Source organism: Hymenobacter jeongseonensis (assembly GCF_015694725.1).
Taxonomy (GTDB): domain Bacteria; phylum Bacteroidota; class Bacteroidia; order Cytophagales; family Hymenobacteraceae; genus Hymenobacter; species Hymenobacter jeongseonensis.
This window is the reverse complement of record NZ_JADQDQ010000004.1, coordinates 403103-516964: the sequence shown is the minus strand read 5'-3', so window position 1 is coordinate 516964 and position 113862 is coordinate 403103. Positions and strand designations below refer to the sequence as shown.

Annotated in this window: 102 protein-coding genes and 1 pseudogene (2 of these 103 only partly in view); 58 read left to right on the top strand and 45 right to left on the bottom strand. The window is 59.5% G+C overall.

Features of this window, described 5'->3' with window-relative positions; translation table 11 throughout:
* The 6 genes from I2I05_RS11770 to I2I05_RS11745 all read left to right on the top strand — a co-directional run.
* On the top strand, positions 1-124 hold the 3' portion of the coding sequence (locus I2I05_RS11770; RefSeq protein ID WP_196282437.1) for a DUF3606 domain-containing protein. Its footprint begins 41 nt before the window's first position; the window shows 124 of its 165 coding nt (coding positions 42-165); its start codon lies beyond the left edge, outside the window; it ends in the stop codon at positions 122-124.
* 358 nt (positions 125-482) lie between these two features.
* A complete protein-coding gene (locus I2I05_RS11765) occupies positions 483-776 on the top strand; it encodes an energy transducer TonB (protein ID WP_196282436.1) in 294 nt (97 codons plus the stop codon).
* A gap of 157 nt (positions 777-933) precedes the next feature.
* On the top strand, positions 934-1470 hold the full coding sequence (locus I2I05_RS11760) for a hypothetical protein (protein WP_196282435.1): 537 nt from the start codon (positions 934-936) through the stop codon (positions 1468-1470).
* An 86-nt stretch (positions 1471-1556) separates the two neighbouring features.
* Positions 1557-1907 (top strand): hypothetical protein, encoded by a 351-nt coding sequence (locus I2I05_RS11755; RefSeq protein ID WP_196282434.1) that lies wholly within the window; start codon positions 1557-1559, stop codon positions 1905-1907.
* Between the two features lie 102 nt (positions 1908-2009).
* On the top strand, positions 2010-2474 hold the full coding sequence (locus tag I2I05_RS11750; RefSeq protein WP_196282433.1) for a hypothetical protein: 465 nt from the start codon (positions 2010-2012) through the stop codon (positions 2472-2474).
* A 327-nt stretch (positions 2475-2801) separates the two neighbouring features.
* Positions 2802-3029, top strand: a complete 228-nt coding sequence (locus tag I2I05_RS11745) for a hypothetical protein (protein WP_196282432.1) — start codon at positions 2802-2804, stop codon at positions 3027-3029.
* On the opposite strand, the gene I2I05_RS11740 is transcribed toward I2I05_RS11745, so the two are convergent.
* Positions 3026-3208, bottom strand: coding sequence for a hypothetical protein (locus tag I2I05_RS11740; protein WP_196282431.1), 183 nt, complete (start codon positions 3206-3208; stop codon positions 3026-3028). The genes I2I05_RS11745 and I2I05_RS11740 overlap by 4 nt on opposite strands.
* A 291-nt stretch (positions 3209-3499) precedes the next feature.
* Between I2I05_RS11740 and I2I05_RS11735 the strand changes: the two genes are divergently transcribed.
* A complete protein-coding gene (locus I2I05_RS11735; RefSeq protein ID WP_196282430.1) occupies positions 3500-3832 on the top strand; it encodes a hypothetical protein in 333 nt (110 codons plus the stop codon).
* 152 nt (positions 3833-3984) lie between these two features.
* On the top strand, positions 3985-4410 hold the full coding sequence (locus tag I2I05_RS11730; RefSeq protein WP_196282429.1) for a hypothetical protein: 426 nt from the start codon (positions 3985-3987) through the stop codon (positions 4408-4410).
* Between the two features lie 474 nt (positions 4411-4884).
* Here I2I05_RS11730 and I2I05_RS11725 read toward each other — a convergent pair whose 3' ends face one another.
* A complete protein-coding gene (locus I2I05_RS11725; protein WP_196282428.1) occupies positions 4885-5370 on the bottom strand; it encodes a hypothetical protein in 486 nt (161 codons plus the stop codon).
* An 85-nt stretch (positions 5371-5455) separates the two neighbouring features.
* Here I2I05_RS11725 and I2I05_RS11720 point away from each other — a divergent pair, with 85 nt between their 5' ends.
* Positions 5456-5725 (top strand): DUF1294 domain-containing protein, encoded by a 270-nt coding sequence (locus I2I05_RS11720; RefSeq protein ID WP_196282427.1) that lies wholly within the window; start codon positions 5456-5458, stop codon positions 5723-5725.
* Positions 5726-5788: 63 nt separating this feature from the next.
* Here the strand turns inward: I2I05_RS11720 and I2I05_RS11715 are convergent, their stop codons facing one another.
* The 6 genes from I2I05_RS11715 to I2I05_RS11690 all read right to left on the bottom strand — a co-directional run bounded on the left by I2I05_RS11715 (position 5789) and on the right by I2I05_RS11690 (position 13295).
* The gene (locus I2I05_RS11715; RefSeq protein ID WP_196282426.1) at positions 5789-6355 is read right to left on the bottom strand and encodes a hypothetical protein; all 567 of its coding nucleotides are present in this window, start codon (positions 6353-6355) and stop codon (positions 5789-5791) included.
* Between the two features lie 193 nt (positions 6356-6548).
* Positions 6549-7721: an NAD(P)/FAD-dependent oxidoreductase gene (locus I2I05_RS11710; protein ID WP_196282425.1), complete on the bottom strand. Its 1173-nt coding sequence runs from the start codon at positions 7719-7721 to the stop codon at positions 6549-6551.
* 90 nt (positions 7722-7811) lie between these two features.
* Complete coding sequence (locus I2I05_RS11705; RefSeq protein WP_196282424.1) at positions 7812-9575, bottom strand: TauD/TfdA family dioxygenase; 1764 nt, start codon at positions 9573-9575, stop codon at positions 7812-7814.
* 95 nt (positions 9576-9670) lie between these two features.
* Positions 9671-11266: an L-tyrosine/L-tryptophan isonitrile synthase family protein gene (locus I2I05_RS11700; RefSeq protein WP_196282423.1), complete on the bottom strand. Its 1596-nt coding sequence runs from the start codon at positions 11264-11266 to the stop codon at positions 9671-9673.
* Positions 11267-11595: 329 nt separating this feature from the next.
* Positions 11596-12327 (bottom strand): dolichyl-phosphate beta-glucosyltransferase, encoded by a 732-nt coding sequence (locus I2I05_RS11695; RefSeq protein ID WP_196282422.1) that lies wholly within the window; start codon positions 12325-12327, stop codon positions 11596-11598.
* Entirely contained in the window at positions 12327-13295 is a 969-nt protein-coding gene (locus I2I05_RS11690; protein WP_196282421.1) for a radical SAM protein, read from the bottom strand. Before I2I05_RS11690 ends, I2I05_RS11695 begins: the two co-directional genes overlap by 1 nt.
* Before the next feature lie 310 nt (positions 13296-13605).
* On the opposite strand from I2I05_RS11690, the gene I2I05_RS11685 reads away from it, so the two are divergent.
* The 4 genes from I2I05_RS11685 to I2I05_RS11670 all read left to right on the top strand — a co-directional run bounded on the left by I2I05_RS11685 (position 13606) and on the right by I2I05_RS11670 (position 16945).
* On the top strand, positions 13606-14625 hold the full coding sequence (locus I2I05_RS11685; RefSeq protein WP_196282420.1) for a sensor histidine kinase: 1020 nt from the start codon (positions 13606-13608) through the stop codon (positions 14623-14625).
* Entirely contained in the window at positions 14622-15371 is a 750-nt protein-coding gene (locus I2I05_RS11680) for a LytR/AlgR family response regulator transcription factor (RefSeq protein ID WP_196282419.1), read from the top strand. Before I2I05_RS11685 ends, I2I05_RS11680 begins: the two co-directional genes overlap by 4 nt.
* Before the next feature lie 54 nt (positions 15372-15425).
* Positions 15426-15860: a hypothetical protein gene (locus I2I05_RS11675; RefSeq protein ID WP_196282418.1), complete on the top strand. Its 435-nt coding sequence runs from the start codon at positions 15426-15428 to the stop codon at positions 15858-15860.
* A 242-nt stretch (positions 15861-16102) separates the two neighbouring features.
* Positions 16103-16945 (top strand): hypothetical protein, encoded by an 843-nt coding sequence (locus I2I05_RS11670; RefSeq protein ID WP_196282417.1) that lies wholly within the window; start codon positions 16103-16105, stop codon positions 16943-16945.
* Between the two features lie 228 nt (positions 16946-17173).
* Here the strand turns inward: I2I05_RS11670 and I2I05_RS11665 are convergent, their stop codons facing one another.
* From I2I05_RS11665 to I2I05_RS11655, 3 genes are all read right to left on the bottom strand, one after another.
* Positions 17174-17578 carry a hypothetical protein gene (locus I2I05_RS11665; RefSeq protein WP_196282416.1) on the bottom strand — a complete coding sequence of 135 codons (405 nt, stop codon included), beginning with the start codon at positions 17576-17578 and terminating at the stop codon, positions 17174-17176.
* A 176-nt stretch (positions 17579-17754) separates the two neighbouring features.
* Positions 17755-18279 (bottom strand): hypothetical protein, encoded by a 525-nt coding sequence (locus tag I2I05_RS11660; protein ID WP_196282415.1) that lies wholly within the window; start codon positions 18277-18279, stop codon positions 17755-17757.
* 538 nt (positions 18280-18817) lie between these two features.
* The gene (locus tag I2I05_RS11655; protein WP_196282414.1) at positions 18818-19063 is read right to left on the bottom strand and encodes a hypothetical protein; all 246 of its coding nucleotides are present in this window, start codon (positions 19061-19063) and stop codon (positions 18818-18820) included.
* A gap of 1062 nt (positions 19064-20125) precedes the next feature.
* Here I2I05_RS11655 and I2I05_RS11650 point away from each other — a divergent pair.
* The 3 genes and pseudogenes from I2I05_RS11650 to I2I05_RS22450 form a co-directional block, all read left to right on the top strand.
* Positions 20126-21106, top strand: coding sequence for an aspartate carbamoyltransferase catalytic subunit (locus I2I05_RS11650; RefSeq protein ID WP_196282413.1), 981 nt, complete (start codon positions 20126-20128; stop codon positions 21104-21106).
* 96 nt (positions 21107-21202) lie between these two features.
* Positions 21203-22480: a dihydroorotase gene (locus I2I05_RS11645; RefSeq protein ID WP_196282412.1), complete on the top strand. Its 1278-nt coding sequence runs from the start codon at positions 21203-21205 to the stop codon at positions 22478-22480.
* Between the two features lie 85 nt (positions 22481-22565).
* Positions 22566-22640, top strand: a pseudogene (locus I2I05_RS22450) (IS3 family transposase); the annotation flags it as partial.
* 77 nt (positions 22641-22717) lie between these two features.
* Here I2I05_RS22450 and I2I05_RS11640 read toward each other — a convergent pair.
* The 4 genes from I2I05_RS11640 to I2I05_RS11625 form a co-directional block, all read right to left on the bottom strand.
* Entirely contained in the window at positions 22718-23053 is a 336-nt protein-coding gene (locus tag I2I05_RS11640; RefSeq protein ID WP_196282411.1) for a hypothetical protein, read from the bottom strand.
* 133 nt (positions 23054-23186) lie between these two features.
* Entirely contained in the window at positions 23187-23501 is a 315-nt protein-coding gene (locus I2I05_RS11635) for a hypothetical protein (protein ID WP_196282410.1), read from the bottom strand.
* A 329-nt stretch (positions 23502-23830) separates the two neighbouring features.
* Entirely contained in the window at positions 23831-24559 is a 729-nt protein-coding gene (locus I2I05_RS11630; protein WP_196282409.1) for a LytR/AlgR family response regulator transcription factor, read from the bottom strand.
* Entirely contained in the window at positions 24528-25553 is a 1026-nt protein-coding gene (locus I2I05_RS11625; protein WP_196282408.1) for a sensor histidine kinase, read from the bottom strand. Before I2I05_RS11625 ends, I2I05_RS11630 begins: the two co-directional genes overlap by 32 nt.
* 239 nt (positions 25554-25792) lie before the next feature.
* On the opposite strand from I2I05_RS11625, the gene I2I05_RS11620 reads away from it, so the two are divergent.
* From I2I05_RS11620 to I2I05_RS11610, 3 genes are all read left to right on the top strand, one after another.
* Complete coding sequence (locus tag I2I05_RS11620; protein WP_196282407.1) at positions 25793-26722, top strand: ABC transporter ATP-binding protein; 930 nt, start codon at positions 25793-25795, stop codon at positions 26720-26722.
* Positions 26719-30336, top strand: coding sequence for an ABC transporter permease/M1 family aminopeptidase (locus I2I05_RS11615; RefSeq protein WP_196282406.1), 3618 nt, complete (start codon positions 26719-26721; stop codon positions 30334-30336). The genes I2I05_RS11620 and I2I05_RS11615 overlap by 4 nt, the downstream gene beginning before the upstream one ends.
* A 363-nt stretch (positions 30337-30699) precedes the next feature.
* Positions 30700-31398 (top strand): hypothetical protein, encoded by a 699-nt coding sequence (locus tag I2I05_RS11610; protein WP_196282405.1) that lies wholly within the window; start codon positions 30700-30702, stop codon positions 31396-31398.
* Positions 31399-31498: 100 nt separating this feature from the next.
* Here the strand turns inward: I2I05_RS11610 and I2I05_RS11605 are convergent, their stop codons facing one another.
* From I2I05_RS11605 to I2I05_RS11595, 3 genes are read right to left on the bottom strand one after another with little or no spacing between them, the layout of a single operon-like run.
* The gene (locus I2I05_RS11605) at positions 31499-32194 is read right to left on the bottom strand and encodes an ABC transporter ATP-binding protein (protein ID WP_196282404.1); all 696 of its coding nucleotides are present in this window, start codon (positions 32192-32194) and stop codon (positions 31499-31501) included.
* Position 32195: 1 nt separating this feature from the next.
* The gene (locus I2I05_RS11600) at positions 32196-33452 is read right to left on the bottom strand and encodes an FtsX-like permease family protein (protein WP_196282403.1); all 1257 of its coding nucleotides are present in this window, start codon (positions 33450-33452) and stop codon (positions 32196-32198) included.
* Positions 33449-34570 carry an efflux RND transporter periplasmic adaptor subunit gene (locus tag I2I05_RS11595; RefSeq protein ID WP_196282402.1) on the bottom strand — a complete coding sequence of 374 codons (1122 nt, stop codon included), beginning with the start codon at positions 34568-34570 and terminating at the stop codon, positions 33449-33451. The genes I2I05_RS11600 and I2I05_RS11595 overlap by 4 nt, the downstream gene beginning before the upstream one ends.
* Before the next feature lie 296 nt (positions 34571-34866).
* Between I2I05_RS11595 and I2I05_RS11590 the strand changes: the two genes are divergently transcribed.
* Both I2I05_RS11590 and I2I05_RS11585 read left to right on the top strand, forming a co-directional pair.
* Positions 34867-35838 carry a sulfatase-like hydrolase/transferase gene (locus I2I05_RS11590; protein ID WP_196282401.1) on the top strand — a complete coding sequence of 324 codons (972 nt, stop codon included), beginning with the start codon at positions 34867-34869 and terminating at the stop codon, positions 35836-35838.
* 105 nt (positions 35839-35943) lie between these two features.
* The gene (locus I2I05_RS11585; protein ID WP_196282400.1) at positions 35944-37029 is read left to right on the top strand and encodes a hypothetical protein; all 1086 of its coding nucleotides are present in this window, start codon (positions 35944-35946) and stop codon (positions 37027-37029) included.
* A gap of 143 nt (positions 37030-37172) precedes the next feature.
* Here I2I05_RS11585 and I2I05_RS11580 read toward each other — a convergent pair whose 3' ends face one another.
* Positions 37173-38495, bottom strand: a complete 1323-nt coding sequence (locus I2I05_RS11580; protein ID WP_196282399.1) for an erythromycin esterase family protein — start codon at positions 38493-38495, stop codon at positions 37173-37175.
* A gap of 231 nt (positions 38496-38726) precedes the next feature.
* Here I2I05_RS11580 and I2I05_RS11575 point away from each other — a divergent pair, with 231 nt between their 5' ends.
* The 3 genes from I2I05_RS11575 to I2I05_RS11565 are packed head-to-tail and all read left to right on the top strand — an operon-like array spanning position 38727 to position 41997.
* Entirely contained in the window at positions 38727-39836 is a 1110-nt protein-coding gene (locus I2I05_RS11575; protein ID WP_196282398.1) for a sensor histidine kinase, read from the top strand.
* 52 nt (positions 39837-39888) lie between these two features.
* On the top strand, positions 39889-40593 hold the full coding sequence (locus I2I05_RS11570) for a LytR/AlgR family response regulator transcription factor (RefSeq protein ID WP_196282397.1): 705 nt from the start codon (positions 39889-39891) through the stop codon (positions 40591-40593).
* 48 nt (positions 40594-40641) lie between these two features.
* Positions 40642-41997: a serine hydrolase domain-containing protein gene (locus I2I05_RS11565; protein ID WP_196282396.1), complete on the top strand. Its 1356-nt coding sequence runs from the start codon at positions 40642-40644 to the stop codon at positions 41995-41997.
* An 81-nt stretch (positions 41998-42078) separates the two neighbouring features.
* On the opposite strand, the gene I2I05_RS11560 is transcribed toward I2I05_RS11565, so the two are convergent.
* The 4 genes from I2I05_RS11560 to I2I05_RS11545 all read right to left on the bottom strand — a co-directional run bounded on the left by I2I05_RS11560 (position 42079) and on the right by I2I05_RS11545 (position 49382).
* Positions 42079-45282: a cyclic nucleotide-binding domain-containing protein gene (locus I2I05_RS11560; protein ID WP_196282395.1), complete on the bottom strand. Its 3204-nt coding sequence runs from the start codon at positions 45280-45282 to the stop codon at positions 42079-42081.
* 78 nt (positions 45283-45360) lie between these two features.
* Entirely contained in the window at positions 45361-46284 is a 924-nt protein-coding gene (locus tag I2I05_RS11555) for a YitT family protein (RefSeq protein WP_196282394.1), read from the bottom strand.
* Between the two features lie 350 nt (positions 46285-46634).
* Positions 46635-48797: a tetratricopeptide repeat protein gene (locus I2I05_RS11550; RefSeq protein ID WP_196282393.1), complete on the bottom strand. Its 2163-nt coding sequence runs from the start codon at positions 48795-48797 to the stop codon at positions 46635-46637.
* Positions 48798-48923: 126 nt separating this feature from the next.
* Entirely contained in the window at positions 48924-49382 is a 459-nt protein-coding gene (locus tag I2I05_RS11545; RefSeq protein ID WP_196282392.1) for a hypothetical protein, read from the bottom strand.
* A gap of 395 nt (positions 49383-49777) precedes the next feature.
* On the opposite strand from I2I05_RS11545, the gene I2I05_RS11540 reads away from it, so the two are divergent.
* Positions 49778-50242: a hypothetical protein gene (locus I2I05_RS11540; protein ID WP_196282391.1), complete on the top strand. Its 465-nt coding sequence runs from the start codon at positions 49778-49780 to the stop codon at positions 50240-50242.
* Positions 50243-50543: 301 nt separating this feature from the next.
* Positions 50544-51182 (top strand): hypothetical protein, encoded by a 639-nt coding sequence (locus I2I05_RS11535; protein ID WP_196282390.1) that lies wholly within the window; start codon positions 50544-50546, stop codon positions 51180-51182.
* A gap of 4 nt (positions 51183-51186) precedes the next feature.
* On the opposite strand, the gene I2I05_RS11530 is transcribed toward I2I05_RS11535, so the two are convergent.
* The 4 genes from I2I05_RS11530 to I2I05_RS11515 all read right to left on the bottom strand — a co-directional run bounded on the left by I2I05_RS11530 (position 51187) and on the right by I2I05_RS11515 (position 55112).
* A complete protein-coding gene (locus I2I05_RS11530) occupies positions 51187-52584 on the bottom strand; it encodes a GH1 family beta-glucosidase (RefSeq protein WP_196282389.1) in 1398 nt (465 codons plus the stop codon).
* 300 nt (positions 52585-52884) lie between these two features.
* A complete protein-coding gene (locus I2I05_RS11525; protein ID WP_196282388.1) occupies positions 52885-53910 on the bottom strand; it encodes a glycosyltransferase family protein in 1026 nt (341 codons plus the stop codon).
* Positions 53911-53958: 48 nt separating this feature from the next.
* Positions 53959-54879: a UDP-2,3-diacylglucosamine diphosphatase gene (locus I2I05_RS11520; protein ID WP_196282387.1), complete on the bottom strand. Its 921-nt coding sequence runs from the start codon at positions 54877-54879 to the stop codon at positions 53959-53961.
* Positions 54876-55112 carry a hypothetical protein gene (locus tag I2I05_RS11515; RefSeq protein ID WP_196282386.1) on the bottom strand — a complete coding sequence of 79 codons (237 nt, stop codon included), beginning with the start codon at positions 55110-55112 and terminating at the stop codon, positions 54876-54878. Before I2I05_RS11515 ends, I2I05_RS11520 begins: the two co-directional genes overlap by 4 nt.
* Before the next feature lie 233 nt (positions 55113-55345).
* On the opposite strand from I2I05_RS11515, the gene I2I05_RS11510 reads away from it, so the two are divergent.
* Both I2I05_RS11510 and I2I05_RS11505 read left to right on the top strand, forming a co-directional pair.
* Positions 55346-55936, top strand: coding sequence for a hypothetical protein (locus tag I2I05_RS11510; RefSeq protein WP_196282385.1), 591 nt, complete (start codon positions 55346-55348; stop codon positions 55934-55936).
* 28 nt (positions 55937-55964) lie between these two features.
* Positions 55965-57083, top strand: coding sequence for a hypothetical protein (locus I2I05_RS11505; RefSeq protein WP_196282384.1), 1119 nt, complete (start codon positions 55965-55967; stop codon positions 57081-57083).
* Positions 57084-57088: 5 nt separating this feature from the next.
* Here I2I05_RS11505 and I2I05_RS11500 read toward each other — a convergent pair whose 3' ends face one another.
* Positions 57089-57601 carry an NUDIX domain-containing protein gene (locus tag I2I05_RS11500; protein WP_196282383.1) on the bottom strand — a complete coding sequence of 171 codons (513 nt, stop codon included), beginning with the start codon at positions 57599-57601 and terminating at the stop codon, positions 57089-57091.
* A gap of 319 nt (positions 57602-57920) precedes the next feature.
* Here I2I05_RS11500 and I2I05_RS11495 point away from each other — a divergent pair, with 319 nt between their 5' ends.
* A complete protein-coding gene (locus I2I05_RS11495) occupies positions 57921-59411 on the top strand; it encodes a DEAD/DEAH box helicase (protein ID WP_196282382.1) in 1491 nt (496 codons plus the stop codon).
* Positions 59412-59650: 239 nt separating this feature from the next.
* Complete coding sequence (locus tag I2I05_RS11490; RefSeq protein WP_196282381.1) at positions 59651-60142, top strand: hypothetical protein; 492 nt, start codon at positions 59651-59653, stop codon at positions 60140-60142.
* Between the two features lie 1349 nt (positions 60143-61491).
* On the opposite strand, the gene I2I05_RS22445 is transcribed toward I2I05_RS11490, so the two are convergent.
* Positions 61492-62196 (bottom strand): helix-turn-helix domain-containing protein, encoded by a 705-nt coding sequence (locus tag I2I05_RS22445; RefSeq protein ID WP_196282380.1) that lies wholly within the window; start codon positions 62194-62196, stop codon positions 61492-61494.
* 327 nt (positions 62197-62523) lie between these two features.
* Positions 62524-64302, bottom strand: a complete 1779-nt coding sequence (locus tag I2I05_RS11480; RefSeq protein ID WP_196282379.1) for a L,D-transpeptidase family protein — start codon at positions 64300-64302, stop codon at positions 62524-62526.
* Positions 64303-64697: 395 nt separating this feature from the next.
* Between I2I05_RS11480 and I2I05_RS11475 the strand changes: the two genes are divergently transcribed.
* The 3 genes from I2I05_RS11475 to I2I05_RS11465 all read left to right on the top strand — a co-directional run bounded on the left by I2I05_RS11475 (position 64698) and on the right by I2I05_RS11465 (position 68697).
* The gene (locus I2I05_RS11475; protein WP_196282378.1) at positions 64698-66512 is read left to right on the top strand and encodes a M1 family metallopeptidase; all 1815 of its coding nucleotides are present in this window, start codon (positions 64698-64700) and stop codon (positions 66510-66512) included.
* Positions 66513-66614: 102 nt separating this feature from the next.
* Positions 66615-67535 (top strand): cyanophycinase, encoded by a 921-nt coding sequence (locus tag I2I05_RS11470; RefSeq protein ID WP_196282377.1) that lies wholly within the window; start codon positions 66615-66617, stop codon positions 67533-67535.
* A 175-nt stretch (positions 67536-67710) separates the two neighbouring features.
* Positions 67711-68697 (top strand): aldo/keto reductase, encoded by a 987-nt coding sequence (locus tag I2I05_RS11465; protein ID WP_196282376.1) that lies wholly within the window; start codon positions 67711-67713, stop codon positions 68695-68697.
* Between the two features lie 82 nt (positions 68698-68779).
* Here I2I05_RS11465 and I2I05_RS11460 read toward each other — a convergent pair whose 3' ends face one another.
* The gene (locus I2I05_RS11460) at positions 68780-69775 is read right to left on the bottom strand and encodes an isoaspartyl peptidase/L-asparaginase family protein (RefSeq protein ID WP_196282375.1); all 996 of its coding nucleotides are present in this window, start codon (positions 69773-69775) and stop codon (positions 68780-68782) included.
* Positions 69776-69900: 125 nt separating this feature from the next.
* Here I2I05_RS11460 and I2I05_RS11455 point away from each other — a divergent pair, with 125 nt between their 5' ends.
* Together I2I05_RS11455 and I2I05_RS11450 are read left to right on the top strand one after the other, a co-directional pair.
* Positions 69901-70323, top strand: a complete 423-nt coding sequence (locus I2I05_RS11455; RefSeq protein ID WP_196282374.1) for a DUF3127 domain-containing protein — start codon at positions 69901-69903, stop codon at positions 70321-70323.
* Positions 70324-70432: 109 nt separating this feature from the next.
* Positions 70433-71059, top strand: a complete 627-nt coding sequence (locus tag I2I05_RS11450) for an AlbA family DNA-binding domain-containing protein (RefSeq protein ID WP_196282373.1) — start codon at positions 70433-70435, stop codon at positions 71057-71059.
* 381 nt (positions 71060-71440) lie between these two features.
* Here I2I05_RS11450 and I2I05_RS21905 read toward each other — a convergent pair whose 3' ends face one another.
* Positions 71441-73003: an alpha/beta hydrolase-fold protein gene (locus I2I05_RS21905; protein WP_230688282.1), complete on the bottom strand. Its 1563-nt coding sequence runs from the start codon at positions 73001-73003 to the stop codon at positions 71441-71443.
* 136 nt (positions 73004-73139) lie between these two features.
* Here I2I05_RS21905 and I2I05_RS11435 point away from each other — a divergent pair, with 136 nt between their 5' ends.
* The 8 genes from I2I05_RS11435 (at position 73140) to I2I05_RS11400 (ending at position 80530) form a co-directional block, all read left to right on the top strand.
* On the top strand, positions 73140-73844 hold the full coding sequence (locus I2I05_RS11435; protein ID WP_196282372.1) for an alpha/beta fold hydrolase: 705 nt from the start codon (positions 73140-73142) through the stop codon (positions 73842-73844).
* A gap of 78 nt (positions 73845-73922) precedes the next feature.
* A complete protein-coding gene (locus I2I05_RS11430) occupies positions 73923-75044 on the top strand; it encodes an ATP-grasp domain-containing protein (RefSeq protein WP_196282371.1) in 1122 nt (373 codons plus the stop codon).
* 97 nt (positions 75045-75141) lie between these two features.
* Positions 75142-76239, top strand: a complete 1098-nt coding sequence (locus tag I2I05_RS11425; RefSeq protein WP_196282370.1) for a carboxylate-amine ligase — start codon at positions 75142-75144, stop codon at positions 76237-76239.
* A 121-nt stretch (positions 76240-76360) separates the two neighbouring features.
* A complete protein-coding gene (locus tag I2I05_RS11420; RefSeq protein ID WP_196282369.1) occupies positions 76361-77185 on the top strand; it encodes a type 1 glutamine amidotransferase in 825 nt (274 codons plus the stop codon).
* A 36-nt stretch (positions 77186-77221) separates the two neighbouring features.
* Positions 77222-78412: an ATP-grasp domain-containing protein gene (locus I2I05_RS11415; RefSeq protein WP_196282368.1), complete on the top strand. Its 1191-nt coding sequence runs from the start codon at positions 77222-77224 to the stop codon at positions 78410-78412.
* 77 nt (positions 78413-78489) lie between these two features.
* Complete coding sequence (locus I2I05_RS11410; protein WP_196282367.1) at positions 78490-79017, top strand: YkvA family protein; 528 nt, start codon at positions 78490-78492, stop codon at positions 79015-79017.
* A gap of 287 nt (positions 79018-79304) precedes the next feature.
* A complete protein-coding gene (locus I2I05_RS11405) occupies positions 79305-79604 on the top strand; it encodes a hypothetical protein (RefSeq protein ID WP_196282366.1) in 300 nt (99 codons plus the stop codon).
* A 56-nt stretch (positions 79605-79660) separates the two neighbouring features.
* Positions 79661-80530, top strand: coding sequence for a DUF1571 domain-containing protein (locus I2I05_RS11400; RefSeq protein ID WP_196282365.1), 870 nt, complete (start codon positions 79661-79663; stop codon positions 80528-80530).
* A 140-nt stretch (positions 80531-80670) separates the two neighbouring features.
* Here the strand turns inward: I2I05_RS11400 and I2I05_RS11395 are convergent, their stop codons facing one another.
* Positions 80671-81543: an SDR family oxidoreductase gene (locus I2I05_RS11395; protein ID WP_196282364.1), complete on the bottom strand. Its 873-nt coding sequence runs from the start codon at positions 81541-81543 to the stop codon at positions 80671-80673.
* A gap of 182 nt (positions 81544-81725) precedes the next feature.
* Between I2I05_RS11395 and I2I05_RS11390 the strand changes: the two genes are divergently transcribed.
* From I2I05_RS11390 to I2I05_RS11380, 3 genes are all read left to right on the top strand, one after another.
* Positions 81726-82604, top strand: a complete 879-nt coding sequence (locus tag I2I05_RS11390; RefSeq protein WP_196282363.1) for an NAD-dependent epimerase/dehydratase family protein — start codon at positions 81726-81728, stop codon at positions 82602-82604.
* A gap of 79 nt (positions 82605-82683) precedes the next feature.
* A complete protein-coding gene (locus I2I05_RS11385; RefSeq protein WP_317192344.1) occupies positions 82684-83958 on the top strand; it encodes a BaiN/RdsA family NAD(P)/FAD-dependent oxidoreductase in 1275 nt (424 codons plus the stop codon).
* 64 nt (positions 83959-84022) lie between these two features.
* Positions 84023-84469, top strand: a complete 447-nt coding sequence (locus tag I2I05_RS11380; RefSeq protein ID WP_196282362.1) for a PA2169 family four-helix-bundle protein — start codon at positions 84023-84025, stop codon at positions 84467-84469.
* A 123-nt stretch (positions 84470-84592) separates the two neighbouring features.
* Here I2I05_RS11380 and I2I05_RS11375 read toward each other — a convergent pair whose 3' ends face one another.
* On the bottom strand, positions 84593-86623 hold the full coding sequence (locus I2I05_RS11375; protein WP_196282361.1) for a DEAD/DEAH box helicase: 2031 nt from the start codon (positions 86621-86623) through the stop codon (positions 84593-84595).
* A 432-nt stretch (positions 86624-87055) separates the two neighbouring features.
* Positions 87056-87250 (bottom strand): cold-shock protein, encoded by a 195-nt coding sequence (locus I2I05_RS11370; RefSeq protein WP_035564390.1) that lies wholly within the window; start codon positions 87248-87250, stop codon positions 87056-87058.
* Positions 87251-87406: 156 nt separating this feature from the next.
* Here I2I05_RS11370 and I2I05_RS11365 point away from each other — a divergent pair, with 156 nt between their 5' ends.
* The gene (locus tag I2I05_RS11365) at positions 87407-87841 is read left to right on the top strand and encodes an acyl-CoA thioesterase (RefSeq protein ID WP_196282360.1); all 435 of its coding nucleotides are present in this window, start codon (positions 87407-87409) and stop codon (positions 87839-87841) included.
* On the opposite strand, the gene I2I05_RS11360 is transcribed toward I2I05_RS11365, so the two are convergent.
* Positions 87821-88249, bottom strand: a complete 429-nt coding sequence (locus I2I05_RS11360) for a hypothetical protein (RefSeq protein WP_196282359.1) — start codon at positions 88247-88249, stop codon at positions 87821-87823. The two genes, I2I05_RS11365 and I2I05_RS11360, sit on opposite strands and share 21 nt — an antisense overlap.
* A 44-nt stretch (positions 88250-88293) precedes the next feature.
* Between I2I05_RS11360 and I2I05_RS11355 the strand changes: the two genes are divergently transcribed.
* The 3 genes from I2I05_RS11355 (at position 88294) to I2I05_RS11345 (ending at position 93848) form a co-directional block, all read left to right on the top strand.
* Complete coding sequence (locus I2I05_RS11355; RefSeq protein ID WP_196282358.1) at positions 88294-91680, top strand: UvrD-helicase domain-containing protein; 3387 nt, start codon at positions 88294-88296, stop codon at positions 91678-91680.
* Between the two features lie 21 nt (positions 91681-91701).
* Positions 91702-92262, top strand: a complete 561-nt coding sequence (locus I2I05_RS11350; RefSeq protein WP_196282357.1) for a hypothetical protein — start codon at positions 91702-91704, stop codon at positions 92260-92262.
* 236 nt (positions 92263-92498) lie between these two features.
* Positions 92499-93848 (top strand): leucine-rich repeat-containing protein kinase family protein, encoded by a 1350-nt coding sequence (locus tag I2I05_RS11345; protein ID WP_196282356.1) that lies wholly within the window; start codon positions 92499-92501, stop codon positions 93846-93848.
* 3 nt (positions 93849-93851) lie between these two features.
* Here I2I05_RS11345 and I2I05_RS11340 read toward each other — a convergent pair whose 3' ends face one another.
* Both I2I05_RS11340 and I2I05_RS11335 read right to left on the bottom strand, forming a co-directional pair.
* A complete protein-coding gene (locus I2I05_RS11340; protein WP_196282355.1) occupies positions 93852-95216 on the bottom strand; it encodes a M20/M25/M40 family metallo-hydrolase in 1365 nt (454 codons plus the stop codon).
* A 182-nt stretch (positions 95217-95398) separates the two neighbouring features.
* Positions 95399-96325, bottom strand: coding sequence for an alpha/beta hydrolase (locus I2I05_RS11335; RefSeq protein WP_196282354.1), 927 nt, complete (start codon positions 96323-96325; stop codon positions 95399-95401).
* Positions 96326-96465: 140 nt separating this feature from the next.
* On the opposite strand from I2I05_RS11335, the gene I2I05_RS11330 reads away from it, so the two are divergent.
* Positions 96466-97290: a transporter family protein gene (locus I2I05_RS11330; RefSeq protein WP_196282353.1), complete on the top strand. Its 825-nt coding sequence runs from the start codon at positions 96466-96468 to the stop codon at positions 97288-97290.
* 91 nt (positions 97291-97381) lie between these two features.
* Here I2I05_RS11330 and I2I05_RS11325 read toward each other — a convergent pair whose 3' ends face one another.
* Positions 97382-100822, bottom strand: a complete 3441-nt coding sequence (locus tag I2I05_RS11325; protein WP_196282352.1) for a pyruvate carboxylase — start codon at positions 100820-100822, stop codon at positions 97382-97384.
* A gap of 163 nt (positions 100823-100985) precedes the next feature.
* Here I2I05_RS11325 and I2I05_RS11320 point away from each other — a divergent pair, with 163 nt between their 5' ends.
* The 7 genes from I2I05_RS11320 (at position 100986) to I2I05_RS11290 (ending at position 107103) form a co-directional block, all read left to right on the top strand.
* Positions 100986-101591 carry a hypothetical protein gene (locus I2I05_RS11320; RefSeq protein ID WP_196282351.1) on the top strand — a complete coding sequence of 202 codons (606 nt, stop codon included), beginning with the start codon at positions 100986-100988 and terminating at the stop codon, positions 101589-101591.
* Positions 101592-101631: 40 nt separating this feature from the next.
* Entirely contained in the window at positions 101632-102231 is a 600-nt protein-coding gene (locus tag I2I05_RS11315; protein WP_196282350.1) for a hypothetical protein, read from the top strand.
* 94 nt (positions 102232-102325) lie between these two features.
* Positions 102326-103042, top strand: a complete 717-nt coding sequence (locus tag I2I05_RS11310; protein WP_196282349.1) for an SDR family NAD(P)-dependent oxidoreductase — start codon at positions 102326-102328, stop codon at positions 103040-103042.
* Positions 103043-103050: 8 nt separating this feature from the next.
* Positions 103051-104376 carry a cryptochrome/photolyase family protein gene (locus I2I05_RS11305; protein ID WP_230688281.1) on the top strand — a complete coding sequence of 442 codons (1326 nt, stop codon included), beginning with the start codon at positions 103051-103053 and terminating at the stop codon, positions 104374-104376.
* Positions 104377-104472: 96 nt separating this feature from the next.
* Positions 104473-105102 carry a TetR family transcriptional regulator C-terminal domain-containing protein gene (locus I2I05_RS11300; protein WP_196282348.1) on the top strand — a complete coding sequence of 210 codons (630 nt, stop codon included), beginning with the start codon at positions 104473-104475 and terminating at the stop codon, positions 105100-105102.
* A gap of 15 nt (positions 105103-105117) precedes the next feature.
* The gene (locus I2I05_RS11295; RefSeq protein WP_196282347.1) at positions 105118-106446 is read left to right on the top strand and encodes an ABC1 kinase family protein; all 1329 of its coding nucleotides are present in this window, start codon (positions 105118-105120) and stop codon (positions 106444-106446) included.
* Between the two features lie 186 nt (positions 106447-106632).
* Entirely contained in the window at positions 106633-107103 is a 471-nt protein-coding gene (locus tag I2I05_RS11290) for an Mpo1 family 2-hydroxy fatty acid dioxygenase (RefSeq protein ID WP_196282346.1), read from the top strand.
* A 19-nt stretch (positions 107104-107122) separates the two neighbouring features.
* Here the strand turns inward: I2I05_RS11290 and I2I05_RS11285 are convergent, their stop codons facing one another.
* The 6 genes from I2I05_RS11285 to trpB all read right to left on the bottom strand — a co-directional run.
* Positions 107123-108427 (bottom strand): DoxX family protein, encoded by a 1305-nt coding sequence (locus I2I05_RS11285; RefSeq protein ID WP_196282345.1) that lies wholly within the window; start codon positions 108425-108427, stop codon positions 107123-107125.
* Between the two features lie 96 nt (positions 108428-108523).
* Positions 108524-109870, bottom strand: a complete 1347-nt coding sequence (locus I2I05_RS11280) for a helix-turn-helix domain-containing protein (RefSeq protein ID WP_196282344.1) — start codon at positions 109868-109870, stop codon at positions 108524-108526.
* 53 nt (positions 109871-109923) lie between these two features.
* Positions 109924-110640 carry a phenylalanine-4-hydroxylase gene (locus I2I05_RS11275; RefSeq protein ID WP_196282343.1) on the bottom strand — a complete coding sequence of 239 codons (717 nt, stop codon included), beginning with the start codon at positions 110638-110640 and terminating at the stop codon, positions 109924-109926.
* Positions 110641-110896: 256 nt separating this feature from the next.
* On the bottom strand, positions 110897-111901 hold the full coding sequence (gene aroF, locus I2I05_RS11270) for a 3-deoxy-7-phosphoheptulonate synthase (RefSeq protein ID WP_196282342.1): 1005 nt from the start codon (positions 111899-111901) through the stop codon (positions 110897-110899).
* Between the two features lie 48 nt (positions 111902-111949).
* Positions 111950-112732, bottom strand: coding sequence for a tryptophan synthase subunit alpha (gene trpA, locus I2I05_RS11265; protein ID WP_196282341.1), 783 nt, complete (start codon positions 112730-112732; stop codon positions 111950-111952).
* 48 nt (positions 112733-112780) lie between these two features.
* Positions 112781-113862 carry the 3' portion of a tryptophan synthase subunit beta gene (gene trpB / locus I2I05_RS11260; RefSeq protein WP_196282340.1) on the bottom strand. 115 nt of this gene lie beyond the right edge of the window, so the window shows 1082 of its 1197 coding nt (coding positions 116-1197); the start codon falls outside the window, past its right edge; the stop codon is at positions 112781-112783.

Below are 113862 nucleotides of genomic sequence, written 5' to 3'. Positions count from 1 at the left end.
CGCTTCCACGGTGGAAGTCAACTACTGGTGCCAAACCCTGAACTGCACCGAAACCCGCCTGCGCAACGCCGTGCTGGCCGTCGGCCCCTTGGCCGCCGACGTGCGGGCGTACTTGGAGCGCTGAAGGGGAGCAGACAGAACACCTGCGCCTTTTGCGGTTCGGACCGTTTGGCTGAACTTTTGCGTTGTGTAGTTCATCCTCGCCAGCGGTTAACCCGTCCCTCCCTATGAACCGGAAGTATGCTTACTGCGCTTCGCTGTTGGTTGCCCTAGTGGGTAGCACCGCCATGGCCCAGACGCCGCCCAAAAAACGCGCGAGCAAGCCGGTCGTGGTGCGGCCTCCGGTAACAAAAAAGCTTACTTCTGGTGAACAAGGGCCTGACTACGGAACCCAAATAGAGTGTCCCGGACCCGGGCCGCTTCGTAATGAGTTCCCTGCTCAGCCGGTCGACCCCAATCAGGTTTACGTCCATGTGGAACACATGCCAACCCTAAACGGTCAGGAAGGAGCGCGCGCTAGTGTTGCCGCCATCCACCGGCGTTTGGTCGTGCCACCGGCTGCCCCCGTCGGCCGCGTGTATGTGTCGTTCGAGGTCGATAAAGAAGGCCGGGTCCGCCATCCGCAGATTCTGAAGGGGCTACGGGCCGACGTGGATTCCGCCGTCCTGGCGACGATGCGGCAGCTTCCGCGTTTTGTCCCCGGTCGGAGAGGGGGGCAGCCGGTGGCCGTGAGCTTTACGGTACCCGTGACCATTCCGGTAAAGAAGCAGCCCTAAGCCGTTGAGCGCCTCCTTGGGCCCAGTATGCGAGACTTTATCGAAAGCCTCGTTTCACTTTTCGGACCGTTTTGCTGAACAGATTTCAGCTGACCTTACCCCTACCTTACATCCCATTGGCCCTCTTTGATCGGGTGCCTTTTCCTGCTGTGACGCGATGCTGCGAATCAAAGAGTTTTTTGCGCTCGACGACCTCATAACCGCTCGATGGGGGCGCCAAGCGTTCCGCCACGTGGACTATTGCGGCCTGCTACCCGTCCGGCCCGTAGAACACGGGGGCTACGAGTGCACGCCGACCAACACGCTCAGCTTCGCGCGCACGGGCGGCGACGGCGTCCACTTCAGTGTGCTGAACGCCCGCGACGAGACGGCCGACGGCCCCGTGGTCATGACCGTGCCCCTGGCAGAGGCGAACCTGGTCGTGGCCGAAACGGTGGCCGAGTTCTTGAGCATTGGGTGCCAGACGGGCTGGTTTGAACTCGAACAACTGGCCTACGATGCCCCCGCAACCCTGGCGTACTATGCCGCAGCACCCGCGCCGGCATCGGCCCAGGAGCAGGCCTTTCTCGACCTGGTCCGCACCGAACTGCACGTAGCCCCCGTTGCCCTGACAGCCGAGCGATTAACGGACTTGGAACAACGCTTCGGGCCGCAGTTGCAAGTCCCGCCCTTTGAGGGTGCTGAGGGCATTTAATTACCCTCGTTTTGCTATTCCGACCCTTTTCCTGAACAACTTGCTGCCTGCTTACGACTTCACCAGTGGCGGTTTTATTAGTGTCAATGAGTCGAATCCTTGCCGCGGTGCTTCCCTTTTTCTGTGCTGTCCTGCTGTTGGGTAGTGGCCTGCTGACCTTGTTCGGGAGCGTCTTTACGCTCGGCTCCCAGGAAGACCTGGTGCGTCAGCACCAAGTAGCCGGGTTCTTTCCCTCCCTTGCCCTGCGTTTGCTCGTGGTGGGCCTCTTCGGACTGGTGCTGGCCCTGGCCACCGCCGCCATCAGCTTGCTCTTTCGTCGGTGGCACCGTCCCGGCAGTTGGGCCGGGCCGAAGCCGTTGTTGTGGCGCGCCGTGGCAGTAAACCTCCTATGTGCCCTCGTGGGCTGCGCATGGTTTACATGGTCAAATATGCCGTAACCCTCGTTTCGCGATTCCGACCGTTTGGCTGAACATTAGGAAGAGCGTTTGACGGCTCTACCCTTACGCTCCCTACCTTGCGCTTCCCCTTGCCCCCGGCCCATGCGCGTGCTCTTGCTGCTGCCCTTCTGCTTCCTCACTTTCGGTGCCCGCCGCCCGCCGCGCCTCGTGCTGCCGGGGTATTTCGCTTGCCGTTCCGCGCTGCTGGAGGACAGCGGCAACGCCCTCGCCTGCTACGCCCAGACGCAGCAGCAGTGCCGCAACGGCCAGCTGGTGCTGGCCTTCGAACAGCGCCTCACCGCCCGCACGGAGCGGGCCCGCTTTGCGATCGTCGACACGGTGCGCGTGACCACCGCCGCGCCGCGGCGCGAAGTCGACATCACCTATTGCGCGGCCGCCACCGGCAAGCCCCAGCTGTATTTCGTCTTGTATCAGGGGGCGCCGGCCGCTCCGAAACGCTATCTGCCCTTTCCGCTGCGGGCGTGGGGGGTGAATGCGCAGGGCCACCTGGTCGAGGTGCCGGTGAAAAGCCTGCGCTGCCTCAACAACGATTACGGAGCCGAGTAAACCATCTCTTGCTCATACTACCGTTTTTGTAAACGGAATAAGGCCTAAAGTAAAGGGAAAGGCAGTTTTCCTGGTTTCGGCCAGTCCTCCTCCCCGGTGGAACGGGCTTGAGTCACCAGTTGCCAGCTGGCCGTCAGGCGCAGAGAGGCATAGCCTTTGGCCTCTGCGCCTGTTCCTCGGGCCCGTCGCCTGCGGGTGCCCCAGTCCGTTGCCGGGCGATGGCCAAGGGCCTACCGACTCGGATTAAACCAGGCGCCCAACCGAACCGGATGGAGAACCGGGCCGGTCCGTTGCGCCGGGCTTTGGCGAAGATTTTGCCTGCGCCAGGTGCACGACGTAAAAACCCGAACGGTCGCGGAGGCGGCCGGCTTGTACGAGCAAGTGGGCCGCCTGACGGCGGCGTTGGACGCCTTGGACGCCGAGCAGCACCCGGGCCTGCCGCTGGTGCGGGAACGGCTGCGGGCCTGGGCCCACGAACGGGCGCCGGGGTCCGATGCCGACCGGCACGCCCGTTTGGTGAACGTGCTGCAAACGACCCTGCGCCAGTTCCGCTAGCGGCGCCGGCCCCGCCGTGCGACGGGGCCGTTGTCACGCGCCAAGCCGCCGGATTGCAAGGCCCGGCGGAATGCGCCCAGCGGGTGCAGGTTGTGGGGCGCGGGCAGGGCCTGTTGAAGGGCGTCCCGTTCCCGGGGACTCAGCGCAATGGCGGCCACGCACCGGCCGTTGCGGAACACGGCCAGTTCCCCTGCGGGCCCGCACCGGACCACCGTCGCCAGGCACGCGTCGCTTCGGAAACCGGCCAGGCGCTGCAAGGCGTTGCTCATCGCACGTTCAGGGGTAAATGCGTTGTCAGGATCTCCTTCTTGGACCAAACCAGCGGCGCCCGGCCCGGGGCCTCGCCGGCGGAGAATCGCCACGCGCAGGCATGCAACCGATTCGGGAAAGGACGCGTAAGCTACACATTATATAACTTTTTTACGAATGAATGTGATATTGTTTTAATTAATTGTTCATCCCTTTGCCCCATGTTGGCCGTGTACCCCGTCCCGTTGCCCGGGCGCTATGTGCTCATCGTGGCCAGCGCGCGGCAGGTGGCCGACCCGCACGCCCTGGCCCGGGCCTTGCACCGGGCGTGGCGCCGCGGCCCGCCCCGCGTGTGGCTCGACTGCAGCTTGGTGGCGGCAGCCGATGCCGGCGCCACCGCCCGGGTGCTGCGTGCCTGCCACGGGGCCTTCGCCAAGCGGGGCATGGCCCTGCTCGTGGCCCACGCCGGGGCGGACTTGCGGCGCGCCCTGGTCCTGGGCGGGGCTTCGCCCGGTCCGGTCCTGGTCGAGTCCTTGGTGGCCCCCCTGCCCTAACCGGGCCGCAGGAGCAGGCCCACGCGGGGCCGTCGCGCGGGCACGCCGGGTGCTTTGCGCCCCGTTTCAGGGAACCCACCCGAAGCCCCCCTCCCCCCGGCGGCGCCCGTCCAGTCCCCGGGCGCGGGGGCGCCGCCCCTGCTTGACTTCCCATGAGCCCACGCAACGCCGGCGCCTGGATTCGATTCGTGCTGCTGCTGCGGGCCAGCGCCTGGCTGACCGACCGCACCTGGCCCGCGTACGCGCTGCATCTGTGGTACCAAGAGGCCGACGCCGCGGTGCGTCTCTTGCCCAATGGAACGCTGCACATTCGGTTTTTCAACGCGTTCGAGCACCGCGGGGTCTGCGTGACCCGTCCGTTATGGACGGGTGAGAAATTCCAATTCGTCGGGCCGGTGCTCCGGGTACGCTACGCCTGGTCCGTTCCGGACGCCGTCGTCGTGTACGGCCTCGACCACGTCCCCGCTTTGTGGCGGCCCGTGCTGCTCCACCTGGCGCTGCTCTTCTCCCTGTTCGCCAACGGGAAACAAGCCGTAAAAGCCTTGGCCAGGCCCGCGAAGCAGGGGGAGGGCAACTAGTCGCTCCTTACTTTGAACCGAGCTGTTTACGGCGCCACCGTTTGAATGAAGGTCAATAACAGCTCATGGTCAGTATCTTCACTCATTCACCTTTTCCCTGGTTATGAAACCCACCCCCCTTTTCCTACTGGGCATGACGCTATTCGGCCTATGCGGTCCTGCTTCCGCCCAAACAACGCCAACTCCTGCACCTAAACGCCCCCCGGGGCAAGGAGTCCCTCACCCCAAAAGGGCCGCCGCTTCCCCGCGCATGGCGTCGAGGTCGGCCGTGAAAATGGACACCGCTGCCTTTCGTCGCTCCGGACGCCCCGTTGACGGCCTCCGAATCAGCGTCCGGGATCTCCCATCGAAAAAGAAGAACTAAAGGAGGAGCTCGTTCGAGCATCCGCTCCTTACTTTGAACAGCGTATGTTTACCGCAGTACCGTTAAAGTGAACGCAGCGAAGTGGGTACGAACAGCGTTGGAATGAATACCTAAGGCTGCTTGCGATAGTGTACCCGGAAGCTGCCGACCTTGCCCGGTGCCCGGCCGTCCGGCTGGACGTACACCACGCGACATTCGCGTTCCAAGGCAATGAGCGTGGCATAGGACGAGTCGGTGAAATCGTAGGCGTCGAGTACCTCCCGCCCCTTCGCCAACAGGACGGGATAGCGGCTCGCGTGCTGCGGGATGGTGAGGGGCCGGCAATCGCGGCTTGCGGCGTGCAGCCGCAATTTCCCGTTGGGGTGTTCGACCACCAGCGGATAAGGACGCGCCGCACAGTCCGTGCTCCCGCCAAACACCAGTGGGGCGTTGGTGAGGTTCGTCATTTTCAGCCGCACGCCCAGGCCCGGGCCCTCCAAGTAGTCGTCGGTGTTCGCACGGGGCAGCCCGACCTGCACCTCGACGGCCACGGAGGGGGGCGGGGTGCCGGGGGAACACGCGGGGGCGAGGACGAGCAGTAACCAGAAACCCTTCATGGAGCTGACCTAGGCAAGGCCGAAAGTAACCCTCCTTTTACTGTTCGGACCCTTTTGCTGAACGCCTCTCTATCTTGCGGTCACCATGAAAATAGTCCTAACTGGCCTGTTGTTGTTCAACCTGCTGTGTTTCCTGCTCTTCGCCTGGGATAAACGCAACGCCCAACGGGGCCAGCGGCGCCTGGCCGAAACCACGCTGCACCTGGCCACGTTGCCCGGCACCGCGCCCGGCGCGTGGGCGGCCATTTGGCTGCTGCACCACAAAAACCGCAAAGCCGCTTTTTGGGGCGTGACCCTGGGGCTGACGCTGCTGCAAGGAGCGGTGCTCTATTTCGCCTGGCCGTCCTTCCGCTGAACGAAGCGCGTGCACGGCACGACCGTTAAAGTGAACCGGACAAACGGTTCCCCCAACGGTAAGCTACGTCATCCAAACGTTGACTGTGCGTTCCACGGCGCCATTACGCACCACGTACACATCCCCGCGCGAATACCGGAGGCGCGCCACGTTGGTCTCGACATAGTAATAGTTTCGGCCATCGCCGGGGGTACAGGACGCGGAGAACGTTAGCCGAACGGGCGCGCCTTGCTCATTCGGGGGACGCAGGTCCGTTTGGTGTCGGAGCACCGCTACTTGCTGGCGTAAGACGGCGAGTTCGTTGGACCCATTGGGCGTGGCCAGGCAGTCCGCGCGCAAGGCGTGCCGGACCCCCGAGTCTGCCTCCAGGGCGACAAACCGCAGCAGGCGTTCGTGTCGAAACCGAAAGTTGTTGGCCGCGGTTTCGGTGGGAAATCGACGAAACCGCGGGGCTATTTCAACCGGTATGGTTGCTGGTTTCGCGAGCTGCAGGGTGGTCTGGAGATGGAACCGGTACACGACTTCCACCTCGGAATCCTGGTGCACCTGCTTCTCCTGCTGGCAGGCGGCGGCCAGCAACACCACCACGGACCAACGAATCATCCGCCGCGAAGCAAGGAAAGGGTTCATGTAGGAGCAAATTAACGGCTTTCTTTACGCATGTTGCATGCAGGGGCACGCAGCGGGAACGAGCCCCGAAAGTAGTGGCACAGCAGCCACTACGGGACCACTACGATACGTGAACCCTTCTTTTACTTTTCGGACCCTTATGATGAACGGAAGGCGCAGCATTATTGCCGCTGTTTACTTCGAGACCACGGCCTTAGTAGCTTCTGCCGTGCGTTAGTTTAAGCACCTGATTCGTTAGCCCAGGCACTCGTTTCAGAACTTGGATAGCAAGGGTCGTGAGCGAAGGACGACCAAAAAACTGGTGGATGAAGCGGCCCGCCGTGATGCGCAGCAGCAGCAAGCGCCGCCAGGCGCGGGTGTACTGCTGTTCCAGTTCGGCACGGGAAATGCGGCCCTCCAGGAACTCCAGCAGCAGGCCGTGGAGCAGGAAGCTTGCGTTCATGCCCATGCTCATGCCGTTGCCGGCCAGCGGGGCAATGGTACCGGCCGCGTCGCCCAGCATCAGCACGTGGGCGTCCACGGTGGAGCGCTCGCGGAAGGTAATTTGGGAAATGACAATCGGTGGGTTGCCTTCGCGCTGGGCTTCCTGCAAGTAGGGGCGAAGCAGTGGATTTTGCATGAGCACCTGGCGTTCCATCTCGGCCACGCTGTTACCGTGAGCGCGCAAGTTGCGCACGTCGCTGATATAGCTGCAGTTGGTTAGGCCGCCGGGCACCGGCGAGAGGCCGCAGTAGCCGTCCCGGAAGTTGTGCATTTCCACCAAATCCTGCGGAAAATGATCTATTTGCAAGTGGTACTTGACGGCCACAAACTGGCGGCCCTGGCGGCTGGGCTCCAGAAAGGAGCGCTGCAACTTGCTGTCGAGGTTGGCGTGCTTGCCCCAGGCCCCGCAGGCGGTGCGCGCCTGGTACGTGGCGCCGCCTGCCACCGAGATGGTGAACTGCTCGTCGGCGAAACCCACGTCCGTCACCTTGGTGCCCTCCCAAATGGTGGCGCCGTACTCGGTGGCCAACCGGGCCAGCAATTGGTCCAGCACGTAGCGGGTGATGCCCAGGCCGCCAATATCGAGTGGGTGATGCAGCGCCTCACCCGTGGGCGACGACACGGTAAAGCGCGTCATCTTTGGCAGGTCCATCTCGGCCAGCGGCACGCCCAGGCGGCACAGAAAATCGTAGTTTTCCATGGAGATGTACTCGCCGCACACGCGGTGAAACGGATACGTCTCCTTCTCAAACAGCACCACCTTTCGCCCCGCCTGCGCCAGTTGCAGGGCCAGCGTCAGCCCCGCCACGCCCCCGCCAATGATGGCGCAGTCGTAAAGCTCGGCGGGCATTTTCTGGGGTGCGCTGGTTGCGGGGGATGGCATGGATATGATGTAGTCAGCTAGGCAAAATCAGAGAAGCAGAGAAAGCACGTTCCTGCGGAGCGCAGTCGCGGCATGGCCGCATCCTTTCGTTCAAGCCAGTTTCGGCTGGCGCAGTACGCGGGCCGCGAACAGCACGCTGGCGGCCAGCAGGCTGGTGTAGGCGGTGGCCTTTAGCCACTGGGGCACTAACATGCCGTTTTCCTTGAGTATGGCGGTGGCGGCAGGTTCGTCTTTGGCGGCTATTTTCTGGTTGATGGTCTCGTAGCCTTGGGCCACGTACGCCACGGCGCCGGCCAATGGCAGCAGGGCCACGTAAGCGGCTTTGGGCAGTTTTTCGGCCTTGAATAAGTACGCGAAGCTGCCCAGCGCCAGCAGCCCCGCGCCGCTGGTCAGGGCCTGGGCGACGCGCATGCTGCGGTGCAAGCCCAGCGCCACAATGGCGGTGTTGAGGCCCGCCGCCTGGTCTTCGGTAAAATCTTCGGCGTTGTTGAGCATCAGCACGCCCACCTGGAGCAGGCCGTAGGCGGCAGCCAGCGTGAGGACAGCTGGCTTGGGGAAGCGCGTCACCAGGCTGCCGGTGTAAGCCATGGGACCGAAGAAAATCACGGCCCACAGCGCCGCCAGTTGCCACAGCCCGCGCGACTTGAAGTGGAGGGGCCGCCACGAATACTGGAAGCCCAGCGCCCACCCAATGACGGTGAGCGGCACGAATTGCCAGCGCCCGGTATGGCGCGTCAGCCAGACGCTGATAAGCACTGTGCCGGCCAATGAAGCCCGCATCTGCCAGCGCACGCCCCGGTCGCCCAGCTCGAAAACGGCGTTGGATAAGTGGCTTTTGTACACGGCGTCCACGCGGCGGTCAGCGTAAGCATTTACCATGTCGCCAAAGTTGAAAAGCAGGTAGATACCGGCCAAACCTACGTACAGCTTCGGCGTTTTCAGGAAGCGAAAATCTTCGGCGCTGAGCAGGATGGGAATGAGGAAAATCGGGATTTCGGCAATGAGAAACTCGGTGCGGCGCAGCGTCTTGCTGTTTTTCAGAAACTGGGCCAGGCCGCCCTGTGCGGGCCGCGCCAGCAGGTTGATGCGCTGGATGTGCCGCTCGTTGGGGTTGAGAAACGCGTCGCGGCCGTGCAGCAGCACGTGGTTGTCGGCCAGCACAATGTCGTTGTCTTTCCAGGTGTGAATGTAAAACACTTCCGGGGCGTAGAGCGCGGCTTGCAGTTCGGCAATCAGGTCGGCTTGCTCGGTGGAGGTGGCGTCGAGTACTTCCACATTCACGGGGTTGAGGTCGTGCACCGGCTCGGCGAAGCGCAGCGTGGCCTCGCCGGTGACGGGGTGGGCTTGCGTGAGGGGCTGGGTGAGGGTGCCGCCGTAGTGCACAATTTTTTCGGTGCGGTAGCGCAGCGTGGCGGTGGCCCAGCGGGCGCGTTGCGCGGCCGTGGCGCGGGCCAGGGCCCGGCCAGTATCGGCGAAGGTGGTGCCGCCGCGGTCCTCGGCGCGGGGCGCTTTCACGCACTGAAAGAAAATAAGGTAGGGGATGCGGCCGATAAAGGCGCCGTCCCAGTGCAGCGGCACGGCGCTGGGCGTGTAGAGGTAGTTCTTGGCGTCGGGCTTCACCTTCAGCTCGTTGATGGCGCCGAAGGGCCACTGCAGCGGCTCGCCCAGCTGCTGGGCGTAGAGCGCAAACTGCGTTTTGTCGAACAGCTCAAACCCTCGAAAAATCAGGATGCGGTGCGCTTGTACCCACGCGGTTATCTGGTCGGCGGTAATGCCGGCGATGGTTTGGCCGGGGGCGCTGGCCCGCACGAGCAGGCCAAAGGGCGCTTGGGGTTCGAGGGAATAGGCGGGCATACGAAACGGGGAGGAGGGGCGCACCAATACCTGATGACCGCCGCAAAGGTGCGGTACCGAGGCGCGCGTCGTGGTGGATAATTCGGACGGGTTGGTTAAGAATTCGGGCCGGCGACGAAGTGGCTGGGTCGCCCGTCTTTCTCCACCAGCTCAGCGCCCAGTTCTTCGGCTTGGTGGCGCTTCATCAGCACGTAGTCGTTGTCGCGCAGCACCACCACGCCGTGCCAGGGCGTGAGCCAGTCGTCGACAGCGCGGGTGATGCGCAGGCCGATTTTGTCGGAATGCGGGTGCTGGGGGTGGATGCTCAGGCGCACCGCGTGGGGAAACTCCTGGGCCAGCAGCCGCGTCCAGGCGTTGCTGCGGCGGATGACTTCGTAGGCCACTTCCTTGCTTTCTTCCTTCACCCGGTTCTTGCTTTTTTCAGGCGCCAGCGCCAGGCCGTCTTCCGACACGAAGCGGTGGATGCCGTTGAACAGGGCGCGGTGGTGCGCGGTGTCGCGCACGCGGGCCTTGAGCTCGTTCAGCGGCTCGCCGTAGTGGGCCACAACCCAGGTGCGGGCCTCGTCGAAGGAGGTGGTGGCCAGCAGGTCTTCGAGGTTTACCACGGCCACGTCCGTCGTGCCCAATTGCCGCAGTTGCTGCTTCAACACCTCGTTGTAGGCCGACACGTCCGCGTCGCTCACCTGCACGAGGTCGGCGAACACGCGCCCGTCGGCGCAAACGCTAATGCGGGCGCCTGGCGCATACACCTGCCGGATGTCGTCGCAGAGGCTCTGCAAAAACGTGAGCGCAATTTCTTCGCCCAGGTCGGGGAGCTTGCCCAGCACTTTGTGGGGATTGGGTGACTTCGCCGGAAACGCGGGCAGAATCAGGTGGATTGCCAGGCCTTGGCGGATGTAGTAGTGCAGCTTGGGCAGCTGCAAGGCAATGCTCTGCTCATCGGGCGCGGCCGGGTCGTCGGGGCCGGTGCGCAGCACCTTGCGGTGCAGCATAAGCAATTTGGCCACGCGCCGGGCGACGTCAAAATCTACTTCCGGCGCCACCTCCAAAAACTGCCCAATGGCCGTGGACACCTGGCCCAGTAGCAACGGCCCAAATAGGGTCGAGAGCTGCGGCGTGGTCATGGCCAATCCGGCACTCAGCATTTCGAGCAGGTTGTCAGTGGCTTGGCCATCGGCCGAGCGGTCAAGCAGGCGCAGCCCCAGCACGCCCCAGTGCGCGGCATACAATGCCTGGGCCAGTTGCGCCGTCAGCGCTTCCGCAGGCGCGTCGGTGGCACCATTTACCACCACTTCAAACAGCGCCAGCCCGCGCAGCCGGATGCTTTCCGTTTCAGGGCTGAGCACGCCGGTGGGCGCTTCGGCGTCGAGCAACGTGGCCATTTGTGAACGAAGCAGGCGGCGGTGCGGCGCAAGCAACGTAAGCTTCTGGCGCACCAGCACCTGAAAGCGCAAGGCTATCGGGCCGGTGGGGAGGTCGGGTGCGCTGGCCTCTAGCTCGTTGTGAATGCGCTGGTAGAGGCCCAGCACGAAGTCGTTTTTGGAACCAAAGTAGCGGTACGCCTCGGCTAACGGTTGCCCCGCCGCCGCGGCAATGTCGGCGATGGACACGTCGTGGAAACCCTGCTTTTCTAATAAGTCCAGGCCGGTATCAAGTAAGAGCCGACGGGCCGATGGAACAGCAAAGGGCAAGGCAGAAAGCGGGGTTGTCAAAACAGGCAGGTAAGCGTGGGAAAGGGCATCAAGCGTTTCGTTAAAGGTAGCGAAGCCGGGGGCACGCATGCTAAAATCTGAATTCCCTTTCTTCTGCTCCTAATGCAGGAGTGCAGCACTAGCCGGGCAACGAGTTTACAGTAAACCAACCGAGATTTAAGTCATCGTTTTGCACTTGGGACTACTTGCGTGTACCCAGGAGTCGCTCCGTTCAACGTGCCTGGTCCATCAAAGCATTCCTTCGGTCCTGATTTCAATAAGATGCCCGCCTGCCGCGGAGGCCAAACCCATACACTCGTGCACCTCAGTTAGGGCCGATCATCTGGCTGCTTCTCGGTGTGACGGAGTTCCTGGCGAAGGTGGTACACGTGCCCAATCTCTTGGGGAAGGTGCCGAATACGAGCCTTGCTGCGCTCGTCGTTTTCCCAACGCACGGGTACTTCCCGGATGCGCAGCCCGTGGGCGCGGGCCCGGGCCAGCACTTCCAGGTCAAACGACCAGCCGTCCACCGTGCAGGCCGCAAAGGTTTTCGCGGCCGCCGCGGCCGTAAAGGCCTTGAAGCCGCAATGCGTATCCACGACGCCGGGCAGCAGCACGCGCTGCACCACCCGGTTGACGAGCCGGCTCCAGACCCGGCGGCCCCAGGGCTGGGGCCGCGTGACCCGGGAAGCGGCCAGGTACCGGGAGCCGATGGCAATGTCGGCTCCCGCCGCCAGCGCCTGCAGCAGCGGGTCCAGCTCTTCGATGGGGGTGGAGCCGTCGGCGTCGGAAAACAGGCGGACGCGGCCCGTGGCGGCCAACATGCCCACCCGCACCGCGTGGCCTTTGCCCCGGTTGGCCGGGGAGCACAGCACGCGCAGGCCGGGCAACTTGCCGGCCAGGGCCGTGACCAGCGCTACCGTGTCGTCCGTCGAGCCGTCGTCAACCACCAGGATTTCAAAGCGGGCGGGGCGCGCGGCCAGAAACCGATGCACGCGCTGCAACGTGGGCCCGATGCGTTGCGCTTCGTTGAAGGCCGGGATAATTAAACTCAGCTCCATCAGGCTTGGGCGCTTTGCTGGCGCCGGAAGCCGTCGAGCCGGCTGCCCAGGTGGGCATAGGCAATGGGGCAGCGGGCCGCGCACGATTTGCCGCAGTCAAACTGGCGCCGAATGTCTTCCACGGAGTACTCGGCCAGGGGCTTGGCCGGCGAGCCGGTTTTGGGCTGGCACAGGTGCACCAGGCCCGCCCCGTCCACCTCGAAGTGCCGGGCCCCGGCGCGGCACTTCCAGTGCTTGCGTTCGCCGCGGGCCAGGGGCAGCTGAAAGTTGTCGTTAAGGACTTGCGGCAAGCGGCCTTTCATGGCCCGAATGCGCAGGTAGGATTTCATGGCTTCCGCGCCCAAGGGCAGGGCCTGCCCGCTGCTGTCGCGCATGAGCGAGCACTGGAAGCCAAAGCCGAAGCCGACCACCACGTGGGCCACTTCCTCCATTTCGGCCGGGTTGCCGGATCCCAGCACGCCGTTGACGCGCACCATGAACCGGGCGTGCTCGCGCAGCAGCTCCAGCTTGGGCCGCAGCCGGCGCATGCTTTTCTCGGTTACTGCGTTGTCTTCCAGGCTGTCGCAGCTCAATTGCATGCCGAACAGGCCGGCCGCGTTCAGGCTCTTGATGAGCGGCGCCTTCAGTACGTGGCCGTTGGTGTTGATCATCGGCACCAAGCCGGCTTCGGCAATGTAGCGGACCAGCTCGGCGATGTGCGGGTGCAGCAAGGGCTCGCCCCCGTTGAGCGTCACAAACACGGTTTTGAGCTTGCGCAGGGCATCCACCCGCGCTTTTAGTTCGGACAGGGGGACGGGCTTGGATACCTTGTCGTACTCGTAGCAGTAGCCGCAGGCCAGGTTGCAGCGGCGGGTCACCACGATTTGCACCAGCACCGGGCGGTCCCGGTCCAGGGCGGCCTTCGCCAGTTTCCACAAGACCCGGGCCCGGGAAATACGCATTGGGTGGTCAAAAGAAGGAAGTTTCATGCGGAGTGGGGGTAAGGATGGAGAGAAGGAACGGCCGCACCCGGTTGCGAACAGGATGCGACAAACCTCCTCCGCTTTTCCCCCGTCTGGAAGTGTTTTCTGCCGAATGCGGATTCCGGGGCAGTGAATCGGGAGAGGAGCCGGGTGAGTTGGCGGGACGAATGCGGCTTTTCGTCGGGCGAGCTGGTAGTTTTGCCTGGTCGTGCCGGTATGGTGGTCAGGCCCCCGCGCGACCAAGGGGGGCGCTGCCTCCGCTTTCTTCGTTCGGCGACCTTTGCCGTGGCGCAATGCCTCACCTAACCCAGGCCCCATGATTCGAAAAATGACGTTGGCGGCCCTGGCCGCCGTAGCGGTCTTCCACGTGGCGGTGTTCATCGAGTACGGCACGTTGTGGGTGGGCACGCTGGCCGGCTACAAGGAACTGCTGCTGGTGTTTGCCTTTCTGCTGCCCACCTTCTGGGCCCATGCGCCCATTGCCCGCCGCTTCGGGACGGACCGCCTGCCCACCCTGCCCGCCACGGCCAAAGCCCTGCTGGAAGGGGGAAGCGTGGTGCTCGTCAGCCTGGTGTTCTGGGTGGTGTTCTTCTCCTTCCCCCAGCACTACCTAGTGCCCACCGCGGAAGTGACGCCCAAAGCCCTGCGCCTGTCGCTGGCAGTCAGCGCGGTGCTGTCCTTGTTCTTCTATTACTTCGTGGAGCGCGAGCACAGCCGCCAAAAGCTGCAGCAGGAAGGGTACCGGGTGACGCAACTGCAAAAAGAAACCCTCCAGGCGCAGCTCGAGGCCCTGAAAAACCAGGTGGACCCCCACTTCTTGTTCAACAGCCTCAACGTGCTCGGCTCGTTGATTCACCTCGACGCCGACCGGGCCGTGCAGTTCCTCGGCCAGCTCTCCGACGTCTACCGCGCCTTGCTCGCGGCCGGGGCGCACCCGCTGGTGCCGCTGCGGAGCGAAATGGCGCTGGTGCGCGCCTACGCCCAGCTAATGGAAACCCGCTTCGGCGCGGCCCTGCGGGTGGAATGGGACGTGGCCCCGGCGTGGGAAGACGCCCTGGTGCCTCCCACCGCCGTGCAAATGCTGCTGGAAAACGCCATCAAGCACAACGGTGCTACCCCCCGCAAGCCCCTGGTGATAAAAGTATCCGCGGCCGACGGGATGCTGGTGGTCGAAAACAACCGGCAGTCCCGCACCGACGCGGTGGCGTCCACCCACCTGGGCCTGCAAAACATCCTACGCCGCTACCACCACCTCACAGACCGCCCCGTGGCCATCGTGCCCACGCCGGCGTCCTTCGTCGTCCGCCTCCCGCTCCTGACCGCTCCTGCTGTATGAACGTCGTTGTCATCGAAGACGAGCCCTTGGCCGCCCAGGCACTGGCCGCCTTGCTTACCCGCCTCCGGCCCGCCACGCGCATTCTGGCGTCGCTGGGCTCGGTGGAAGACGCGGTGGACTGGCTGCGCGCGCAGCCGGCCCCCGACGTGCTGTTTTGCGACATCCACTTATCTGACGGCAACAGTTTCGACATCTTCCGGCAGGTGGCGGTGGGCGCGCCCGTCATTTTTACCACCGCCTACGACGCGTACGCCATCCAGGCCTTTCAGGTGAACAGCGTGCACTACCTGCTCAAGCCCTTGCAGGCCGTGGAGGTGGAACGCGCCCTGCAGAAGTACGAAACGATGCACCCCGCCACGCGGCCGGCCGCCCTCGCGAACGTGCAGCGCCTGGTACACACCACGCCCCGCGCGCGCTTTCTGGTGAAAACAGGGCGGGCTTGGAAAGCGGTGCCCGTGGACCAGGTGGCGTATTTTCTGGCCGAAGAAGGCGTCGTGTTCCTCGTCACCCACCCCGGCAAACGGTACATCATTGCCGACACGCTCGACCAGCTAGAAGGCCAATTAAACGCCCAGCACTTCTTTCGCATCAACCGCCAGTTCCTGCTGAGCATCGGCGCGGTGCAGGAAATCCGGCCGTATTTCAAGGGCCGCCTAGTGCTGCAGGTTGCGCCCCCGGTCGCGGGGGATGCCCTGGTCGTCAGCGCTGGCCGTGCCCCGGCCTTTAAGCAATGGCTAGACCACTAATCCACTGGTGGCTTTTTACTTTTCGGACCGTTTTCCTGAACGTATCTTTTTGCCATGAACTCAATCGCGGTCCTCTGCGTGATACTGCCCTGCCTGCTGGGTTCAGATGGCAACGCCTTGGCGCAAGTGCCGGCGCCCTCCCCGCAAGCGGGAGCCACTGCGTGCGGACCGGACGTTCGGGTGGAGGCGTTTTTTCAGCAACACTTGGCCGCTCTTGCCCACGCCCTGCAACAGCGGGAGCCGTTGAGTCTCGCCGAGAGGCAGTTTGTGTACCTGGTCATCTTCCTGTCCGGAGCCAACACCCCGGTGGAATCATACACCGGCCGGCCCATTCTCCAACCCGCCGACGTGGACGCTTACCGGACGTGGTACGACCAGCACCGGGACCGCATCAGCTGGCGGCACGTCACCGAGCTGCAGGAATGGCTGGCCGCGCCCCTGGTATCCGAGGAGCAGGTGGGCCGCATGAAATCGTTTCGAATTAAATAAAACGCTCCTTTTCCTGAACCACTAAACTAACCGGCCTGCAAGTTCCGGGTGCGTTTGGAACTGGCTTCCATGGCGCTTGCCGAGTTCAAGAAACCCGTTCACCTTTCAAAGTTCACGAAATTCGGATTGGAGATGAGTTTCGTGAACTCCCTTTTGGGAGTGGTCGGGGGCCACTGTCCCCGGCAACGACGTTCTTTGCCCTGACCGCCATTCCCCCACGCCCCCTAACCGACCCCTCGCCTATGCCCCCCCTGCCGGCCTCCCCGAATCGGTGGTTTCGCTGGGCCGACCGGCTGCTGTACGCGGGGCTGGGGCTGGCCGTGCTCACCATCGTCCCAGAGGCGGGGCTGCTGACGCTCTTCGTCGTGCCCTGTTGCCTGTACTTGAGCTGGGTGGCCTACGTGGCCGGCTGGCCCGCGCGCCGGCTCTCGGGCGGGGAGTGGGCACGGGTGGCGCTCAGCGCGCTGCTCGCCCATTTGGTGGTGGGCTGGATGCTGCACGGGGGCTACCTGAAATCGGCGCTGGTGTGCGGGGGGGAACTGCTGCTGGCGCTGGCGTGGCAGCGGCACCGGCCGGGGGCGGGCCGGGGGCTGCCGGCTGGGGCGGTGCTGGGGCTGTGGCTGGCGGTGGCCTGGCTGGGGCTGCGCTCGGGGGATTTGTTTGCAGCGGTGCGCACGCAGGATTCCCGCTGGACGCAGCTGCTGCTGCTGACCGGGTCCGATGCCAACGAGCGGCAACCCACCTCCTTCCGCCGGGGGCAGCCCGTGTTGTACGAAGCCTTGTTTACGGCCGACCCGGACGCGGAAATAGTGGCCCTGCTCCTCCGGCACGGGGCCGACCCCAACGGCGTGTGGCGGCGCGACGACGGTTCCGTCATTCAGCCGGTGGCCATTGCGCTGGCCGGGTACCAGCGAACACAACTCCGGACGCCCGTGCTTCGCCTGCTCCTGCAAGCCGGCCTGAACCCGTGCCTGCCCGACCAGCACGGCCAGACGCTTCGGGCGGCCCTGACGGCTTTCGGACCCACCGTCATCGCCGATAGCGCTGCGCTGGCCCGCGCCGAAGAGCGGTTCGGCTGCCGCTAGGCGGGGCGCGCCGCAGGACGGGGCTGGACAGCGAGCCGTTTTTACCTGCTTAACCCGCCACCCCGAGTTGCCGTTCGGGTGCCCACGGGGCCGTTTACGAAACGCATCTCCTTTGGCCGTTTCGTAAACGTCGAATCGTAGACGCGTTTCGTAAACTCGCCTTGCCCGATTGGGGCCAACGGGCCATCAAGTGCCGGGCTGATTTCTCCCGTTCAGGGAAAGGAGCGTTTACTCCGTTAGTGCGGCCCCTGACTCCTCGGCTGCCCCTCGTAGCGGCGCTTTGAGCAGTACGACTAACGCTAGCACTCGCGAGGCAAAAGTCACTGCATCCTTGATGGCCATCCACCCATCTCTGTGGACCAACTCAAGAATGTCCTCGTAGTTCGCCAGGCAGAAGATGATGTACAACGGGGCCACGGCCAGAAAGAGCTTTGTTGCCCAAGGCTTGCCCATGCGTATTGCATAGAATAAACCTCCATAGAGCGAATAATACAGCACAATGCCCCCGAACGTCACCGGCTGCTGATACAAGGCCGGCGGATGGATGATGGTCACGACCAAGGAAAGAAACAAGCCGCCAAACAAGATGGTGGACGCGGATACCTCCGGATTGTGTAGACGAAGTGGCTCCATTGGGAATAGGCAAGCAGGCAACCAAAGGTACTGGCAACATACTAAGGCCCTGGGTGGGATTCACGAAAACGGTCATTCGCATAGTCAGCAATTGCCATCAAGGTGGGATTTTAAGTTAGCAAGAACACCTACCGCCTAGAGAAGCGGGCCATTTAGAGTACAGCAGGCATTATTTTCTACTGAAAACAATACTGCCACGCCCTCGATAACTGAGTTTTAGAATCGCAGGACGGCATGTAAGGAGCAGCATATTTTCGCATGAGCTCGTCGATATCATCGGGCGTCATGTGGCGCAAAGTCAGAAATAATTTATAATACTGGTTTATTTTTTGCCTGTCTCGCTCCACAATTAATAACCACTCCTGATCTTTTAAATAGCCTATTTGCAAGGGTAATTGGTAGTTCATTTTTCCCATTTCAAAGGCTGTACGAAGGCGCTTAATGTCGGTGAAAGGATTATCTAAAATGCTCCCCGCAGCTCCACCCGCAAGCTGGAGCGCATGACGAAACTGCTGGGCCCATACTGGATTTAATTCGACCAATGGGTCGGCAACGCGTGGGGTGTAATGTGCTTTTGCCCATCGCTTCACATCAGGCAACAACTTGCACCATATGTCACTGGAATAATATCGGGCCGCATACAAGGCCGCCATCCAGTTGACAACTTGCGCTTTAATAGCACTGAACGTATTTACTTTCAATCAATGGTACAACGGCCGTGGCATTTTCAGAACAAACGGGACATGGCTCGAACCTAGGCCAAAATCATTCATTGTGAAGGTGATTCTTTCAGCGTGAACGGCCTCGTACAAGGCTTTAAGGTGGTCCATGCATTGCGCATTCTTGATAAACAAGCTCATTTTTATTCCTCTCGTGCGAATGCCTTCTACATTGGTCACACGTTCTAAAAAAATGGGTCGACTGAGCTTTGATAGGCTGAGAAGCTCGTGATTAACTACAATTCCGAAATTACGCATTTTAACAAGTGAAGTAAGTGTTTAAAAAGGTTTTATTGATGGAGAAGCAAGATTGATGGAAAAGCAAGCTGTTCATTGATCTTGCCGTTGTAATTAATACAGCTGAAACAATAACATCCTGAACGTAAAGCGGCGCTGATCAAATTGAGCTCAGCAGGTGATTTAAGTTCCATGGTATTAAACCGATCGGCTGAATGAGCTTGCTATAGTTCCTTCAATGGTTTGGTCACGGTGCAGCCGCTTTATCCCCATTGGCCGTTTTTCATTCGGGCCGCCTCCTCTCCAGTGTGGAGGTCGTAGATAATGGCGACGTTGATTTTGGTGTGGCCGCTCTCCGCATACTTTTTAGGCGCTTGATCTCCAGGTCGCGCGGGTTCACCGGCACGTAGGAGCTTGCGTTGCTGCGGCTGTACCACGTGCGGGCGTTGCCGTCCTTGAAGTACACCAGCAGCTTGGTATGAGCGTCGGCCTTGAGCTTGGTGCCGGCCGTCGTGGGGGTATGGGACATAAAATTGGGGGAGGAAAAGGGAACGAGGTAAATCAGCGTTTGCCTCCAGCCGCGATGAGGAGGAATTGGTCCAGGGCGCGAGGATCGCGCAGGGTCTGCACCCGTTTGAGATGCTTTTGGTAGAGCTGTGCAGCCATCAGGGCAAGCACCCGCTTACTGGCCGTTTTCAGTCGCCAGCACGCATTTCTGCACCGGCTTTTCGAAGAGTGATGGCTACCATGTACTCGTGGCGGCGTAGCGTCTTATGTACCAGCCACTCCTCGGTTTTGACGGACCCCAGCCCGTTTTCACGGTCGAAATAGCCCCGCCCTTCACGATTTCGGCGTAGGGTCCCGGCAGAAAGTGGCCCGGGTTGCGCTTGAGCCAGTCGGCTACGAGGTCCACTCGCTCCAGGGCCTGTTGGTGGTAGAGATCATACTCCCGCTCCGAGAGCTCGTCCTGAAAACCGCCTAAACGCCAAACCAGATGGCGTTTTGGGCCTTGGCGTGCTGCGCCTCGTCAAACGCTACGTCCCCGTAGTGCTGGGTCCGGGCGTAGATCCAGAACGACAGAACAAAGAGCTAAATTTAAAGTGGACGGTACTTGCCAAGCAATTGGTCGCAAGCCATGATTTTTTTTAATAGCGAAAAGAATGACCAAAAGTGCGTCATCTAGCTCATTAGGTCAAAAATAAAAGTTGAAAAACCCAGTGCAAAAAATAATCAACAAGGCCGATGAGTTGCCGGACGCAACAAAACCGTAATTTTGCATCGTGCTTCAACCAAAAAACTTGTTGATGAAGTGCGGGACCCTGCTCGGCAGGGAACCGCGAATGGACCGGCAGGTCTGCGTTGCCATTGGTTTCCCCCATTTTGCCGCTGGTATTGCCGTTGTTTTATCTGGGTATTGCCTCGCCACCGTTTCGGATTCCGAAACGGTTTTTTTATGTCCATTGCCTTTGTTGGCTACCGCCTCGCGGCCCAGTCAACCTGCATAACTCCAACGCGGTGTAAGCGCATCGAAACCATATAGGCTTGCCCGTCTCTTACTCCTGACTACCCACCTACTTTCCTCAACTTCGGTATGGCACGCAAAGACCTGCTCGACATCGCATCCCTTCACCGTGAGGAAATCGAGTTCCTGCTCGACCAATCCACGTCCTTTAAAAAACTGTTCACCCGCTCGGTGAAAAAAATCCCCGCCCTCGAGGGCAAGTCCGTGCTCATGCTGTTCTACGAGGCGAGCACCCGGACGCACTCCTCCTTCGAGGTCGCGGCCAAACGCCTCTCGGCGGAGGTGACGAACTTCAACGTCGACCATTCCTCCATCACCAAGGGCGAATCGGTGCGCGAGACCATCGAGACGCTCCAGGCCATGCGCACCGACTACATCGTCGTCCGCCACAGTCACTCCGGCCTGCCCGGCATGATTGCCCGCCAAACCACGGCGTCGGTCATCAATGCCGGCGACGGGGCGCACGAACACCCAACCCAGGCCCTGCTGGACGCCTTCACCATCAAGGAAAAATTCCCCGACCCCCGGGGCAAAAAAGTCCTCATCATCGGCGATATTCTCCACTCGCGCGTCGCGCGCTCCACCAGCACCCTGCTGCAAAAGCTGGGCGTCGAGGTCGCGTACCTCGGCCCGGGGTCCTTGGTGCCCAAGTATATCCCGGAAAGCATCCGCCGCTTCACCGACTACGAGGCGGCCATGGCCTGGGCACCCGATGTGGTGTACCTGCTCCGCGTGCAGATGGAGCGCCAGGACGTGCAGTTTTTCCCCAACGTCCGCGAATACCACCGGGTCTACGGCATCACCAATGCCCGGCTGGCGGAAATCAGCGACAAGGGCCTCTACATCATGCACCCCGGCCCCGTGAACCGGGGAGTGGAGCTGTGCGACGCCGTCATGGACTACGAGCGCAGCCTGATTACTAACCAGGTCGAAAACGGCATCTCCGTTCGCATGGCCGTCCTCGACTGGCTCACCCCGGGCGGCGACTTCCCGCGCCAGGAACCGTATGCCGCACAGCAGCAAGCCAGCTCATCGGTGGTTACGCCCTAAACGCCGGACGCAGCGGCTGGTTCCGCCCGTGTATTTCCTTCTTCAACAGCCCGAATATTCCCACATCCCTTGCCGGTTTACAGTACTCCCCCATCCATGCTTCTCCTTCAAAACGCCCGCATTGCTTCTGAAAATTCACCTGTGCTTGTCGAGGGCGATGTCCTGATTGTCGAAGGAATAATTCAGGACATCGGCAGCAGCTTGGCTATTCCCGAAGGTGCCCGGGTCATCGACGCGCATGGTCGGGTGCTGATGCCGGCTATGTTTGACGCCCACGTCCACTTCCGCGCCCCCGGCTTTGAGAACAAGGAAACCATCACCACGGGGAGCGAAGCGGCCATCAACGGCGGCATTACCGGCGTGGTGATGATGCCGAACACCCGGCCGGCCCTCGACTCGGCGACTGCCATCGCCACCGTGCTGGAAAATGCCAAGGACCGGTCCCGCATTCCGGTGTATACCTCCGGCTGCGTCACCAAAAACCGCGAGGGCAAGGAGTTGGCGGAAATCGAGGGCATGCGCGGCCTCGGGGTGAAGATGCTCACCGACGACGGCGACACCACCGCCGACCCGGCGGTGCTGCTGCGGGCGATGCAGTATGCCACCGAGTTCGGGATGTTTTTCGCCAGCCACTGCGAGGTGCCGGAGCTGGCCGGGCCGCGTGCCCTCAACGAAGGGGTGATGAGCTACCGGCTCGGCATCAAGGGCTCGCCGGCCTGCGCGGAGGAAATCATCATTGACCGCGACATTCGCCTGGCCCGGGCGGCGGGTGCGCACGTGCACATCCAGCACGTGTCCAGCAAGCTTGGCATGGAAACCATCCGCTGGTGGAAATCGCGCGGCGATGTGAAGGTGACGGCCGAAGTGGCCCCGCATCACCTGATGTTCACCGACGAGCACATCGGCGACTACGACACGAACTACAAAATGAACCCGCCGCTACGTACGCAGGCCGATTGTGACGCGCTGCTCGAGGGACTCAAAGAAGGCGTATTCGACCTCATTGCCACCGACCACGCGCCGCACACGCCGTTCGAAAAAGCCCAGGATTTTATCAGCGCACCCAACGGCATCACCGGCTTGGATACGGCCCTGGTGTCGCTCTATCACCACTTCGTCGAGCCCGGAAAATTCGGTTGGGACTTGGTAGTGAAACGCTACTCGGCGGAGCCCCGCCGCCTGATGGGCCTGCCGGTGCCCGCCATCGAAGTCGGCCAACAAATCAATTGCGTCTTGTTTGATACCGAAGCGGAAACAACCTTTACGAAGGAATTCATGAAATCCAAATCCCAAAACACGCCCTTCATCGACAAGACGTTGAAAGGCCGGGTAGACCTGGTGATTCTAGGCACGGAAATCCTGCTGGAGCGCTAACAGTTAGGGGGTGTGGACAGCATGAGGTGGTCTAGTGAGGTAGTCAAGCTAAGCCGCGCTGCTCGATGGCGGCCGCTTACCCGGCTTGGCCGAAGCCAAGCTCGAAATCAACCACTACATTGCCTACTACAACGCCGGACGACGACACTCCACACTCGGCGACCACTCGCCCCATCCACCACGTCGCAACCCCCATGCAAACCACATTCCAACTCTGTCCGGCTTGGCTAGACCACCTCAAACCGCATGGAGGGTGAGGCAGCCGTTGCCCTCCATCAAGGCAAACCGCTGGCTGTTAACGGTTTCCAGCACGACAACTGGAGTGTGTTCCGTCTCGATGATGCGCGCCCGGTTGTACTCGTCATCGCCGACAAAATGCAGCACCGCACCATAATCGCCTAAGGTCACGAGGTGTTTAGCTCTGACAAACTTCAGTTCGTTGGGGACATCGCCTTGGAGCGGATAAACCTGGCTGGGCGCCTGATTGCCCTGGGTTGTGGGCTCCCATAGAACTAAGCTGTCCTCGACACCCACGGCCAACTGCAGCGCTGGGGCATAGGGGAACGCACCCATTGATTGATTTCGCCCTCCACCCGTTCGCGGTCACTGCTGCTGCCGTTTTCTGACCAGGACAACAGCCAGTTTGCCGAATAGGTGTAGTAGCGACCCCCATGGTGTACCAACTCGCAGGGCCAGGGGCGTTCCGTCAAATTGAAATCCGGGATACCATCGGCGAAGTCGTGACTAAGGGGGGTAACGGCTTGCCCTCGGCGGTGTACCGCTGCACGGTAACGGCCGTGCCCCGAAGCTGCGTTGTGACTGTGGTTCCATGCGGCAGCGGGGCCACGCGCGTGGGCCAGGGCAGCAGATAGCTTGGGCATTCCACTGTTAGCGCTTCGGGGAAATACTTGTTTTTGGGCAGCTGTTTGGTTTCCAAGGCCAGGGCTCTGGAGGGCCGCAGCAGAATACGGGCGCTGTGTTGTTCCTCGGCAATGAGCAGAATAGCGGTATTTTCGTCCACTGGTGTCATCCAGGAATAGTATTCTACGTTGCCATCAGCACCCGGCGCCACCGATGCTCACAGGCTGAAGCCGCCGTCGGCAACGTCGCGGATGGCCTTGGGCAGTTGGGCCAGGGGCATGCTTTTGAACAGGTAGCCGCTCGCGCCCCGGCTCAGGGGCAGGTAAATGCGTTCGGGTTCTCAAACACAGTTTGCACAATGACGTCGGCCCGGGGCACGTACTACCCGGGGCACGTACTACTTGATGAGAGGCCGGGCGGGCCCAAATCGAGCAGCACCACATCGGGGGGGCAGCGCGGCAGAGAAATCCATTATATATAACCTCTCCCCTACTGCAACCCCTTCAGCATTTTATAAAAAGCCTCGGCGTAGGTGTCACTGATGGGAATAATTTGGTCGCCAATCTGAATCCGGTTTTTCTCGATGTGGTCGATTTTGTCGATGGCGACCAGAAACGACCGGTGCACGCGGGCAAAATCCTGGCCCGGCAGCAGCTCTTCCAGTTTGGCGAAGTTCAAGAGGGTCATAATCTTCTCATCCCGGGTATGAATCCGCAGATAGTCTTTCATGCCCTCCACGAAGAGAATGTCGCGGGTAGCTACTTTCTGAATGCGGTGGCCCACCTTGAGAAAAATATACTCCTGTTCGGGCTTCGTTTCCGCTTTTTCCGCCTGTTTTTCTGGGGCCTGGCGGGGGCTTTGCTCCTGGTACAGCCGCAGCACGGCTTTGTAAAACCGCTCAAACGTAAAGGGTTTTAGCAGGTAGTCCTTCACCTCTAAGTCATAGGCCTTCAGCGCATACTGGTCGTAGGCGGTGGTGAGGATAATCATGGGTTTGGGGTTCAGCATCGGGATGAAGCTGAGCCCGTCCAAATCCGGCATGTTGATGTCGAGAAACAGCAGGTCGGGCTGGTCGGCCGCCAGATGAGCGGCCGCCTCCAAGGGGCTCTCGAAGGTCCCTTTCAACTCCAGAAACGAAACTTTGCTGATGTATTCTTCCAGAATTTCCTGGGCCAGGTGCTCGTCCTCAATGATGTAGCAGGTGAGCTTGTCTTTCATGAGTCGGGACGTGTAGACCGTGGATGGTGAGCAGGACCGTAAAGGTGTCGCCAGAGTCCTGAATGGTGAGCGTGTGCTGGCCGGGATACAATAAAGCCAGTCTTTTTCGAACGTTGGGCAAGCCGATGCCCCCGGGTTCTTCCAGCGAAGAAGCCGGCTTTTTGGCGATGGGGTTCTGGACGCTGAAGGTCAGGTCGCCATTTTGTACCTCTACCCTGACCTTGAGGTCGCCGGGCTCCAGGCGGCCGGGGCTGTGCTTGTAGGCGTTTTCCAGCAGGTGGATGAACAGCAAAGGGGCAATGGAGCAGGCGGCCGTTTCCCCCACTATCTGCAGGTCAACTACCGGGCTATTTTTGTAGCGAAGCTGCTGCAAGCTCACGTAATCCTGCAAGTAATCCATCTCCCGGGCCAGCGGCACCGTGGCCGCATTGGACTCATATATCATGTATCGCATCAACGAGGCCAGGTGCATCACTGCCTCCGGGGCGGTTGGGGCTTGCTTGTACACCAGCGTGTGGATGTTGTTGAGGGTATTGAACAGGAAGTGCGGGTTAATCTGCGACTTCAGGTTGGTGAGTTCGGCTTCCACGGCCTGCTTCTCCAACTGCTCTTTCCGGATGGTGTTGAGGACCAGCGTCTCGGTGATTCGGGCCAACCAACTCAGGAAGAGAAAGATGGGTACGGTCGTGAAGAAGTACATGGAATAATCTCCAAAATCAACCGCCTTCTGGTGGAAAAACAAGAAGGGCAACGGCCCGCTCAACGCAATTCCCCCCAGCCGGAGCCAGTATCCTCGTCCTTTCCGCTTACCAGAATACTGAGTCAGCAGGTAGAAATGGAGGTAAAAAACATACAGACAGGTGGCAATAAACCCCGCCGCGGTGCTACGCCAGTAGGCCTCGGTGTCACTCCTGAGTTGCAAGAAGACTAGCAAGGTGAACAAGGTCCAGACGGACAGGTGAATCAGCCAGAAGATTTTTTTGACGCGCTCCATAGCACAAAGGTGGGGTTGTGGGCGGTGGCCCGGGCCAGCGTTTCGACCAGCTGCGAAGGCTAATCTACGGGATGGGAAAAGGAGCCTGCCAGTGCTTTCGCGGCACCAAAGCCCCACTTGGTCGAATACTTTCCCGCATCAGCATATCGGGTTTCGCTATCCGAGCCGCTGACAATTGCTTCGTCCTAAAATAGAGAAAGCAGCTCTTTTTTAGAATAAACCGAAGCAACTCAGGAGAAATGAAAAATCAACAAGGCAGCCTAACTATCCGCAATGTCTCGAAACGGTATGCGAATGGCGTGCAAGCCTTGCACGATGTGTCGCTGGACATTCCGCCGGGCATGTACGGGCTGCTCGGCCCCAACGGCGCGGGCAAATCAACCCTGATGCGCACGCTCGCCACGCTGCAGGAGCCCGATGCGGGTGACATCTTTTTGGGTGACCTGGACGTGGTGAACCAGAAGGAAGCCGTGCGCCAAACGCTGGGCTACCTGCCCCAGGAATTCGGCGTGTACCCCAAAGCCAGCGCCGAGGAGCTGCTCGACTACTTCGCGGTGCTGAAAGGCATTACCAACCGCACGCTGCGCAAGGAAACCACCGAGGCCTTGCTCATACAAACTAACCTCTGGGACAAGCGCAAGCAGAAACTGGGCGGCTTTTCGGGCGGTATGAAGCAGCGCTTTGGCGTAGCGGTGGCCCTGCTGGGCAACCCGCGACTGCTCATCGTCGACGAGCCCACGGCGGGCCTCGACCCGGCCGAGCGGGTGCGCTTTCTCAACCTATTGAGCGAGCTGGGAGAAAACAGCGTCGTAATTCTCTCCACGCACATTGTGGAAGATGTCTCGGAACTGTGCACCAACATGGCCATCATCAACCAGGGCCAAATCCTGCTGGAGGCCGAGCCCATGGAGGCCGTGGCCTTCCTCAAAGGGCGCATCTGGCGCAAGCTGACTGATAAAAAAAACCTGCCGGCGCTGGAGCAGGAGCACCGGATTATTTCGGCCAAGCTGTTGAGTGGCCGCACCATGGTACACGTGTACAGCCCGGATATGCCCGGCCACGGATTCGAGCCGGTGGAGCCGGACCTGGAAGATGTCTACTTCAGTGCCATGACAGGCTGCTTCAGCTCGGTTAGTCAGCAACCGAAAGCGGAGGGGATTGCGCTATGAAGTTCCAACGGATTTTTGCGCTGGAGTTCACCTACCAGCTGCGCCGGGCCGCTACCTGGCTCTACTTCGGGGTCATCTTGGTCATCACGTTTCTGGTGGTCATTGCCAACTATGCCTCTGATGCGCGAGACGGGTACATTTTACTGAATGCGCCCATCGTTATGGCCGCCGTCACGGTTATCTGCTGCGTGTTTTGGCTGGTGATAGGCGCCTCCGTGGCGGGTGAGGCGGCGGCCCGCGACGTGCAGACCCGCATGCATTTGCTCACCTACGCGGCCCCCGCCAGCAAAGCCGCCTACCTGGGCGGGCGGTACCTGGCTGCCTTTGCCCTCAGCGCGTTCCAGCTACTTGCCATCCCGGTGGGTATGTTGCTGGCCATGCACTTTGCCGGGATAGAAGCCGAGATTCTGGGTCCGTTTCGGGTGGCGCCCTACCTGACTACCTTTTTCTTTATCGCGCTGCCCAACGCCTTTTTCGCGACGGCCATGCAGTTTTCGGCGGCGGCGCTCAGCCGCAAGGCCCTGGCCAGTTATCTGGTCGGCGCGGCCCTGTTTGCGGCGTCCTACACGATATGGCCGCTGCTGGAAAAAGGGGGAGAATGGGGGAATCTGGCCGACCCGATGAGTTTTGGGCCGGTGCTGAGCCATCTGTCCATTGACTGGAGCCCGCAGGAGAAAAGCACGCGTTTTCTGCTGCTGGAGGGCTCATTTCTCGCCAACCGCCTCCTGTGGTTCGGCATTTCGCTGGGCCTGCTCGCGTTTACCTACTTCCGGTTTCAGTTCATATTGCCTGGAACCGGCCAAAAGCAACCGTCGGGCAAACCGCTACCTCCCACGGTGGCGGCTTGGGAGAAGCTGCACTGGGGCACCGGGGAGGCACTGCCGCAGGCCAGGGGAACGTATGGCTGGGCCACCCAGCTGCACCAGTTGCGCCTCATCACCTGGGAATCCTTCTTGCAGCTCGCCAAAAGCAAGGCCGGGCTGCCGCTGCTGGCCGTCTTAGCCCTGCTGGTGGGGGCCACCATATCCGGCAACTTGAAGGGCCGCGGCGTGCCCTTGCTGCCCCGCACCGACTTTGTGCTGGAGTACCTGACCGCTCCCCTGGCGGGGCCGGCCGCTTTCTGGGTCCTCATTGCGTTGCTCATTATCTTCTACGCCGGCGAACTGGTGTGGCGGGAACGGGAAACCGGGCTGAGTGAGGTTGCCAACGCGGCGCCCGTGCCCGAGTGGGTGCTCTTCCTGAGTCGGTTTCTGGCGCTAAGCCTGGTGCTGGTGGTGTGGCTGGCCTTCTTAATGACGGCCGGAATGGTGGCGCAGGCGGCCATCGGGGGTGCCTCACCCGAAATTGGATTGTACGTGCGGGCGCTATTTGGGCTTCAGCTACTTGAATGCCTGCTTTTTGCCCTGCTGGCCCTCACCGTGCACGTGCTGGTGAATCAGAAGTTTGTGGGGCATCTGGTGGCGCTGCTGGTTTACGGGTTCATGTCCTTTGCGCCTACGCTGGGCATCGAGCATAAGCTGCTCATCTTCGGCGCCAGTCCGCCCTGGACCTACACCGATATGGCTGGCTTTGGAACGTCGCTGGCGCCCTGGCTGTGGTTCAAAGGATACTGGGTGGCCTGGGCGCTGCTCCTGGCGGTGGTGGCGCGGCTGTTCTGGGTGCGGGGCCGGGAGGGCGGTTTTGCGGCGCGGCTCCAGCTGGCCCGCCGGCGCTTCACACGTTCCAGCGTCCTGGTTTCGGCGGTGGCCTTGGGGGGCATTTTCACCCTGGGCGGGTTCATCTTTTACAATACCAACGTGTTGAATGGCTACCTGAGCTCCTCAGCAGCCACGGCGCAGCGTGCCGCTTACGAACAGCGCTACCGCCGATACCACAACGCCCCACAACCCCTGCTAACTGGCGTAAACCTGCAGGTGGAAATCTACCCACAGCAGCGGGTAGTGGCGATAAAGGGCACGTACCTGCTGGTAAACAACAGCCCGGCACCTATCGATTCGATTCATCTTGGAACCGGGGCCGGCGTTGAAACCGCTGCGGTAAACTTCGACCAGCCCTTCAAACAGGTTCATAGAGACGAGGAGCATGGCTACCGCATGTACGCCTTGGCCCGGCCCCTGCAACCCGGCGACTCGCTACGCCTGTGCTTTCAAGTGAAGCACAAAGCGCAGGGCTTTTCCAACAGCGGGGCCGACGCGCAGGTGCTGGCCAACGGCACCAGCTTCCGGAATCTGGAGTGGCTGCCGGTGCTGGGGTACCAGCCCTACCGGGAGCTGGACGAAGCCGGCGCCCGCAAAGCGTATGGCCTAGCCCCCCGGCCCGCCACCTACTCGCTCTACGACGTGGCAGCCCGCCGGTACGCCCCGTTTCCCGAGCAAATCCGCTTCGAGGCCATCGTAGGCACCGATGCCGGCCAAACCGTAGTGGCCCCGGGCACCTTGCGCCGGACCTTGACCAAAGCTGGCCGCCGCTACTTCCATTATGCCACAGATGCGCCCATTCGCAACGAATATGCCTTTTTCTCGGCCAACTACGCGGTGCAGGAAGGAAAATGGAAGAGCCCATCTGCCGGCCCGGAGCAGGACGTTGCCATTCAGGTTTATTATCCCCCGGGAATGACGGAAAACCCGGTGCGCATGGTCCGGAGCGCCCAGTCCTCGCTGGATTATTACACCAAGCAGTTCGGGCCCTACCCGCACCGGCAGCTCCGCTTTGTAGCCCATGCCAGTTATGCCTTCGGCAACCACGCCTCGCCCATCAACATTACGGCGGAGGAAGGATTTTTCCTCATGAACCCAAAGGAGGACGAGCGGGGCTTTGACCTGGTGACGGCCGTGGTAGCGCACGAGGTGGCGCACCAGTGGTGGGGCAACCAGCTCAAGCAAGCCTACGTGGAAGGCGCCGGTCTGATTACTGAAAGCCTTGCCTGGTACTCGGCCATGGGCGTGGTTAAGGACAAATACGGTCCGGAGCACCTACAGGCGCTGCTGCGCTTCCTGCGGGAAGAAAACGAAACCCCACGCACCCGGGCCGCCAAGCCACTGCTGCAGGCCGAGGGTTTTTACCAGAACTACCGCAAAGGGCCCTTCGCGCTGTACGCCCTAAGCCAGTACATCGGCCGGGACCGGGTAAATGGCGCGCTCCGAAATTTGCTGGTGCACCACCGCCCCGGGGCCATTCCCCGGCCCACGTCGCTCGACCTCTACAGGGAGCTGCAAACGGCCACGCCGGACTCGCTCCAGCCGCTGCTACACGACCTTTTCGAGGCCAACACCTTTTGGGAGTTCGAGACAAAAACTGCCAACGCCAACCAACTCAAAGGAGGCCCCTGGCAGGTAACGCTTACCCTGCAGGCCAGCAAAATGGTAGTGGACAGCGCCGGCACCGAAACGAAACGACCGATGCAGGATTGGGTAGAAATTGGAGTCTTTGCTGCCGCTGAAGCGGGCAAGGAAGGCAAGCTGCTCTACCTGCGAAAGCACCTGATTAAATCCGGCCAGCAGACAATTACAGTGACGGTACCTGGCAAGCCCGCCACAGTTGGGTTTGACCCACGCAATTTGCTAATTGATTGGAATTTAACCGACAACTACAAATCGGTGAAGTTGAAAGATTAGGTGTTTACGACCTGGCCCTTTTTTAAGTACCAATATCCTCCACTGCCATTTCTTTTCTACTATAAAATCCTTAATATGAGGTGGTCCAGGCATTCCGAAGAGAAGCAATATGCATTTCTCTTACGTCCGGCGTGCTTTGACCACCTCAACTGGGCCCGAAACTTACCCATCAGGTCCGGCGACACCTAATTCCCTCACATCCATGAATTACATCAGACCGCACCATGAGTTTGGTCATTTTTAAAGCGGGATTGGAGGCTGAATTTTGGGCAACGGGCAGCTGATGCCCTGCTGCTGACAACGGTGGGCCGGCACTCCATTTTGCCCCCCCATCAGTGCTTGCCCACCTCAACTTCTCCCGCCATGCAAACGCAACGCTGGTTACCATGGGTGCTGGCCGTTTCATTGGCCGGTTGCGAAACCCGACGGCCCGTTGAAGAGGCTGGCCAGCCCAGCCGGCAGGTCCCCGTCGTGTCCCAGTTGCCCACCGATACGAGTGGCCGGGCCCGGCGCCCCCTGCCCCCGGCGCTGCCCCTCGACACGGAAGCGGCCGAACCCTGGACGCGCCTGCAAACCGCCCTACGCCGACACGATACGGCGCAGCTAAACCAGCTCATCGACCCCGCGCTGGGCCTGTGGGTGGTAGAAGATGGCGCCACGGGCTTGGTTATCACGCGGGTTGCGGCGGGCGCGGCGTTTCGGCAGGCCTATGCCCGCGTGCCGTTGCAGAGCGTCGAACGGCAGCTTCAACCATGTTCCGCGCTGCTGGCCGTGCCGCAGTTTCCGGATATTGATTGCGGCGAGCGGCGGAATGGGCGGTCCGGCTATGAGCGGGATGGCTGTTTTGGTGGCCCAGCCACCGATTTTAAAGCCCTGGATTTGTGGTCTCGCACCCGGCTGAAGGATGGCACCTTGGCGCAGGGGCAGGCGGCGCAAGCGCGGGTAGGCCGCACGGTGTTGCACACCCGCAGCGGCTTTCGGTTTCATTTTGCCAAACGCCCAGGCAACGCGGGGCGCTGGTACCTGGTATTTGTCGACCTGCGCACGCCCTGTATTAGTTAAAACCAATAAAGCGGGCTTCTTCCCTACCATCAATCGTGCACTTGGCATTGGTAGTATTGGCGCTCCAATGCAGAGGGAATTGCCTAGCCTAAGATTTTGATTACGAGAAAGTAGCTAACTCATTACGGATGCGGCCATCTTCCATTTCGATGATGCGATGGGTTTTGGCGGCAAACTCGGGGTCGTGCGTTACGATGAGCAGGGCTTGGTGGTAGGTTTCGGCCAGCTCCTTGAAAATATCGAACACGACCTCGCCGTTTTTCTTGTCAAGGTTGCCCGTAGGCTCGTCGCCCATGATGATGAGCGGGTCGTTGATAAGCGCCCTGGCAATGGCTACGCGCTGCTTTTGGCCGCCCGAGAGTTGGTTGGGTTTCTTGAGGGCTTCACTTTCGATGCCGAGGATTTTTAGCTTTTCGTAGGCGCGGTGCTCGATTTCCGGGCTCGATAATTTGCCTAGTTTTTCGGCGGGCAGCATCACATTGCGCAGCACCGAAAACTCGTTCAGCAGGTAGTGAAACTGGAACACGAAGCCGATTTTCTCGTTGCGCACGCGGGCCAGTTCGGCTTCTCTTTTATCGCGCATGGGCACGCCGTCAATCAGCAGGTCGCCTTCGTACATCGTGTCCATGGTGGAGAGGATGTAGAGCAGCGTCGATTTGCCGCAGCCCGACTTGCCTACCACGGCCGCAAACTCGCCCCGGCCCAGCGCAAACGTGAGGCCGTGCAGCACCTGCACCCGCACGGGGTCGTCGAAATACTTGGTAATCTGGCGGGCTTCGAGCGCGGGCGTGTCCATCTCACTTGCCTCTGATGATGACGACCGGGTCGACCACACTGGCCTTGCGGGCCGGGAAATACCCCGCCAAATAGGTGGTAACGAGCGAAAATACCGCCCCAATGCCGTAGAAAAGCGGGTCGAAATTGACCGGGAAAGTGTGTACCGTGGGCAGCGCCGCCGGGTGAAACGGCACCCGCGCAATGAGGGCCGAGAGCCCGAACCCGAACAGCAGCCCCACCCCGCCGCCCGACAGCCCGATGGACAGCGCCACCGCCACGAACAGCCGCTGCACATCGCGCCCCGCAAACCCAATGGCCTTGAGGATGGCAATGGTGTCCATCTTCTCGTAAATCATCATATTCAGAATGTTATAAATCCCGAAGCCCGCCACAATCAGCAGTGTGACACCCACGGCGTAGGAAATGAGGGTGCGGATAGTGGTGCCGGTTTCAAAATCTGAATTGGCGGTTTCGATGTCCATGGCCTGCACTTCGTAGCGTTGCGCGTACTCCTCGGCCAGCCGGGGTGCCAGGGTGAAATCGTGGAGTTTTATCTGAATGTCGGTGATGTAGTTGTTGGCTTCGCCGAGCAGCTTTTGGGCAGTGGCCAGCGAGGTATAGCTCTGCACCTTATCTACCTCCAGCAGGCCCGACTGGAACAGGCCGACCACCTTGAGCTGCACGCGGTTGCCCTTCACGGTGGTAATTTGGACCACGTCGCCCACGCCCACCAGCATGAGGTCGGCGGCGGCTTTGCCGAGGATGATGCTGTTGGCCACGGTTTTGAGGTTGAGCGGATTGCCGGCCACCACGTAGTCGCCGAAGGCAAAAAGCCGGTCTTCCTGCTCCACCTCAATGCCGCTGATAGTGCCCGTGAGGTCGATGGTGCCCACGTTGTAGAACACCTGGGCCTGGGTTTTGGGAGCCACGCCGCGCACCCGCGGGTCGTGGCGCAGGGCCGCGATGATGGCCCCGGCGTTGTGAATGCGCGGCAGCTCGTCGCTGGGCTTGATGGAGCGGATGAAATTGTGCTGCCGCCGGCCGGTGTAGCGGTCGATGGGCTGCTGCGGGGCCGGTTTCACCTCGTTGTAGAGGCGCACGTGGGGCGTGCGGTTCAGCACCAGCCCATCGAGCAGCTGGTTGAGGCCCGACATAAAGCTGAGCAGCGCAATGAACATGGTGATGCTGAAGGTGACCCCGATGGCTGCCACCAGCGTCTGCCGCCAGCGGGCCAGCAGCAGCGACAGGGCCACGTCGTAAAGCAGGGGCAGGTTCATTTTGCGGGGGCTGTGATTTCATCGTCGGGCGTGAGGCCCGCCAGGATTTCTACCATCTGGTAGTCGCGTAGGCCGGTTTTCACCCGCGCCAGCTGGCCGTTGGCCTTCCGCACCGTGGAGTCGTCCACCAGCAGGCGGCGCGGAATGAGCAGGGCTTTGGGCTTGGTTTGCAGCACGATATTGGCCTCGAAACTGACGAACGGATACAGCACCGGCGGCTGGCGCACGAAAGCCGCATCGACCTGAAACGTGCGGGTGCCGGTGTTCATCATCGGCGAAATGGTGGTGACGCGAGCCTGGAAAACCTGGCCTTTGTAGCTGTCCAAAGTCACCAACACCAGCTGGCCGGGGCGGATTTTCACGATGTCGGACTCGTCTACCTGCATTTCGAGCACGAAGTGGCGGGCGTCGCCGAGCAAGGCCAGCGGCGTTTGGGGCGTCACGGCCTCGCCCTTTTCTCGATAGAGCTGGTAGATGATGCCGTTGATTTTGCTGCGCAGGACGAAATCGCTGGCCTTCGTCCGGGCAATCTGCAGGTTTTTGCGCGACTGCGCGGCGGCGAAATCGAGCTGTTTTTTGAGCGTCTGGTAGCTGAGCACCGCCGATTCGTAGGCGGTTTTGGAGGCGGCGTAGGCCAGCTCCTTTTGTTCCAGGGTCAGCTTGGTGCCGATGGACTGCTGCCAGAGTTGGCGCTGCCGGGTGAGCTGCAGCTGGTCGTTCTGCATGGTGCGGCGTTGCAGGGCAATGCGTTCGCGGGCTTCCTGGAGCTGGCTTTGGTTGGCGGCCACGGCGGCGTAGCGGGCGGCCAGGGCGGCGTTTTCCTGGGTCAGCTGCTGCACGTCGCTGGCAATGGAAAGCAGCGGCGTGCCCACCCGCACCGAGTCGCCCTCGCGCACAAACACGGTCTGAATGATGCCGCCCGCGCTGGCAAAAGCCTGGTACTGCCGCCCGCTCTTAACCGTACCGGCCGCGTACACCGATTCGGAAATGGCCGACCAGACGGGTTTCACGCGCTCGGCCTTGTCCCGGCAGCCGGCCAAAGCCAAGCTTATCAGCAGCAGCCAACGCCCGGGCAGCACGGCGGGCAGGCATGGCAGCAGGGGCTGATTGGCGTTCATGGGCGGACACGCGGCTGCCGACGCCACTTGGGTGCCGTGCCTGCGGCAATTTCTACCGGATTCCCGCCCCAAAGAATGACCGTAATCAATTGAATTTTCGATTATTGTCATCTTCCCCGCAAAGGCCCGAATTAGCACCATGCTTAAGTGCGGGCGGCTAATCCCCTGCCCTTTCCGGCCCTGACGCTTCGGCCTCTAACTGTTAAACTCCTCATTAGCAATATTTTCACATCTTTCATGCGGTTGCTAACGTAAACCCTATGTTCCCGTAACTCCTTTTTACTGCGTCCAGCGCTATGGCCTTTTTTGCCTCTCTCGGGCGGTGGAGCCGCCTACTCAAGTGCGCCGTTTGCTGCGGCCCTTGGCTCCTGGTGCTCTGCGCTTTCGCCCCAGACCCGCCTAAAAAAGGGCTGCGCACCAAAAACGTCATCATTGTGGTCATCGACGGGCCCCGGTACTCCGAAACCTGGGACAGCATTCCGGGCCTGATTCCCAACATGGCCACCCGGCTGAAGCCCCGGGGCGTGCTATTCTCCCAGTTTTACAACAACGGCTTCACCTACACCAACTCGGGGCATGCGGCTATTACCACGGGCATCGACCAGGCTATCGACAATTTTGACCAAGAGCTGCCGCAGCAGCCTTCCATCTTTCAGCTCTGGCGCAAGGCCACGGGCAAGCCCGCCACCGCCGCCTGGCTCATCACCAGCAAAGACAAGCTGCACATTCTGGCCAATACCTTGAACCCGGAGTGGAAGGACCAGTTGCCGCCTTCCCTCGACTGCGGCGTGGGCGGCCCGGGCACCGGCTACCGCGCCGATTCCCTGACCCTGGTGGCCGCCAAGCGCATCCTTACGCAGCACAAGCCCAACTTGGTGCTCATCAATTTTATGGAGCCCGACGGCTTTGCCCACGCCGCCAACTGGCCCAATTACGTGCGGGGCATCGCCCGGGACGACAAGTACGTGATGGAATTGTACGATTTCCTGCGCAGGAACAAAGCCTACCGCAACAACACGACTCTGCTCATCACCAACGACCACGGCCGGCACCTCAACAGCGTGCCCCCGGGGTGGGTGGAGCACGGCGATGGCTGCGAAGGGTGCCGGCACATCAGCTTGCTGGCCCTGGGGCCGGATTTCAAAAAAGGCCGCACCATCAAGGAGCCCCACACCTTGCTCGACATTCCGTCCACGGTGGCTTATCTACTGGGTTTTCCGTTTGCCCAGGGCCAAGGCAAGCCGATAGAGGCCTTATTTAAGCGCTAACTAACCCATAAATCTCCTCCACCCGAAGCCGCCATTCTTCCCGGTGGGCGCTTTCCCGGTCCGGTGGCTCCTCAACCCGCAGCTGCGTGCTGCGCTGCTGCTGCCATGCTTCCGCTGCTATCGGTTCTGATTAGCCTGGGCCTGTGGCTGGGCCGGCCGGTGCCGGTACTGGCCGGCCCTCGGGAAAGCGTTTGCGTCCCGGCGCCTGACAACCCGTTTTTTTCGCGGGACGAACTTGTCGAGCTGACCTTGGTGCTGCCGCGGGCAAGGGTCCTGAACGACCGCGGCGCGACGCCCGGCTTGCACCCGGCCCGCCTCTCCTACCGCGATGCCGCCGCGGCCCAACACACGCTGGCCGTGCAGGTGCAAGTGCGCGGAAACCGGCGCAAAGACCCCGCCGTGTGCGACTTCCCGCCGCTGTGGGTGAAATTTCCGCCCGAAAGCCGACCGGGCTCCCTCTTTGGCCCGGTGGAGGAGCTGAAGCTGACCACCCACTGCTTGTCTGATAAATACACCCTGCGCGAATACTTGGTGTACAAGCTCTACAACGTGCTCACGGACCTGAGCTACCGCGTCCGGCTCTGCCGCATCACCTACCACGACAGCGGCGGCCGGGGCGCCGCCGAAGCGCACTACGCCTTTTTTCTGGAGCCGACAGAAGCCCTCGCGCAGCGCCACCAGGCCACCGTGGTGCCCAGGCGCCTGGTTATCGGCATGGAAAACCTCAACCCGACGGCCACGGCTACGATGGTCGTGTTTCAGTATCTGATTGGCAACACGGATTGGTCGGTGCCCTACCGCCACAACATCCGGCTGCTGAGCCAAAACCTGCAGGCCCCGCCGTTGCCCGTGGCCTTCGATTTTGATTACAGCGGGCTGGTAATGGCCCCGTACGCTGTGCCGCCCGAGCAGCTCGGCATCACGTCGGTCCGGCAACGGCTGTATCGGGGCTTCACCTTCCCCCCGGCCACCTACGCCGCCGTGCGCCACCACTTCAACGCCCGGCGCGAAGCCCTTAACTACGTGTACCGGGCCTGTCCCTACCTCAGCCGGCAAGAGCAAGACTTTGCCATCCGCTATTTAAATGATTTCTATGACGTCCTCAACGACCCCAAAGCCTTTGAGCGACAAATCGTGCGGGCGGGGCACCGCAATGAAGAGAAGCGCATCCACATCCGCGGCTTTGACTGACGGCAGCCGACGCAGCCCCAAACCGTTTAGGTCAGGGGCTGCGTCGGCTGCCGTGAACCGGCCAACTGGTTTGTCTGCCAGCTCAACGAATCTTATGCTTCGCAGGGACTTGCCGATGGGGGCATTTGCCGAACGGCCGAATGTTAAAGGGGCGTGGCCGCCGTGGTTTGCCGCACGAAAAGCAGCGCGTCGTAGGCCCGGCTCAAGGCCAAGGGGTAGTAGGAATCGGCGCCGCTCTGGGGGCTGTAGCCCACCAGCCGGTGGGGGTGCTTCTGGCCGGCGGCGGTCAGCTGGCGGGTATTGACGTAGAAAGTGGCGGGGGTGACCAAGTTAAAGGCCTGTTCCCAGGAGCCGGCCACCGGCGCGTCCAGCGGATAGGCCGCCATGGGGCTGGCCGTGGTAATAAACCGATGGGTGGTGGCGGCCACGGTGCCGGTGGCGGTGCTGGTGCCCAGCACGAAGTACTGGCCGGGGAACGCGCGCTCCAGGAATTTGCCGGTGCCGCCGCCGTTGTTGTCGCCGGGCACGGGCAAGCTGCGCGAAACGTGCGCGTTGTGGGCCCAGATGATGACTTTGCTGCCTTTGCCCCGCACCAAGAACTTGGTCATTTCCGCCATCACGCTGTCGCGCGATGACTCACGCTTGTTCACTTTGGGCTGGTAAAACGTGTCGAAGTGCAGCTGCAGGCTCTGCACGGCCCCGGCCACGGCGGCGCGCTGCTTTTTCGGCAGCTTCACTTTTTTTAGGGCTTGGGCCAGTTGCTCAGTGGTTTCGTAGCCGGCCCAGCCATTGGCCATCATCTCCGGGCGTTTGAAGGGAATGCTGCGGTCGTTGAGGTTGGTCCAGATTTGAGCCTGCAGCGTGGTCTGCTGCACCAGCTGCTGGGTGAGAGCTACGATTTCGGGGGTAGAATGGGCCAGCGTTTCGCGCAGCAGCTCGGCCGCGGCGGTGCCGTACATGGCGTCGATGCCGGCCAGCTCGACCTTGCGCAGGTGGGAGGTGTTGTAGGTGTGCATCCAGTTCAGCATTTCCTCGGTTTCGCGGTTTTGCCAGATGCTGAGCAGGTGCTTTTTCATCAGGGGCTTAAGGTCGTCGAGGGTGGCCGAGTGCAGGGCTTGGTTCAGGCGGTAGCAGTCGCCGTAGCTGTTTTCGAGGGCTACTTGGGTAAAGCCCTTGTCTTCCATCAGAATGCGCGTGAGCCAGAACCGCAGCTTGTAAAACTCGGCCGTGCCATGGGTGCCTTCGCCCAGGGCCACCACCTTTTTATCACCCATCTGCTCGATAAGGGGCCGCACAGCCTGGCGAAAGAGAAAATAGCTCTGCGTGTTTACAGAGTTGACGACAGACGCATCGAGCACGATGCGGGCCGTATCGGTGGCGGCAGTTGGGACCGTTTGGGCGAAGGCAGCGGCGGCGGGAGCAGTGAGCAAGGCGGCGGCGAGCAGGGTGCGGAAAGTGCTTTTCATAAGTAGGCAAAAAAGAGCGTGTGATGTGAGAGCTGCGCCGGCCGTCTCAGCGACTGGCAACGACACAAAGGAATTGCCTCTTGCTGCCGTTGGGAAGCTTTTTTCGACCACCCGGGGCCTAGGAGCGACCAAAGTGCCGTGCGATTTTTTTAGTCGAAAAAATCACCGCGTTGGTCGAAATTCAGGCCCAGACGCACGGGCAGTGGCCGGAAAATCCCCCAACTTGGCCCCATGAAACCCCTGTCCTCCTCAGCTGCCGCCGACCGGCCAAGCCGTTTCCCTCTTGTGTTTGAGGGCATGGTCTGGGTGCTCTACGTGGGCCTCTATAAGTACGCCCTGTTCATGGAAGCCGTGCCGGAGCGTTCCCCGGACCGCGCCAATTTGCCTTACCCCCAGTTGATTGCATTTGCCCTGGTGGCCACGCTCTACATTGTGCCCTACTACCGGGTGGCGGTGCCGGCGCTGCTGCGCCGCCGCCGCTACCTGCTGCTGGGGCTGGTGGCGGTGGGCTATAGCTGGGTGGCCATCCGACTGAATATGGCGCTGGCCCACGGCCTGTTTCAGCACGTGGCCCACCCGCCCCTGCTGGCCGACTACTACCACCGGGGCTACCTGGAGGCCGCCGCCCAGCTCCTGACGCGCCAGCAGCCCTACCTCGGCCTGCTCTTCACCGACGTGCTGGCCTTCAGTTGCGTGGCATTTGTGCAGGTGGCGTTTGAGCACGAAACCCGCCGCCGCCGCGTGGAGCAAGACCATTCGGCCCTGCAGATGGAGCAGCTCAAGGCGCAGTTGCAGCCCCACTTTCTCTTTAATACCCTCAACAGCATTTACGGCCTGAGCTTGGCCGGCTCGCCCGAAACGCCGCGCTTTATCCTGCTCCTCTCGGACCTGATGCGCTACGTGCTCTACGACAGCGGCAAGCCGCAGATTGCGCTGGCAGAGGAAGTGTCGTTTCTCGAAAATTACTTCGAGCTGGAACAGCGCAAGTACGCCGGGGCCCGGGTGGCCTTCCGGGCCGTGGGCGCCGCCGAGGCCACCGACGTGCTGGTGCCGCCCCTGCTGCTGCTGCCGCTGGTGGAAAATAGCTTCAAGCACGGCCGCCACCACTTTTCCGACGACGCCAGCGTGGAAGCCACCCTCACCACCACGCCCGGCCGCCTGCACTTTCTCATCGAAAACGACCTGCTGCCCGACGCCCCGGCCGCCTCGCCCAAACGCCGCGGAGGCATCGGCCTGCAGAACATTCGCCAGCGCCTGCACCTCTACTACCCACACGCCCACGAACTGCACCTGACAGAGCACAACGGCCGCTACCGGGCCGAGCTCACGCTGCGGCTCTAAGGCCCCATCCCGCCACCGCGCCTTTCTTTCCCGTTTTCATTCCTCCCGCTCCATGCCGACCCCGCCTGCCCCCGTTCGCTGCCTGATTGTGGACGACGAGCCGCTGGCTCACCAAGTGCTCACCCGGTTTATCGACCAAACGCCCGGGCTCACGCTCACGGGCACCTGCCGCAACGCCATGGAAGCCTACGACCACCTGGCCCAGCACCCCGTGGACTTGCTGTTTCTTGACATTGAAATGCCGCTGGTGACGGGGCTACACTTCCTGCGCACCGTCAAAAACCCGCCCCGCACCATCCTCACCACGGCCTACCGCGAGTACGCCTACGAAGGCCACGAGCTGAATGTGCTTGACTACTTGCTCAAACCCTTCAGCTACGAGCGGTTTCTAAAGGCCATTGCCCGCCTGCCCGCGGCCCAACCCGCTCCCGAGCCCGAGGCGGCCACCGAGAAGTACCTGCTGGTGAAGGAGCGCCAGGAATTGCTGAAGGTGCCGCACCGCGACATCGTGTACGTGGAGGGCTGCAAAGACTACGTCAAAATTGCGGTAGCGACCAAGACCTACCTGCTGCACCAAACCATGAAAGAAATGGGGGAAGTGCTGGGGCCGGCCTTTTTGCGCGTGCACCGCTCCTACATAGTGGCGGCGGCGCACATCGGGCGGCTGCAACCCGAACACGTGCGGCTGCTCGACAACACGCTGCTGCCCATCGGCAGTTCCTACCGCAGCGAGCTGCTGGCTTTCTTCAAAAAGTAAGGGCCGGCGACTCGGCCGTCCTCCCCTCCTTTGCATCGTCTTCAACTCATGCGCCTATCCCCCTTCCTATTGCTATTCGGGCTGGGCCTTGCGCGCCCGGCCGTTGCCCAGCAGCCGGTGCCGCAACGCCTCGCGGCCTACATGCAAGGCCAGCACGACATCAACCGTTTCGCGGGCGTGGTGCTCGTGACGCGCCACGACACCGTGCTGCTGCAGCAAGCCTACGGGCTGGCCGATGCCGAATGGGCAGTACCCAACACCTTGGAGACCAGGTTTGCCCTGGCCTCCATCACCAAGCACATCACCGCCCTGGCCATTCTGCAGCTGGCCGAACGCGGCCGGCTGCAGCTCACCGACAAGCTCAACTCCTTTCTGCCGGGCTTCCCAAACGGCGACGCCATTTCCGTGCATCAGCTGCTGACCCACACGGCGGGGCTGGCCCTCGATTTTGAAGAGCTGTACCTTGACCACACGGCCGTGTCGAAAGATTCTGCCCTGGCATTTATGAAACGGCAGCCCGTGCAATTTGCCCCGGGTACGCGGGTGGGCTACAGCAACGTGGGCTATTTTCTGCTGGGCCAAATCATCGAAAAAGCCTCGGGGCTTTCCTACGGCGCGTACCTGCAACGCCACATTTTCGACGTGGCGGGCATGAGCCAGACCGGCCTGAACAGCACCACGGCCCTGGTGCCCCGCCTAGCCCGGCTCTACTACCGGGAGGGCGATGCGCTGGTGAAAAACCCGTACATCAACTGGGACCTCAACGTGGGGCACGACGGGCTGTATTCCACGGCGGGCGACCTGGCCAAACTCGACCGGGCGCTGCGCGGTACGGCCCTGCTCTCGGAGGCGTCCAAGGCCCTCATGGCGACCCCGCACAACCAACGGTTTCCGGGCAATGGATTTTTGGACCGATACGGTTACGGCGTCTTCATCAGCCCCTACTACAATCAAGGCCACTACCTGCTCACGCACAGCGGGGGCTACTTCGGGGCCATGACCACGCTGGACCGCTACCCGCAGGACGGGATTTTCGTCACCGTGCTATCGAACAACCAGGCCGAAGCGCACTGGATTGGCTACGGGCTGGCGGGCATCCTGTTTGGCAAAGCCGTGGAAGTGCCTTATGTGCATCGGGCCCTCCCCGCGGCGCCCGCAGGGCTGCCGGCCTTCGCGGGCCAGTACGGCGCCACCCGCATTCTGCACGCCAACGGCCAGCTGTACTTGCAAGACTTGGAAACGCCCCTGGTGACCGAAGCGCCCCGCAAGTTCTTTAGCCGCAAAAACCCCGACCGCACCGTGGAATTTTTGCTGACGAAATCCGGCCGCGTGCACGCCCTCACGCTCACAAAGGGCGGCGTGAAGGAAACCCTGCCGAGACAAAGCACAGCTGCCCGTCGGTAGTGGTAAGGCAACCTGAATGGCCCCACCGAAACAAAGGCTGAATGGGAAACGGCCGGAACGGGGCGAACAGCCCCATCTGGCTTAAGTATGTACCTGCTCGATGAGCTGCGATTTTTCATTTTGCCGCCGCAGCCGTTGGCAAAGCACCCGCATGATGTTGCGCGCCACTTCGGTGCATTCCTCCATCACGTCGTAAAAGTCCTCCTGGTCGATGCGGAAAGCCATGACCGGGCTCAGCGCAACAGCGGTGGCCGAGCGGGACTCGGCATCGAGCAGCGACAACTCCCCGAAAAAGTCTCCCTTATGAAAGGTCGTAAGCTGATGCGTCCCATCCCAAATGCCAACCTCCCCTTCGCATACGATGAACAGCGACGTACCCAGCGTGCCCTTGACGAAAATCTTCTCATCGGACTGAAAAGTCACTTCCTTCATGATGGGCACGATGGTCGCCAGGACGTTTTCGGGCGTTTCGGCAAAAAGCGCAGTGGCTTTCAGCATCAGCACCCGGTCGCGCGAGGAGATGCCGGATGGTTGGGTTTGGGCTTGAGCATTCATAACGGGTAGTTGCGTAATGGATGGGAACAAGGCGAGAAACTGCTCAAACACCGCCGGATGCTGCACGGGGAGCTGCTGGAGCACGGATAGGGCACTTTCCTGAACCAAAGAATTGGCGGCGTGCAAGTGCGGGTGCAGCAGCGCTACCGTAGTCAGCTGGGGCGCCCATTGCCGCAGCGCCACGCCAATGGTCCAGGCGGAAAACGCGGCCGGGCCCCGGCGGATGATGACCGTTTGGATGGGTTCCAACATGCGGGCCGGGCCCAGCAAATCGTCGAAAGCCTGCACTTTTTCGCTCAGCCGGCCTACGTCGAGCATGGCCTGCAGGCCTTGGTACAGCGGGCGCGGTATCAGATTATCCAGGATTTCGAGGGCGTTGGCCTGCCGTTCGCCGGAAGCATGGGCCACCCCGCGCTGGGCGTCCATCATTGGCTGGCGTTCATACACCTGAATCAGCAGGCCAAAAATCCGCTGCTGGGTTTTGCCCAGCTCGTAGCGCAGGGCCCGGCGCAGTTCGGTATTGCCCTTCACCATGCCGTGCAGCAGGTGCTGGGCAAACCGCATTTCCTCCTCTACCAGCCGCTGAAAGAGTGGCATGTCGCCGGGCACTTTCTCAAAGCTGCTGAGGGCGCGCAACGCGGCGGCCCGGGCGTGCAAATTGGGGGCCTGGGCCACGTCGACCAACACTTGGCGGGCGGCGGGCGTGCCCATCCGGGCACAAATTTGCGCCACCAGCTGCAAGCTCCGCCCGTCCGTTTCCTGCGAAAAAGCCTCTTTGAGATACGGCAGAGCGGCGGCACCGGTCTTTTGCAGCGCGTCGCTGGCCGGCTTATGCAGGGCTTTGTGGCGCAGCAACGCCACCAACTGCCCCAGCAGGCTGGGGCTGGCCACGCGCGCCGCTGCCTGCACGGCCGCCTGCACAAGCTCTTGGTCGGCACTCTGGAAGCTGCTGGTTACTACCTCAACCTGCTGCTCGGGGGTGAGCAAATCGAGCAGGGCCAAAGCCATCAGGCGGCTTTTGGCATCGGGCGCCGCTGCAATACCGGCCAGGCTGGCCAGGGCCCCTTCATCGGTGGGCGCCGCTTCCAGCCGGCCCCGGATGGCGCCGCCGCGCACGGCCAGGTCGTGGTGGTTCAGCAAGTCATTGGCCTCGGGGTGCAGGCTGGCCATTCGGCTGGCCATGTGCCGCAGGTCCGCATCGGGGTCATCATACGCCAGGCGTCGCAGGAGCGTGATGTCGGCGCGGTCGCCCAACAGGCCCAGCACCCGGTTTCGGACCCGGCTATCAGAATGCTTGAGCAGCAGGTCGGCGTGCCTGAAAAGCGTATCGGCGTGGGCTTTCTGCAAGTGCTCAATTGCCTCCACGGCTGTTTTTGAACTCGGATTTGCCGGCGCCGGCTTGCCCGCTGATGCCCCGCTGGGCGGCGGCGCGGACGTGAACCGCAGGCCCAAGGCACTCTTCAGCTCGTCAATGTACTTCCAGTAGGTTAGCTGCAGCAGGAACAGGGCCAGCAGCAGCAGCACGCCCATCCAGATGAACGGCGCCCATTGGTTGAGGGCAGGAAACGTGTGCCCGCTCCACAGCAACACGCCGCCCAGCCCCAGCCCCAGCGGCTCGTAAAATCCTTTGACCAGGGAGTGGCCTTCCAGCCGCTCCGGAGCAGCCAGGGGCTGAAACAACACCAGAAACACCGGCTCAAACATGGCCCGGCGCAGCACCTCCAACACCAGATACAGCCCGCCGAAATACAGCATCACCGTGCCAGGAGCCGCGTGGGTCAGCTGCAATCCGCCAAATAGTAGCAGCCCCGCCAAGGCCATAAGGGGCAGCACGGCCAACGTCCAGCGTACGCCGAGCCGGTCGAGGCCGTGGCGTGAAAAAGCGAGCTTGAACAGCATGGCCAGCAGGTAGGTCAGGGCCAGGACGCCGCCCACGTACTGCAAAATCGTGGCTTGCTCCTGCAGCTTGTATTTCACATTGACGAAGAACAAATACTCTACGCCCACAGCCACGGCCGCAATGGCCATGAGGCTGAGCCCCATGGCGCGCACCAGCGGACTGGCCCCCAGGAGCTGGTGCACCAGGGACGGCCGCGGCTGTTGGGGTTCGGGTTCTGGGGCGTTCCGGGCTGCCCCCACTTGCGTTTGGAAGGTGGCCCGCTGAATGAAGAAGGCCAATAAATACGTGGCTGCCGCGGTAAAAAGCAGCGCATACAGGGCGTTGTTTATATGAACAAAAATGGCCAGTACCGCCCCAATGGCCTTGGCCGGCATGTCGCCGGAGCTGATGACGCTGAACAGCCGCCGGCCCTGCCGCACGTTGAACACCACCGCCGACATGCCCCAAAACTCCAGGTTGGTGAGCAGGTACACCAGGCGGTACCCCGTCATGATGGTCACGGCCGTGGCCACGGAAGGGCCGAGCAGCACCAGCCCCCCCAGCACCAGCGTCAGCACGGCCGCTACCAGCAGGGCGCGCACCGCAAGTTTGCGCAACAGCCAATGGTGCTCGCCGTAGGCATACAGGCGCCCGACCGCCATCATGGCCACGGCGCCCACGCAGTAGGCCAGCGGCAAGTTGCGCTCCGGATGCTCGGCCAGCAAAACGACGTTGGCGGCCACATAAACCAGGATGGTGCCGATGCCGAGCAGAAAATTGTGCGCAAAAAACAACCAAACCGCTTTGGTTTCGCGTGGCCGCACTCCCAAAAATCGGTACCAGCTTTCCATGACATTAAACCTGTTAATCCCTGCTGGTTTGGGCAAACGACGGCAGGGTGCGCGGCAGTGGCGCGGCGAGGGGCCCGCTCAGTGCAACGCGCGCTTCTTGATGAGCCCGCCCTTCATGTCGCTCACGCTTTGGGTGACCACAAAGGCCTGCGGGTCGATTTTATGAATTTCATCCGTTAGCTCAACTACCTCCAGCCGGGTCACGACCGTGAAGATGGCTTCGACTTTGAGGTGCTGATGGCCGTGCGAGCCGTAGCCCTGGGTGCATTCGTAGACGGTGGCGCCGCGCTTGAGCTTGTCGGTTATCATCCGCCTGATTTCCGTGCTGTGGAAGGAAATGATGGTGAGGCCGGTGTATTCCTCGATGCCAACCAACACAAAGTCCACCGTTCGGGCGGCTGATAGATACGCCAAAATGGAATACAGCGCCGTTTCGACGGACAGCAGCCACGCCGCCACCGAGAAGATGATGACGTTGATAATGAGCACAATGTCACCAATTGACACGGGCAGCTTTCGGCTCAGGTACAGCGCCAGAATTTCGGTTCCGTCGAGCACGCCTCCGCCGCGCATGGCCAGGCCGATGCCCGCGCCCAGAAAGAATCCGCCAAACACCGCAATCAGCAGCTTGTCGTGGGTGAGCGTGGGGAAGGTGACCACCAGCAATGCCCCCGCCAGGGCCAGAATGGTGAGCAAGGTCTTAAGCGCGAACTTCCGACCGAGGTGGTGGTAGCCCAGAATGATGAACGGGATGTTGATGACCACAATCAGCAGCGAGAGGGAAGTGTCCGTCAACTGGCTTATCAGCAAGGACATGCCCGTCACCCCACCGTCGATAAATCCGTTGGGCAGCAGGAAACCTTTGAGGCCCAGCGCTGCTGAAAACACGCCGGCTAGCAGCAGCAGGGATTGCAGCAGCAGCCCCAACCAGGGCCGCGCGAGCACCAAGAGTAGGTTGTTGGGCACCAGTTCGGGCGCCGCGGCCTGCTTGGAGCCAGGCATCAGGGGCGGAGCCAACCGCCCGAGGCGGAAGGGTGGCGGACTATTTTGTTCGAGCAACATCGCAACCAGCAAAACTCAGGCATCCACTACCAGTCGGTTGCCCAACTGCAGGCCGGCAGGCCACCAATCGGGCGCAGCAGAGACAAGCCAGCCTAATGCCGAAAGCGCACGCTGGCACCGAAGAACCCCAGCAACGCAGCGCCCGAAAACAGGCCTGTCAGCCGCCGGCTTCACCCCCAAGAGCTGCGCACCGGCCAAAAGCCAGAAACGCCCCCTTACGGCGAAGCACCCTAAATTTATAAAATAAATCTTAATAAAGCAAGGAATAGTTCTGGCAAATGCTCGCCGCTTTACAGCGTCACGGGTAGGCTGGCGGTCAATTGTGTGTATTCCCCTTCCGTGCTTTCCACGCTTAGCGTGCCGCCGTGGCCTTTGGTAATGATGTCGTAGCTCAGCGAGAGGCCCAGGCCGGTGCCCTCGCCGGTGGGCTTGGTGGTGAAGAAGGGATGGAAGATTTTATCCCGCATGGCCACCGGCACCCCGTCCCCGTTGTCGCGCACCTGAATGCGCACCGCCGTAGGTGTTCGACGGGTTTGCACGCTTACTTCGGGGCAGTAGGGACTGGCGGCTTTTTTGCTTTTTTCGGTCACGGCGTAAAACGCATTGTTCAACAGGTTCAGCAGCACCCGGCTGATGTCCTGGGAAACTACTTTCACGGGCTTCAGGCGGGGGTCGTAGTCCGAGTTAAGGGTGGCCGTAAAGTCTTTGTTCTTAGCCCGCCAGCCGTGATAGGCCAGCCGCAAGCACTCCTCTACCAGCGCGTTGATGTCGGCAACCTGGCGCTTGCCGTTGCAGGGCTGCGAGTGCTCCAGCATGCGCTTCACAATGAGGTCGGCGCGGTGGCCGTGCTCGTGGATTTTGGATTGATTTTGCGTGAGCTCCTGCAACAACAGGTCGATGGTATGCCTGCCTCCCACCGACAGCGGTTCCTTGGCCAGCTCTTCTTCCAGCTCGGCCGTTAGCTCCACGTTCACGTCCGAGAAGTTAGTCACGAAATTCAGCGGGTTTTGAATTTCGTGCGCCACGCCTGCCGTCAGCTCGCCCAACGAGGCCATTTTTTCGCGTTGCACCAACTGGTTTTGGGCCGCTTGCAGCTGAGTGAGGGTGCGGCCCAATTTGTCGCGGTGGGCCGCAATTTCTTTGTTTTTTTCTTCCAGGTGCCGGTTGGCGCGCCGCTTGAGGACGATGTTGCGCAACAGCAGGCCCAGCACCAGCACCACGCCCAGCAGCCCGGCTAGCAGGCCGTAGAGCTGCTGGCGCTGCCGGGCCTCTTTTTGCGCCTGGAGCTGCCGGGTTTTGGTAAGCAGGTCTATTTGGGCCTGTTTCTTTTCCAGCTCGTAGGCGTAGCGCAGGGCACTGGTACGGCGCTGCGTATCCTCGCCCGAGAGCGTGTCGTTGTAGGCCATGTGCAGGTTGCGGTAGCGATAGGCGGCCGGGAAATTGCCGCGCTGGGCGTAGGCCTGCGCCATAATATCCGCCGCATTGCGGATGTTGTCGTTGCTGCGGGCCTGCTGGCTCAGCTGGAGGCTGTGCTGCGCCAGGGCGAGCGCGCTATCGGGCTGCTGCTTCAGCACGTAGGCGCGGGCGAGCATGAGCTCCACCAAGGGCAGGTTGTATTCGTCGTGGGTGGCGTGCACCAGCTGCCGGGCCCGCAACCCGTGCGCCAGGGCTTCGGCGGGCTGGCCCATCAGGCCATGCACTTCGGCCAAACTGGTTTCGTTGCCCGCCTCGCCCGAGAGGTCGCCCAGCTGTTGGCTAAGCCGCAGGGCTTGCTGGTAGTAAGCCAGGGCTTGGGGCCACTTCTTCAGCATCTGAAACGAATTGCCCAAGCCGTTCAGGGCCGTGAGCACCACCTGCTGGTCGCCCGCCCGTCGGCCGCGCTTCAGCACGTTTTGCAGCACCGGCAGGGCGTCGTCGTAGTTCCCCATGGTGTAGTAAATACTACCCAAATTGGCTTGCAAGCGCGTTTTGGTTACCTCATCGCCGGCCTGTTCGGCCAGTGGCAGCCCCTTGAGGGCCGCCTTGAGGGCCGGCGCGGGGTTGCCTTGCAGCATGTCAATCAGGCTCAGCTGCAACCAGGCGTTGGCCTGCCCGCGGGTTTCATCGGAGCGCCCAAACACGCGCTGCGCCAGCTGCGCGTACCGACGCGCCGGCTCGTACTCGGCCTGGCGCCGGTGCAATATGCTCAGCCCGAGCAGGGCCTCGCCTTCGCCTTTGGCGTGGTGCTGCTGCCGGGCAAGCACCAGCGCTTGGCGCGTAAGCTCCACGGCCTGTGCGGGATTAGCTGTGCGCAAGGCCAAGGCCTGGGCCAGCAGGCGCCGCACCTGGGCGGTGTCGGCCCGAGACATCGAAACTCCCAGCTTATGCTCCGCCTGCGCCCGAGCCGGCGACGCGGACCCAAGCAGAAGCAGCAGCCCCAAATGCAGGAGTGGCACAAAAACGTACGGTTTCATGCTTACGAGCGTAAAGAACGGGAGGCCAACCAGGCCCTTTCGTATGCGGGCCACAGGGGTAGGCAGGTGTTTTCAAGCGCCTGCTTCGCTGGCTTGTGCGCTGCACAGGCTTTATAATCAACTGGCTTAGTACGGTGGGTTATGGATGACGCCGAGTGAGACGGAAGCCAGTGCGGAAGTAGAGTGGTTTACCTTGACGCTGCCGATGGTGGTTACCCCTGCTTTCACCTGGTTGTCTTCCAGCACAAATTCGCACCCTTCCCAGAAGGAGCCGTTTGCGTCATCCGTCAGGCTCCGAAGCGCATTGTACAGGGCATCGGCAACCGGCTTCGATTTGCATCGGAACAGGAAGGAATTATCACTCGATATTTCCGTGCTCGCGGGTTCTTTTTTCAAAATAAGCTTAACGCCGCCCGACACTCCCCACTCGGCTTGCTCGGCGTTGGCCTCATCCGGAATAAAGCGAGGTTTTTTCAGCTGGGTACTGAAAATTTCAAGTGCACTCGCCCATTTATCTGCCGGGATGTGCATCGTAGTGGATTGCAGGCCCACTTTCGAGGGTGATAATGTTTGGAGTGCTTCCATATGGGTGTGGCTAAAGTCCGTATTTGAGTATTAATGTAGTTATAATTTAATTAATTATACGATTGTTGATAAAATTATTATTCAGCTTGTATGTCTTTCTGCTCTTATTGAGGCAGTCCATATCTCAGAAACCTGCCAACAGATGGGGATTTTCTGGGCCCGCGCCGTTGCCGGGCCCCCTGGTTCGGCACGGATGCTGCCGTGTGCCCCAACTGTCGGATTGGGCTCACCTGCGTATCCCATATTGCTCCGCATTCCCGAAGGCAGCGACCAGGCAATAGTCATTAAATTTGAATATATTGATTTTTACCATTAACTTGGCGATGAGACCAACAAGCTCAGCCTTTTCCCAGGCTATTGCGTAGCAGTCCTGTTCACCTTCGTCTACTTTCTATATGCGTTACGCCTCTCTCCTTCCCTTGGCCCTGTTGTTGGGCTGCGCCGCTACCGACCAGCCAACAACCGAAGTACCCGTTGCTACATCGGCACTGAAAATTGAACGGGTATTTGATGTGCCCGCCTTGGTTGGCATGAACGCCGACCAGATTGCCAAGCCGCTATCGGGCCTTTCCATTCGTCCCGACCACGACCGAACGCCCCGGGAGTTGCCCTCGGGCGGCACCGAAGCCTTGTATACCTACTGGCACGACACTACCGCCTTGGTAGTGAGCTACAACCCTGCAACCCTGCGCATCAACAGCTACTTTATCAAAACCAAGCACGCGCTGACGCCGGACTACACGACGTTGCTTAAACTGGCAAATGTGAGTCAGTACGATAAACGCTGGAGCATCGAGCCCATGGCCTCCGTGAACAACCCGCAGCTGTACACCGGGGTGAAGCTGGTGCCGCAGCAGTAAACCGGACAGACAGGATTCTGAATATTGCGCGGTTACTGAGCGGTTACTATAAAACAGAAATCGCCCCAGGCATTGGCGCCGCAGATTCGTTTGCGGCGCCAATGCTTTTTTACTTGTCAATGTTGGCCGTTACCGCCCCAGCCTAGCCACGCCACAATCGGTGCCACCTCGCTGTCCGGGGGCACCAACCAAGCAGCTTCATCCGGCACCGAAATGCGGAGTTTTCAGCCATTCCGAAATAGGTTTGTGTACTGAAAAACCGTTTGATACCTCTACTACCTCGTTTCCAAAGCTACTCCACGTGCCCGATACCGCCCCTGCTACCATCCCAGCCGGACCAACGCCAGATGATTTCGCCAGCTTCTATCTCTACGGCCTCACTAACAATCCTTACCAGCAATCAACTGATTTTGACAAATTTGGCGAGCTGTATAAGCTGGTTATTGGTGCCCACGGCGGGTTCAGCATAGCCAGCACATTTCACCCATATCAGCTCCTCAACCCGGCTGGGGTTTCGGTGTGGTACACGGCGTTTGCCCAGTTCTACGCCCAGCCCAACCGCATTGAGATGTTTGGGGAAATGACCCTGGAAAAGACGCCGTTTTTGGTGGCGCCGCCCGCCTCCTTTGCCGAATACAACGTGTGGCCCGATACCCGGCTCACGCAAGCTGAAAACCCGGTTTTCAGCCGCTACATTCCGTTCGTACTGCCGTTTTTGGTGCGCAAAGACCCCGAAGCCCTGCGCTGGGATGCCGAGCTTGCGGCGGCCGACGGCGACCGGGAGCGCCTCAGCTGGTACCTCGATGCCGTGAAGCAGGCCCTCCGGTTTGTGCAGCCTGCCCCCGCCCTCCTATTGGGCTTCGGCGAATTTGACGAGCAACACCCGGAACATTTGATTGAGAAGTTCATCAATTGTCGACATTTGCTCGAAGCGCGGTAGGTTTTCAGCGCCGCGTGAGGGCATCCTGGCCGTGGCTTAATCCCGCCGTGACCGTTGCGCCGCCCAAGAAATCCTGGTACCAGAGCCCCGAGTCTTTCACGGTGCGTTCCTGGGTTTCGTAATCGATGTGGATGAGGCCGAAGCGCGGACCGTAGCCTTCAGCCCATTCAAAATTATCGGTCAGACTCCACGAAAAATAGCCACCCACATCTACCCCTTCGCGCTGCGCCCGCAGCACTTGGCCAATGGCCGCTTGCAGGTAGGCCCGGCGAGCCGGGTCGTGCACCCTGCCCCCGGTTGACACATCTGGGAACGCTGAACCACTTTCAGTTACCAGCAATTTTGGTGCATTTGGATAAGCTGAAAACTGTTTTAACATTTGGTAAATAGACTCCGGAAACACCTCCCAGCCCATGTCAGTATAGGGCACGCCGCGCTGCTTGGCGGGCACTAGAGCAGCCCATTGCAGCGGCAGCCACGGCGAGAATTTTACCACTTCACGGGTGTAGTTCTGCACGCCCCAAAAGTCGAAGTCGAAGGCCATGCGCTGGTCGTCGCCGGGCTTTTGGTAGCGCTCCAGCAGCCAGCGCAGGGCTGGCAATTCGGCTAGCGGGTAGCCCAGGCCCAGGGCGGGCTCCACATAAAAGCGGTTCAGAATGGCATCGGCTCGGCGGGTGGCGGCTTCGTCTTTGGGGTTGCCGGGGCGGTGCGGCGTGAGATAGGAGCACGAGAAAGTCGTTCCAATTTGAGCGGTATCGGGCAGTTCGGCGCGCAAGGCCCGGCCGCCTTCGGCTTGCGCCAGCGTGGCATGGTGCGCCGCCGACAGAAACGCCCCCAAGTGCCGCCGGCCGGGCGCGTGCACGCCCAGCAGGTGCCCCGCGCCCACAAACACCATGGGCTCGTTGAGCACCGCCCAGTGTTGCACCCGGTCGCCGAGGCGCCGGGCCATCACCTGGGCGTAATCAGCAAACCAACCCACAATGTTGCGGTTGGTCCAGCCACCTTGCGCTTGCAGGGCGCTGGGCAGGTCCCAATGGTAGAGCGTGAGCCAAGGGCGGAGGTCGCGCTCCAGGCAGGCATCGACTAGCCGGTCGTAAAAATCGAGGCCGCGACGGTTCACCGAGCCCGTGCCTGCGGGCAGCACCCGCGCCCAAGCCGCTGAGAAACGAAAATCGGTCAGCCCGATGCCTTGGGCCAAGTCCAGGTCGGTTTCGTAGCGGTTGTAGAAGTCCGCGGCTACGCGCCCGTGCTCATTGCGCCGAATGGTGCCCTTGCGGCGCGTGAAATCATCCCAAATGCTTGGCCCCTTGCCTTGGTGCTGCCACGCGCCTTCCGTCTGATAGGCTGCGGCGGCCGCTCCCCAATGAAAATCAGCCCCAAAATCGCCCCTTGAAAAGGGCAAGGGCGCCGAAGCCGGATAAAATGCCGCTGGCAACGGCTCCTTAAAGCGTGATGGTAATTTGAGCATGCACGGGGCACGGGAGTTTTGTAATAATTCTAATTGATTGTCATAGCTGAACACAACTGAAGCAGCTCTACCGATTCATTCAATCGTCTGTCCTGCTGAGGCACGAAGCATCTTATTGCCATTGAACGAATCAACCGACTGCGATAAGATGCTTCGTGGCTCAGCAAGATAAGCGCCGCGGCAGAAAGGCTTTGGCGGCACTCAGCAGGACGTTTTTCTTGTTATATCGCTCTACTACACCAACGATTTCCTAATGCCATTGCGTTGCAGTTGTTCCCGAAGCAGTTGGTCAATTACAGCACCGGTCTGGTCTTGGTAGTCCACCGGCACGGTCTCAGTCTGGTGCAGCCACTGGTCTACCTTGTCCAAGTTCTTGTCTTTCAGGTTTTTGATGACGGGAACGCCCATTTTATCCAGGGCGGCGGCGTTGCATTGCTGCTCGTATTGCTGCTTCATGGGCATGACCAGGAGCTTTTTGCCGAGATATAAGGCTTCGGCGGGAGTTTCGAACCCCGCCCCGCACAGCACTCCTGCCGAACGGGCCATGCTGTCCAGGAACGCCGGGCCGCTCACGGGCCACACCTGCACGTTGCCGTACGTGGCGGCGTTGGTGCTGTGCTTGCTAAATACCTCCCAGCGCACAGAGCGGCTCAGGTGCTGGAGCCGCTCCACCAAAATCGCCTCCTCAAAAGCGGGCAAATACACGGTGTTATGACCTTCGTTCACCGGGCTCAGTTCGCGCACCTGCTGGCGAATCACGGGCGTGAAAATCCCCGGCGCATACGCCTGAAAGTGAAAGCCATACTGCGCGGTACTGGGGGCGTAATGCTTGAGCACGGCCCGGCCCGCGGGGTCTTCCTGGTCGGGCCGGGGGGCTTGCGGGTGCAGCACGGCACTTTGGTGGCTCAGGGCCACGCAGGGCACTTCGCGCAGCTTGCAAGCCCAGCTCGACACGGGCTCGAAGTCACTAATGACCAAATCGTAGCTACTTACCGGCAAGTGCCTGACCTCGTGCAGAAACTTGGCCGAATTGAACTGCAAAAACGTTTTCACAAAGTCAATGCCGCCCTTTTTGCCAAAGAGAAAGCCCATGCCGCGGGCGCGGTACTTCACCTCGAATGAGACGGGCAGGTCGGCCGGCGGACCGCTGACCAGGATGTCAAGCTGGTCGCAACGGGCTTGCAGCAAGGGCACTACGTCGAGGGCGCGGGTGAGGTGGCCGTTTCCAGTGCCTTGAATGGCGTATAAAATGCGGGACATAAACAGCGGTAAAACGACTTCTACGGAGTTGCCAGGGCAGCGACCGGCTTATTTCATTCCAAATTCTGCCAGCAGCACCTCCAGCAGGGCCGCGGGGTTGGCATCGGCTTGCCGTTCGGCCGCATCGGGGGTGTCGGGGCTGCTGGGCTGCTGCATGGCCGGGTCTTCGTTGTAGTAATAGAGTTGCCAGCCGGCTTCGGCCGTGTATTCCAGGGCCGTTAGGTTTTCCACCCAGTCACCGGAATTAAGGTAAATGACCTCTCCTTTTTCCGTGGATAGGGTTTTGATTTCGGGCTGGTGAATGTGCCCGCAGGCCACGTAGCGGTAGCCTTCGTCGGCCGCAATGGCGGCAGCCGTTTCTTCAAAATTGCTCACCGCTGCCACCGCCGATTTCACCCGCTCTTTTACCAGCTTGGACAACGCCACGCGCGGCCGGCCCAGTTTACCGAGCAAGTAGTTCACCACCCGATTGATGAGAATCAACAAGTCGTAGCCGTGCCCGCCCAGCTTGGCCAGCCAGCGGGAGTGCCGCATGGTCACGTCGAACACGTCACCGTGAAACAGCCAGGTGCGGCCGTGGGGCAAATCCAGCACCAGCTTGTTATCCAGCCGAAACTGGCCCAGCTTCAGTCCCGCAAACTTGCGCAGCAACTCGTCGTGGTTGCCGGTCAGGTAATGGATTTTGGTGCCCTTGGCGGCCAGGCCCGCCAGGTAGCGCACCACGCGCATGTGAGCCGGCGGCCAGTAGTTTTTGCTGAATTGCCAGATGTCCACGATGTCGCCGTTGAGCACGAGTACCTGCGGCCGGATGCTTTTTAGGTAGCGGAGCAGTTCCTGGGCGTGGCAGCCGTACGTGCCCAAGTGCACGTCGCTGATGACCGTCACCTGCACCCGGCGCTTACGGGGCACCTTGTTCGGCGCCGAATTGAAAGGTCCTGATTCTGGCAATGAGAAGGTGGCTTTGCTCATGCGGCGGCCGAATGGGAGAACCGTGCTCCCCGCGAAGGCCCGGCCGAACGCCGCGGCCGGATGGCCGGGCCCGGCTGCCGCCCGGCCCCCCACCGGCCCCCACCCCCAAACGCCGAGCGCAGGCCCCCTAACGTGTGCAGCCCAAACGCCACCCACAGCGCCAACTCAAACAACTCGTACGCAAGCCAGCGCCCCAGGCGCCGCAGCCCCGAAACCAAAGCGGGAAAATACATGGCAAGTCAATTGGTGAATGATGGTTTTATCCTGTTACCAAAATTCGGCCGCCGCCGTGTCCCCTTCGTTATCGCCGCGTTACCCTTGTATAAAGACTCGGGGCCTAAGTATATAATTTCTACCTTTCCGGGCCGTTACTCCCAGCGTTCGGGTGGGATGTAGTTTCTTTGTTGCCTTGTCTATTTCTAGAACCCATTTGATTTTCATTTACTTCTTTAATTCAATCCCACTTATGCCCATTTTTCCTCGCTTGATTCGTAATTTTCTCACCATTGGCGTTTTCACTTTATTGGCCGGCACGGTCCTGGCCCAGCCCACCGGCAAGGCTGCCAAAGGCCGGAGCCGCTACACATTTGCCCAAAAAGACGCCGTGTCGCCCTACGTGAAGAACGTGACCAAAAACACCGACGAAGAGCAGGACGTCGACGGCTCCTTCACCCGCATCGGCTACCGTTCCTACACCGACATCCTCACCGAAATCGAAGCCCTGCGCAAGCTCAAGGACTGGGCCGATACTACTTACCAGCGCCGCGTGGCCGCCATTCCGCCCGGTGGCGCGCTGCTGGTCACCATCCACCGCCAGGGCCCCAAAAACGCCGACCTGTCCAACCTCACCCTCACCGTTACCGATAAGGATGGTAAGGAAGTTCTCGCCCAAACCCTGGCGCCGGGCGCCGGACGCTTCTTCGGCCGCGACCTTTACCAGGCCCAGCGCGCCCTGCCTTTCCCCAAAATGGAAGCCCAGGAGCTGAACGTAAGCATCCGCGACGCCAAGCTGTACCAGACGTTTGATTATATTCTGACGCTGCCAGCCGCGCAGTAGGCACTCACCCAATCAGACCTAATAAATAATGAGACGGCGAACAGTACTGATTTTATTAGTGCTGCTCGCCGTTTTTCTTGGTTGGCTCAGCCAAGCGAAGTACCACCATTCTCCACCAGCAGCGCTTCGAAAAAAAGCCCACTACCTGGAGCAAATTAGCAATGGTACATCGGCTGGTGCCCAAGACCTTACCAAGCTGAGGGAGTTAAACCCCGAATGGGCGCTGTTTTCGCTCTCCTTTTCGGTTTATGCCCTGACCAACATGGCCGAGCGCGACCCCAACTTCCGGGCAGAAGCCGCACTATACATCGAGACTGCCATCCAAAAAGCGCTTAGCTCCGAGATTAGCGCCTTTTCCCGCACTGCCGCTTCGCCCGTTGCCCGCCTCGATACGGCTGGGTCCGTTCTCTACCTCGGCCACCTGAACCTGATGCTGGGCTGCCATCGGCTACTGAACCCGACTTCTCGCTACACCGGCCTGCACGACACCCTCTCCCGGGTGCTGCACGGGCGCTACCAGCGCACGCCCTCCCATTGCCTGCCGTCCTACCCCGGCCTCACCTGGGTACCAGATAATACCGTGGCCCTGGCCTCCCTGAGCCTGCACAGCCAACTCACCGGCAGCCCCTACCGACAGTATTGCGCCCAGTGGGTCGCTTATGCCCGCCAGCACCTCACCGACAGCAAGACCGGCTTGCTTGTATCCCGGCCCAGCACTCCGCAGCACGGAGCCGAAGAGCCCCGCGGCTCCATGCTCAGCTGGAGTATTTGCTTTCTCTACCGCTTTGCTCCAATCTTCGCCGCCGAGCAATACTGTCTCTACCAAAACGATTTCAGCACCAACCTAGGCGTAGTGCAGCTATATAAGGAATGGCCCGGCAGCTTCGCCACCACTTCCGGCGATGTCGACAGTGGCCCCCTGATATTAGGCTACGGCATTCCGGCCACCGCTTTTGCCTTCGGCAACGCCGTGGCCCTGCGCGACTGGCGCAATGCCCAGCGCCTGCGCCGCGTCATCAGCATCGGCAGCCGCGAGATAGAAATGACGGATGAATTGAAGTATGGCGTCCGCTTGGTGGACTTACCGGTGAGCCCGCTGGCAGAGGCGTTGCTACTTCATGCGGAAACGATGACGCCGTGGCGGTAATCACGCTATTCTCGCAGCCGTACCCACTGCACCGCCAGCACCGTCTTCGCATCCTGCAGGGGCTCAGCAAGCAGCGCCTCCCAAGTCAGCTCCACCATTTCAATCTTCTCGTTCTCCTCGGCCAGCCCGCCGCCGTTGCCGGTTTTGTGGCTCACTTCGGCGTAGTACACGGTGATTAATTCGGAGCTGGTGCCCGGCGAGGGCCACATGTCCACGATTTTCTCCAGCTTGTCGATTTCGTAGCCCAGCTCCTCGTGAATCTCGCGGCGCACGGCCGTATCGGGGGCTTCGTCCCCGTCAATCATACCGGCGGCTATTTCCAGGATTTCGGTTTCGGGGCCGATGCGGAACTGGCGGGTGAGGACGTACACCTGCCGAGCCGTGTCATAGACCAGCGCGGCCACAGCCTTGCCGGGCGCAAATTGCTCGCGCTTGAGCTGGGTGTCGCCGTCCTGAACGATTAGCTGGTTGACTTTGTAGTGCCCGTTGAATACCCGGGTGCGCTCGATAATCTGCATGTTCGGATTACTGTGTTGTACCTTTGTTGAAACCAGGGCCGCCGTCGGAGCAGCCCGCTGCCCGGCTGCGTCGGGCAAAGCCCCGCGCCTCGGCTGTCTCCGCGAAGTAAGCGCACCTCATTCCAATTCCTCTTCATTCAGGGAATCTGACGGCCTCCGACGAGCCGCCAACCCCGCCCACGCCTGGCACCGTCCGGCGTGGCTATGCCGGCTTATGCCACCGCGTAGGCTCCACTTCACAGGCTGCGGGCCTTAGTCCGCTACTAATTTCTTCGGGGTCGAGCACTTATTGCTCCACCCCAACTACTAAACATCTTACATGACGTTTGACGATTTAAATCTGATTGACCCCATCCTCAAAGCCCTCAAAGAGGAAGGATACACCACCCCCACTCCCATTCAGGAGCAAGCTATTCCCCACGTGCTCGAAGGCAAAGACCTTCTTGGCGTGGCCCAAACCGGCACCGGCAAAACGGCGGCCTTCACCGTGCCCATCCTGCAGGTGCTGCACCGCACGGCTCAGGTAGCTAACCACGCCCCGCGCGCCATTCGCTGCCTCGTGCTCACACCAACCCGCGAGCTGGCCATCCAAATCAACGAAAGCTTCGGCGCCTACGGCCGCCATTTGAGCCAGATTCGCCACACCGTTATTTTCGGCGGCGTGAGCCAGGGCTCGCAGGTTGCGCAGCTCAAGCGCGGCGTGGAGGTGCTTATTGCTACTCCCGGCCGTTTGCTCGACCTCATGAACCAGGGTTTCGTGGACCTGCGCCAAGTCGAAGTATTCGTGCTCGACGAGGCCGACCGCATGCTCGACATGGGCTTCATCAACGACATCAAGCGCATTCTGCCCAAGCTGCCCACCAAGCGCCAAACGCTGTTCTTCTCGGCCACCATGCCCGGCCAGATTCAGGAGTTGGCCGGCACCATCCTGCGCCCCAACCCGGTGCGCGTGGCCGTAACGCCCGTGAGCAGCACCGCCGATACCGTGACGCAGTCGGTTTACCTCGTTGAAAACAACGACAAGCCCGCTCTGCTCCGCCACATTCTGCAGGACCGGGAAATCAAGCGCGTCTTGGTCTTCACCCGCACCAAACACGGCGCCGACAAAGTAGTGAAAGCACTCGCGGCCAACCAAATTCCGGCCGAAGCTATTCACGGCAACAAGTCACAGAATCACCGCCAGCGGGCCCTCTCCAACTTTAAAGCCGGCAGCACCCGTGTGCTGGTGGCCACCGACATTGCCGCTCGCGGCATCGACGTGGACGAACTGACCCACGTTATCAACTACGAAATCCCCAACGAGCCCGAAACCTACGTGCACCGCATCGGCCGCACCGGCCGGGCCGGGGCGTTCGGCACCGCGTTTTCCTTCGTGGAAGATGAGGAACGCGCCTACTTGCAGGATATCCAGAAGCTTATCAGCCGTCAGATTGACATCGAAGCCGAGCACCCGTTCGTTTCGGGCCGCATCAAACCAGTGATGTTGCACGGCAACGAGCGCATCATTCGGCCCAAGGGCCCGGCAGGCCGTCCGGCCCGTTCCGGCCCCCGCGAAGGCGGTAATGGCGGCGGCGGTCGTTCGGGCGGTAGCCAGGGCGGCGCCCGTTCCGGTGGCCAAGGCAGCGGTGGCGGCCGCCCCAGTGGCGACCGCAGCCGTCCGGCCGCTCCGGCCGGCAACGGTCAGTCGGATACGTCACGTCGCTTCGGCAGCGGCGGTGCCCGTGTAAACGTGGGTGGCAGCCGCGAAGGTGGCGACCAAGGTGGCCGCCGTCGCGGCGATGCCGGTGGCTCACGCCGCGGCTCGTTCTAGATAATTCTGAATTGATTAGAAGAACGACATGCTGAGCGGGGTCGAAGCAGCTCTAACGCGCAACTAATCATATTTAGTAATGCGATAGAGCTGCTTCGACAAGCTCAGCATGACATTTCTTGTATTGAGGCACCATACCAATGAAAAAGCCAGATGGCCCGGAAAACTTTTTCCGGGCCATCTGGCTTTTTAGGGCAGATTACGTGCTTTTGCTCCTGATTTATTTCTGTTTGTCTCCTATGGCCCAGCCCACGCTTCCCGTTATTCAAGCCCTGCGCGCCACGGCGCAGCGCCTCGCCACCCAAGCGCCCTACCAGTGGGGCCACATGGGCAGCTGCAACTGCGGCCACCTTGCCCAAACCGTCACGCGCCTCACCAAAGCCGAGATTCATGCCCGCGCCATGCAGCGCTACGGCGACTGGGAGCGGCAGCTCATCGACTACTGCCCCACGAGCGGCCTGCCCATCGACCAAACCATCGACGAGATGCTGGCCCTCGGCTTTTCCCGCGCCGACCTCACGCACCTAGAGAAGATTTCTGACCCGGCTATCCGGGCCGCCATTCCCTTCGAGCGCCGCGATGCCCTGCGCCACAACCAACGCGACGACGTGGTGCTCTACCTGCGCACCTGGGCCGACTTGCTGGAGCGCGACCTGTTGGCCGGCATCACCCTGCCCAGCTTCGACAACCGTCCGGTGCTCAACCCAGCTTTTGCTGGGGTTGCGGAGTAGCCGCTCTGCCCCAGCCGGTACCGTTGAAAGCGGTTACGGCTTGGAGCCACCGAAACTTGCCAAAACGCAAAAAGCCCCTGCCAAAAATTTGGTAGGGGCTTTTTTATTGCGAGCTGCTAAAGACAACCGTTGCTTCAACGAAGCAGCCAGTCGCTTTAAGATTATTGACGTGTGACGTTAGAGCGCTGCGCCTCGCGGTATCCTTCAGCACGGTGTTCGCGCTTGTAAGCAGCATCGGCCGAGGGGTCTTTCTCAGCGTCTGGGGCCTGGGCGCAGGAGGCGGTGAGCAACATTGCCGCGGTAGCGGCCAACCAGAGATTAGTGCGGAACAGTTTCATGGTGCGAAGGTAACCTCTCGTCACCAATTCGACAACCACCCATGCAAGTCGGAGCGTTGTCGTTCTGGAGCACTGCTCACTGCCAGGCACGTTCTAAATGGTGGGAATGGTCCTGGCAAAAGCCGTCGAACCGAGTCGTGCACACTCTTTACAATTGACAACAAGCCTAGTTGTCGCCGTTGTAGGGTCGTATGGCTATGCAACACAAAAGCTCCTAGCGGGCACATGGCCTTCAGGTTCATTACAGGAAAAACGCCACAAACCCAACTGACTAAAATGAGCAAACCAGATGCTATTGCGTCGCTCAACAGCTTAGTATGCACAGTCAATTCTATTCGAAATAAGTGTTGTTTATTGGCGCTGTCCGTCAGCTTATAAAATTAGCATGGCAGGCTACTTTTCCCAACAAGGGCTCAGAATCCAGACCCATAATCGTTAGTTTTTGAAAGGATAATATCAGCTCTTAAGCAGGTTAAAAAAGGCTATATTTTATCATAACCACTACTTTCGTTAGGCATATTAAAATTATTGATTAACAAGCGTTTAAAACTAAATTTTTCTGGATATTATTAGACTTGAATTTTACCCTATAAAAGTTAGCAAGCATTTAAGCTAAATATATCAATACATATCCTGTACTAAGCGCAGCTTACTCTTCCTATCCCTCGGCTCAATTGTGAGCATTGGCATACTGCCAAATTGTATTAATCCGACACTACCCACGTTCAACGCGTCCTACGCAAACCCGGGTTGATTATGGATTGGCTCAATGGGAATTACCGATTGAACAGCCAGTAAAAGCTCGTGGGTTTAAGGCAGCTCTCCCTACAGAAAGGCAGATTCAGTCTGCGATAATCTCATTAAAACGGCAAGCACAATTCGAAACCCCCATTTAGTACTGGGCAGGCATAAGAAGGGCGTCCGATTGAATCATCAACCGATTCTTGGCTTACTATTGAAAGCAGTGTAGTGCCACTTCACTCCCTCACATCAGCCACGTGGCATGAGCAGCTACTCGGGTTGGTAATCTGCGAAGGAGCCGTCACGATAGAAAATCACAATCCGGCGAATTGGCTTGTCTGCCCCAGCAAAAAGGGCAGCAGCCGTTGGATTCGTATCAGTGGATGGACTAAACGAAGCCTCTGCCGTACTAGCAGCCGCAGGTTGAGGGGCAGCGGTTCTTTCTGAGGGGGGAATTGCAGCCTCAGGATTCGGCAAAACTGGCGTGAGCGGGGCATTTTCCCGCACCATCGCTTGCGGAGCCACTATTTTGGGCAGAGCAAACCGCTTGGGTGCCGTCTTACTAATAGGGGGAGGAGTACCCCCCTCTATGCTCGTAATGTTTGGGGTACGCCTAGCACGTGTGGCCGTAGCTGGAACTTCACGCATAGTAGGTGCATCTACCGGCACTAGCACCTGCTGCTGAAGCTTTTGCTCGACAGGTAGCACCGGCGGAGTAACTGGCGAAGGCGCCGGTCGCAACTCAGGAGAAGCGCTGGGAATAGCACTGGCCAACATGGGCCCCGTACCATTTAGGAGCCAAGGCATGGACAACTCCGGCATGGCTGCCAAAATGCGCTGCACGACTTCCAGACTGGGCTTGTTCCGGCCCGATAAAATGTGGCTGACAATAGGCCGCGCAATGCCAATGGCATCGGCAAATTGAGTAGGAGTAAGTTGGCGGGATTCCAGCAACTTTCGAATACGCTCGACCATAGCACACTGTAATAGTTACAAATGTACTACATCTAATCTTTTTATGCTGAAAAAGATTTTCAAAAATAATTTACAAATAGTTTGGATTTTGAATTAGGTGGTTTACATTTGTTCATCAATTTATTCTAAGCCACTATGGACAACCTCTGTGCTGCGTTTATAATTGTAATCAACCTAACAAGCTTATTTATTGCTTGTGGCTCTATCGTTATCAACCATAAAAAAAGCCCGGCAACTGATAAGTTGCCGGGCTTTAATATGTCCAGGTATCTGCTCACAAACCAAACCAGCAAGACGTCTGTTGCGACTGGCTGGTTTGGCAAACGCCTAATCGAAGTACTCGCGCGCTAGTTCTTTGTCGTGGCCGTAGATGTCTTTCCGGAAGTGGGGGTGCCCGTCGGCATCGGCCCAAGCAGTGAAATACACCAGGTAAACAGGCAGCTTCTCCTTGAGGGTAACGTATTTTTCGCGGCGCCGCGAAATGGTATCCAAGATGGTAGCCTGGTCCCAGCCGGGCTTGTTCCGGAGGAGGTAGGTAGCCAGTTTAATGGGCTCTTTTACCCGCACACACCCGTGGCTAAAGCTGCGATTGGTCTGTGAAAACAGCTCGTCGTGGGGAGTGTCGTGCAGGTAGATATCATTGGAATTGGGGAAAATAAACTTCACTTCGCCCAAGTCATTTTTGGGTCCCGGCCGGCGACGCAGGGTGTACTTGAATGTCTCCTTCGTCACGTTGGCCCAGTCAATGGAGGCGGGGTCGACGGGCGTAGCCTTGGCGCCCCAGCCTTTCACGACCTCCATATCGAGCCGGTCGAGGTAGTTGGGGTTGGCCACCAGCTTGCTGCGGAGCTCGTTTTCGATGATGCTGAAGGGCACGTTCCAGTAGGGCGAAAGCACCACAAACTCCATTTTATCGCTGAAGATGGGGGTTTCGTTCAGGGCCTTGCCAACGATGACCGGCATCGTAAAAACCTCCTTGTTTTCCTCCACTACGTGCAGGGTGTACTCCGGAATATTCACCAGCAGATAGTTTGGCTCGAAGCGTTTGGGGAGCCAGCGCCAGCGCTCCATGTTCAGAATTATCTGGTCGATGCGGGTACCTATGGGCACATTGAGCGCAGTCAGCGTCTCGCCGCCCACCACGCCATCAGGCCGCAGTCCGGCGTCGCTCTGGAAAGCCTTCACGGCATTCACCAGTTCGGGGTCGTATACCTGTTGGGCGGGCACGGCGGCAATGCCAGCCTTGGCACTATCCCGAAGCGATACCGGCGTAGCTACGGGCGCCGAAGCAGGCTGGGCTTTCCCCGGGCTTCCGGCACCACCCCAAAGCCGCTGCCGCAAGGCCGGCACGGCGGGCGAGGCCTGCCCCGGACGCAGTTTTAGCGAGGCGGGCAATACCGGCCATCCCCCGGCCCGCTCCTGCTCCCGATAGGCCGCCAGGGCCTTGCGCAGGTTATCGTATTCGGGATGCAAGGGCGCAAATTCGTAGTAGTTGTACCGGCTTTTGCGCTCGCCCAGAAAAGTAAGCAGGGCCTTGTGGAGCTTGATTTTGTTGGGCTTTACCTGCCACGCGGTATTCTTCGAATCGCGCGGATTGGCAATGCCCCGGTAAAAGTCGGACCCCCACTGCATGTATGTGCCCGTGAGGGCCACGTCTATCTCGCGCTCCAGGGCATTGCGGCGGGTTGTATCGGATTGCGCTGCTTCCAAGTCGGCAAACAGCTTTTTAAAGTCCTTAGTCTGGTATGTCTTAGGGTCTAGTCCCTCCTCCTGTGCTTTAGCAATAATATCCTGTAAAGTCTGTACCTGAGGCACCGGCTTGTGGTCCTTAAACCAAGCCAATTGGAAATTACGGTCGCGGTAAAACCGGCGGGCGGCGAGCAGTTGCGGCTTAAAAGCCGGCGCGGCCCGGAGCGTGTTGATGATGTAGGTACTATCAAGACGAGGCTGGGGGCCAGGGTTCGACGCGAACAGGCCACCCGTCGCGCCGTTCTTGGCATCGCCAGACGCGCTGGACGAGTCGGAGCCGCACGATTGCAGCGAAACGCTGCCTAGTGCGACCAGCAACACCCAGAACAAAGAAGTGAAACGAAAGAAGGAATACATTGAAGAATTTAAATACAAAGAAGACATAAAACCTCGGGCCGTTGCCACGAGCGGGCATTGTACTGCGAAGCGGGAAGCGAGGTTGCGCCGGACAGCACCCGGAGGCAGTCCAAACGGATGCAAAGTACGCAAACCCAAGGCAGCCCTTGCCTTACTAACGACCTTAATCCGGCCCGCGTTCGTACGGCAAAGCATTTAGGTGCAATGGACGAAGCCCGAACTCCCGTGTTTTAGCCAAACATTTCGGAAGGGGCTACCCCAGGTTTGCCATCTGACTCACAAATTATCAGGCAATTGCCATCAATGCAGGGGCGGTAGAACTTCTTTGCTCCTCATTCCAGCACGCCTCCGGCATTTTTTTGGTTTTTCTCCCCGCCCCTTTTCACCTCTTCCCCATGGCGTCTTCCATTCCTGCGATTACCAACCTTTCTCCCGACCCCCACAGCTACGCCGGCAGCAGCCCGGCCAGGGTGCAGAACCTGGTGCTGGACTTGAAGGTTGACTTTGACAACCACACGCTGGCCGGCAGCGCTACCTGGGAGCTGGCCAACCCGGAAGCGGCCAATGAAGTGGTGCTCGATACGCGTGACTTAACGATTGAAGCAGTAGACCGACTGGACGCGAACGGGAATGCCACTCCTGCTGAATTTTCGCTCGCCGCCCCCGATGCAACCCTGGGCCAGGCGCTACGCATTGCCCTGGCGCCGGCCACAACGGCCCTGCGCATTCGCTACCGAACCGCGCCCACGGCCGCCGCCCTGCAATGGCTACATCCGGCCCAGACGGCCGGCCCCCAGCCGTTCCTCTTCACCCAGTCGCAGGCCATCTTGGCGCGTACCTGGCTGCCTTGCCAGGACTCTCCTGGCATCCGCTTCACCTACGAGGCGCGGGTGCGCGTGCCAGCCCATTTGCTGGCCCTGATGAGCGCCGAGAACCCCCAGCAGCGCAACGCCACCGGCGTGTATTTTTTCCGCATGGTAGAGCCCATTCCGGCCTACCTCATGGCCCTGGCCGTCGGCGACCTCGACTTTGCTCCGCTTAGCCACCGCACCGGCATCTACGCCGAGCCGGCTACACTGCCCGCAGCCACCCACGAGTTTGCCGACCTCGAAAACATGGTAGCCGCAGCCGAGCAGCTCTACGGGCCCTACCGCTGGGAACGGTACGATTTGCTGGTGCTGCCTCCTAGCTTTCCGTTCGGGGGGATGGAGAACCCTAGGTTAACATTTGTAACACCTACAATTCTGGCAGGCGACCGTAGCCTGACCAGTTTGGTGGCGCATGAGCTGGCACATTCTTGGTCGGGCAATCTAGTTACAAATGGAACGTGGAATGATTTCTGGCTGAATGAGGGATTCACAGTGTATTTCGAGCGCCGCATCATGGAACATTTGTATGGGCGGGACTATGCCGATATGCTCCAGGTACTCGGGCGCGACGCCCTGCACCATACCCTTCAGGAAATTGGCCCGACCAGCCCCGACACCCACCTGCGCCTAGCGCTAGCCGGCCGCGACCCCGACGAAGGCCTCACCGAAATTGCGTACGAAAAGGGCTGCTCCCTGCTGCTCACGTTGGAAGGCCTCATTGGCCGGCCCCAACTGGACTCCTTTATTAAGGAGTACTTCGCCCGCTTCAGTTTTCAGGCGATGGACACGGCAACTTTCCTCGACTACCTCCGGGCCGAACTCCTGAACAAGGAGCCTGGGCTCGAAGCCCGGCTACAGTTGAGCGAGTGGGTTGACGGCCCCGGCCTGCCCGCCAATGCCCCGGCAGTTTCGGCCCACCGCTTCGAAGCCGTGGACCAAACTCTGGCGCGGCTGCAAGCGGGCAACTCCCCTGCCGACCTGCGGCCCGAAACCGCTAGCTGGAGCAGCCACGAGTGGGTGCACTTTCTGCACGGCCTGCCACCCACGCTTTCGGGCGAGCAGCTTCGGGAGCTCGACCACGCCTTTGCCTTTACCACCTCTGGCAATGCCGAGATTCTCACCGCATGGTTTCAGCATACTTTGCGGGTGGGCTACGCCGAGGCAATCCCGGCCCTGGAGAATTTTCTGCGGCACGTGGGCCGGCGCAAATTTTTGGTACCGCTCTACCGAGCGCTGCTGGCTACGCCCGATGGCCGGGCCCGCGCCCGAAAAATTTATGCCGAAGCGCGAGCCAATTATCACTCCGTGGCCACGGGCACGCTCGATGCGTTGTTAGTTTAGGGAATGAATGGGCATCCGGCCCGAACTTTGCGCGGGGCTCCGCTCCTGCTTGGTCGCTTGGGCGACCGTTGAATTGATTTTCTCAGTAACGATAGATATCCGTTGAAAAGCATCACCCCACTTGGTAAACTCATCGCCGTTGGCGGAAACGAAGACAAAGGCACCTACCCCAACCCGCGCACCCGCCGCAAATACTACCTCAACTTTTTCGAGCTAGGCATCCTCAAGCGCATCGTGCTCGAAACCGGCAAGCTCGACCCGCGCATCGAAGTCATCACCACCGCTTCCATGATTCCGGAAGAAGTTGGGCCTATTTACACGGGTTCGTTTGCCATGCTCAATTGCCACAACGTAGGCATCATGAACATTCGTACCCCCGAAGACGCTCGCCAGCCCGAGTACCTGGAGCGCTTGCTGGCCGCCGATGTGCTCATGTTTTCGGGCGGCAACCAATCGCGGCTGCGCGAAATGTTTGGGGAAACGGATTTCCTGGACCGCATGACCCAGCGCTACCACGCCGAACCCCATTTCGTGATTGCGGGCACCAGCGCCGGGGCCATGGCCATGTCGCACCTCATGATTCGGGGCGGCTCCGTGCCCGATGCTTTATTAAAAGGGGCCGTGAAAATTGGCGTCGGCCTGGGGCTGCTGCCCGCGGCCATTATCGACTCGCACTTTGTGAAGCGCGGCCGCTTTGGGCGCCTCATCGAATCGGTGGCGCTGCACCCCAAGCTCATCGGCATCGGGCTGGGCGAAGACACCGGCGTGCTTATCACCCAAGGCAATCTGGTCGAAACCATTGGTTCCAACCTGGTTATCATCATGGATGGGCATTCCATCCAGCACAACAATGCCGCTGCCGCCAAAAAAGGCACCGTGCTTTCCGTCGAGAACGTGACCATGCACGTGCTGGCCAAAGGCAACGTGTACGACATGCACGCCCGGAAATTCTACGTGAGCAAAGAAGCGCAAGCGGCCCACGCGCTGGCACACGAAGCCGTTGTGGCCTCCCCTGTGGCTTAGGCAAATCGGTCTTTTTTATTCATTGCCCTCAAAAGCCCGCTCATCTTCAGGATAAGCGGGCTTTTTTTGCTACTTCAATCGGTGGCTAGCGTAAGCAACTTCACTCCCTGTTTTAGTTAGGAAGCGGGCGAACTTGCCGCGCATCCTCCTCTTATCGTTTTCAAACACTCTTCATATGAATTACCGCAAGCTGGGCAAAACCGGATTTTCTGTTTCTGAAATAAGCCTGGGCACTTGGCAGGTGGGCGGCAAATGGGGCGAACCTTTCCGCCACGACAATGCCGACAAAATCTTAAACGCCGCCGCAGATGCCGGCATCAACTTCATCGACACGGCCGACGTGTACGGCGATGGCGAGAGCGAAAAGGCAGTTGGCCGGCTCGTCCGCTCCCGGTCCGAGCGTATTTATGTGGCCACCAAATGCGGCCGAAAGCTTCAGCCCCACGTAGCCGACGCCTACCAACCGGCCGTGCTGCGCCGGTTTGTGGAAGACAGCCTGCGCAACATGCAGCTCGAAACCCTGGACCTCGTGCAACTGCACTGCCCGCCCACGGAGGTTTACTACCGCCCCGAAATTTTTGAGTTGTTTGACCGCATGCGCGAAGAAGGCAAGATTCAGCACCTGGGCGTTAGCATCGAAAAAGTGGAGGAAGGCTTGAAAGCCATTGAGTTTCCCAACGTGACCACCGTGCAGCTCATCTTCAACATGTTCCGCCAGCGTCCGCCGGCATTGCTGTTTAAGGAAGCCGCCCGCCGCGACGTCGGCCTGATTGTGCGAGTGCCCCTGGCCAGCGGCTTACTTACGGGCAAGTTCACGGCCCAAACCCACTTCGCGGCCGAGGACCACCGCAATTTCAATCGCCAGGGCGAAGCCTTCGACAAAGGCGAAACCTTCTCCGGCGTGGACTACGCCACGGGCCTAGAAGCCGTGGAAGAATTGAAAGCCGCTTTCCCGGAGCAGCCGCAGCTAGCAGCCCTGGCGCTGCGCTGGGTGCTGATGTTCGATGAAGTAAGCTGCGTGATTCCCGGGGCCTCCCGCCCCGAACAGATTCTCTCGAACCTGCAAGCCGCTGAGCTACCCGCCCTAACGCAGGACCAAATGCAAGCGGTACGCGAAATCTATGACCACAGAATCAAGCCGCTGGTCCACCACGTCTGGTAAATCTTGTGTTCGCTACTAACTAGACAGGAGTTGGGAACGGTGATATTGCCTTGTGTTGGGCATCGTCGTTTTCAGCTCCTGCTTATTTATAGATAGCTACTATGGGCTCGCCCCCCTCGGCGCGGGAGCCGCGATACATGCCTTCCGAATTGAAAGGCAGCGTCACATTGCCGGCCGCGTCGATGCCAATTAGGCCGCCTTCGCCGCCATCGGGGCCAAGCTTGTCGTGCACCACAATGCGGCAGGCTTCTTCCAACGACAGGTTTTTGTATTCCATCAAACACGCGACGTCATAGGCGGCCACGGCCCTGATGAAGTATTCGCCGTGCCCGGTGCAGCTGATGGCGCAACGGGCGTCGGCCCAGGTGCCGGCCCCGATAATGGGCGTGTCGCCGATGCGGGCGTAGCGCTTATTGGTCATGCCGCCGGTACTGGTGGCCGCGGCCAGGTTCCCGAATTGGTCGCGGGCCACGGCACCCACTGTTCCTTTCTTCCAGTTGGGGTCAGCAAACACGGGTGCTTCTGAGAACTTTTCTGGTTCTTCAAGAGGCGCTACAACTTGCGAGCCTGCGCCGACTGCTTGGCTGTGGTCGAGGCGCATGCGGCCTTCGCGCAGGGCTTCCTGCAACTGGTCGTGGCGGTGCTGGGTAAAGAAATACTCCACGGGCTGCAGCGGGAGGCCGTGCTCGCGGGCCAGTTCATCGGCGCCGGGATAAGCCAGCAGCACGTGCTCCGTTTTTTCCATCACCAAGCGGGCGGCCCGAATGGGGTTTTGCACCTGCCGCACCCCGGCCACAGCCCCGGCCAGGCGGGTATGCCCGGCCATGATGGCGGCGTCCATTTCGTGGTGGCCTTCGTGGGTGAACACCGCTCCGCGCCCGGCATTGAACAAGGGACAGTCTTCGAGGCTGCGCACGGCGGCTTCTACGCAATCCAGAGCCGAGGCCCCGTCACGAAGCAGGTCGTAGCCGGTAGCGAGGGCGGCTTCGAGGGCGGCGCGGTACCGCATTTCGTCGGCGGGCTTCAGCGAGGCGCGGGCAATGGTGCCGGCCCCGCCGTGGATTGCGAGAGCAAACATGAGGGCAGAAAATTATTGAGAATTATGGCTTCAAAGGTAGCTGACGGGAACGGGCAGCGGCTGGCTCGTGTTTTTTTTCGTAGGTTTGACCCTCAAGTTTTCTAATCCCCAAACACCTTACTTTTATGGCATACGACGTAACCGGCCGGCTGCACGAAATATTTGACGAACAGCAGGTAAGCGAGAAATTCCGCAAGCGTGAGTTCGTGCTCGAGGTCCAGGACGGCCAGTATCCCGAGCATATTAAGTTCCAGATGGTCCAGGACAAAACCAGCCTCATCGACCCTTTCAAAATGGGCGACGAGGTGAAGGTAACCTTCAACCTGCGTGGCCGTGGCTTCAACAAAAACGGTCAGATGCTGTACTTTACCAACCTGGAAGCCTGGAAGATTGAGCCCGCTTCGGGCGGCAATGCCGGCGGCTACGGCGGCGGCCAGCAGCAGCAAGCAGCTCCCCGCCCAGCTGCCCAAAACCAGAACCCCACGTTGCGTGCCCAGCCTTCGGCGGCTCCCATCGCCAGCGACGACGACAACGACTTGCCCTTCTAAGGCAGCGCTTCGCCTGGGCAGCCGCCCAGCGAAAACTAACTTCTAAAAAGGCCGCTCCTGATTATCGGGAGCGGCCTTTTTTTTGTTGTGCGCCTGCGTATACTGCGCCATGGATTTGCACGAGCTAATTGCACGCGGCGAAGGTGAAGAGCTGGAATTCAAACAAAAAACCACGCACCCGCACCGGATTTCCCGCACCCTGGTTTCATTGGCCAACACCCACGGCGGAAAAGTGCTGGTGGGCGTGGACGATGCCGGCCGCATAATCGGCGTGCGCGACGCCGAGGAAGAGCTGTTTGTCCTCCGCGAAGCCGCCCAGCACTACATCGAGCCGCCCCTGACCACCCTGCACTTTCAGGAGTTGGAAGAGGACGGCCGCACCGTGCTGATTGTGACCGTGCCCGAGAGCCGCAACAAACCGCACCGGGCCCAGGTAGCACCCAACGATTGGCGCGGCTTTGTGCGCGTACGCGACGCCAGCGTGCAAACCAGCGGCCTCACCGAGAAAATACTGGAACGCCAGCAGCCCGATTCCCGCTTCGAGCAAATCCCCCTCAGCAAACAAGAACTGGCCGTGCTGGACTACTTGAAAACGCACCCCCGTATCACGCTGGCGCAGTATATGAGGCTGGTGAACTTTGGCAAGCGCCGGGCTTTCCAAACGTTAATCAAGCTGGTGCTGCACGGGTATATCCGCCACCACGACAAAGAAAAAGAGCCATACTACACCTTGTGAATTGACTATTGGCGAAGGTGCTTTTCTCAGTTTTTCAGATTCCAAATTAACAGAGCTCCAACCAAAAAGGCCCCTCAAAAGAGGGGCCTTTTTGGTATTCAATAGCGTTAACTGAACCGACTACCGAATCTGGATAATCTGCCCAAAGCAGAAATTAAGTTAATTACTCTTGCTTGCGGGCCCGAGCAACTTTCTTCTCGTCCTTTTCGGCCTTTTTTTCTTTCAGAGATTTAACGGGTTCTTTCTTTTTCTCTTTGCGCGCGTCTTGTGCTTTGGCCATGATTGAAAAGAAGTTTAAGTAGGGTCTAGGTTGTTGGGGATTTTAACGAACAGCCCTGCCGGCGTGTTGTGCCCGGCGAAGGTAGAAAATTTACCGAAATCCTACAGCACGGGCAAATACCGCTCGCGGATGATGTGGAGGTGATGCAACTCGTGCCCCGGCACGATGAACAGCAACGCCCGCACGGTGGCGGGCCCGCCGTTGGCCGTGCCGCGCCGGTCAAGCTGCTCGTCGCTGAAGCTGTCGAAAAGGGCTTGGGTCGAAGCACGAGTAGCATCGTACTCAGCTAGCAGGCTGGCTACGGTGCGGGCATTGGCACCACTTTGCGCAACGTAGTCGTCTTGGTCAAAGCCGGGCAGGTCCTGGCTGTCGCCGCGGGCGAACCGCATGGCGCGGTAGGCAAAGATGCGTTCCGTATCAATCTGGTGTTGAATCATTTCCTTCAGCGTCCACTTGCCATCGGCGTAGCCCTTTTCCGTTTGGGCCTCGGTGAGGTGGCTAAACAAAGCGTGAAATTCCGGCGCAATGGCCCGCAGGACTTCCCGCGGGTCGGCACCGTCCGGAACCTGGTTGATGTAGGTGGCGGCGTAAGGCATGAAATCTCCTGCGGCTGGACGGGCAATTGGCATGTGGCGGGAAGCTGTTGGGTGAGTAACGTCAGGCAAAACTGGGGTTGGGTGCAGCTCGTGAGCAGCAGATGCGGGCAACACGAGGGGCTCGGGAGCCGGCTCGGCAATGCGGGCCGCCGTAGCGGGCAGGATGGCCGGGACTAGCGTTGGGTCGAATTGCAGCCGCACAACCGGCAGCGGCGCCGGCATACCCGCTGCGCTGCCCTCCTGCCCGAAAGCCCACTGCAGGAAGTCGTGCATCACGCGGCCCCAAGTATCGGGGTGGTGGTGGCCGCCCTCCACCTGCACGTAGCGCAGGGCTTGGTGCACATTCAACCCGTGCTTAATCAGCTCCTCAATTAAATCGAGACAGTCTTCGATGGAATCAATAACGCCGTTTTCGTTGCGGTCGCTACGTTCGTCGAGGGTGCCGGTTTGCAGCCAGAACCGGTGGCTGGGATGGAGCTGGCCGGCCCGCACGAGGCCGTGCATAATGCGGTCGGCGGGCGTGTAGCCGGCGCCCACGGCCCGCTGCCGCCACCAAAATGAACCCGAAAACACCCCCGCCCGCGCAAAGGCCTGGGGATGATGCCAAACCAAATCGAACGCCGACAGGCCGCCAAGCGAAAACCCCGCCATCACGGCCCGCGCCGGGTCGGGAGAGGCTTGGTAGTTGGCTTGCGCAAACGGCAGCAGCTCTTCTAATACAAATTTCGAATAGGCCCCGGCCAGGCTGCCGCGGCCGTTAAAATCAGCGTGCGCGGCCGTGCCGTATTCCTGCACCCGTTGCTCGTTGGCATGCACGGCCACCACTACGAAGGGCAGTACGGCATGGCACGCATATAAATTATCGAGCGTGGCTTGAAAGTTTAGCCGCTCGAGGTCCTGCCCATCATTCAAATACAGAACCGGATACGGGGTGCTGGCGCCGGACTCGGCGGGAGGCAGCAGGATAGTCAGTTCTACTTCGCGCCCCAAGAAGCTGGAAACCAGAACCTCCCGAACAAGTCGGGTTCCAGCAAAGGAAGCAGTGGGGCTGGACGATTGGAGAAGCATAAAACAAAGTAACGCAGCCGACGTGAGTCGGGGCCGCCATTCGGTTTAGAACAGCCTCCCCGTGGCAGGGCCGTTATTTTTTACTAGTTTGCCGTACTGCTTTAAAATCTTCCTCCACCCTCTCACCCCCGACCCTGTGCACGAACAACATCGGCGATTTTATTCGCACCACCTCGGCCAAGACATCGACATGCTGGTTTTCGGCACTTGGGGCTATCCAGTCGTGATTTTTCCGACTTCGGGCGGGCACGACAACGAAGCCCGTGATTTCAAGCTGATTGAAGCGGCGCGGCCGCTAATCGAAGCCGGCCGCGTCAAGCTCTTCTGCATTGACAGCATTGACCGTTTTTCGTGGTATGCGAAGCATTTGGAACCCGCTATCCGGGTAAAAAACCACGTGTTTTACGACCAGTTTTTGAGCGATGAGCTGGTGCCGATGCTTCAAAAAGAGTGCAACGTGGACAAGATTGGCGTGGCCGGGTGCAGCTTTGGAGGCTACCACGCGCTGAATTTCGCTTTTCGGCACCCCAACCATGTCGCGCACTTATTTACCATGGGCGCCGCCTTCGATATCCGCCAGTTTATGGACGGGTACCACGACGACAACGTGTATTACAACAACCCGCCCGAATACTTGCCCGGCGCTCAGAGCGAGCATTTCCAGTGGATGAATATTATCCTGGGCACGGCGGAGCACGATTTCTGCCGGCATTCCACGTTCAATATTTCGCGCATTTTGCAGGAAAAAGGCATTCATCATACCCTGGACGTGAAGCCGTTTGGCGACCACGACTGGCCGGTATGGCGCGAAATGTTCCCGCAATACCTGAATACCATTTAGCCGCCCGTTTTTTACCACAAGCAGCTGCCCTTCCTCACAAGCCCTTCTTAACTTACCAAACACCAACAAAACCGCACTATGAAAAAAATCGGCATCCTTTTCGGACAGGAAAACACCTTTCCCCAAGCTTTCATCGACCGCGTCAATCAGAAAGCACCAGCCGGCATCAGCGCTGAGTTTGTAAACATTGACCAAGTGGAACAGCACGTGGCGCCGGACTACGCCGTCATCATCGACCGCATTTCGCAGGACGTGCCTTTTTACCGGGCCTACCTCAAAAATGCAGCCCTGATGGGCACGGCCGTGATAAACAACCCCTTTTGGTGGTCGGCCGACGAAAAATTCTTCAACAACGCACTGGCCGTGCGCTTGGGCGTGCCCGTGCCCAAAACCCTGCTCTTGCCCAGCAAGGAGCGGCCTTCGGACACCAGCGAACGCAGTTTCCGCAACCTGTCGATGATGGACTGGGACGCTGCCTTCCGCCACATTGGCTTCCCGGCTTACATGAAACCACATTCCGGCGGCGGCTGGAAAAGCGTGTACAAGCTGGATTCGCCCGATGATTTTTTTCGCGCTTATGCCGAAACCGGCCAGCTGGTTATGCTTTTTCAGGAAGCCGTGGACTTCACCGATTACTTCCGTTGCTACTGCATTGGCGGCACCGAGGTACTCATCATGCCCTACGAGCCCCGCAACGAGCCGCACCTGCGCTACGCCACCGAGATGAAAACGACGGGCGAGGCCGGCGAGAAACTACTCGCCACCATGAAGGACTACGTATTGAAACTGAACGCCGGCCTCGGCTATGACTTCAACACCGTAGAATTTGCCGTGCGCGACGGCATTCCCATCGCCATTGACTTTGGCAACCCCGCGCCCGATGCCGACATCAATTCCGTGGGCGAGAAAAACTTCGAATGGGTAGTGGAAGCGGCGGCCAATATGGCCATTGCGCGCGCCCAAGCCCAAAAGCCCGGCCAGGACAATTTGACCTGGGGCACGTTTGTGCATCCGCATCGCGCCAAGGCCACCGATACCCACTTCACGGTAGCCGACGCGCCCGCGCCGAAGAAGCGCGCCGCGCCCAAAGCAGCCGAAAAGCCGGCGGCTGCAAAAACAGCCGTTAAGCCAGCCGCGAAGCCAAAAGCGGCCGCGCCTAAAGCAGCCGCCAAGAAACCGGCGGCCAAGAAAGCCGAATAAGTCCTTTTACGCCTCTCATGGCTCCGGCCCGGCGCGCGCCTGCGCGCCGGGTCTTGTGGGCGCTTCATTCCTCGTTTACTTAACTCCGTTTATGGCCATGCCCGTGTTTACCCTCGGCATCGAGGAAGAATTTCAAACCATTGACCCCGAAACCCGGGAGTTGCGCTCGCACCTGTCGCAAATTGTGGAAGGGGGCCGCGTGACCCTGCACGAACAGGTGAAAGCCGAAATGCACCAGGCCGTGGTGGAAGTGGGCACCAATATTTGCCACAACATCAGCGAGGCCCGAACCGAAGTGTTTCACCTGCGCCGCCAGGTAATGGAATTGGCCGACAAGCAGAACCTGAAAATTGGTGCCGCTGGCACCCACCCGTTTTCGCGGTGGCAGGACCAGCCCATCACGCCCGATGTCCGCTACGATAAAATTGTGGAGGAATTGCAGGAAGCCGCCCGGTCCAACCTCGTTTTTGGCATGCACGTGCACGTGGGCATCGAAAACCGGGAAATCGGGGTGTACATGATGAACACGCTGCGGTATTTTCTGCCCCACTTGTTTGCGCTCAGTACCAATTCTCCTTTTTGGGAAGGCCGCGAAACGGGTTACAAGTCGTTTCGCACCAAGGTATTTGAGCGGTTTCCGCGCACGGGTATTCCGGGTTACTTCCACAGTGCCAGCGACTACGACGAGTTTCTGCAACTGCTGATTAAGACCGGCTGCATCGACAACGGCAAAAAAATCTGGTGGGACATCCGCCTCCACCCCTTCTTCGACACCATCGAATACCGCATCTGCGACATGATGATGCGCGCCGACGAAACTGTGGCCGTTGCGGCCGTGATGCAAGCGCTGGTAGCCAAAATCTACAAGCTGAAGTCTCAGAACCTCAACTTTCGCATTTACCGCAGCGCGCTGATTAAGGAAAACAAATGGCGCGCCGCCCGCTACGGCCTCGATGGCCGCATGATTGACTTTGGCAAGCAGGAGGAAGTGCCCACGCGCCAGCTTATTCTGGAACTGCTGGACTTTATCGACGACGTAGTCGACGATTTAGGCAGCCGCCACGAAGTAGAATACGTACTCAAAATGCTGGAAATGGGCACCGGCGCCGACCGCCAGCTCCAGGTATTCCGCGAAACCGGGGACCTGAGCAAGGTGGTTGACTATATCCTGGCCGAGACTGCCCACGGGCTGTAAGTCAATTATCTTTGTCTTTCGCAACGCCCACCTTACCGGGGGCGTTGCTTCTTTTTCAGCCAAGCTTGGGCTTGGGCTTTATTTATTTGCTGGTGCTGCCAGCTGCTTACCCTGATACGCTATGGAGGCTATTCGCATTGCCATTCTTGATATGTATAACAACGCGCCGAACGAGGGCATGCGCTGCATTCGGCAGCTGCTGAGCCGTGGCAGCACAGAAAATGGCGTTCCGTTTGCCGTTGATACGTTTAACGTCCGGGCTGAAAATGAGCTTCCCGGTTTGGATTACGACCTGTACATCTCGACAGGCGGCCCCGGCAGCCCGCTGGCATCGGAGGAGGCCTGGGAGCCGCGCTACTTTGATTTTGTCGATTCGCTGCTGGCTCATAACCAAGCGAATAACCAGAAAAAGCATTTGTTACTGATTTGCCACTCGTTTCAGTTGGTGAGCCGGCACTTGGGCGTGGGCGAAATTGGCCGGCGCAAATCCACTTCGTTTGGGGTGCTGCCGGTGCACCTCACCCCTGCTGGCCTGCTTGAGCCCGTGCTTCAAAGCTTGCCCGAACCGTTCTACATCGTCGATTCGCGCGATTACCAGCTCACCAACCTCGACTGGCCCCGCCTCGAGGAGTTGGGCGCCGAAGTGCTATGCCTGGAAAAAGACCGGCCCCACGTGCCGCTGCCCCGCGCCGTAATGGCCATCCGCTTCACGCCTGAAATACTGGGCACGCAGTTCCACCCGGAAGCCGACGGCGAAGGCATGCTGCGCTACATGCTTACCGCCGAGCGCAAGCAACAGGTAGTGACCACCTACGGCTTAGAAAAGTACGAGGAAATGGTGCACCTGCTCGCCAACCCCGACACCATTGAGCGCACGGAGTCGGTAATCGTGCCCACGTTCCTGCGTCGCGCACTGGCCCAAATGGGCCAGCTCACCGCCGTATAGTTCCAATTTTCCCCTACCGGGCCCAACTTCCGCTTTATGATTCCTGAACACCGCCAGAGATTCAACGCCGCGTTCAGCCCGGCTAGCTATCAGGAAATGTTAGCCGACATCGACCGGCAACTGCCCGGCCAACTCGATTTCCGGGTGGCTGAAACGCCGGTTTTTATACCAGCGGTGCTGCGCGATAAATTAATTGCGGCCGGCGAAAGCATCATTGAAGTAATTGAACAGCCAAATTTCAAAGAATTAACCGAAGGCTCAATCCCGGCGCACCAGCGCGTTCCCAATGAAGACCAGCACCCCGAATTCCTAACTTTCGATTTTGCGGTGTGCCGTGATGCTGCCGGCGAACTGGAACCGCAGCTAATTGAAATGCAGGGATTTCCCTCACTTTACGCATTTCAGTCCTGGCTGCCCACTGTTTTCAAGCAGCACTACCCCATCGCGGACACCGTCAGCCCCTTTTTGGCAACGCTTGATTTCCAGGGTTATCAGGAGCGGATGCGCCAGTTTATTTTGGGCGGGGAATCGGCAGAAAACGTCATTTTGTTGGAGCTATTTCCGGAGCAGCAAAAGACGCGAATTGACTTTGCATTATCAAAAACGCTCTGGGGAATTGAGGCTATTTGCCTGACCAAAGTTCAGCGCCAAGGCCGCGCATTATTCTACGAGAAAAACGGCGAATTAATTAAAATTAAACGCATTTATAACCGCGTTATTTTTGATGAATTGGCCCGCTATCCAGAATTAGACTTGCAATTTAATTTAACCGACGACGTAGATGTAACGTGGGTGGGCCATCCCAATTGGTTTTTTCGGATTAGCAAATACACCTTGCCGCTGCTACACGGGCCGTTTGTGCCGCCCAGCTATTATTTGCACCAGCTTGCCGCGTACCCGGAAGACTTGGAGAATTACGTTCTCAAACCATTGTTTTCCTTTGCCGGAGCCGGCGTACGTCTACACATCACCGCCGAAGAATTGGCTGCTTTGCCCGACAAGCACAATTATTTATTACAGCGCAAAGTGGCTTATGAGCCAGTGGTGCAATCGCCCGATGGCTTGGTAAAATGCGAAATCCGCCTGCTCTACATCTGGCCCAAAGGCGAGGCGAAACCGCAGCTGCTCACTGGCCTCAGCCGGCTGAGCCGGGGCGAAATGATAGGGGTGGATTTCAACAAGGACAAGGATTGGGTGGGTGGCACGACTCCTTTGTTTGAACGGTAGGCAGCTTAATTAGCTGCATACAACGCGCGGTTGAGGTTGCGCGTAAAGGCAAGCCTATCATCCCTCACCCCCATTCCATGTCCTCACTCACCGACAAAGGCTTCAAGCTCTCCAAAAACGTCCTTTTCAATGTATTTATTGGCCGGGCTACCAAACTTTTGGGCAAGCCTTTCATGGTCATCACCACCCTCAATGAAGTAGCCAATAAATTGGCTGATAAGAAAAGCGAATCGAGCAAATTTCGCCAGCTTTTTGAAGTTGCTTTCACTTTGGTGCGCTTGGTAAAAAACTACATAACCGGCGATTACCGCGAAGTCTCAACCAGCACAATTATTTCGGGCTTGGCCGTATTGCTTTACGTCCTCTCACCTATCGACCTTGTGCCGGATTTTATTCCCATGCTGGGTTTTCTGGATGACTTGAGCTTAATCAGCTGGTTTGTCAGCAAATTCCAGGGCGAAATTGTCCGTTATCAAGCATGGGAAGAAACCGGCCGGGGCCTAGTCACCAGCGCACACGGCACCCGCGGCGTACCCGATGGCACAGCTCTTCCCGCAAAGGGCGATGCTACTCAGCCTAGCGTAGCGGAACTTGGCCATTCATAAATAGCTCGCCGGCTTCTGCTCAGAGTGCAATACCATTCATTACTTGCCACGAAGCTGCCCCAGTGCCGGGGCAGCTTCGTGGCAAGCGTGCTTTTAGGATTTCGCAACCACTACGCTCACGTCCCGAAGCAGGAAGCCTAATTATATTGCATTGCGGGCGCTACAAGTGATTTTCTCGTTCCACTGAGAATTGAACTTATAAATTATGCGCCCCTGTTTTTTAAGTCTGCTTATCAAAACGCCGGGGTTTCTGGGCGTGTGAGCACCCACTGCGTTGAATTTCACTTATGCCTACGTTTGTCGTTTCACTCCGCCTGCCCGACTCTTACGACGAGGAATTCATTGCCCTCATCCCCAGCCACCGGGATTTTATCAACCATCTGCTGAACGAAAAAGTTGTAGAGGTGTATGCCATCAGTAGCGACCGCAGCCGGGGCTGGGTCACCATCAACGCCGACGATTCCGCGGCCGTGCAGGCTGTAGTCGAGCAATTCCCGCTCTACCATTACCTGCATGGCGTGGAAATTGATGAGCTGTTTATTTTTGATAGCGCGTCCTCGCGGTTTCCTCACATCAGCTTAAACTAACTACCGCCGAAGCAGCGCATCGCAGTTTCGGCTTCCTTCTTTGATTTCAACATTTCATGGCTGTGTTTCTCACTTCTTGTTATTACTCGTTTCGTAAAATAGTACCCGTCGGGGCATTGGCATTGGTAGCCGCTTCGGGTCCCAAAACGCCGCCGCCCACCACCGAGCAGCTCACCACGCGAATGAGTGCGGCCATCGAGAACCTCAAAACTCTGCGGTGTACCGTGAAGGCGCAAGAGCGAATTGATGGCAGCATCAACCAGGCGCGCAGCATCATGAAGCTGACCTACAACCCCGTTCGCATCTACATCAAAAACCACAAAGGGGTGGAGGTTTTGTGGCTGGCTGGTCAGAACAACGGCGACGCTTGGGTGTATCCGGCCACCTTTCCCTACGTGACCCTGAGCTTGGACCCCAAGGGCAAGCTCATGCGAGGCAGCCAGCATCATACGGCCCTGCAAGCAGGTTTCGGCACCATTTCCGACCTGCTGCGCACCACCAGCCTGCGCCAAGACAACTCCTACAGCCGCTCGTTTCGGTACACCGGCGATACCGTGTTGCTGGGCCGAACCTGCCACGTGCTCCGCTCCAGTTACCCGCAATTCCGCTACGTCACCTACAAGGCGGGCAAAAACGAAACCATTGGCAGCGTCGCCGAACGGTTCGGCTGCGGCGAATACCGGGTGTTTGACCGCAATGACTTAACAATCGGCGAAAAAATACCCGAAGGCAAAGTGCTTCACGTGCCCAACTCCTACGGCCGGCGTACCACCGTTTGTGTCGACCCTAAAACGTTTCTACCTACCATGGTCCAAGTAGATGATGACAAAGGGTTGTTTGAAAAATTCGAGTTTTCCGACGTAGTTGCCAATCAACCCATTTCGGCAGCTGAATTTTCCAAAGATTACAAGGGGTATAAGTTGTAATTACTACGCCATCGAATGGTAGAGTTGCTGCGATTTAAATAATTAGTTGGTTTAATAACTTCCAAACAATTCCTAATAAAAAGGCCGCTCAAGTGAGCGGCCTTTTTATTAGGAATTGTTATTTTGAATTAGCCAGTAAATTACCGACGCATGGTTTTTTCGATTTGGTCCCACATGCCGGGAGTGAGCATTTCCAGCTTATTAAATTCACCCGCGCCATTCAGCCACTCGCCCCCGTCGATGGTTACGACCTCGCCATTGACGTAGGCAGAGAAATCGGACACCAGGTAAGCCGCCAAGTTGGCGAGTTCTTGGTATTGGCCCACGCGCTTGAGGGGCACGTTGGCGGCGGGGTCGAGTTTGCTGGCTAGCGGCTCAGGGAAAAGACGGCTCCAGGCACCTTCCGTGGGAAACGGGCCGGGGGCAATGGCATTGGAACGGATGCCGTACTTGGCCCATTCCACGGCCAAGGACCGGGTCATGGCCAGTACCCCGGCTTTCGCCGCGGCCGAAGGCACCACGAATGCCGAGCCCACCGAGGCGTAGGTCGTGACAATGTTGAGGATGGTGCCGGGCTTTTTATCGGCAATCCAGCGTTTGCCCACGGCCAGGGTGCAGTTGTAAGAACCCCGCAGCACGATGTCAACAATGACATCAAACGCCTTGTGCGACAGGCGTTCGGTGGGGCTGATGAAGTTGCCCGCTGCATTGTTCAGCAAAATGTCTACCCCGCCGAACTCCTTGATGGTGCGCTCCAGCATGGCTTCCACTTCGTCGTACTTGCGCACGTCGCAGGCAATGGGCAGCACGTTTCCACCGGTTTGCGCACGCAACTCTTCGGCCGTTTTTTCCAACACATCCAGCTTGCGGCTGGTTATGGTGACGTTGGCGCCAAGCTGCAGGAAATAAGTAGTCATGGCGCGGCCCAAGCCGGTACCACCGCCGGTGACGATGATGGTTTTGCCCGCCAGCGCGTTGTCACGCAGCATTGGTTGGGTGTAGGGAGTGTTCATGCAAAACAGATGTAGAGGTGAAATTTGCGGCTCAATCCGCAACCCGAAGGTACAAGACTGTTGGGGCGCAGTTGAAAGCCGCTCCTCGCTAAGCCTACTCAACAATACTCAAGACGAAATATAGGGTTAATTATTTTTTTCGCACCTTCGTACTTTGATGCAAATAAGTCCTTTTATTTGAAATGAATAGTTCCAATTCCGGGGGCTCCACGAGCACAGTTTCGGGAGCGGAATCCTCCACTGTTTTAGTTCTGGGCTGCGGATGGCTGGGCATGGCCTTGGCTCACTCGCTGGCCGCAACCGGGCATCGCGTGCTGGGCACTACCACCACGCCCGAGCAGATTGCTACCATGGAGATGGCCGGCATCGAGCCGCATCTGTTGCGACTTGGAGCCGATTTTGGCGCTTCTTCCGAAGCTTTATTGCATCGTCTGTTGCAGGCGGCCGACGTGCTGGTGCTGAATGTGCCGCCCCGCGCTTCTTCAGCAGGGGCTTATCCCACGCTGTTGCGCCCCGTGCACCGGGCCGTTGCCGCGGCTGGCACCAAGCACGTCATTTTCGTCAGTTCCACCAGCGTGTACCCCGACGAGGCTCGGATGATGCGCGAGAGCGATGCCTTGAGCACGCGCGATGCCGCTTCGGACGTATTGCGCGCCGAGGGCCATTTTGTGCCCCGTTATGGGCAATGGAAAAGCACGGTGGTCCGCTTGGGGGGCCTTATCGGGCCCGACCGAGCACCAGGCCGCTTTCTAGCAGGCCGCCGCGAGTTGGCCAACGGCAATGCCCCGGTCAACTTGTTGCACCTGACCGACGCCGTTGGCGTGCTCGCGGGCATCATCAAGCACGATGTGTGGGGCCACACTTTCAACGTTTGTGCGGCTCAGCATCCCCTTCGGCGCGAATTTTACCCTGCCGCCGCCCACTATTTGAATTTGGAAGCGCCCACATTTAAGGTGGAGAAAGGCGTGAGCGGCAAAATTGTCGACAGCAGTTCAGTACGCAAGCTGGTTCCTTATCAATTCCAGCACGACGACGTGCTGAAAGCGTTGGCGCACTGCTAACCGCATAGCTGCGTTCCGGCAGGAGAACGCAGCTCATTCGTTTACCATCTGCCTGATTGCGCAGCCGTACCTTTGCCTGGTGAAAATTGATGCATCCCAACCCCTTGTAGCCGTGCTTGGCGGCGGTGCAGCTGGTTTTTTTGGAGCCATTGCCTGCGCCGAAGCGAACCCTCAAACCCAAGTTGTATTACTGGAGAAGACGGGCAAGCTGCTCGGCAAGGTCCGCATTTCGGGCGGTGGAAGGTGCAACGTGACCCATGCCTGCGAGACGCCGGCGCAACTGGTAGCCCACTACCCACGTGGCAACAAGCAGCTGAAAGCCGCTTTTCAGCAGTTTGGAGTAACCGAAACCATTGCCTGGTTTGCCAAACGCGGGGTGCAGCTGAAGACCGAGGCCGACGGCCGTATATTCCCCACCACCGACTCCAGCGAAACCATTGCCAAAGCCCTGGAAGAGGCCGCTCGTAAGGCCGGGGTTCGCATCGTCACGAATACCAACGTTGATGAAATTCAACCATTGCCAACAGGAGGGTTTCAGCTGAAGCTCAGCGGTAGCGGAGCGGCCCAGTTTAGTAGCGTACTATATGCCACGCGTTTGCTTGTTGCCACCGGCGGCAATCCCAAAAGCGCCAACTACGATTGGCTGCGCGAACTTGGGCACTCAATCGCCGAACCGGTGCCTTCGTTGTTCACCTTCAACGTTCCCAATTCGCCCTTGAGCGAATTGATGGGCGTGAGCGTACCCCAGGCCCGGGTGGTGTTGGCTGGCGAAAAGCTGCAGTATGAAGGCCCCTTGCTTGTCACGCACTGGGGCGTGAGCGGCCCGGCGGTGCTCAAGCTCTCGGCCTGGGGAGCGCGCCGGCTTCATGAGCTTGACTACGTAGGAACGGCCTTGGTGAATTGGATTCCCGCTTTTACCGAAGACACGCTACGAACGTGGCTACAGCAGTTCCGACAGGAAAACGGCAAGAAGACGGTAGCCGCCAACCCACAATTTGGCTTGCCCCAGCGCTTGTGGCGCAACCTGACCGAGCAAGCCGGCATTGGCACCGAAACCAAGTGGAGTGACTTGCCCGCTAAATCCCAGAACCGCCTGCTGGAGTTGCTGTTGCGCTCGCCGCTGGCAGTACGCGGCAAAACCACTTACAAGGAAGAATTCGTGACCTGCGGCGGTATTTCTCTCGATGAAGTTGACCTCAAAACGATGCAGAGCCGGCGCGTCCCAGGTGTATATTTTGCCGGCGAAGTGCTCGACATTGATGGCATTACGGGAGGGTTCAACTTCCAGGCGGCCTGGACAACCGGCTTTATCGCCGGTCGCGCCCTCGCCGCCCCGTTAGCGGTCGAGGTGTAACCTTCGCTGCAGACAGGGAGTAAACATCTAAGTAAATCTTTCACTTTACTTATTCCCTTTCCAAATGGAAGCCAAAGCAACCCAAGCCCTGCTCAACGAATTGGTTGAAACCCTCAAGGATGGCCAGAAGGGCTATGCCGACGCCATGACCGACGTGGAGGATTCTAGTCTAAAAGACACCTTCAAGAAATACGCCGCTCAGCGCTCGGAATACATCACCGAAATCGAGGACCAGATGTTCAAGCTGAACCTGAAGCCCGACGAGTCTTCTTCCATAACCGGCACCGTGCACCGCGCTTGGATTGACCTGAAATCGGCCCTGACCAGCAAAGACAATAAGGCCGTACTCAACGAGTGCGAGCGCGGCGAAGACTACGCCGTGAAAGCGTACCAAACTGTGCTCAAAGCCCAGGACCTGCCCACGCCCGTTAAGTCGGTAATTGAGAAGCAGTACCAAGGCGTGCAAGAAGCTCACAATACCATCAAAGCCCTGCGTGATTCTTCGAAGTAATTCGATTTAATCATTCAAGGTCAACAAAAAAGCCGCTCAAATTGAGCGGCTTTTTTGTTTTCTAACCTAACATAATTTCACCTAAATAGTCACTACTGGTTAACCCAGACAATTATCGGATAACTATTCGTCGAAGCTTTCGTTGCGGGGCTTGCGGGGCGTTTCGTATTCCTTAGGAGTGCCGTAGCTGGGCTTGTTGCCATAGCTGGGCTTGTCGCCGTAGCTGCCTTTGTTGCCGCCGTAGCTGGGCTTGTTGCCGTAGCTGCTGCCGCCTTCGCGGTTGCCGTAAGCCGGCTTGTTGCCGTAGCTGGGGCGGTCGCCGCCGTCGCGGTTGCCTTTGTAGCCACCGCCGTAGCCGCTGCCACCTTCGCGGCGCTCGCCACCACCGTAGCTGCTGCCACCGCGGTTGCCGCCTTTGTAACCACCACCGTAGCCGCCTTCACGACGCTCGCCGCCGCTGAAAGGACGACGCTCGCGGTCGCCACCGAAGCCGCCGGGACCACCACCCGAACCACCGGTCCGGCTGAAACCTTCTTCTTTAGCTGCGCCTTCCTGCACTGGAGTGGCAATGCTGAAGCTAACGGGCGTGCCTTGGATGCTGGTGCGGCCCAGTTTCTCTACAATCTCATTGGCATACTCCGAGGGTACTTCCACAAAGCTGAACTTGTCGTAGAGGGCGATGTCGCCCACTTTGGCACCGGTCAGGTTGCTCGACTCCGAAATCAGGTCCACGATGTCGCGGGGGTGAATCCGGTCCTTCTTGCCCATGGTTACGAACAAGCGGGTGTAGCCGGGGCGGGCCGTACCGGCCGCCTTGCTGGCGTCGAGGCTCTGCTGAGCACTCTTGTCCTCCTTCATCGTCATCTTCAGCAGGGCTGCGGCGATGTCGAGCGAGGTAATTTCTTCGCTCTGGTCGAGCAGGCGCTGCACGCGGCCCACGTATTTCTCGAGGTTGCCCTTCTCGATGATTTCCTTGATTTGATTCAGGAACAACGTGGTTTTCACCTCCGATACATCGGCAAACGACGGCACCTGCTCCAGTTTAATCTGGGCCTTGGTAAAGCGCATGATGTCGCGCAGCTTATAAATGTCGCGGCCGCTCACAAACGTGAAGGCTTTGCCACTTTTGCCAGCGCGACCCGTGCGGCCGATGCGGTGTACGTAGTATTCTTCGTCGGCGGGCAGGTCGTAGTTCACTACGGCTTCCACGTTGTCTACGTCGATACCACGGGCGGCTACGTCGGTAGCAACCAGTACTTCGATGGTCGACTTGCGGAATTTGTCGAGGGTGTTCTGGCGCTGCTGCTGGCCCATGTCGCCGTGCAGGCCTTCGGCGAAATAGCCTTTGGCTTGCAAATCAGCTACGATTTCGTCCACCATGCGCTTGGTGTTGGCGAAAACGATGGTCGACTTCAGGTTGAACATGTCGAGCAAACGGGTCAGCACGTCCTTTTTCTGGGGACCACGCACCTCGTAGTAGCTCTGCTCGATGTTGGTCACCGTCATGGTCTGGTGGTTCACCTTCACTACCTGCGGGTCGCGCTGGTACTTCTTGGTAAGCTCCATGATGGGCTTGCTCATCGTGGCCGAGAAGAACACCGTCTGGCGTTCTTTCGGCATCTTGCTCAGAATGAACTCGATGTCGTCGCGGAAGCCCATGTCGAGCATTTCGTCAGCTTCATCCAGAATGATTTTGGTGGTGTTCTCCAGCTTCAGGGTGCCACGCTCAATGTGGTCCATGATGCGGCCGGGGGTACCGATAACAATCTGAACACCACGCTCCAGAGCGCGGAGTTGACGGTCGTAGGGGCTGCCGCCGTAGATGGGAACTACCATCAAACCGCGCTTGTATTTGCCCAGCTTCTGGATTTCGCCCGAAACCTGCACCGCGAGTTCGCGGGTTGGGCAGAGCACCAGTACCTGTACGTCTTTGCTGTCGGCGTCCACACCATCAATGGCGGGAATGGAGAAAGCGGCGGTTTTGCCGGTACCCGTCTGGGCCTGGCCGATAACGTCTTTGCCGGCGAGCAATACGGGGATAGCAGCAGCCTGAATGGCCGAAGCTTCTTCGTAGCCCATCTCGGTGATGGCGCGTTGTACTTCCTCAGAGAGGTTCAGTTCGTCAAAACGAACTACAATTTTTTCAGCTTCCATGAATGTGGAAAAAGGTAAGGGATAAGAGACTCGCTCCGAAAACAGCCGTACTCAGCGACGTTTCCCCTCCTTCTACCTTGTCACAATCAGGCGGGAAAAACAACCAAAAAACTATGCGGCCAATGCGTTATGCCTCTCTTAGGCTTGCGCGGACTTAGGGCCGTCCTCAAATGCGGGTGCAAAGGTAGGATTTTTATTTTGGATAACCTAGATAATAATAAAAACATACCTCACGATGAGCGTAGCCGAAGCATCTCGCGTGATTCGTTTGTCATCCTGAGTGGAGCGAAGGACCTTATCACGTCCTAATGGTTTCGTGCAGCGGTGATAAGGTCCTTCGCTCCGCTCAGGATGACAGATAGACCCCAAAAAAACAGGCACAAAAAAAAGCCCACCAAAGGCGGGCTTTCTTAATACAAAGCTAAAGCAGGACTAAACCAGCGATACTTTTACAGCGTTCGGGCCTTTTTTGCCTTGGGCTACTTCAAATTGAACTTTGTCGTTTTCGCGAATCGAGCTTACTTGCAGGTCGCTGATGTGTACGAAAATGTCTTCGCCAGTTTCGTCGTTTTTGATGAAACCAAAGCCTTTGGTCTCATTAAAGAATTTTACCGTTCCGGTGGGCATGGTGGTTGTGTTGTGGGTTTCCCTAAGCTTTTGGGCCACCGTGGCTTGGTTTCTTAGGTTGCGTCAAAGATAGGCAGAAATTCCAAATGACCAAGTCGATAGCTATTTTTTTCAACCTGTACCGACCTTTGCCTACTCCTCTTTCTACTATACTGTATGACTGATGCCTCCGCGCACGCTTTTTCACTAGAATTTCAAGTTCCGGAAAGCGCCATTGATGCGCTGGGCCACGCCAATAACGTGGAATACGTGCGCTGGGTGCAGGATGTAGCCGGCGCGCACTGGCTGAGCATCTGCCCGGCCGAGCTGCGCGACCAGATTATCTGGGTAGTGCGCGAGCACCGTATTCGCTACCTGCAATCGGCTTTCGCGGGCGAGACACTACGGGCCACCACTTGGGTGGGCGAAACCAGCGGGGCCACGTCGCTGCGCTACACCCGCCTCTCCCGCGCCAGTGATGGGGTGCTGCTGTGCGAGGCGGAAACGACTTGGGTCCTGCTCGACCCTAAGAGCGGCCGGCCGGTGCGGGTGACGGCGGAGATGGTGAGTTGGCTGAAGAATGAATCTGATTTACTCAACCCAATTAATTAACGAAAAAAGCGTTTTAAGCTTCGCTTCCTCAAAACCTTCCCTTGTTTCGACTGCGAAAATCGGAGTGCCATTTTGCTCAATTTCCAAGATGGAATATTGTTCTCCCCAAAACGCTTTTGCGTTCAAAAAACGCCCTTTTAGTTCTGTCAACTGAAAAGATTTTATTTCCGTCTTCCAAAATCCCCCAAAATAAACATCTAACCTTTTAGCTTGAATTTTAAGCTTGGTAACACGGCGTCTACCAGCAACACTGATAAACATCAAAATAAAGGCCACAACATAACACGATAACAGCACTGCAGAATACTTATGAAACAGGAATGTCAGAGCAAGGAAAACGGCACCCAATAATAGCGCACGTTTTGTAAGTAGACTGCCAACCGTATCACTGCTTTGTATTGTAAGCATTACACCATATTTATTGCTCTATAAAATCTCCTTCTCAAATATACATGCCTCCCTCCTTCCGCATCTACTCCTCTTCGGCCGGCTCCGGTAAAACGTATCAACTTACCAAAGAATACCTGCTGCTGGCGCTGGGGGCTGAAACCCCTGAGTACTTCAAGCATATTCTGGCCATTACGTTTACCAACGATGCGGCGGGGGAAATGAAGCACCGCATTGTGGATGCGCTGCGGAATTTTGCCTACCCTAAAGAGGGCAAACCCGATGCGCTGCTGGCCGAAGTTGCCAACGAGCTGGGCCTATCTGCGGCAGAGGTGCAGCGGCGGGCGGCGGCCACGTTTCGGTTGGTATTGTACCATTATGCCGATTTTGGAGTGAGTACGATTGACTCCTTCGTGCAGCGGATTGTGACGGCGTTTACCCGGGAATTGGGCTTGCCGGCCACGTTTGAGGTGGAGCTAGATACGGATGCGGTGCTGCAAAGCGCCGTGGCCGCGCTACTGGACAAGGTGAACCGCGACCCCAACAGCAAGCTGCTCTCGCAGACGCTGGCGGAATACGCGCTGGGCCAGGCCGAGGAGGGCAAAAGCTGGAGCCGCCTGCCGGAGGAGTTGGCCGGGTTTGGCCGGGTGCTATTTAATGAGACGGTACAGGAGGCTGTGGCGCAGCTGGATAAGCTGAGTCTGGCCGATTTTCGGCGACTGGATAAGGAAATCCGGGCACAGCGGGCGGAAATTGAGGCAGCCTTTGCGCAGACACAGGAGGTGGGCGCGGCCATTCTCGAGCAGGCAGGCGTGAGCGTGGACGACCTGTATTATGGCAAAAGCGGCATTGGGCAGTATGTGCAGAAAGGCGTGGTGCTGCTACAAGCCGATGCCGGGCCAAATAGCTACGTGCGCAAAACCCTGGCCGAGGACAAATGGCACGGGGGAAAAATCAAATCGCCCGCCGACAAAGCCCGCGTGGATGCCGTGCGGGAGCCGCTAACGGCGCTGGTGGCAACGCTGGATAAACTGCGCGCTGATTATTTGCCCAATTATCTATTACTGGCGGCAATGCAACCGTATTTATTTCACGCCTCGCTGCTGAGTGAATTAAATAAAATAGTAGAGCAAATAAGCCGGGAGCGTAACGTTGTTTTAATCTCAGAATTCAACCGCCGAATTGCCACCATTGTGCTCACGGAACCGGTGCCATTTTTGTACGAGCGGCTGGGTGAGAAATACGAACACATTCTGATTGACGAATTTCAGGACACGTCCGTTTTGCAATGGAATAACCTGCTGCCACTGGTGGAAAACACGCTGGCCAAGGGGCACAGCAGCTTGGCGGTGGGCGATGCCAAACAGGCCATCTATCGCTGGCGCGGGGGCGAGATGGAGCAGATTCTGAGGCTGCACCAAGGCAACACGGAAGCGTTGGCGGCGCGGGCGCGCGAACCCGAGATGCGCGAGCTGCTGCGGGGACGCTACGAGTCGTTTCGCGGCAAGCTGGAGTCGAAAGCCTTGCAGGTAAATTACCGGTCGGCGCGCGAGATTATTGACTTCAATAACTCGTTTTTCAAATCAGTAAGCGAGCGGCACGCGGCACTGGGGCTGGTGACCGGAATTTACGACGCGCATTTTGGGCAGCAGGTGCCCGAATCGCAGCGGGCCGACCAGCAGGGCCACGTCGAGCTCCTTTTCACTCAGAAGGACGCCCCTGCCCTGCTTTACGACCCTGCCGCCGGTACCTACATCACTACGCCCCTTCCGGGCCATGCGCCCGGGGCGCTACTGAGCTACGATGAGAGCACCTGCTACCTGACGCTGCAACTGGTGGAGCAGGCGCTGCGCGACGGCTACGCCCTGACCGACATCGCGGTGCTGTGCCGCACGCGCTACGCCAGTAAAATCGTTGCCAAGTTCCTAAAAGAGCGGGGCTACGCCATTATCTCGGCCGATTCGCTGGCGCTGGAATTTGCCGAGGTAGTGAACCTGCTGGTGGGCATTCTGCGGGTGCTGCACCAGCCCGCCAACACGTTGGCGCGCGCCGAAGCCCTGCTGCTGGTGGACAAGGTGGTGCGCGGGCAGGCTCCTACGCCGGCCCGGGCCCGACACATTGCCGCGGTGGCGAATGCAGCGGGCGGCACCTCATTTTTCGACGAGCTGCGCGACCTGGGCTACGACGTGCAGGAAGCCGAAACCGGCAACCTGGGCCTTTACGAGCTGGCCGAGCGCCTGCTGAATTTATTTGGCTTACTAGGGCGCAACGGGGAGAGTGACTACCTGTTTCGCTTCCTCGATTTAACGCTGGAATACAGCCTGAAATTTGGCAACAACCTGGGCAATTTCCTTGCGCATTGGGAGGAGCGCAAGGGCCGCATCAGCATCAACGCGCCGGGCGGCCGCGAGGCCATCACCATTACCACGGTGCACAAAGCCAAAGGGCTGGCGTACGGCGTGGTCATCGTGCCATTCGCCGACTGGAGCCTCGAACCGCACCGGGGCACCCTGCTCTGGGGACACCTGGCAGCAGACCAGAAACCGATGGAGCGGATGCCCGACGTGGCGGTGGTGAGCCTCAACAAAGGCATTCAGCAAACGGCGCTGGGCGCGCAGTACGACGAGGAACGCGAGAAAACCTTCCTCGAGGGGCTGAATACGCTGTACGTGGCCTTCACCCGGCCCCGGCATCGCCTCTACGTCATCAGCAAGCGGCCCGAAGACAAGAAAAGCACGAAGCCCGGCGAAGAAATCGCACTGCTCGCGGCGGCCCGCAATGTATCGGATTTGCTCCACGGCTACCTTGTCGATAGTGGCCACTGGCAGGAAGACCAGGTTTCCTATATTCTGTCGGCAGGCACGCCCGCACTGCAGCGCGCCGCCCAGCAATCGGCGCCCGCCTTCCTGCTCACCAACCTGGAATCGGCGCCTTGGGAAGACCGCCTGAAACTGCGCCGCCACGCCACCGCCCTCTTCGATTTTGACGAGCAGCAGGCCCAGGGCGAGTGGAACCGCAAGCTGCACTTTGCCCTGCGCCGCCTGCTCACGGCCGCTGATGTAGGCCGGGTTGCCAGCCAGCTCGTGGCCGAGGGCATCCTCAGTGCCCGCGAGCGGCCAGAGTTAGTAGCCAGCCTCGAAACGCTGGTGCGCGACCCGCGCCTGGCCCCCTACTTCGCCCCGAACCTGAGCGTGGAAACGGAGCGCGAAATCTTGGTGGGCGGCGTGAAGCTGCGCGACTACAAGCCCGACCGCGTGGTGCTCGCCCCCTCCCTCGAAGAACACCACCGCCTGGGCGGCCGGGTCACACTGATGGATTTCCGACTTCCCCCGCCGCAAGAGAAACACCAGCGCTTGCTGCGGAACTACGCCACCCTATTCGAGCAATTGGGGTACGCGGAAGTACGCGGGCTTATTTATTATTTCGGCACGGGGGAAGTGGTGGAGGTATGAGGAAATATATTTAATTGATTAATGAAGAAATTTCTCGCGCTCATTTCAATTGTAGTTGCCGCATCACTAATTGGCGGTACTTATGGGGCATTACACGACCAACTGACGTATACAATTTCGCCAGAATACTTTACCAAGTTTAAATTCATTCAATTTGAATTAGTTGATGAAGGGCCGGAAGCACATATTTCAAATCCAAGAATCTGGGTAGCGGCAGTGGGCTTCTTAGCTACTTGGTGGATGGGCGCACCAATCGGATTCATTTTGGGCTTAGTTGGGCTGGCTCATAGCAGTTGGGGAATAATGCTCATCGTAACGCTGCGCGCTTTCTTGATTACAATGATTATAGCCTTCGCAACCGGAATCATTGGCCTTATTTACGGGCGTCTGTTTCTGGCAAACAACCCCATAAAATCATTTGACAATTGGTTTATTCCTGAGAACATAATAAACTTTAAAGATTTTATTACAGTAGGCTCCATGCATAATTTCAGCTATGCTGGTGGACTCATCGGGTTAATTGCCGGCATTCTTTACAGCACAAGTCAAAAGAAGAAACGCCTTGAGTTAGCTGTTTCTTAGTTTCTCACCCTGCTGCGCTAGGCCGTTGGCTTGGCCGGCAAGGTCAGCAAATCAGTAGGCCAGAGAAACGCCGCCAAGGCAGGAGTTGCGCAAGGGGTTGCAAGCCGTCTGCGGAACTGGGGATTCCGCAAGAATAGCTATTAGGCGGTAAACCAATAGCCCGTCATGCTTCGCAATGTGCTGCACGAAGAGCTATTTAGTTCTTGATGCCGCCCACCCGGCCGACCTTTGCCACCATGCACACCCTCGACCAACTGCGCACCGGGCAGCTCGCCGGCCTCAAACAGCTTAATTTATCGGCGGGCCTCACGGAATTTCCCCAGGAAATATTCGACTTGGCCGATACGCTCGAAGTCCTCAACCTTTCGGGCAACGCCCTCTCCTCTTTGCCCGATGACCTGGGCCGTCTGCACCGGCTGCGTATCATTTTCTGTTCCGACAATGATTTCACCGAAGTGCCCGCCGTGCTGGGCCAGTGCCCGCAACTGAGCATGGTCGGCTTCAAAGCCAATCGGATACGCACCCTACCCGGCGCCGCCCTCACCCCCGCCCTGCGCTGGCTCATCCTCACCGACAATCAATTAGAGGCCTTGCCTCCGGAAATCGGCAACTGCCAGACGCTGCAAAAGCTAATGCTGGCCGGCAACCAACTCACAGAACTTCCTGCAACGCTGGCCCGGTGCACCAACCTGGAACTGCTGCGCATTGCGGCCAACCAGCTCACGGAACTGCCGAAGTGGCTTCTGGCCATGCCCAAGTTGGCCTGGCTGGCCTATGCGGGTAATCCGTTTTACGCGCTGACCGACTTCGGCATTTCTGAAAATCAGTCGATTGGCATCATCCCGTGGAAAGAGCTTGCGGTGGAGCACCAGCTGGGCGAAGGGGCCTCGGGCGTGATTTACCAAGCGCGCTGGCACCAAAACGAAGGGCTGCCCAAAGCCGTGGCCGTCAAATTATTTAAAGGCGCCCTGACCAGCGACGGGCTGCCGCAAAGCGAAATGGCGGCCTGCATCGGCGCGGGCGCTCACCCTAACTTAATTGGCGTGGCGGGCCAAGTGAGCCAACATCCCGCTCAGGCACAAGGCCTGGTTATGGAATTAATCAGCCCGGCTTTTGGCAACCTGGCCGGCCCCCCGAGCCTAGCCACTTGCACGCGGGATGTGTACGCGGCCGGCGCCTCCTTTACCCTGGCAATGGTGCTATGCATTGCCGGAGGCATTGCGGCGGCCACCCAACATCTCCACGAACGGGGCATTTTGCACGGCGACTTGTACGCGCACAACGTCCTGACGACGGCAGCGGGCGAGGCCCTGTTGGGCGATTTTGGGGCCGCCAGCTTCTTCTCGCCGCATGACATCACAACCAGCCACGCATTGCAGCAACTGGAAGCACGGGCTTTTTCATGTCTTTTGGAAGAGCTGCTGGCGCACTGCCACGAGGCCCCAACCACCCAGGCGGCCGTTGAGGCACTGCATCGCTTACGGCAGCGCTGCGCGCACCCTGACGTTTCGGCCCGGCCCTTGTTCCGCGAAATCAAAGACGAGTTAGAGCAGGTGGGCCACGCTGTTTCGCTCGCGCGGAAGTAATTCCTACTTTGTGACCGCTGGCTCGGGCGCGATGCGAGTGGGCGTCTGCTTGCCCGCCACAATGCCGCTGGCACTCTGGGCAATGGCCTGGATAATGGCCGTCATATTGGGCAGATTCAGGCTTTCAACTTCGTCGTCCACCGAATGGTAGAGCTTGTCGTCCGGAATCTGGTCGCTGCTGATGGTGTGGGCCGGCACGCCGAGCTTGGCCAGCGTGGCGTTGTCGGAGCGGTAGAACAGGTTTTGGGTGGGGTATGGGTCGGGCTCAAACCGGAATTTGCTGCCCGCCAAATTGGCTTGCAGCAAGGGGCCAAAATCCGATTTCTCGAAGCCGGTGATGAAGGCCGTATTGGGTCCGAATTTGGCCAGTTTGCCTATCATTTCTATGTTGAACATGGCCACCACCTGGTTGGGGTCGAGCTGCTGCGAAAAATGCCGGGCCCCGAATCCCCCTACTTCTTCGGCCGCCAAGGCGGTGAAGATGAGCGGGCGGGCGTTGTCGCTGCGCTGTTTAAAGTACTCGGCCAGCGCCACCACGGCGGTGGTGCCGCTGGCATCGTCGTCGGCGCCATTGGCAATGGAATCGCCGGCCACATTGGGTTTGATAACACCCAAATGGTCGTAATGGCCCGAGAACACCACCTTTTCCCGTATGCGGGCCGAATCCTGGCCGGGCAGCACGCCCACCACGTTGCGCAGTTCCACCACGCGTTGCTGAGTTTTGCCCTGCACGGCAAACGTAGTATTCGTGGTATTTTTTGCCGTTTTACTATCCGCAGAAGTCATCACCAAAACCGACGAATACGCATTGCCGGCCTCGGTAGTACGCAGGCGAGGCTGACGATTGGCATTCTGCAAACGCTTGAAAACATCTGCGTGCGCCGGGTCCAGCAGCACCACTAGGTTCTGGCTGGGCCGCATGATGCGCCCAACAAATTGCATCGGCTTCTCTTCAGGGCCAATGGTTAGCACTTCAATGGCGGGGGTTTGATTTGTCCATTCCAGCGTGGGCTGGTTGGAGAAAAGCAACAGTTTATCGGCCGGTACCACTGCCCCGTTCAGCGTCGCACTCAGGGCCGTCACCGGTGATTCGTACACGGGAAATACCTGCTCGAAGCCTGTAGCACCCGGCAGTGGCTGCAGCCCGATACGCTGGAACTCACTGGCCAGGAACTGGGCCGCCTTCAAGCCGCCGGGTTGGCCGGTGCCCCGGCCCTGCATGTCGTCCGCCGCCAGAGTCGTCAGCACCCGCGCCACCGTCACGGCCGATACCTGGACGCGGGCCGCCCGTTTGGCCGCTTTGCGGTTCTGGGCCGAGGCTCCGAGGGTGGCTAAGGCCAACGAGATGGTGAGCAGGCAGCGTTTCATAGAGGGAAGTTGTAGCGTGTGGTGAAGCGTTCCGTTACGGACCAAAGCCGCATTTTGGACAGGGGGCAATTGGATGCACAAACATAAGCTCGGCATCATTAGGGCGGCTTTTATGGGATGATGCTATTGCCCAATAAGGCCCGCTTTGTTCCGAAAGCTCTGCAGTCTCATTGTATGGCTACCTACCTGACCAGCCAGCCGTTGGCATCGAGCCAGTTTTTCAGGCGCTCGGTCCAGTCGTCTTTGGTGGTTTTGTTGTTCAGCCCAAACCCGTGGCCTCCCTGTGGGTAAAGGTGCATTTCGACGGGTACGAGGTGGCGCAGGCAGGCTTGGTAAAACACGAGGCTGTTTTGCACGGGCACGACGTCATCGTTTTGGGCATGCACCAAGAACGTGGGCGGGGTTTGGGCCGTCACCTGATTCTCGTTGGAATATTGCCGCACCAGCTCCGCCGACGGGGCAGCACCCAATAAATTTTCGCGAGAGCCCTGGTGCTTGAGGCTATCACTGAAGCTGATAACCGGGTAGAGTAACACCAAAAAGGCCGGCCGCACGGACACCGCGCCCTGATTGGCACCCACCGGGCGAGCAAACCGGGTGCCCGCCGATGCCGCCAAGTGGCCGCCGGCCGAGAAGCCCATCAGGCCGATGCGCTCGGGGTTCAGCTTGTACTTCGGGGCTTGCTGGCGCACCACGCGCAGGGCCTGCTGCACATCGAGCAGCGGGGCAATGGCTTTGTCGGGCTGGCTTTCGTCGTTGGGCAACCGGTATTTGAGCACAAAGGCCGTCACCCCCATCTCGTTCAGCCGCTTGGCCACGTCATAGCCTTCGATGTCGATGGCCAAGCGGGCGTAGCCGCCGCCCGGGCAAATAACCACGGCCGTGCCATTGGCGGTGCCCGGAGCCGGCACAAAAACGGTGAGGTTGGGCTGCACCACATTGGCAATGCGCACGCCCCCGATTTCGAGGGTAATGCTGGTTTCCTGCACCTTACTGGGGATGGAATTGGGCACCGTGCCCGTGTAAATCGGGATGGTTGGTTGGGCGAGCACGCGGAGGACAGACACAAAAAAGACGGTGAGAAACGAGAGAAAAGGCAGCTTTTTCATAGTCGGGTTAATTGTACGAATGGTTGAGCTAAACCGATTTAATGTAGTATTTTTAGCCATCTCTCCACTATTTTTCCAAGAACTTACGCCAAAATACAACTTATTATGAACCATGCCGTAGCGGCACGGGTCTGGGGTATATGCGAAAGACCACTCTGTTGGCCGTCGGTGCTCTCCTGAGCGTCCCCGGCCTCACCCTGGCCCAGAACACGCCGGAAGAAAACAACCCCAACGTTGATGCCCCTTTCGTGCGAAACATTCGCGCCGACCGTCCCGGGCAAACCATCACCGCGCAGGTGCTGCGGTCCGGGCGCTTTCAGTTGGAAGCGGGTACGCAACGTTTGACACCAAAGTCGGGAGAAAGTTTGGCAAGCAGCGGCGCCACGCTCCGCGTCGGCTTTTTCAACAGCATGGAGTTGCGCGTTACCCAGCCTTATTTCAACCGCTACCTGCAGCGGGACACCGAATCGGGCACCATGCAGGTGCGCTCGGGCTGGGCCCCGGTGGTACTGGGCTCCAAGTTCATGATTTCGCCCAATTACGACACCCGCACGCAAATAGCCCTCTTGGTCGAATCGCCGATGCCGAGCACTGGCGACAAGGAATTGGCCGTGAAAGGTCTGGCCCCCAGTGGCCGGTTGCTCGTCAGCCAGCAAATAGGCCAGCGCTACGGCCTCGAAGCCAACTTTGGTTTCAGCCAGCCGGGCCTGACGGTAGCCGACATTTCCAAAGGCCAGTTCCTGGGCTCGCTGGCGTTAAACGGCGCGATAGGCGACAAAACCGGCTTCTTCGTTGAAGCCTACGGCAGCGGCCGCGGCACCCTGAATACCGGCACCACTGCCGGCCTCTATTGGCGGCCCCTGCCCATGGTGCGGTTCGACGTGAATGCCGGGCGCGTACTGGGCGGCACGGCCAGCGGCACCGGTATAGTGGGCGCCGGCATGGTCTTCAAGGTAGGCCAATAGCCACCCAAACAAGGATAAAGAAGCGAGTCCCGTTCCTACCTCTTCAGGTAGGAACGGGACTCGCTTCTTTATCCTTGTTTGGGCTTGAGTTTTAGGCCAGGGTTAGCACCAAGTCGTCGGCCGCAACGCGGCTGCCTTCGGCCAGGGTGATGCTGTCGACCACCACGTCCTTGGGGGCGGTGATGGTGGTTTCCATTTTCATGGCTTCGATGACGAAAAGCGGGGTGTTTTTGGTGGCTTTCTGCCCGGGCTTCACCAGTACCTTGCTCAGCATGCCTTGCAGCGGGGCGCCTATTTGGCGCGGGTTCCCCTTGTCGGCTTTGGCGTTGCTGATTTTGGTAATGGCCACCGACTGGTCACGCACTTGCAGGTTGCGGGTTTGGCCGTTGAGGGTGAAGAAGATGGTGCGGCAGCCCTCCTCGTTCAGCGTGCCCACCGATTCGAGGCGCACGATAACCGACTTGCCTTTGGCAATTTCGATGATGGTTTCTTCGCCCGGTTTGAGGCCGTAGAAGAACACCGAAGTCGGGGCCTTGCTCACATCGCCGAACTTGAGGCGGTGCGCCCAATATTCCTCGAACACCTTGGGATAGAGTAGCGAGGAGAGCATATCGGTGAATTTCGCGCCGGGAAATTTCACCTGGAAGCCTTTCCACTCCTTCTTGAAATCGATGGGCGCCAGATGCTCGTTGGGCCGGTCCGTAAAGGGGGCTTCGTTCTTCAGAATCAGCTTCTGCAGCTCGGCGGGCCAGCCGCCTTCGGGCTGGCCAATATCGCCGCGGAACAGCTCGCGCACCGATTCGGGGAAGTTCAGGGTTTCGCCTTTTTCCATGACATCGGCGGGCGTAAGGCCATTGGAAACCATAAAAAGGGCCATGTCGCCAACCACCTTGCTGCTGGGCGTCACCTTCACAATGTCACCGAACATGTCGTTCACGTCGGCAAAGCGCTGCTTCACTTCCTCAAACTTATCGAGCAAGCCCAGCGACGAGGCCTGCGGACGCAGGTTGGAATACTGCCCACCCGGAATCTCGTGCTGAAACACTTCCGACGTACCCGCTTTCAGGCCCGACTCGAAGGGGTAGTACATTTCGCGCACGGCCTCCCAGTAGTTGCTGAATTCGTTGAGCGACTGTTGGTTGAATTCGCGGTGGCGCGGCGTGTGGCGCAGCATTTCCACCACCGAGTTGAAATTGGGCTGCGAGGTGAGCCCGGAAAGCGAGCCCAGCGCCACGTCGATGACGTTGACGCCGGCTTCCACGGCTTTCATGTAGGTGGCTGCCTGCAACGACGACGTGTCGTGGGTGTGCAGGTGAATGGGCAGCTTCACGGTGTCGCGCAGGCCAGCAATCAGCTCCGTGGCGGCATACGGCTTCAGCAGGCCGGCCATGTCCTTGATGCAGAGGATGTGCGCGCCGGCATCTTCGAGCTGCTTGGCCAGCTTCAGGTAGTAGTCGAGGGTGTATTTGGTGCGGCTGGGGTCGAGAATGTCGCCGGTGTAGCAGATGCAGGCTTCGGCCAGCCGGTCGGTTTTGTTGCGCACAAAGCCGATGCAGGCCTCCATTCCCTTGAGCCAGTTCAGCGAGTCGAAAATGCGGAAAATGTCCACGCCGGTTTCGGCGGCCTGCTCCACAAATCGTTCGGTGAGGTTATCGGGGTAGGCCTTGTAGCCCACGCCGTTGGCCCCGCGAATGAGCATTTGCAGCAGGATATTTGGAATGGCTTCGCGCAGCTTGGCTAGCCGCTCCCACGGGTCTTCGTGCAGGAAGCGCAACGCCACGTCGAAGGTAGCGCCGCCCCACACCTCGAGGCTGAACGTTTGGGGATGCTGCTGGGCATAGGCGCCGGCCACTTTCAGCATGTCCCAGGTGCGCATGCGGGTGGCCAGCAAGCTTTGGTGGGCGTCGCGCAGGGTCGTGTCAGTGAAATGTATCAGCGGCTCGTCGCGCAGCCATTTCGAGAAGCCTTCCGGGCCCAACTCGTGCAGCTTTTGCTTGGTGCCGGGCGCCGGAGCCGTGTGGTCAGAATGTGGAAGAATGGGCCGGCGCGGGTTGTGACGCGGGTCGAGCAGGTTTTTCACATCGGGATTACCGTTCACCACCACGTCGCCGATGAAGCCGAGCATGCGCGTGGCGCGGTCCTGTCGGGTTTCGAATTTGAACAGCGACGGCGTATCCTTTATGAAATCGACGTTGGCCTGACCAGACTGAAAGTCCTGATTGCCAATAATATTCTTCAGGAATTGAATATTGGTTTGCACGCCGCGCACCCGGAACTCGTCGAGGCTGCGGAGCATTTTCTGGGCCGCGCCCTGCAATGTGGGCGCGTGGGCCGACACCTTCACCAGCATCGAGTCGAAGAATGGCGACACCACCACGCCTTGGTACACCGAGCCTTCGTCGAGCCGGATGCCGAAACCGCCGGCCGCCCGGTAGGCCACAATGGTCCCGTAATCGGGCTTGAAGTCATTTTCGGGGTCTTCGGTAGTAACGCGGCACTGAATGGCGAAGCCGGCCCGCAGAGGCTTAACGTCCGGCCCCAGCCCAATTTCTGGGTCTTTCAGGTTGTAGCCGGCGGCAATGTAAATCTGGGTTTTTATCAAATCCACGCCCGTAATCATCTCCGTCACGGTATGCTCGACCTGGATGCGGGGGTTCACCTCAATGAAGTAAATCCGGTCCTGCTCGGGATTTACCAGGAATTCCACGGTGCCCACGTTGTCGTAGCCCACGGCCCGGCCAATGCGCAGGGCGTACTCATAGAGGAGGTGGCGCTGGTGGTCGGGCAGGTTCATGGCCGGGGCCACTTCCACCACTTTCTGGAAGCGGCGCTGCACCGAGCAGTCGCGTTCGTAGAGGTGCACGAGGTTGCCGTGCTGGTCGCCCACGAGTTGCACTTCGATGTGCTTGGGGCGCTCCACGTACTTTTCCAGAAACACGGTGTCGTCCCCAAAAGCGTTCAGGGCTTCATTGCGGGCTTCAAAAAAGCCTTTTTCCAGTTGGTCGTCGTCGCGGATGATGCGCATGCCGCGGCCGCCGCCGCCGCTGGCCGCCTTCAGCATCACGGGGTAGCCAATGCGGTTGGCTTCGGTTTTGGCGGTTTCGAAGTCCACCAAGTCGGCCTCGCTGCTTTCAATCTGGGGCACCTGGCACTGCTGGGCCACTTGCTTGGCGCGCACCTTGTCGCCGAGGGCTTCCATGACTTCGGGCCGCGGGCCCACGAACACAATGCCTTCTTCGGCGCAGCGGCGCGAGAGCGTGGCGTTTTCGCTCAGGAAGCCGTAGCCGGGGTGAATGGCGTTGGCCCCGTTGGCCTTGGCGATGCGAATCAGTCCTTCGATGTCGAGGTAGGGCTTCAGGGGCTCGTCGTCGCGGCCAATCTGATAAGCCTCGTCGGCTTTGTAGCGGTGCAGCGAGTACCGGTCCTCGTAGGTATACACGGCAACGGTGGGGATGTTCAGCTCAGTAGCCGCTCGCATTACGCGAATGGCAATTTCGCCCCGGTTGGCAACAAGGAGTTTGGTTATGTTCATAGAAAGTGTTGTGGGATAGCCGCGCATACGGCGAAACTACGCCAAAGGCTGCGGAAACGCCTTTCCACAATCGTTTGCGGTCTTCAGCACTACCAAATAAGGGCCTATCAATTCTAAAACCCTCTATATTTAACCCTGCCAGCTCCACTTTACTTCTACCTCAATGAAGCGCTACTGCTTCTTACTTATTGGGCTGTTTTTCAGCCAAGCTGCACGGGCGCAACCCGCCTCGCCTGCCCCTGCGGCCACTCCCCTTTCGGGTATTTGGGACGGTGGCGTGGGCATCGGAAACGGGATAGAAATCCACGGCGGTTACCTTTCCAATCATTTTTTACTGCTGGGGCGCACCCGCTACAAATGGTGGCGGCCCGATTCCGGCCCCGGCTCAACTGGCCTGTTTCGGCAGTTTAACACCCGCTCGCGGCAAACCGAAGTAGCGGCGTTGGCTGGCTACAGCATGCCGCTTAGCGGCACCCTGCTGTATGCAGGGGCCGGCGTGGGCTACGTAACCGGCCGACAGCTCGGGGAGTACCGCTACACGTTGCGCGGCAACGCCCTCATCGGTGGCGACACCCATTATTATGCCTACCGTCGCTACCAAGCCATCGGCTTGCCCTTGGAAGCCGGGATTCTATTCCCGGCCCCCAAATTCAAGCCGAGTTTTGGGGTAACTTTCCAAGCAAATCTCAACCCGGAACAATCGGTATTTTGCTTGCTATTCACGCTCTGGAGTGGCCAGTTCGGGCGCAGCATCGTCCCGGCTTTATAGGCGCCCGCGGCTTGTTTTTCATTCCCCTATTCCCTATCCAATGCCTGTATTCTACGCTCGTTTCCGCACGCTTTTTAGTTGGCTTGCTATGGCGCTGATACTTCGTATTGCAGCGGGTTGCTCACTCACCACTACCGAGGTCGAGCCGGAACTGCCCACCGGCCGGGTCAGCGACGGCAACACGTTGGTGTACCGATCCAACGGCGTGCCCGTGGTGGCCCACAACGACTCCAGTTTGGGTACCTTCTTAACTTCCCTCTTCGGGGACAACCGTCCTGTAGCAGGAAATCTTATTGGAAGCAATGAGTTAATAATCCGGGCCCGCGACAGCCAGAATGAAGCCGTGGGCGGCCAGACGCGCCACGAGCTGCATCTGGCGCTGCCCGACTTTCAGGGCGTAGGCACCTATTTCATTGCTTCGCCCTATAGCTACTACCAAGAAACTATTCCGACAAAAAGCCGCAACAACCAAACTCCGCCGCAAACCTTCTATCCTACCACCGCGGCCACCGTCGAGGTCACGGAGTGGAACCCTACAACCCGGCAGTTGCGCGGCACCTTCGGCTGTACAGTAGCCGATACAACAACCGGCCAGTTGGTGGTTCTCACCGATGGGCACTTCGATGTAATAGTCAACTAGTAAGCCCTCAGCATTTCTAAAACAACACGGACGGGTAAAACAAGCGGACGGAGTTGGGGTTAGCAAAGCATTCTTACCGCTTAGCTTCCTGCCCATGGATTTCACTGACAAAAACATCCTCCTCATTGGCGCATCTTCCGGCATTGGCTTGGCCACGGCGCAGCTACTCAGCAAGCTGCAGGTCAACCTGTTCACCGCGTCGCGGCACCTTTCTCCGGAACTGGAGGAATTGGGCACCACGCACGTAGCCTACGATGCCACGCAGCCCGTGGGCGCCGCGTTCGATGGCCTGCCCGAGGTGTTGCACGGCGTGGCCTATTTCCCCGGCAGCATCAAGCTGCGGCCGTTTGAGCGCATTCCTACCGAGGATTTCCAGGCTGATTTTGACCTTAACGTATTGGGCGCAGTGCGGGTGTTGCAGGCCACCATCAAGCGCCTGAAAAAGGCGGAAGGCGGGGCGTCGGTGGTGCTATTCAGCACCGTGGCGGCCGATACGGGCATGAGTTTCCACACCAGCATTGCCACGGCCAAGGCGGCAGTGGAAGGCCTCACGCGGGCCCTGGCAGCAGAATATGCGCCCAGCGGCGTGCGCGTGAATTGCATTGCGCCGTCGCTCACCAACACGCCGCTGGCTGCTGCGCTGCTTAATACCCCCGAGAAGGTAGAGGCCGGCGGCAAGCGGCACCCGTTGCAGCGCATCGGCCAGCCCCAGGATTTGGCCTACATGGCGTCGTTTCTGCTGTCGGACCACAGTGCCTTCGTGACCGGCCAAGTGCTGGCCGTAGACGGCGGCATGGGCAAACTGAAGTAGCTACCATCATGAAAATTTGCCTCTTCTGGCACCGGCGCGACTTGCGCCTGCACGACAATGCCGGGCTGGCGGCGGCGCTGGCCAGCGAGCTGCCGGTGGTGCCGCTTTTTATCTACGACCAGGACATTCTGGATTACCTGCCCGCCAAGGCCGATGCCCGGCTCACCTACATTGTTGACGAGGTAGAACGGTTGGCGCAGGCCACCGAAGCGGCGGGCGGCACCTTTCTGGCGCGCTTTGGCAAGCCCGTGGAAGTACTAGAAGCGTTGGTTGAGGAATTGGAGATTGCCGCCGTGCACACCAACGAAGACTACGAGCCCTACGCCACCAAGCGCGACGCGGCCGTGGGCCAGATGCTGCGGCAGCACGGCGTCGATTTCCTGCTTTATAAAGACCAGGTGGTTTTTGCCAAAGATGAAATCCTGACCAAGTCGGGCACGGTGCCCAAAGTGTTCGGCGCTTACCACAAAAGCTTCCTCGCCAAGCTTACCGACGACCTGCTGCTGCCCTACGGCTCGCGCGAAGCGTTCAGGGCCGAAAACCTGCACCGCCTTGCCCCGGCCAAAACGGGCTCCCGCCCCACCCTGGCCAGCCTGGGTTTCGAGCGCCTGGAGCAATACGTGCCGATTGCCGACTTGCCCGCCGAAGAAGTAGTGCGCAACTACCACAACACCCGCAACACGCCCGCTCTGCAAAACGGCACGGCCCGCATTTCGGTACAGCTGCGCTTCGGCACGCTCAGCGTGCGGCAGGTGATGCGCCAGGCCAAAGCCCTGAACCCGAAGCTGCTGGCCGAAATAATCTGGCGCGACTTCTTCATGATGCTGCTTTGGCACTACCCCATCACGGCCACCGAAGCCTACGACCCCAAGATGCGGCAAGTCCCCTACCGCAACAACGAGGCGGAATTCCAGGCTTGGTGCGAGGGCCGCACCGGCTACCCGCTCGTGGATGCCGGCATGCGCGAATTGAACGCCACCGGCTACCTGCCCAACCGCGTGCGCATGACCGTAGCGGGGTTTCTGGTGAAGCATTTGTTCATCGACTGGCGCTGGGGCGAGCAGTATTTTGCCGATAAGCTGCTCGATTACGAGCTGGCCAACAACGTGGGCAACTGGCAATGGATGGCCGGCACCGGCGCCATTTCGGCGCCCTGGTTCCGGGTGTACAGCCCCGAAAACCAACTGGCGCAAGTCGACCCGGAGCTGAAGTATGTGAAGCGCTGGGTGCCCGAAGTGGGCACCCGAGACTACCCCGCTCCCATCGTCGAGCACAAATTTGCCCGCGACCGGGCCGTGGAAGCCATTCGGGCGGCGCGCATCGCAGCGTCGTAGCGCGGGCTTTTAGTCCGCGCCTTGGTAATCTGCCGCGGGCTAAAAGTCCGCACTGCGGCAGCCGAACCGTTGGTACCCCAAAGCGGTTGTAAGTCTATGGAAAAGGACCGCATCAAACAAGCTTATCTCGGCTTCGTGCTCAACGAAGGCCACCCGCCGCAATCGGTGTTCAAGCTCACGCAGCAGTTAGGCATTGCCGAGCAGGAGTTCTACACGCACTACCCCAATTTCGAGGCCATTGACCGGGAACTATGGGCGGATTTTGGGCGGCAGGCCCGCACTACGGCCGCTTCGGAACCGGTGTGGGAAGGCTACGGCAGCCGCGAAAAACTGCTGGCGTTCTACTATACGCTGCTCGAAATCCTGAAGCAAAACCGGTCTTACGCCCTCATGAGCCTGCGGCGCTCATTGCACCGGGTGCCGGCGCTTTCGCCGCGCGTGCTTGATGATTTCCGTCAGGACTTTGAAATATTTGTGGCCGACCTCCTCGCCGACGGACGGGTGAGCGGCGAAATCGCCAACCGGCCGCTGGTGCAGGAAGGCTACCCCCGTTTCTTCTGGCAGCAGGTGCTGTTCGTGTTGGGCTTTTTTGCCAAAGACGACACCGTAAATTTTGAGCGTACCGACGCCGCCGTGGAAAAAGCCGTGACCCTGAGCTTCGACTTGGTGGGCCGCAACACCCTGGATTCGGCCTTCGATTTCGTGCGCTTTTTGGTGCGGCGCTAACGGTTATCTGCATTCATGGACGAACCCCAAACCTCGCTGCCCACCACCAAAGTGGCCCGCGCTGCCCGCTTCGCAAAAACCGGCATTAGTGTCGGCGCCAACTACGTGAAGCACTACGCCAAGCGGGCCGTGGGCGCCGAATCGACCACCGAAGACCTGCACGCCGCCAACGCCGCGGAGCTATACGGCGCCCTGAGCGAGATGAAAGGCTCGGTGCTGAAGGTGGCCCAGATGATGGCAATGGAGAAAAACCTCCTGCCCACTGCCTACGCCGACCAGTTTGCCAAAGCCCAATACCAAACGCCGCCCCTCTCGGGCCCCTTGGTAGTGAAGGCGTTTCGCGATGCGTTTGGGCAGTCGCCCTTTGGCTTGTTTGATGAATTTGAGCCCGAAGCCCGCCAGGCGGCGAGCATCGGCCAGGTGCACTTGGCCCGCAAAAATGGCGTGCAATTGGCGGTGAAGGTGCAATACCCCGGCGTGGCGGCCAGCATCAAATCCGATATCAACCTGGTGAAACCCATTGCCCTGCGCGTGATGGGCCTTTCCGAAAGCCAGGTGCGCCCGTACCTGGAAGAAGTGGAGGCACGGCTGCTCGAAGAAACCGATTATGCCCTGGAGCTGAGGCGCGGCCAGGAAATGGCTGCCCGCTGCGCTCACTTGCCGCACCTGCAATTTCCAGCTTACTACCCCGTGCTCTCAGCCGCCCGCATCCTGACCATGGACTGGCTGCCCGGCCAACACCTGAAAGAGTTCCTGGCCACCAACCCCAGTCAGCAAGTGCGCGACCAGTTGGGCCAAACCCTCTGGGATTTTTACCAATTCCAGCTCCACACGCTGCATAAAGTCCACGCCGACCCGCACCCCGGCAACTTCCTACTCCGAGCCGATGAGGGCGGCATCGTCGGCGTGCTCGATTTCGGCTGCGTAAAAGAAGTGCCCGTTGATGTGTTGAATTTGTTCACAGCGCTGCTGGCCCCCGATGCATACGCCGATGAATCGCGCCTTGAAGCCCTGCTTACGCAAGCCACGGTGTTGCGCCCCACCGACCCCGCCGCCCTGCGGACCTTGTACCTGCGCACCTTGCGCGTGTCGTTGGAGCTGGTGGGCCGCCCCTTCCGCCAGTCCCGCTTCGATTTTGGCGACCCGGCGTACATGCAAAGCCTCTACGCTTTGGGCGACGACCTGATGGCCGACCCCGAACTAAAAAAGCAGCGCGAGCCCCGCGGCTCGGCCCATTTTATTTACCTCAATCGGACCTATGTGGGCTTGTTTGCCCTGCTGACGGAGCTGCGAGCCCGCGTGAATACCGGCTTTGAGGATGCTACAGTAAAACAAACTGAGTAGTGCATTTTTTGATGAACTTGCCCGGGTTATTTTAAAAGGCGTGCAGGTGTAAACCGGTGCGCAGTACCTCAAGGAAGAACCCTAGCGCATTTGCTTTGCGGATTTTTAGAAAGTCATCCCAATCGGGATGGCTTTTTTTGCTACTTTGTTCAACATTCGTTCCATTACAGCCGCCCGTTTTTTGCCATGGCTCTGCTCCACTCGCTGCTTGCCGAATACGGCGAAAGCCACCAGAACCCCACCAACAAACTGGTGCATTGGGTATGCGTGCCCCTCATCATGTTCTCCCTGCTGGGCCTGCTCTGGTCGGTACCCGTGCCCGCGGCTATCCAGAATATCAGTCCTTGGCTGAATTGGGGCACGTTGGTGATGGTGCTGGCCCTGGTGTATTACGTGCGGTTGAGCGGCCGGCTGGCGCTGGGCATGGTGCTGGTGTGGGCCGCTATGGCCGCGGCGCTGCGCGTGGTGGCGGGCGCGGCGGCGCTGCCCTTATGGGCCATTTGCCTCCTCATTTTTGCTCTGGCGTGGGTGGGCCAGTTTTGGGGCCACAAAGTGGAAGGCAAGAAGCCAAGCTTTCTTAAGGACCTGCAGTTCTTGCTGATTGGGCCGCTGTGGCTGCTTCATTTCGTATACCGCCGCCTCGGGTGGGGGTACTAAAGTCACTTTATCGTTGTCTTCAGCGCGCAAACGAATACTGATTGCGCTGCAAAAAGGCAGAATCCGGGCTGAAGCGCACCTCCTTTTTCACAATAAATCGGTGGGGACTCAGCGTCAGGGTTTTGCGGATGGTGGCCGCGCGGTTATCGTCCTGGCCCTGGCCTTCGAGCACGAGGCGCAGGGTTTGGCTCGGTAGCCATTCTTTCGATTGCACCAAATAGTCGATGCCGTCCCACCGCACCTGGGCGCCGTCGGCCAAAAAGGCCAGCGTATCGGTGCCGAACACGTGGGTCTTGTTGGGCTCTTCGTAGTCAAAGCGAAGCAACAGTTGGTCGGGGCGGGTCATCTGCCCGCGCAGCACCGTGTTGAGGGTGACGGTTCGCTGGCTAGTGTAATTCAGATAGGTTAGCGTGCCTTGCCAATCGGCCAAGGCATCGGACAGCTCGGCGCCGGTCAGGCGGGGCAAGTTCGTTTTTACCCCTCCGCTCACTACCGGTTCGGATGCCATGCGCAGGTTTGTATCGCCGGTAATTTTCAAGTCAAGGTTGGCTTGGGAGGCGCTGGGGTTGAGCAGCACCGCCGTGGAGCCCTCCGCAAACCGAACAACGCCCTGCTGGCCGGGCGCCAGGGTAATTTTGCCAAAAATACCCCCATTGCGTGGCCGCTCCTTAATTTCGACGGCCACTTTGCCCTTGTTTCTGGCCACTACTTTGAACGCCCCGCGCTGGTCACCGCCCAGCACAAACTGCTTGCCGGGCTCGATAATCAAATCGGAATGAACTGAGCCAAACGCGCAGCCCGCCATTGCGGGCGAAGCCAACAATACCGCCGCAAGCACCGCCGCCGAAGCCCCTATTGTGGCCTTACGAAAGAATGCCTTACGAACCGAGAGCGGCCAAACGCGGGTGCGCAACCAATAGTCCAGCGACCATTTCCCGGCGCCCGTAGCCAGCAGCAGCACAAAGCCCCAGAACATCTCCTGTTGCACGTACATGCCCGTGAAAAACTCCGGCTTGTCGTACCACAAAAACGAGATAACAAAGAACTGAACGCTCAGTTGGGCAGCTGCCAGGCGCGTGCCCAGGCCCACTACGAGCAGAATGCCCCCGGCGAATTCACCCCACGCGGCCAGCCAGGCCCACATTTCCGGCGAAGGCCAGGTAAAACCAAGGTTGGCCACCTGACTGGTAAACCAATCGGACGGTTCCAGCTTGGGCAGGCCTGCTTCGACCATTACCACGCCTAGGTGCAGGCGGAAAACCAGTAGACCAAAAGCGGCGGCAGGGCCGCGCCAGGCGGCCAGGGAGGTGGTTGAGTTTTTCATGACGGGAGTAGGTTTTTGAGGTTGGAGATTGATGCCTCAAAAGTCCTCTGCCCCTCCCCGGCCCGCGCTTCAACTTACGGCTTGGGCCGTCCCAGCTTATGATTTGGGCCTGTTAACCTCGCCGGGGGTGCGGCCGGTTATCTTCTTGAACACCCGATTGAACGTAGACTTGGAATTAAACCCGCATTCTAACGCTATGCCTACCAAGGAGTAATGCGCCAGCCGGGGGTCTTGCAGCTTGCGCTCGGCTTCCGCCACCCGGTAGCGGTTCACAAAATCGTTGAAGTTTTGCCCACACCCGGTATTGATGACGTGCGAAAGCAAGGAGGTGTTGGTGCGCAGGCGCAGCGCCAACTCGGCTAAGGTAAGTTCCGGCTCCAGCCACGGCTGCTCTTCGTCCATCAGGCGCAGCAGTTTCGCGCGCCACGGATGCAGTTCCGGCGCCAGCGGGGCGGCGGCGAAACTGACTTCAGTTTGAGGAGTAGACTGGTCCGCTTGCGAATCGGCGGCTTCTAAAAGATTCGCTGCTGGCCGTGGGGACTTTTCCGCAACTGCTGCACCCACTCTAGATGGGGTGAAAGCCGGGACATCCTGGGGTGGCTTTTCCAGAGCGGGTACTGAGTTTGAGCGAATGCTCTCGTCGGAATCGGGCTCAAAGCGCAGGGGGACCACCGCCGCGTAGTTGGCTTGCAAACCCACCACACTGAGGTAGTAAATCAGCAGACCATTGGCCAGATACGCATACCAGGAGTCGTTATACCCGAGTGGTCCAACCAAGGTATTCAATGCCTCAAAGCCCAACCAGACCACCAGGGCCAGCAACGCCGCTACCAGCAAATCGCGCAAGCCGCGAAACCGCAGCCGGGTAGTATCCGAGAAGTTGTTGTCGAGGTAGCGGCGGTAGCGGCGATAGCGGCGCAGGGTGGCTACGCCATAGGCCAGCATGGAGGCGTAGCCAATTACATCGGGCAGCAAATCAACTCCTTCTAATGCCTGAACGGCCGCGCCTTTGGTGCCAAAGTGGTACGGCATGGCTTTCCCCAGCACGGCGTGCTGCCAGGCCACGTCGTACCCGGCGGCCGCTACATAGGCGCCCACATACAGCAGCCACGGCACTAGGTGCCACCAGTGGCGCCGCATCTCAAACTCCTGGTTGGTCAGGCTGCGGAAGTACAGGTAGAACACTGGGCCCCAGGCCAGCCAGGGCCGCCACGGCACGTAGAACATTGCCGTCGAATGCGCGTCGTGGCTGTCGTACCAGCCGGCAAAGCCCAGCATCCACTGCGCTACGGGCAATACATTGAGCAGCAGCAGCAAACCCAGCAGGCCATCGGCCCAGGTGCTGCTGCGCACCGCCCGCACCGCCAAATGGATAGCCAGCACCAAACCAGGCACCACGAAGGGCAGCAACAACGCACTTTGGGCTCTGAATTCGAACAGCACGGCGCTAAGCTACAACCCACTGCGGTCTGCGGCCGCATGCATTCCAGCGCGCCCTAAACCGTGACGAACATGCCGGCCAACTCGGCCACGCATTCGGTGAGCTGTTCCCAGGCGGGCAGCACGAAATATTGCTGCTGATACCGCTCGCCCGTAACGGGAGTGCGCAGCACCGTGGCCAAATCGAAAATTACGCGGGGCGTGTTCTCGTTCACGCAGTGGTGGATTTCCCCGGCCGAGGACAACAAGCCCGCGCCGTACAAGCGCGGCTGGCCCTCGTGCTGCACCAAACCAAACTCGGCCGTGAAGAAATACAGGGCCCACAGCTGCTCGCGGGCCGGCGAGCCCACGGGCTGCGCCCGGTACGCCTGCCCCAACATGTGCAGAAAATCGGCCAAGCCTTCGTCCAACAGCATGGGTACGTGCCCGAACAAATCGTGGAACAAGTCCGGCTGCGGGCTGAAATCGAACGCGTGCATGGGCCGGATGCGGGTCACAATCGGGAACCGGCGCTCGGCCAGGAACTCAAAAAACGCCGCCGGCTCAAACGGGCGGCCTACCGGCTCCAACTGCCAGCCCGTTTCCGCAAAAACCGTGGCGCTGAGCTCCCCGATGTCCGGGATGGCTTCGCGCCGCAACCCGAGCCGGGCCAACCCCTGGCTGAAGGCAGGCGCAGCCCGCCGGTGCAGCAGCGCTGTCTGACGGTCAAATAAGATTTTCCAAACCAATTGGTCCTGGCCGGTGGCGTGCGCGTGGGGGTGCTTGGCAAACATAGTGAGTAGGCGAAAAAAAAGCCCGATATCCTGGCGGATTCGGGCTTTTAAAGGTTTCTAGAGAAGTTTTGGCATCATGCCTTGTTCTTCCTCTTTGCCAATTGCAGCCCATTCTCACCCTGTTTGGGGCAAGTCATTAGGTTGGTAATATTGACGTGTTGGAGGCGCATGATTAAGACGAATTTAAGAACCGATTTTGGTTATGCAAGAGCTGTTGAAAAAATAAATTTACGCAAGCTCAACAGTCCAACTTTTTCTATTCCAGTTCGCCCCGCAGCGCAAACACCCGGCGCAGGTTGCGTACCAGTTTCGCCGACTCATCAAAATTCAGCGTCTGCTGGCCATCCGAAGCTGCCGTTTCGGGCGTTTCGTGGGTTTCGTACACAATGCCATCAGCGCCGGCCAGCACGCCAGCCAGGGCCATAGCCGGCACATACTCCCGAATGCCAATGCCGTGCGAGGGGTCCACAATCACGGGCAAGTGGCTCTTCTCCTTCAGAATCGGTACTGCATTCAAGTCCAGCGTGTTGCGGCTGGCCGTCTCGAACGTGCGGATGCCTCGCTCGCAGAGAATCAGCTTTTCATTGCCGCCCGAAAACACGTACTCCGCCGACGACAGCAGTTCCTCAATGGTACCCGAAATACCGCGCTTAATCATCACCGGCTTGTCAACGCCGCCCAGGGCATCTAGCAAGTTGAAGTTCTGCGTGTTGCGGGCGCCCACCTGAAACACGTCCACGAAGTCGTGCATTTCCTCCACCTGCGATACCTGCATTACCTCGGTCACGATTTTGATGCCGCGCTCCCGGGCCATGCTGTGAAACAGCCGCAAGCCGTCCATGCCCAGGCCACGAAACGAGTAGGGCGACGAACGGGGCTTGAACACGCCGCCGCGCATCAGGCGCACGCCGTTTTCCAGCAAGTGGTTCATCACCTTTTCCATCTGGGCTTCGCTCTCGATGCTGCACGGGCCGGCGCAAAGCGCCAGCGTGCCCTCGCCAATGGTCACGCCATCGCCGAGGTCGAGCACGGTGGGCTTCACGCGCCACTTGCGGCTCACCAGCTTGTAGTCGTCCGATACGCGGTGCACGTCGCGCACGCCCGGCAGCTGGCCAATGGTGCGGATGTCGAAATCCTTCTTCCCAATGGCCACCAGGTAGTGCGCGTGTTGGGTGGTCACCTCGGTGCTTTTGTAGCCTTGCTGCTTCAGGTGTTCCGTGATGGCGGGCACCACGGCAGCGTTTTCAAGTTGAATTATCACGGATTTACTGGAAAAAGAGCGTCCTGCTGAATGACTTTTTAGAAATAGCTATGCGTGCTTGATGCCTTGCACAAACCGGGCAGCGGTAGCCGGGGCATCGTCGGTGTCTTCGAGGGCCCGAATGAGGGCCGAGCCGATAATGGCCCCATCGGCGTGCTCGCAGGCGCGGTCAAACCCGGTTTTATCGGCGATGCCGAAACCGATTAGCCGCGGGTTTTTCAGGTTCATGGCCGAGATGCGCTGGAAGTATTCCTGCTGGGCTTCCACGTCGGGCAGCGTGGTACCGCCCGTGGTGCCAGGACCCGACACGAGGTAGAGAAAGGCTTCCGACAGCGCATCGAGCCGCCGAATGCGGGCTTCCGACGTCTGTGGGGTAACGAGGAACACGGCTTTCAAGCCGTATTTCTGGAAGAGCGGATGATACATTTCCTCGTACTCGTCCAAGGGCAGGTCGGGCAGAATCAGGCCATCGACTCCCACTTCCGCGGCTTTCTTCAGGAAGGCTTCCATCCCGTATTGCAGCACGGGGTTGAGGTAGCCCATGAGCAGCACCGGCGTTTCGGGCACGGCGGCGCGGAGCTCCTGCAACTGCCCAAACAGCACGGGCAAGTTCATGCCATTGGCCAGCGCGGCGGAGCTGCTGCGTTGGATAACGGGACCATCGGCCAGGGGGTCCGAAAACGGCATGCCGATTTCAAGAATGTCGGCCCCGGCGGCTACCAGCGCCTTGGCCAGCGGCAGGGTATCGTGCAGACCCGGGTAGCCGGCCGTGAAGTAAAGATTGAGCAGGTTTTGCTTGCTCGCGAAAGCGTTTTTGATTCGGTTGTTCATGAGAAGTTTCCCGCGGCAGCTTGCGGAGGCCAGCCGCCGCGGGAAATATTAGATGATTTTGTCCATGTTTTTGAGGTAGGTCTCCAAGTCCTTGTCGCCGCGGCCCGAAAGGTTTACCACCACTACATCATTGGGGCCGGCGCCCAGTTGGCCCAGTGCCGCAAGCGCGTGAGCCGTTTCCAGGGCCGGAATAATGCCTTCCAAGCGGCTCAGCTCGCTCACGGCCTTCAGCGCGTCGTCGTCGGTGATGGCAATAAACTCGGCCCGGCCCGAAGCACCCAAATGCGCATGCAACGGCCCGATGCCCGGGTAGTCCAGGCCGGCGCTCAGCGAATAGGGCTCCGTGATTTGGCCGTGCTCGTCCTGCATCAGCAGCGTGCGGCTGCCGTGGATGATGCCCGGCGTGCCCAGCACCGACGTGGCGGCCGAATGCCCGGAATGAATGCCGTGACCGGCCGCTTCCACCGCAATCAGGCGCACGGAAGGCTCGTCCAGGAAATGATAGAATGCCCCGGCCGCATTGGAGCCCCCGCCCACGCAGGCCACCACAAAATCGGGTAGTTCGGTGCCGGTTTTCTCCAGCAGCTGGGTCCGCATTTCCTCGCTGATGACGGCTTGCAGCCGCGCCACCAAGTCCGGATACGGATGCGGGCCCACCACCGAACCGATGATGTAGTGCGTGTCCACGGGGTTGGCAATCCAGTCGCGGATGGCCTCGTTGGTGGCGTCTTTCAGGGTTTGGCTGCCGCTGGTTACGGCCCGCACCTCGGCGCCCAGCAGGCGCATCCGGGCCACGTTGGGCGCTTGGCGCTCGATGTCGGTGGCGCCCATGTACACCACGCAGGGCAGGCCCATCAGGGCACACACAGTGGCAGTGGCCACGCCGTGCTGCCCGGCCCCGGTTTCGGCAATGATGCGCTTCTTGCCCAGCCGCTGAGCCAGTAGAATCTGGCCGACCGTATTATTGATTTTATGCGCACCGGTGTGGCAGAGGTCTTCGCGTTTCAGGAAAACCCGGGTGCCGTAGCGTTCCGAGAGGCGCTTGGCTTCGAACAGCGGCGTGGGCCGGCCCACGTAATCGCGCAGCAGGTGCTGCAAATCAATTTGAAAATCCGGGTCGGCCAGGATTT

Excerpts from the sequence above, each read along its gene's own strand:
- I2I05_RS11595 (WP_196282402.1), bottom strand. The coding sequence starts at position 34,570 with ATGAACGCCAATCAGCCCCTGCTGCCATGCCTGCCCGCCGTGCTGCCC.
- I2I05_RS11525 (WP_196282388.1), bottom strand. The coding sequence starts at position 53,910 with ATGTCCCGCATTTTATACGCCATTCAAGGCACTGGAAACGGCCACCTC.
- I2I05_RS11515 (WP_196282386.1), bottom strand. The coding sequence starts at position 55,112 with ATGTATTTTCCCGCTTTGGTTTCGGGGCTGCGGCGCCTGGGGCGCTGG.
- I2I05_RS11555 (WP_196282394.1), bottom strand. The coding sequence starts at position 46,284 with ATGCCTGGCTCCAAGCAGGCCGCGGCGCCCGAACTGGTGCCCAACAAC.
- I2I05_RS11670 (WP_196282417.1), top strand. The coding sequence starts at position 16,103 with ATGCCCCCCCTGCCGGCCTCCCCGAATCGGTGGTTTCGCTGGGCCGAC.
- I2I05_RS11720 (WP_196282427.1), top strand. The coding sequence starts at position 5,456 with ATGAAAATAGTCCTAACTGGCCTGTTGTTGTTCAACCTGCTGTGTTTC.
- I2I05_RS11335 (WP_196282354.1), bottom strand. The coding sequence starts at position 96,325 with ATGAAAAAGCTGCCTTTTCTCTCGTTTCTCACCGTCTTTTTTGTGTCT.
- I2I05_RS11575 (WP_196282398.1), top strand. The coding sequence starts at position 38,727 with ATGAAACCCCTGTCCTCCTCAGCTGCCGCCGACCGGCCAAGCCGTTTC.
- I2I05_RS11275 (WP_196282343.1), bottom strand. The coding sequence starts at position 110,640 with ATGTTTGCCAAGCACCCCCACGCGCACGCCACCGGCCAGGACCAATTG.
- I2I05_RS11545 (WP_196282392.1), bottom strand. The coding sequence starts at position 49,382 with ATGGAAGCACTCCAAACATTATCACCCTCGAAAGTGGGCCTGCAATCC.
- I2I05_RS11725 (WP_196282428.1), bottom strand. The coding sequence starts at position 5,370 with ATGAAGGGTTTCTGGTTACTGCTCGTCCTCGCCCCCGCGTGTTCCCCC.
- I2I05_RS11305 (WP_230688281.1), top strand. The coding sequence starts at position 103,051 with ATGAAAATTTGCCTCTTCTGGCACCGGCGCGACTTGCGCCTGCACGAC.
- I2I05_RS11735 (WP_196282430.1), top strand. The coding sequence starts at position 3,500 with ATGTTGGCCGTGTACCCCGTCCCGTTGCCCGGGCGCTATGTGCTCATC.
- I2I05_RS11610 (WP_196282405.1), top strand. The coding sequence starts at position 30,700 with ATGCAAACGCAACGCTGGTTACCATGGGTGCTGGCCGTTTCATTGGCC.
- I2I05_RS11620 (WP_196282407.1), top strand. The coding sequence starts at position 25,793 with ATGAAAAATCAACAAGGCAGCCTAACTATCCGCAATGTCTCGAAACGG.
- I2I05_RS11480 (WP_196282379.1), bottom strand. The coding sequence starts at position 64,302 with ATGTATTCCTTCTTTCGTTTCACTTCTTTGTTCTGGGTGTTGCTGGTC.
- I2I05_RS11560 (WP_196282395.1), bottom strand. The coding sequence starts at position 45,282 with ATGGAAAGCTGGTACCGATTTTTGGGAGTGCGGCCACGCGAAACCAAA.
- I2I05_RS11330 (WP_196282353.1), top strand. The coding sequence starts at position 96,466 with ATGCGAAAGACCACTCTGTTGGCCGTCGGTGCTCTCCTGAGCGTCCCC.
- I2I05_RS11300 (WP_196282348.1), top strand. The coding sequence starts at position 104,473 with ATGGAAAAGGACCGCATCAAACAAGCTTATCTCGGCTTCGTGCTCAAC.
- I2I05_RS11540 (WP_196282391.1), top strand. The coding sequence starts at position 49,778 with ATGCGTTACGCCTCTCTCCTTCCCTTGGCCCTGTTGTTGGGCTGCGCC.
- I2I05_RS11625 (WP_196282408.1), bottom strand. The coding sequence starts at position 25,553 with ATGGAGCGCGTCAAAAAAATCTTCTGGCTGATTCACCTGTCCGTCTGG.
- I2I05_RS11460 (WP_196282375.1), bottom strand. The coding sequence starts at position 69,775 with ATGTTTGCTCTCGCAATCCACGGCGGGGCCGGCACCATTGCCCGCGCC.
- I2I05_RS11630 (WP_196282409.1), bottom strand. The coding sequence starts at position 24,559 with ATGAAAGACAAGCTCACCTGCTACATCATTGAGGACGAGCACCTGGCC.
- I2I05_RS11465 (WP_196282376.1), top strand. The coding sequence starts at position 67,711 with ATGAATTACCGCAAGCTGGGCAAAACCGGATTTTCTGTTTCTGAAATA.
- I2I05_RS11370 (WP_035564390.1), bottom strand. The coding sequence starts at position 87,250 with ATGCCCACCGGAACGGTAAAATTCTTTAATGAGACCAAAGGCTTTGGT.
- I2I05_RS11695 (WP_196282422.1), bottom strand. The coding sequence starts at position 12,327 with ATGGAGCTGAGTTTAATTATCCCGGCCTTCAACGAAGCGCAACGCATC.
- I2I05_RS11320 (WP_196282351.1), top strand. The coding sequence starts at position 100,986 with ATGAAGCGCTACTGCTTCTTACTTATTGGGCTGTTTTTCAGCCAAGCT.
- I2I05_RS11665 (WP_196282416.1), bottom strand. The coding sequence starts at position 17,578 with ATGGAGCCACTTCGTCTACACAATCCGGAGGTATCCGCGTCCACCATC.
- I2I05_RS11645 (WP_196282412.1), top strand. The coding sequence starts at position 21,203 with ATGCTTCTCCTTCAAAACGCCCGCATTGCTTCTGAAAATTCACCTGTG.
- I2I05_RS11475 (WP_196282378.1), top strand. The coding sequence starts at position 64,698 with ATGGCGTCTTCCATTCCTGCGATTACCAACCTTTCTCCCGACCCCCAC.
- I2I05_RS11340 (WP_196282355.1), bottom strand. The coding sequence starts at position 95,216 with ATGAAACGCTGCCTGCTCACCATCTCGTTGGCCTTAGCCACCCTCGGA.
- I2I05_RS11415 (WP_196282368.1), top strand. The coding sequence starts at position 77,222 with ATGATTCCTGAACACCGCCAGAGATTCAACGCCGCGTTCAGCCCGGCT.
- I2I05_RS11325 (WP_196282352.1), bottom strand. The coding sequence starts at position 100,822 with ATGAACATAACCAAACTCCTTGTTGCCAACCGGGGCGAAATTGCCATT.
- I2I05_RS11395 (WP_196282364.1), bottom strand. The coding sequence starts at position 81,543 with ATGAACACTCCCTACACCCAACCAATGCTGCGTGACAACGCGCTGGCG.
- I2I05_RS11590 (WP_196282401.1), top strand. The coding sequence starts at position 34,867 with ATGGCCTTTTTTGCCTCTCTCGGGCGGTGGAGCCGCCTACTCAAGTGC.
- I2I05_RS11640 (WP_196282411.1), bottom strand. The coding sequence starts at position 23,053 with ATGGGTGCGTTCCCCTATGCCCCAGCGCTGCAGTTGGCCGTGGGTGTC.
- I2I05_RS11420 (WP_196282369.1), top strand. The coding sequence starts at position 76,361 with ATGGAGGCTATTCGCATTGCCATTCTTGATATGTATAACAACGCGCCG.
- I2I05_RS11655 (WP_196282414.1), bottom strand. The coding sequence starts at position 19,063 with ATGTCCCATACCCCCACGACGGCCGGCACCAAGCTCAAGGCCGACGCT.
- I2I05_RS11570 (WP_196282397.1), top strand. The coding sequence starts at position 39,889 with ATGCCGACCCCGCCTGCCCCCGTTCGCTGCCTGATTGTGGACGACGAG.
- I2I05_RS11760 (WP_196282435.1), top strand. The coding sequence starts at position 934 with ATGCTGCGAATCAAAGAGTTTTTTGCGCTCGACGACCTCATAACCGCT.
- I2I05_RS11715 (WP_196282426.1), bottom strand. The coding sequence starts at position 6,355 with ATGAACCCTTTCCTTGCTTCGCGGCGGATGATTCGTTGGTCCGTGGTG.
- I2I05_RS11380 (WP_196282362.1), top strand. The coding sequence starts at position 84,023 with ATGGAAGCCAAAGCAACCCAAGCCCTGCTCAACGAATTGGTTGAAACC.
- I2I05_RS11565 (WP_196282396.1), top strand. The coding sequence starts at position 40,642 with ATGCGCCTATCCCCCTTCCTATTGCTATTCGGGCTGGGCCTTGCGCGC.
- I2I05_RS11755 (WP_196282434.1), top strand. The coding sequence starts at position 1,557 with ATGAGTCGAATCCTTGCCGCGGTGCTTCCCTTTTTCTGTGCTGTCCTG.
- I2I05_RS11710 (WP_196282425.1), bottom strand. The coding sequence starts at position 7,721 with ATGCCATCCCCCGCAACCAGCGCACCCCAGAAAATGCCCGCCGAGCTT.
- I2I05_RS11500 (WP_196282383.1), bottom strand. The coding sequence starts at position 57,601 with ATGCAGATTATCGAGCGCACCCGGGTATTCAACGGGCACTACAAAGTC.
- trpA (WP_196282341.1), bottom strand. The coding sequence starts at position 112,732 with ATGAACAACCGAATCAAAAACGCTTTCGCGAGCAAGCAAAACCTGCTC.
- I2I05_RS11295 (WP_196282347.1), top strand. The coding sequence starts at position 105,118 with ATGGACGAACCCCAAACCTCGCTGCCCACCACCAAAGTGGCCCGCGCT.
- I2I05_RS11605 (WP_196282404.1), bottom strand. The coding sequence starts at position 32,194 with ATGGACACGCCCGCGCTCGAAGCCCGCCAGATTACCAAGTATTTCGAC.
- I2I05_RS11430 (WP_196282371.1), top strand. The coding sequence starts at position 73,923 with ATGAAAAAAATCGGCATCCTTTTCGGACAGGAAAACACCTTTCCCCAA.
- I2I05_RS11410 (WP_196282367.1), top strand. The coding sequence starts at position 78,490 with ATGTCCTCACTCACCGACAAAGGCTTCAAGCTCTCCAAAAACGTCCTT.
- I2I05_RS11650 (WP_196282413.1), top strand. The coding sequence starts at position 20,126 with ATGGCACGCAAAGACCTGCTCGACATCGCATCCCTTCACCGTGAGGAA.
- I2I05_RS11405 (WP_196282366.1), top strand. The coding sequence starts at position 79,305 with ATGCCTACGTTTGTCGTTTCACTCCGCCTGCCCGACTCTTACGACGAG.
- I2I05_RS11455 (WP_196282374.1), top strand. The coding sequence starts at position 69,901 with ATGGCATACGACGTAACCGGCCGGCTGCACGAAATATTTGACGAACAG.
- I2I05_RS11390 (WP_196282363.1), top strand. The coding sequence starts at position 81,726 with ATGAATAGTTCCAATTCCGGGGGCTCCACGAGCACAGTTTCGGGAGCG.
- I2I05_RS11765 (WP_196282436.1), top strand. The coding sequence starts at position 483 with ATGCCAACCCTAAACGGTCAGGAAGGAGCGCGCGCTAGTGTTGCCGCC.
- I2I05_RS11750 (WP_196282433.1), top strand. The coding sequence starts at position 2,010 with ATGCGCGTGCTCTTGCTGCTGCCCTTCTGCTTCCTCACTTTCGGTGCC.
- I2I05_RS11520 (WP_196282387.1), bottom strand. The coding sequence starts at position 54,879 with ATGAGCAAAGCCACCTTCTCATTGCCAGAATCAGGACCTTTCAATTCG.
- I2I05_RS11615 (WP_196282406.1), top strand. The coding sequence starts at position 26,719 with ATGAAGTTCCAACGGATTTTTGCGCTGGAGTTCACCTACCAGCTGCGC.
- I2I05_RS11685 (WP_196282420.1), top strand. The coding sequence starts at position 13,606 with ATGATTCGAAAAATGACGTTGGCGGCCCTGGCCGCCGTAGCGGTCTTC.
- I2I05_RS11675 (WP_196282418.1), top strand. The coding sequence starts at position 15,426 with ATGAACTCAATCGCGGTCCTCTGCGTGATACTGCCCTGCCTGCTGGGT.
- I2I05_RS22445 (WP_196282380.1), bottom strand. The coding sequence starts at position 62,196 with ATGGTCGAGCGTATTCGAAAGTTGCTGGAATCCCGCCAACTTACTCCT.
- I2I05_RS11510 (WP_196282385.1), top strand. The coding sequence starts at position 55,346 with ATGCCCATTTTTCCTCGCTTGATTCGTAATTTTCTCACCATTGGCGTT.
- I2I05_RS11360 (WP_196282359.1), bottom strand. The coding sequence starts at position 88,249 with ATGCTTACAATACAAAGCAGTGATACGGTTGGCAGTCTACTTACAAAA.
- I2I05_RS11600 (WP_196282403.1), bottom strand. The coding sequence starts at position 33,452 with ATGAACCTGCCCCTGCTTTACGACGTGGCCCTGTCGCTGCTGCTGGCC.
- I2I05_RS11365 (WP_196282360.1), top strand. The coding sequence starts at position 87,407 with ATGACTGATGCCTCCGCGCACGCTTTTTCACTAGAATTTCAAGTTCCG.
- I2I05_RS11450 (WP_196282373.1), top strand. The coding sequence starts at position 70,433 with ATGGATTTGCACGAGCTAATTGCACGCGGCGAAGGTGAAGAGCTGGAA.
- I2I05_RS11355 (WP_196282358.1), top strand. The coding sequence starts at position 88,294 with ATGCCTCCCTCCTTCCGCATCTACTCCTCTTCGGCCGGCTCCGGTAAA.
- I2I05_RS11490 (WP_196282381.1), top strand. The coding sequence starts at position 59,651 with ATGGCCCAGCCCACGCTTCCCGTTATTCAAGCCCTGCGCGCCACGGCG.
- I2I05_RS11505 (WP_196282384.1), top strand. The coding sequence starts at position 55,965 with ATGAGACGGCGAACAGTACTGATTTTATTAGTGCTGCTCGCCGTTTTT.
- I2I05_RS11375 (WP_196282361.1), bottom strand. The coding sequence starts at position 86,623 with ATGGAAGCTGAAAAAATTGTAGTTCGTTTTGACGAACTGAACCTCTCT.
- I2I05_RS11730 (WP_196282429.1), top strand. The coding sequence starts at position 3,985 with ATGAGCCCACGCAACGCCGGCGCCTGGATTCGATTCGTGCTGCTGCTG.
- I2I05_RS11425 (WP_196282370.1), top strand. The coding sequence starts at position 75,142 with ATGCCCGTGTTTACCCTCGGCATCGAGGAAGAATTTCAAACCATTGAC.
- I2I05_RS11690 (WP_196282421.1), bottom strand. The coding sequence starts at position 13,295 with ATGAAACTTCCTTCTTTTGACCACCCAATGCGTATTTCCCGGGCCCGG.
- I2I05_RS11290 (WP_196282346.1), top strand. The coding sequence starts at position 106,633 with ATGGCTCTGCTCCACTCGCTGCTTGCCGAATACGGCGAAAGCCACCAG.
- I2I05_RS11310 (WP_196282349.1), top strand. The coding sequence starts at position 102,326 with ATGGATTTCACTGACAAAAACATCCTCCTCATTGGCGCATCTTCCGGC.
- I2I05_RS11345 (WP_196282356.1), top strand. The coding sequence starts at position 92,499 with ATGCACACCCTCGACCAACTGCGCACCGGGCAGCTCGCCGGCCTCAAA.
- I2I05_RS11400 (WP_196282365.1), top strand. The coding sequence starts at position 79,661 with ATGGCTGTGTTTCTCACTTCTTGTTATTACTCGTTTCGTAAAATAGTA.
- I2I05_RS11285 (WP_196282345.1), bottom strand. The coding sequence starts at position 108,427 with ATGAAAAACTCAACCACCTCCCTGGCCGCCTGGCGCGGCCCTGCCGCC.
- I2I05_RS11350 (WP_196282357.1), top strand. The coding sequence starts at position 91,702 with ATGAAGAAATTTCTCGCGCTCATTTCAATTGTAGTTGCCGCATCACTA.
- I2I05_RS11495 (WP_196282382.1), top strand. The coding sequence starts at position 57,921 with ATGACGTTTGACGATTTAAATCTGATTGACCCCATCCTCAAAGCCCTC.
- I2I05_RS11705 (WP_196282424.1), bottom strand. The coding sequence starts at position 9,575 with ATGCCCGCCTATTCCCTCGAACCCCAAGCGCCCTTTGGCCTGCTCGTG.
- I2I05_RS11580 (WP_196282399.1), bottom strand. The coding sequence starts at position 38,495 with ATGAAAAGCACTTTCCGCACCCTGCTCGCCGCCGCCTTGCTCACTGCT.
- I2I05_RS21905 (WP_230688282.1), bottom strand. The coding sequence starts at position 73,003 with ATGCTTCTCCAATCGTCCAGCCCCACTGCTTCCTTTGCTGGAACCCGA.
- I2I05_RS11550 (WP_196282393.1), bottom strand. The coding sequence starts at position 48,797 with ATGAAACCGTACGTTTTTGTGCCACTCCTGCATTTGGGGCTGCTGCTT.
- I2I05_RS11315 (WP_196282350.1), top strand. The coding sequence starts at position 101,632 with ATGCCTGTATTCTACGCTCGTTTCCGCACGCTTTTTAGTTGGCTTGCT.
- I2I05_RS11680 (WP_196282419.1), top strand. The coding sequence starts at position 14,622 with ATGAACGTCGTTGTCATCGAAGACGAGCCCTTGGCCGCCCAGGCACTG.
- I2I05_RS11585 (WP_196282400.1), top strand. The coding sequence starts at position 35,944 with ATGCTTCCGCTGCTATCGGTTCTGATTAGCCTGGGCCTGTGGCTGGGC.